Source organism: Thermaerobacter litoralis (genome assembly GCF_054654595.1).
In genome coordinates this window covers 634,388-738,983 of sequence record NZ_BAAIES010000009.1, presented here as the reverse complement: position 1 = coordinate 738,983, position 104,596 = coordinate 634,388, and the positions used below count along the sequence as shown (strand labels likewise).

Here is a 104,596-nt window from a genome sequence, read left to right as displayed (position 1 = left end):
CGACGGCCACGCCGGCCTCCCGCCCCACCGTCAGGGCCTCCTCCAGCGCCTGGACGATGGCGTCGCCCTCGCTGCGCATGTGGGTCGAGTAGATGCCCCCGTAGGGAGCGATCACCCGGGCCAGGGCGACAATCTCCTCCGTCCGGGCGTACCGGCCCGGCACGTACTCGAGCCCCGTGGACAGCCCCAGGGCGCCGTCCTCCATCGCCCGTTCCAGCAGCCGGGCCATGGCCCGGAGCTCCGCCGGCGACGGCGCCCGCTGGGCCGTGCCCATCACCGCCGCCCTGAGGCTGCCGTGGCCGGCGAACAGGGCATGGTTGGTCCCGGCGCCCTGGCGCTCCAACCGCTGGAGGAAGGGCCCCAGGGGCATGGGCGAGCGGCCGTCGACCCCGCCGATCACCGTGGTCATGCCCTGCAGCAGGTCGGCGTCGCCCCCCGGCACCGTGGCCACGTACTCGTAGGTGTGGGAGTGGGCGTTGATGAAGCCGGGTGCCACGACCCGGCCCGTGGCGTCCACGACCCGCCTGGCCCGGGCGCCCTCCAGGTGGCCCACGGCCGCGATCCGATCGCCCCGGACGGCCACGTCGGCCCGGAAGGCGGGCCGGCCGCTGCCGTCGACCACCAGCCCGCCCCGGATCAGCAGGTCGTACTCCGGTCCCCCGGCCGCCGGGCCCGGGTCGCCGCCGGCCTGCGGGCCAGCGCCACCGGGCTGCCCGTCCCCACCGGGACCCGCGGCCTGCCCGGGGCTACCCGCGCTCCCCGCCGCAGGACCCCCGGCGCCGGTGGAACCGGCGGCGCCGCCCGGCGCGGCCGGCCCGCCCGGCCCGTGCCCGCCCGCAGCCCCGCCCGCGGCGGGGGTGGTCCCTGGCTGCCGTTGCCCGCTGCCGGCCGGGGCACCCTCTGCTGGGGTGGGGTGGGCCTCCGAACCCGTTGCCGCCGGGCGCAGGTCCGCGGACGAACCGGCCTGGCGGCCCGCCGCCCAGGCCCAGTAGGTCCCGCCGCCCACCAGGGCGAGGATCAGCAGCGCCAGCATCACCGGAACCCACCAGCGCTGCCCCGCCCGTCCCGGGGCACGGCGGGCGGCGACCGCCGGCACCTCCGGCGGGACGGGGGACCCGTCGGGCGCGGCGTCCGGGTCCGGCGGACCCCACGGCGCCGGAGCGGGCGGATCGGGATCCGGATCGGGCTGGGCCAGAGGCGGGCGGGGCGCAAAAGGCACGGGTGAACATCTCCTCCCGAAGGCGTTCGCGTTCCAGGCCAGGGCCTGGAGCGGGTTCGACCCCATGGTTTCGCCCCTGGTTTCGGGGGCCGGGCGGCCGGTCCCTGCCGGCCCTACCTGGCGGCGGCTGGCAGCCGCCGGAGGGCCTCACCAGGCTTGCCCCCTTGTGGCGGGGTTGGGGGATCCCTATAATAGGGGCGAAAGGTCAAAGATAGTCAAAACACCGACCCGGCCCGGCCCGGCCGCCGGATCGGGACGGGCCGGCGCACCGGTTCAGGCATCCGCCGGGAGGAGGAGCCATGGCATCGCTGTGTTCCCTGATTGAGCAATATCTCAAACGGGAGCTGGAGCGGGCGGGCGGCGTGCTCGAGCTCCAGCGCAGCGAGCTGGCGGCCCGCTTCGCCTGCGCGCCGTCCCAGATCAACTACGTGCTGGAGACCCGCTTCACCCCGGCGGCCGGGTACGTGATCGAGAGCCGCCGCGGGGGCCGCGGGTTCATCCGGATCGTGCGGCTGCCCCTGGCGGGCCGGGGGGACCTCTTGTCCCTGCTGGACCGCTGGGTCGGCGACATGATCGACCAGGATGGCGCCGAGGCCCTGATCGCGCGGCTGGAGGAGGAGGGCATCGCCGGCCGCCGCGAGGCGGCGCTGATGCGGGCGGCCGTGGACCGGAACACCCTGGCCGTGGAGCTGCCCTGGCGGGACGTGGTCCGGGCCCGGCTGCTCAAGGCCATGGTGCTGGAGCTGTTGAAGGGCGGTCAGTCGAGCCGGGAAGACGGAGGCGGTGGCGATGCTCTGCGACGAGTGCGGGCAGCGCAAGGCCACGGTGCACCTGACCCAGATCGTTAACGGGAAGAAGACCGAGCGCCACCTGTGCGCCCACTGCGCCCAGCGGCACGAGCACGAGTTCTTCTTCGAGCCCCAGTTCTCCATCCACAACCTGCTGGCGGGCCTGTTAGAGGGCTGGCAGCCGCCGGCGGGGGCGGTGCAGGACCTGCGCTGCTCCCGGTGCGGCCTGCGTTACCGGGAGTTCGCCCGCACGGGGCTCCTGGGCTGCAGCCACTGCTACGAGGATTTCCGCCACCAGCTGGAGCCCGTGCTGCGCCGCATCCAGGGGCAGGTTCGTCACACCGGGAAGGTGCCGTCCCACGCCGGCGCCCGGGTCCAGCTGGGGCGCCAGCTGGAGCAACTGCGGGCCCGGCTGCGGGAGGCGGTCGCCCGGGAGGAGTACGAGGAAGCCGCGCGGCTGCGGGACCAGATCCGCCAGCTGGAAGCCCGGGTGCGGGGCGGCGACGGCCGGGCCGGTGGGGCCGGGACCGGCGCAGCGCCGGGCCGTTAGGAGGGACCGGACATGACGGCAAACCCTGGCGTCCAGCGGGTGCGCTGGATGGAGGGCGGCGGGCCCGCCGCGGACCTGGTGCTCTCCAGCCGGATCCGCCTGGCCCGTAACCTGGAGGACTACCCCTTCCCCACCCTGCTGGGGCCGGAACAGGGCCAGGAGATCATCAGCCTGCTGGAGGGCGTGATCGAGCCCCTGTCGGCGGCGGGCTTCGGGCGCTTCACCCTGCTGCGCATGGCCGATCTCAGCCCCCTGGAGCGCCGGGTGCTGGTGGAACAGCACCTGATCAGCCCCCAGCATGCCCGGAACGCGGCCACCGGGGCGGTGATCCTCAACGAGGACCGGTCCGTCAGCATCATGGTCAACGAGGAGGACCACCTGCGCATCCAGTGCCTGCTGGGCGGCCTGCAGCTCCACGAGGCCTGGGCCATCGCCACCCGGGTCGACGACGTGATCGAGGCCCACGTCCGCTACGCCTTCGACGAGGAGCGGGGTTACCTCACCACCTGCCCGACCAACCTGGGCACGGGGATCCGGGCGTCGGTGATGGTCCATTTGCCCGGGCTGGTGCTGGCGCGGCAGGCGGGCCGGTTCCTCAGCCAGCTGGGCAAGGTCGGCGTGGTGGTCCGCGGGCTCTACGGCGAGGGCACCGAGGCCCTGGGGAACGTCTTCCAGGTCTCCAACCAGATCACCCTGGGGCCGTCGGAGGAGGAGCTGATCGACAACCTGATCGGGTTCACCCGGCAGCTGCTGGACCAGGAGCGCAGCACCCGGGAGCGGCTCTACCGGGAGAACGAGGACGGGATCAAGGACCGGGTGATGCGGGCCTACGGCCTGCTGACCAACGCCTGGTCGATGTCCTCGGAGGAGGCGATCCGGCTGCTCTCGGACCTGCGCCTGGGCATCGACCTGAACATCCTCTCCCACGTGCGGCCGGAGGTGTTCGGGGAGCTGATCGTCCTCACCCGCCCGGCCTGCCTCCAGCAGCTGGCGGGGAAGGAGTTGGACGCGCGGGAACGGGACCTGCGGCGCGCCCGGCTGATTCGGGAGAGGATCGCCGCGTCCCTTCGGAAAACTACCCAGTGACCGGTGGAGGGGGGTCCGCCAGATGTTTGGCCGGTATTCCGAGCGGGCCCAGCGGGTCATCCTGCTGGCCCAGGAAGAGGCGCGCCGGTTGAACTACAACTACGTCGGCACGGAGCACCTGCTGCTCGGCCTGATCCGGGAGGGCACGGGCATCGCCGCCAAGGCGCTGCAGAGCCTGGGCATCAACCTGGAGCAGGTGCGGGCCGAGGTGGAGAAGATCATCGGCCGCGGCAACGGCCCGATCCAGGGCGAGATCGGCTACACGCCGCGGGCCAAGAAGGTGGTCATGGAGCTGGCGCCGGAGGAGGCCCGGCTGCTGGGCCACAACTACGTGGGCACCGAGCACATCCTCCTCGGGCTGATCCGGGAAGGTGAGGGCGTGGCGGCCAAGGTCCTGGAGAACATGGGCGCCGACCTGGACCGGGTCCGCCAGACGGTGATCAAGCTGCTGGGCGGCACGGCCGCGCCAACCCCCGCCGCCCGCCAGCGCCGGCAGAAGAGCACGACCCCCGTGCTGGACAACTTCGGCCGGGACCTGACCCAGATGGCCGAGGAGGGCAAGCTGGACCCCGTCATCGGTCGCGACAAGGAGATCGAGCGGGTGATCCAGATCCTCTCCCGCCGCACCAAGAACAACCCGGTGCTGATCGGCGAGCCGGGCGTGGGCAAGACGGCCATCGTGGAGGGCCTGGCCCAGCGCATCGCCGAGGGCAAGGTGCCGGAGATCCTCAAGGACCGGCGGGTGGTTGCCCTGGACCTGGGGGCCCTGGTGGCCGGCTCCAAGTACCGCGGTGAGTTCGAAGAGCGCCTGAAGAAGGTCATGGATGAGATCCGGCGGGCCGGCAACATCATCCTGTTCATCGACGAGATGCACACCATTATCGGCGCCGGCGCCGCCGAGGGCGCCATCGACGCGGCCAGCATCCTCAAGCCGGCCCTGGCCCGGGGCGAGCTGCAGACCATCGGCGCCACCACGCTGGACGAGTACCGCAAGCACGTGGAGAAGGACGCCGCCCTGGAGCGCCGGTTCCAGCCCATCATGGTGGAGGAACCCAGCGTCGAGGACGCGATCCAGATCCTGCGCGGCCTGCGGGACCGGTATGAGGCCCACCACCGGGTGGAGATCACCGACGAGGCCCTGGTGGCCGCGGTCAAGCTGGCCGACCGCTACATCACCGACCGGTTCCTGCCCGACAAGGCCATCGACCTGATCGACGAGGCGGCTTCCCGGGCGCGCCTGCAGGCCTTCGTGGCGCCGCCCGAGCTCAAGGAGATCGAGCAGCGCCTGGAGGAGATCCGCAAGGAGAAGGAGGCGGCCGTCCAGTCCCAGGAGTTCGAGAAGGCCGCCAACCTGCGGGACCAGGAGCAGAAGCTGGTCGAGGAGCTGGAGCGCAAGAAGAACGAGTGGCAGCAGCAGCAGCTGAACGAGAAGATCGTGGTGACCGCCGACGACATCGCCCAGATCGTCTCCAACTGGACCGGCATCCCCGTGCGCCGGCTGGAGCAGGCGGAGAGCGAGCGGCTGCTCAAGCTGGAAGAGGTGCTGCACGAGCGCATCGTCGGCCAGGACGACGCCGTCCGGGCCGTGGCCCGGGCCATCCGCCGGGCGCGGGCCGGCCTCAAGGATCCGCGGCGGCCCATCGGCTCCTTCATCTTCCTGGGGCCCACGGGCGTCGGCAAGACGGAGCTGGCCAAGGCCCTGGCCGAAGCCCTCTTCGGCGACGAGGACGCCATGATCGTCCTGGACATGTCCGAGTACATGGAGCGGCACACGGTCTCCCGGCTGGTGGGCTCGCCGCCCGGGTACGTGGGGTATGAGGAGGGCGGCCAGCTGACCGAGCAGGTCCGCCGCCGGCCCTACTCGGTGGTGGTGTTCGACGAGATCGAGAAGGCCCACCCCGAGGTCTTCAACGTGCTGCTGCAGATCCTGGAGGAGGGGCGCCTGACCGAGGCCAAGGGGCGCACCGTGGACTTCCGCAACACGGTGATCATCATGACCTCCAACGTCGGCGCCGACCTGATCCGCCGGCAGACCCGGGTCGGCTTCCAGGCCGCCGACCAGGAGGCGCCCGACTACGAGGACATGAAGCGGAAGATCATGGACGAGGTCAAGCGCACCTTCCGGCCGGAATTCCTGAACCGGATCGACGAGCTGATCGTCTTCCACGCCCTGACGGAAGAGCACCTGATGAAGATCGTCGACCTGATGCTCAAGCGGGTGGCGGACCGGCTCAAGGAGCACGGCCTGGAGCTGGAGGTCACCGAGGCGGCCAAGCGCAAGCTGGTCAAGGAGGGCTCCGACGTCGTCTACGGCGCCCGGCCCCTGCGCCGCACCATCACCCGGCTGGTCGAGGACCCGCTCTCGGAGGAGATGCTGGCCGGCCGCTTCCAGGAGGGCGACACCGTGGTGGTCGACGTGGACGCCGAGGGCCGGATCGTCTTCCGCCGGGGCGAGAAGGTGGCGGCGGCGGCGACCGCGGGCGCGGCGGGCCCCGACGGGCCGGCCGGCGCGGACGAACCGGCGGCCCAGTGACGCAACCGGCGGCGGGCAGCCGCCCCGGGCGGAAGGAGGACGGCGGTGGCCCCACGCACCGTCTTCACCTGTCAGGCCTGCGGCCACACCAGTGCCAAGTGGCTGGGCCGCTGCCCAGATTGCGGAGCCTGGAACACCTTCGTGGAGGAACGGGCCGCGGCGCCCGCCGGTAGCGGCGGGCGCCGCGGCCATGCCCTGGCCGGCGTCCTGGCGGCGGCCCGGGAGCCCCTGGAGCCCATCGCCCTCCACCAGGTGCCGGCGGCCGAGCAGCCCCGGCTCCAGACCGGCATGGCCGAGCTGGACCGGGTGCTGGGGGGCGGGTTCGTCCCCGGGTCGGTGGTGCTGGTGGGCGGCGACCCCGGCGTGGGCAAGTCGACCCTCCTTCTGCAGGTCTCCCAGCACCTGGCTGCCCGGGGCCTGCCGGTCCTCTACGTGACCGGGGAGGAGTCGGCGGCCCAGGTGCGGCTGCGGGCGGAACGGCTGGGGACCCTGGCCCCGGACCTGGCGGTGTTGCCCACCACCGACGCCCTCCAGGCGGCCGAGGCCATTGGCCGCTACCAGCCGGCCCTGGCGGTGATCGACTCGATCCAGACCCTGGCCCACCCGGAGGTGGCGTCGGCGCCGGGTAGCGTCAGCCAGGTGCGGGAGAGCGCCGCGTTGCTCCTGGCGGTGACCAAGCGCCTGCCGGTGGTGCTGGTCCTGGTGGGCCACGTCACCCGGGCGGGCACCATCGCCGGCCCCCGGGTGGTGGAGCACATGGTCGACGCCGTGCTCTACTTCGAATCCCCGGCCCACCACGCCTACCGCCTCTTGCGGGCCATCAAGAACCGCTTCGGGGCGACCCACGAGATCGCCCTGTTCGAGATGCAGGACCGGGGCCTGGCCGAGGTGACCAACCCGTCGGCCCGGCTCTTGTCCGAGCGGCCCCGGGGCGCGGCGGGCTCGGCCGTGGTGGCCGCGGTGGAGGGGACCCGGCCGCTGCTGGTGGAGATCCAGGCCCTGGTGGCCCCGGCGCCCTACGGCAACCCCCGGCGGGTGGCGACCGGCCTCGATCTGGGCCGCGCCGCCCTGGTGCTGGCGGTGCTGGACAAGCGCGCCGGCCTCCACCTGGGCGGTTGCGACGTGTACCTGAAGGTGGCGGGTGGGCTGAGGGTGGACGAGCCGGCCCTGGACCTGGGCCTGGCGGTGGCCCTGGCGTCCAGCCACCGGGACCGGCCGGCGGACGCCGAAGCCGTGGTGGTCGGCGAGCTGGGGCTGGCGGGCGAGGTGCGATCGGTGCAGCGCATGGAGGAGCGGGTCCGCGAGGCGCAGCGGCTGGGCTTCCGCCGGGTCGTCCTGCCCCGGGGCAACCTGACGCCGGCCCTGGCGGCCCTGGCCGGCGACCTGGAGCTGATCCCGGTGCAGCGGGTGGAGGAGGCCATCGCCGCCACCGTCGGCTAGGGCGCGGTCCCGCCGGCGGCAAGGGGCGACGGCCCCTCCAGGCCGCTCCCCGCCCGCCGCAGGAACGAGGAGGGTGCCATGACCGCCGATCAGGTCCCGGAGAACCTGATGGCCGCCCTGCGCCGCCTGGCGCCGGGGACCCGCTTGCGGGAGGGGCTCGACCAGATCCTGCGGGCCCGCACCGGCGGCCTCATCGTGGTGGGCGACGGGCCCGAGGTGATGGAGCTGTGCTCGGGGGGCTTCGAGCTGGACGTGGAGCTCACCCCGGCCCACCTCTACGAGCTGGCCAAGATGGACGGCGCCATCATCCTCTCCTCCGACGGCCGCCGCATCGTCCGGGCTAACGTCCAGTTGATCCCCGACCCGCGGGTGATGTCCTTCGAGACGGGCATCCGCCACCGCACGGCCGAGCGCATGGCCCGCCAGACCGGCGCCCTGGTGATCGCCATCTCCCAGCGCCGCAACGTCATCACCGTCTACCGCGGCGACCTGCGCTACGTGCTGCGCGACCCCGCCCTGATGCTGGCCAAGGCGAACCAGGCTCTGGGCACGTTGGAGCGCTACCGGGCCGTGTTCCTCCAGGCCCTGGGGCACCTGACGGTGCTGGAGTTCGAGGACCTGGTGACGGCCGGTGACGTGGGCTACGTGCTGGGCCGGGCGGAGCAGGTGCGCCGCATCGGCCGCGAGATCGAGGGCTATGCGGTGGAGCTGGGCACCGAGGGTCGCCTGGTGCGCCTCCAGCTGGAGGAGCTGCTGAGCGGGCTGGAGGAGGAGTACCGGCTGGTGGTGCGGGATTACGTGGCCGACCCCGAGGCGGAGGGGGAGGCGCTGGCCGCCCTGCACCAGCTGGCCCCGGAGGAACTGCCCCAGCGGGCGGCGGTGGTCCGCTGCCTGGGCTATGCCGTCCAGGAGGGCGACGAGGCGCCGCTGACGCCCCGCGGTTACCGCATCCTCCACAAGGTCCCCCGCCTGCCGGCGGCCGTGGTCGAGAACCTGGTCCGCCACTTCCGGTCCCTGCCGCGGATCCTGGCCGCCACCGTCGACCAGCTGGACGAGGTCGAGGGCATCGGCGGCGTCCGCGCCCGGGCCATCAAGGACGGCCTGCGCCGGCTCCAGGACCAGGCCTTCCTGGAGCGGCGCCATTGACCGGCCCGCCCTGCCGCCGCCCGGCGGGGCCGCCGGCCACGTCCTGGGCCGGCTCCGCTCCCCCCATGCCTTCCCGATGCCCGCCGGGCCATTTCCCTTCCACCTCCCGGCCCGGCCGTCCCCAGGGCGGCGCAGGGCGCGCCTGGCGGCGACACGACTCGCCGCTGGGTTTGGGCCATCGCCGCGCCTCCCTGCACCTTTGCCCCCGGTCGGCACTAGGCTAATGCGGGTGGCCGCGGGCGCCTGCCCGGCCTGCCGCCGGTGCTCCCATGGCCGGGCACCGGGGTCCACCGGGTCTGCGGCCGGTGCGCGCCCGGCCCGCCGCCGGTGCCGCCGGTTCCCTGCCGGCGCCCGCCCGGTTCGGTGCCGGCCCTGTCCCGGCCCACCCCCGGTTGTCGCCTGGCGGGCTTTCGGCGCCAGCCTGATCCGCCGGTGCTCGCCGGCCCGCCGCCGGGTCGTGGGCCCGCCCACCCCACCGCGACCGGCCGCCACCGGCCGCCCGTTCCGGCCCCGCCGGGCCCTCCCGGGCCCGGGGCGCGGCGGGACGGCGGTCGCGCCGGACCGGACGCGGTTCGCCAACCTTGGGAGGTGGAGACCTTGGCCGACGCGCAGGCCCCGCGCCCCCTGGCCCTGCCGGAGGAGGAGGTCGTCTCGCTGGCCCGGTCCCTGGAGGAGGCGCCGCCCCAGTCCATCCTGGGCTGGGCCCTGGACCGCTTCCCGGGCCGCCTGGCCCTGGCCTGCAGCTTTCAGGCGGAAGACGTGGCCCTGATCGACATGGCGGCGGCGGCCGGCAAGCTGGCGGCGGTGACCGTGTTCTACCTGGACACCGGCCTGCATTTCCCCGAGACCTACGCCACTTGTCAGCGGGTGGCGGAGTACTACGGCATCGAGCCCGTGGCCGTCCGGCCGGCCCTGACCCTGGAGGAACAGGCGGCCCGCTACGGCCCCAAGCTGTGGGAGCGGGACCCCGACCTGTGCTGCCGCCTGCGCAAGGTGGAGCCCCTGCAGCGCTTCCTGGCCGGCTTCGACGCCTGGGTGACCGGCATCCGCCGGGAGCAGACTCCCCAGCGGGCCAACGCCCCGGTGGTGGAGGTGGACCGCCGTTTCGGGCTGATCAAGGTGAACCCCCTGGCCCGATGGACCCGCAGCCAGCTGTGGGACTACATCCTCCGCCGCGGGGTGCCCTACAACCCCCTGCACGACCGGGGCTATCCCAGCATCGGCTGTGCGCCGTGCACCCGGCCGGTGGCTCCGGGGGAGGATCCGCGGGCCGGCCGCTGGGCCGGGTTCGCCAAGACCGAGTGCGGCCTCCATGCGTGAGGGGCGGCGCCGCTCGTGGCGGGGATCCCGCGGTGCGGACCGCGGTGCACCAGGTGTACCAGAGGAGGTTGAGGGGTGAGCATGGGAACCGGAGGAACCCGCCGGGAACTGGAGGAACAGGCGGCGGCCCGGGGCCGGGGGCGGCCCGGTGCCCCGCCCGGGACCGTGCCCGGGACCGCGCGGGAAGCGGGCGACGGGCTGGTGCCGCCCCACGGGGGCCGTCTGTGCCGGCGCCTGGTGGATGATCCGGCGGAGGCGGCGGAGCGGCGGGCCGAGGCCCTGGCCCGGGGCCTGCCGCAGCTGGCGCTGTCGGCCCGCGAGCGGTCCGACCTGGAACTTTTGGCCATCGGCGCCCTGAGCCCCCTGGACGGCTTCATGACCGCCGCCGATTATGAGGGCTGCGTCGGCGACCTGCGGCTGGCGTCGGGGTTGCCGTGGTCCCTGCCCGTGGTGCTGTCGGTCCCGCCGGAGCAGGTGGACGACGTGCGCCGGGCCCAGGCCGTGCTCCTGGTCGACGGCGACGGCCGGGCGTGCGGCGTGATGGAGGTGCGGGAGGTCTTCCGGCGGGATCGGGAGCGGGAGGCCGTGCTGGTCTTCGGCACCGCCGACCCGAACCACCCCGGGGTGGCCCGCCTGCTGGGCGAGAGCGACTGGTGTGCCGGCGGGCCCGTGGTGGTCTTCGAGCGGCAGGCCACCTGGGCCCGCGACTGGGTGCTGGAGCCGGCCGAGACCCGGCGCCGCTTCGCCCAGCGGGGATGGCGGCTGGTGGCCGGCTTCCAGACCCGTAACCCGCTGCACAGGGCCCACGAGTACCTGCAGAAGTGTGCCCTGGAGATGGTCGACGGGCTGCTGCTGCACCCGCTGGTGGGCGAGACCAAGGCCGACGACCTGCCCCGGCCCGTGGTGCTGGAGAGCTACCGGGTCGCCGTGCAGGCCTACTACCCGCCGGAGCGGGTGGTCCTGGCCGCCTTCCCCGCCGCCATGCGCTATGCGGGCCCGCGGGAGGCGGTCTTCCACGCCCTGATCCGGAAGAACTACGGCTGCAGCCACTTCATCGTCGGGCGCGACCACGCCGGGGTCGGCGCCTACTACGACCCCTACGCCGCCCACCGCATCTTCGACCGCTTCGACCGGGACGAGCTGGGCGTCGTGCCCCTGCGCTTCGAGCACGCCTTCTACTGCCGGCGTTGCGGCGCCATGGCGACGGTCAAGACCTGCCCCCACCCGCCGGAAGACCGTCTCCACCTGAGCGGGACGCGGGTGCGGGCCATGTTGCGGGCCGGCGAGCTGCCGCCTCCCGAGTTCACCCGGCCGGAGGTGGCGGTGCTATTGCGCGATGCCCTTGCTCAGGGGGCGGGCCGCTGAGCCCGGCGGACCAGGAGGAACCAGGGACACCCCGCAGCCACGGGCGGGCGGGGCGACACCCCCAAGGGCGTCGCCCCGCCCGCCGCGTCTTGGGCCGGGTGCGGGGTTCCGGTGACCCGCCGGCCCGGCCCGGGATTCATGGGGCCCCATGGCCCCCGGGCCCCTGCGGGCCCAGGAGAGCTCAGGAGATGTGGTACATGCCCAGGGTCGAGAGCTTGCGGTTTTCCTTGATGAAGAGGTCGAAGGTGTTGATGTCGAACAGGTTGCACAGGGCGACCAAATAAAAAAGCTGCTTGCCAAGCTCCTCTTCGAGGACCTCGCGGCAGCTCTCGCACAGGCTCCCGTCGATGTGGTCGTCCATGTAGCTCTTCAGATCGCGCAGGGTGCTCTGGGCGGGAATCTGCGGCCGCTGGGCGTGGATGCTGATACAACCGCAACTGGTCACGGCCTTGGCCACGGCACGGTGTACGCGGGCGTTGGCTTCCTGAAACTTCGAGAGGACGTCCAACACGCTGCGGTGACGGATGAGGCAATCGGCCACCGCGTGTTGAAATTCATCCACCAACAAGTCCTTCAACCGCGTCACCCCTCTTGCACGGGCATCCCCACGGCCTGGCGCTATTATAGGCGGGCCGGGAAAGGCGCGTCAACGAAGGCTGGCCCGCCGTCCCCCTTCCAGGCCGGACCACCCCCGGGCGACCGGCGGCACCCAGCGCGGGGGCCGGCAGCTGTGGGGGAGCCTGAGCCGACCCGCGCCCGTACGGGTACCGCGAGCCGGGGGCTGGGGACGCAGGGCCCGGCCGTTGCACCCGGGCGCTGCCCCGAGACGCCGGGGCTCCGCCGGCTTCCTGCCGGCCTGGGGCCCAGGGGGCGCTGGGACCGCGGGCGGGGGGCGGAGCCGGCACCCGGCCGGTCTGTTGACGGGCGTTCATGGGGGTGATAAATTCAATCTTTTTGCCGGCGCAGTTCCCTTTGGTGTACACTGGGGAGGCGGGCGGCGGGCCACCCCGCCCCGCCACGGGAGGTGAGCCGGTGTTCCAGGTCGGAGACCGGGTGGTCTACCCCATGCACGGCGCCGGGGTCATCGAGGCCATCGAGGAGAGGGAGGTCCTGGGCGAGCGCCACTGTTACTACATCCTGCGCCTGCCGGTGGGGGACATGCAGGTGATGATCCCCACCGCCACCGCCGAGCAGAGCGGTCTACGCCCGGTCATCCCCGCCGAGCAGGTGCCGGCGGTGCTGGAGTCCCTGCGCGACGCGCCACCACCCCTGGATTCCAACTGGAACCACCGCTACCGGGAACACGCCGACAAGCTGCGCAGCGGCGACATCCTGGAAGTGGCCGCCGTGGTGCGCAACCTCAGCGCCCGCCTCAAGAGCCGGGGCCTTTCGGGCGGCGAGCGGCGCCTGCTGGATCAGGCGCGCCAGATCCTGGTCAGCGAGCTGGCCCTGGCCAGCGGCATCGGCCGGGATGCGGCCGACGCCCTGGTGGAGCGGCAGCTGGACGCCGCTGGCGCGGAGCCTGAACCGGCCAGCGGCGGGGAGCCCGAACCTGCCGGCGCCGGGGAACCCGGACCCACGGGTGGCGGGGACCTCGAAGCCCCGGGCGGCGGGGAAGGGGGACCGGCGGGCGCCGGCGCCTCCGCCGATTCCTTATAATCGAACTGCACCCACCAGGGACTGCCACGCACCCGCCCAAAGGCTTGGGGCGCGGCGAAAGTACCTGTGGAAGGGATGCCGGGCCGCCGGACCGCCCGGCCGGCCGCCCGGTGCGCAAACCGCCGGAAAGGAGGCGAGAGGCGTGCGCATGCGGTCCATCCGGCTGGCCTTCGCCGTCCTGGGCGCCCTGGGCGGCTTCGGGCTGGCCTACTATGGGCTGCTGCAGCAGGAGTCGCTGCAGATCCTGGCCGAGCTGCCCCGCCAGTGGACGTACGGAATCATGGTGCTTTTTTTGTTGCTCGGCGGGCTCGGCGGGTACGCGGCGGCCCTGCGCATCTGGCAGCAGGTGGTGCAGTTCACCCAGTGGGTTGAATCCCGCCTGGTGCGGACCCCGATCCAGGACACCCTGGCCGGTGTCCTGGGTCTGATGGCCGGGCTGGTCATCGCCAACCTGCTCAGCGGGCCGCTGGAGCTGGTCCCGCTGGTCGGGCCCCTGCTGCCTCCCATCTTTGCGGTGCTGCTGGGCTACCTCGGCGCCGTGGTGGCCGTCAAGCGCCGGGACGACCTGGTCCACCTGCTGGCCGCCTTCCCCCGGCCCGGCCGCGACCGGGAGCGGGAGCGCGAGCGGGACCGGGAGCGGGACCGGGAGCGGGCCGCCCGGCCCCAGGGGTCGTACAAGGTGCTGGACACCAGCGCCATCATCGACGGGCGCATCGCCGACGTGGTGGAGACGGGGTTCCTGGAGGGAACCCTGGTGGTCCCCGGCTTCGTCCTGGAGGAGCTGCGCCGGATCGCCGACTCGGCGGACACCCTGCGGCGCAACCGCGGCCGCCGGGGCCTAGAGATCCTGCGCCGCATCCAGCAGGAGTCGCCCGTGCCGGTGGAGATCTACGAGGGCGACGTGGAAGGGGACGACGTCGACAGCAAGCTGTTGCGCCTGGCCCGCCAGCTGGGCGGCAAGGTGGTCACCAACGACTACAACCTGAACCAGATCGCCGGGCTGCAGGGCGTGCCGGTGCTGAACGTCAACGAGCTGGCCAACGCGGTCAAGCCCGTGGTCCTGCCCGGCGAGTCCATGGAGGTCCAGATCATCCGGGAGGGCAAGGAGGCCGGCCAGGGCGTGGGCTTCCTCGACGACGGCACCATGATCGTGGTCGAGGGCGGCAAGCGCTACATCGGCCAGCGCATCGACGTGGAGGTCTCCACGGTGTTGCAGACCGCCGCCGGTCGCATGATCTTCGCCCGGCCCCGGGTGATGGGGCGGGCGGCGCCGTGACGGGGTGGGACGAACCGGCCGCCGGCCCCGGGGCCGTGGCCGGCGGGGGCGGGGCCGAAGGGGTGCCCGGTCCGCTGGCCACCGAGGTCGCCGCGCTGGTCCCCGCCGCCGGGCGCTCCACCCGCCTGGGGGGCGGGATGAACAAGGTCTTCCGCGACCTGGCGGGGCGCCCCGTGCTGGCCCGTTCCCTGGAGGCCCTCTGGGCCGCCGGTGTGCGCCGGGCGGTGGTCGCCTTGCGCCCGGAGGACCGTCCCTTGTGGGAGGCCCGGGTGGAACCCCGGCTTCCCGCCGGCCTGGACGTCGCCCTGGTCGACGGCGGGGCGGAGCGGGAGGATTCGGTGTACGCCGCCCTGGAGCGGCTGGCGGCCGGCCCCCGGCCGCCCCGCTGGGTGCTGGTGCACGATGCCGCCCGGCCCCTGGCGGGGCCCGGCCTGATCCGGCGGGTGCTGGAGGCGGCCCGCCGTCACGGGGCGGCGGTGCCGGCGGTGCCCGTGGGGGACACGATCAAGGAGGTCGGTGGCCGTCCCCCTGCCGCCGGGGCCGGTGCGGGCAGGTCCCCCGCCGGGGACGGTCCGGCGGCCGGGGATCACCCTGCTGCCGCGGGCGACCCGGTGGCTGGCGGGAGCGCTGGCGGGAGCGACGGCGAGAGCACCGGCGGAAGGGCCGGTTCTCCGCCGGCGCCGGTGGAGTGGGTCGTCGCCACCTTGCCCCGGGAGCGGCTGCGGGCGGTGCAGACGCCCCAGGGGTTCCGCCTGGACCTTTTGCTGGCCGCCCACCGCCAGGCGCGGCAACGGGGGTGGCGCGGGTTCACCGACGACGCCGCCCTGCTGGAGCGGCTGGGGGTGCCCGTGGCCGTGGTGGCAGGGGACCCGGCCAACCTAAAGCTCACCTGGCCGGGGGACTTTACCGTCGCCGAGCAGTGGCTGCGCCAGGCCGGGGAGACCGGCGCAACCGGCAGCGCGGGCACCGCCGGTGCCCCCCTCCTGCCCTTCCGCATCGGCCTGGGCTACGATGTCCACCGGTTCGTCCCGGGCCGCCCGCTGGTCCTGGGCGGGGTGGCGATCCCCTCCGAGCGCGGCCTGGAGGGACACTCCGACGCCGACGTGGTGCTGCACGCGGCCATGGACGCCTTGTTGGGGGCGGCCGGGCTGCCCGACATCGGTCACTGGTTCCCCCCCGGGGACCCGCGCTGGGCCGGGGCTCCCAGCACGGGGCTGGCCGCCCACGTCGCAACCCTGTTGCGGCAGCGGGGCTGGGAGCCCGCCCAGGTCGACGTGACGGTGGTGGCCGAGACGCCGCGCCTGGCCCCCCATGTGGAGGCGATGCGGCAGGCGGTGGCCGCGGCCTTCGGCCTACCCCCGGAGGCGGTGGGCATCAAGGCCACGACCAACGAAGGCCTCGGCTTCGCCGGGCGGAAGGAAGGCGTGGCCGCCCTGGCGGTGGGCGTCGTGGTGCGGCGGCCACCGGACGCCCCGGCGTGATCGCCGGATGGTTCCCGCAGCCCCGGGCCGGGGGCGACGGGCGCCCGTGTCCCCTGGACCGGACCGGCCCACCCGGCGATCGGCCGCCCTGAAGGGGATGCACAGCCGCCCCTGCCCCCGACCGGTCCCCCCACCCTTGGACCCGATCCCGCTCCCCACCCTCCGACGCGCCACCCAAAGCCGCCATGACAACGGCTGGCCCCCGGGTCTGGCTCCGGCGGCCGGGCCGCCGCGCCCACCCGGGCGGTCCGGTGCCCGGCCACTCCCCCCTTGAGTCCCGGCAGGTGCAGGACGCGGTCAAGTTCCCGCAGGAATAGATGCCGCCTTCCCCGGCCAAACTTGCCCTTGCTGGCGCAATGTGCCAGCAGCGGCAGGGGGCACCATGGCAGGGTTCCACCCGGCCGGCGCGGCGGGCCGGTTCGTCCCGGCCCGCCGGTCGCCCGGCCGGCCGTGCGGTGGGCTGCGCGGCCGGCCTCCGGGTTGCCGTGGCGCCCCGTGATGGGGAGGGTGAGTTCCGATGCAGACGGCAAGGGCCCTCGGGCGGGCCGTGCGGGCCATCCTGTGCCTGCTGGCCATGGGGGCCGCTGCCGGTGGTGCCTGGCCGGCGACGGCTCCGCCCCCCCGCCCCGCCGGGGCGACGGCGGTGGCGGCCGCCAGCGGCTGGGCCGTCGACTGGTTCGACCAGGTGCAGCGCCTGGACGAGTTTGCCGCCTTCCTGGCGGAGGACGCCCGGACCCAGTGGCGAGGGGCGACCGGGGACCTCATGGAGTGGGGCCGGCACGCCCTGCCCCAGCTGGACGACGCCCTGGTCGACCTCCGGGACGCCGTGGCCACGCGGGCCGCGGCAGGCGACCCCGTCTGGCGCGATCTGGGCCGGGCGCTGGCCGGCTGGTGGCCCCCGACCGAATCCGCCGGCGATGGGGGGGCCTGGATCGACCCGGCGGACCTGGGCCGGCTGGTCCCGCGACTGCCGGGGCTGCCGGACCTTGCAACCCTTTCGAGCCTGGCCGGCGCTCCCACCGCCCTGGCGGGTGGTGGAACCGGCCCGATCGTCCCGCCGGCGCCGGGTGCCGCGGTGGACGGCCCGCGGGCCGGCGGCCCGGCGGCCCCCGCGGGCGATGGCCTCATCGCCGGGCTCCCGGCGCCTTCCGGCGGGGACGCGAGCCCGCCCGGCGGGGCCGCGGTGGCCAGCGCCCAGCCGCTGCCCGAGCCCCTGTCGCTGATCCCCGACCCCGCCCAGCGGGCCGAAGCGGCCCTGCAAGGGGCGGGCGACGGCGAGCCCGCCAACCCGGGTTCGGACGAACCGGCCCAGGGAGCGGAGGCCGGCGCCCAGGGGGCTCCGGCCGAAGGCCAGGGCGCGAGCTCCGGCGATGGCACAGGCTCCGGCGACCGGGATGGCGGCGGGGCAGAGCGGACCACGGAGCCCGCCGCCACCGGCGACCGGAACGGCGGCTCCAGCGGAGCCGGGGACGCGGGCGGAGGGGAGTGGATCCCGGCGGTGGCCTCCTGGTACGGGCCGGGCTTCTACGGCCGGCCGACGGCCAGCGGGGAGACCTACACCGGCCGGGAGATGACCGCCGCCCACCGCACCATGCCCTTCGGCACCGTGCTGCTGGTGATGTACCCGGAGACGGGCCGCAGCGTGCAGGTCCGCATCAACGACCGGGGGCCGTACGTGGAAGGCCGGGACCTGGACCTGTCGGAGGCTGCCGCCGAGGCCCTGGGGATGATCTCGGCGGGCGTCGCCCGGGTGGTGTACCGGGTCCTGCGCTGGGGCGGCTGACGGAGGGCGTCCCCTTCCACCGGCGTCGCCCGGGGCCCCGGGATTGCTGGCGGTGTCGCCGGCGCCCGGACCCCGGCGTCCCCGGTGCCCCCGCTGGCCCCGCCAAGCCCCCGTGGCCCCGCCGTCTGCCGCGGGGTTTGGCCGCGCGGTTCCGCCACGCGCTTCTGCCCGAGCTCCCGGCACAGGCCGCGCGCCTCTACCCGGAGTCCCGGGCAGAGGCACAGGCCGCGCGCTTCTACCCACAGTCCCGGGCAGAGGCACAGGCCGCGCGGGCCGCGCGCGTCTGCAAGCGGTCCCGGCAGCGGCCGCCGGCTTCTGCCCCGCGGTCCCGGGCGCCGGCCGCGTTGACCCCCGGACGCGGGCGCCGATATAATGGCGGCAAACCCGCCGTTTCCAGGCAGCCGGCCCGGCTCCCGGCAAGGGCCGGGCAAGGGCTGGCCCGCCGGGCCACGGCCTGAGGGCGGCGGGGAAGACGACGGGCAAAGGCAAGGAACGGGAGAGTAGGGGCGTCCTGCCGCCAGAGAGGGACCGTCGCCGGCTGCAAGCGGTCCCCGGTTGGGGCGTCGCCGAAGTGCACCCGGAAGCTGCGCGCCCAACGGCCGGCGCGCCGGCCGGTTCCACCGGCCGGTTGGCCCCCCTCAGGGGTCGTGGGCCGGCCCAGTAGGCGTCGCCGGAGGCCCACCGTTATCGGGTGCTGCCGGATCCCGCCAGGGCGGGGCGCCGCGGCGGCCGGCCGTGTCCCACGGCCCGGCACCGCGGTCCGGGAACCGGCAGGAGTGGGGTGACCGGCGGTCCCGCCACCGGTCCGGCACCCAATCAGAGTGGAACCGCGGGCCCTCCCGCCTCTGAAGGGGCGGAAGGGCCTTTCTTCATTCGGGGGTGGAGCCCATGCTGCACCGCCTGCTGGAGCGCCTGCGGGAAGAGATCCAGGTGGTCTTCGAGCGCGACCCGGCGGCCCGGTCCGTCTGGGAAGTGATCTTCTTCTATCCGGGGCTGCACGCGCTGTGGATGCACCGCATCGCCCACTGGTTCTACCGGCGCCGGTTGTACTTCATCGCCCGCGGCATCTCCCACTTTTCCCGCTGGGTGACGGGGATCGAGATCCATCCCGGGGCCCGCATCGGCCGGCGGTGCTTCATCGACCACGGCCTGGGCGTGGTCATCGGGGAGACGGCGGAGATCGGCGACGACGTCACCATCTACCAGGGCGTCACCCTGGGCGGCACCGGCAAGGAACGGGGCAAGCGGCACCCCACCCTGGGCAACGGCGTCCTGGTGGGGGTGGGGGCCAAGGTGCTGGGCGCCATCACCATCGGCGACAACAGCCGCATCGGCGCCGGGGCCGTGGTCGTCAAGCCCGTCCCCCCCAACTGCACGGTGGTCGGCATCCCCGGCAAGGTGGTGATCCGGGACGGCCGCCGGGTGGGCGTCGACCTGAACCACGGCGAACTGCCGGATCCGGTGTCCGAGGCCATCCAGCGGTTGCAAGACTACGTGGAGGACCTGGAGCACCGCCTCCTGACCCTGGAGCAGGAGCGGGCGGCGGCGGCCCGGGAGGCGGCGGGAGACCCGGCGTCGCCGGGACGGCCGGGCGGACCGGCACCGGCGGGCTCCAGTGGGGGCCACGGCGGGGACGGTGGTTCGGCGCGCCCCTGGTCCCATGGGGCGACCGGTCCCGCGGACGCCAGGGCCGCCCAGGGGGACGAACGCGGCCGGTGCGCCGCCGGCGCCACCTGCGGCGGCTAGGCCGGCGGCCCGGGACCAGCCGGGAGGGCCGCTGAGGATCATGGGGTGCCAGGCGCCCCGGGGCCCGGCGGCAGGGCCGGGAAAGCACGCCCACCGGGGCCCCGCGGCAGGGCTGGGAAGGCGGGCCTACCGGTGCCCGGCGGCAGGGGCGGGAAGGCGGCCGAACCGGGGCCGGTGGCAAGGGCGGCAGTTCGACGGCCGGGGCCGGGCCGCGGGCTCCGGCCGCGCAGCGGAGGAAGGGGACGAGCATGGCCATCCAGATCTACAACACCTTGACGGGCCGCAAGGAGACCTTCGAACCCCTGGAACCCGGCCGGGTGCGCATGTACAACTGCGGGCCCACGGTCTACGACTACTTCCACGTGGGCAACCTGCGCACGTTCCTGTTCTTCGACGTGGTGCGCGGCTGGCTGGAGTACCGGGGTTACCGGGTCCGCTACATCCAGAACTTCACCGACATCGACGACAAGCTGATCCGCCGGGCGGCGGAGCGCGGCATCACGGTCAAGGAGCTGGCCGACGAGCAGATCCGGGCCTACTTCGAGGACGCCGACGCCCTGGGGATCGTCCGCGCCGACGTCCATCCCCGGGTCTCGGAGAAGATCGACGCCATCATCGCGCTGATCCAGCGCCTGATCGACCAGGGCTATGCCTACGAGGCCGGCGGCGACGTGTTCTTCGACGTCTCCCGCTTCCCCGGCTACGGCAAGCTGTCGGGCCAGCGCACCGAGCAGCTGGTGGCGGGTGCCCGGGTGGAGGCCGCGGAGAACAAGCGGAACCCGCTGGACTTTGCCCTGTGGAAGGCCCAGAAGCCGGGCGAGCCCGCCTGGGACAGCCCCTGGGGACCGGGTCGTCCCGGATGGCACATCGAGTGCTCGGCCATGGCCATGGACGAGCTGGGCCAGACCATCGACATCCACTCGGGCGGCAGCGACCTGGTCTTCCCCCACCACGAGAACGAGATCGCCCAGAGCGAGGCGGCGACCGGCAAGCCCTTCGCCCGCTACTGGATGCACGTGGCCCTGGTCCAGGTGGGCGGCCAGCGCATGGGCAAGTCGATGGGCAACTTCTGGCGCGTGCGGGATTTGCGGGCCCGCTTCCACCCCGAGGCGATCCGCCTCTTCATCCTCTCCGCCCACTACCGCAACCCGCTGGAGTTCAGCCTCGAGGCCCTGGAGCAGGCGGAGCGCGCCCGCCAGCGCCTGGCCAACTTCCTCGCCCACCTGGAGCACCTGCTGCGGGTGGCACCGGAAGGGGACGAACCGGCCGCGACGGCCGGCCGGGCGGCGACCGGTCCCGCCACCGGCCGGGCGGGGACGGGTCCCGCGGCAAGCCCGGCTGACCCGGCCAGCGGGGGGCTGGCGGCGGCCCCAGAGCCGGCCGATGCGGCCGGGGCGCCGGGCCTGGACTGGCCCGCGCGCCTGGCCCGGGCCAAAGCCGAGTTCGAGGCGGCCATGGACGACGACTTCAACACCGCCGACGCCCTGGCGGCCCTGTTCACCCTGGCCCGGGACGGGCACAAGGTGCTGGGACCCGGCAGCCCCCGGGCGTGGATCCAGGCCACCCTGGACCTGGTGCGCGACTTGGGCCGGCCCCTGCGCCTCTTCCGCACCGCCGCGGCGGAGGAACCGGCCGGCGACGCCCAGGCCTTGCTGGACCTGCTGCTGGAGGTGCGCCAGTACGCCCGCTCCATCCGGGACTACCAGCTGGCCGACCGCATCCGGGACGGGCTGGCGGCCCTGGGGTACGTGTTGGAGGACACGCCGGCGGGGACCCGGGTGCGCCGGGGCGCGCGGGTCGTCGGGGGGGCCCGGGGATGACGCCTCCCGGGCGGCGCGGCGGGCGCGGCGCCGGCAGGGGGCGCCGGGATGGGACGCTCGGGGCCCGGGACGGCAAGGCGGCGCCGGACGGCCGGCCCCACCCCTCCGGCGCCGGCTCCAAGGGGTGGCCGTCACCGGCGGCGGGCGCCGGCAGCTCGGGGGTTTCGCGGCCGCCGGCCACGGCCGGTGGCGGGCGGGGCCGGCGGCGGGCGGCGGCCGCGGGGGTGCCGGAGGGCGGGTTCCTCCAGGTGGAAGGGCGGCAGCCCGTGCTGGAACTGCTGCGCAGCGGCCACCCGGTGCACCGGATCTTCGTGGCTGCGGGCCGGCGGGGTGCGTCCCTGGAGGAAGTGGAGAACCTGGCCCGGGAGCGGGGCGTGGCGGTGACGGAGGTCGACCCGGCGGAGCTGGCGCGCCGCGCCCAGACCGAAGGGCACCAGGGCATCCTGGCCCTGGCGGCGCCGCTGCCGGCGCCCGATCCCCTGGACCTCCTGGAGCGTGCGGCGCGACGGGGCGAGCCGGCCCTGGTGGTGATTTGCGCCGAGATCCAGGACCCCCACAACCTGGGGGCGGTCTTCCGCTCGGCCGAGGCGGCGGGCGCCCACGGCGCCGTGGTGCCGCGTCATCGCAGCGCGCCGCTGGGGCCCACCGTCTTCAAGACCTCCGCCGGGGCCCTGGTCCACCTGCCCGTGGCCCAGGTACCCAACCTGGCCCAGGTGGTGCGCCGCTACAAGGAGCAAGGGGTCTGGGTGGTGGCGGCCGATCCGGAGGGCGCCGAGCCCTACGACCGCTGGGACTGGACCCAGCCCACGGCCCTGATCCTGGGCAGCGAAGGCCGCGGCGTGCCGCCCCTCTTGCTGCGCCACTGCGACGGGCGGGTCTCCATCCCCATGGCCGGCCAGGTGGCCTCCCTCAACGTGTCCGTGGCGGCCGGCGTCCTGCTGTTCGAGGCGGCGCGCCAGCGCCGCCGGCGGGCGGCGGACGGCCCGGAAGCCGTGGGCAACCGTCCTTGACGCTTGTCGAACCCCGCCGGTATAATGGCCTTGCGATTTGTCCACATGCCGATCCTGACCAGGAATCTTTCCGTCACCAAGGTGTCATCACCGGTCGGTATCTCCGCAACTTCGTGCATATCCTTTAGCTGAAACCTGTTTGTGGGTGCCCGCCCTCACGACCAAACTCACCGTCGCGCGCGGACCCCGCTAGCCGCCGTGACCCTGTCTGACGGAGGCGATGGAGACGGTGAACGCCCAGTCGCATGCCCCTTCGCTGGTGGAACGGGATCTGGATCATATGGAAGATGAGGAAATCGTCGAAATCGCCCGGCAGGGAAACCCGGAGGCGCTGGAATACCTGATTGGCAAATACAAGAATTTCGTCCGCGCCAAGGCGCGTTCGTACTTCTTGGTGGGCGCCGACCGGGAAGACATCATTCAAGAGGGTATGATCGGCCTCTACAAGGCGATTCGGGACTTTCGCAGCGACAAGCTGTCATCCTTTCGGGCCTTTGCCGAGCTTTGCATCACCCGCCAGATCATCACGGCGATCAAGACGGCGACGCGCCAGAAGCACATCCCGTTGAACTCGTACGTGTCCCTGAACAAGCCGATCTACGACGAGGACTCGGACCGGACCTTGCTGGACATCATCTCGGGTTCCCGGGTCACCGACCCGGAGGAGCTCTTCATCAGCCGGGAAGAGTTCGGGGACATCGAGCAGAAGATGGGCGAGATCCTCAGCGAGCTGGAGTGGCGCGTCCTCATCGCCTATCTGGACGGGAAATCCTACCAGGAGATCGCCGACGAGCTGAACCGGCACGTCAAATCCATCGACAACGCGCTGCAGCGGGTGAAGCGGAAGCTCGAGCGGTACATCGAGACGCGGAATCAGCAGCTGGACCAGCCGGCCCGGGCTTGATGCCCGGGCCGGCGGCCCTTCGGAGAAGGCGCCGGGCCCGGTGGCCGGCGCCGTGGCGCGTGGCGCGCTGAAGGCCGGCGCGGCGGCGCGACCGGCCGGCCCTCGGAACCCGCTGCGAACCCGCTGCGGGCGGCGGTTCCGCGGGACGGTTGCAGGCGGCCCGATCCCGTGGTATGATCGATGTCGCGGTTGGATCCGTGCTGGCGTAGCTCAACGGTAGAGCAGCCGCCTTGTAAGCGGCAGGTTGTCGGTTCGAATCCGTCCGCCAGCTCCGATCGCCTTCCCCGGGGTCGCTTGACAGGCCTGCTATAATAGAAGTCGGCGTTCGGCTCCAAGGCGCCGGCCCGACGGGCCGGAGTGCCGAAGGGCCAGAGGCATGGAGAGGTACCGAAGCGGCCAAACGGGGCAGACTGTAAATCTGCTGGCTTACGCCTTCGCTGGTTCGAATCCAGCCCTCTCCACACGACGCGGGGTAGAGCAGCCAGGTAGCTCGTCGGGCTCATAACCCGGAGGTCGTGGGTTCAAATCCCACCCCCGCAACCATTTCAGCTTTGGGCCTGGAAGCGGCCCCGGGCTGCCGTAGCTCAGTCGGTAGAGCACAGCCATGGTAAGGCTGGTGTCGGCGGTTCGATTCCGCCCGGCAGCTCACGGCGAAGGGGCGGTCTCCGCCAGAGGCGGAGGCCGCCCCTTGTTTCTCCTTGTTTCTTCAGGGAGGTTTCTTCAAGGCGGCGGGGCGGCTTGACCGGCCCGCGGCTTGGATCGCCCGCCAGCCCATCCCCGCAGGGCGGGTGCCCCACCCGCAGTCCATCCGCAAAGGGCGCCCCCCGCAACGGGTGCCCCGGGCCTGCGCGTCCGCTTGTCGGCCCAGGGCCGCGCGTCCGCTTGTCCCACCCCATCCAGTTCAGTACAATAGAGCCGCTATTTTGGGCGAATGCCTGCAATCTCCGTGGAGATCGGGAGGGTGTGGCCCCATGGCCAAGGCCAAGTTCGAGCGGACGAAGCCGCACGTGAACGTGGGGACCATCGGGCACGTGGACCACGGGAAGACGACGCTGACGGCGGCGATCACGAAGGTGCTGTCCAAGCAGGGGAAGGCGCAGTTTGTGGCCTACGATCAGATCGACAAGGCGCCGGAGGAGCGGGAGCGCGGGATCACGATCGCGACGGCGCACGTGGAGTACGAGACGGACGCGCGGCACTACGCCCACGTGGATTGCCCGGGGCACGCGGACTACGTGAAGAACATGATCACGGGCGCGGCGCAGATGGACGGGGCGATCCTGGTGGTGAGCGCGGCGGACGGGCCGATGCCGCAGACGCGGGAGCACATTCTGCTGGCGCGGCAGGTGGGCGTGCCGTACATCGTGGTGTTTTTGAACAAGGTGGACATGGTGGACGACCCGGAGCTGTTGGAACTGGTGGAGCTGGAGGTTCGGGAGCTGCTGAGCCAGTACGACTTTCCGGGCGATGAGGTGCCGGTGATCAAGGGGTCGGCTTTGAAGGCGCTGGAAGGGGACCCGGCGGCGGAGCAGGCGATTTTGGATTTGATGAAGGCGGTGGACGAGTACGTGCCGACGCCGCAGCGGGACGTGGATAAGCCGTTCCTGATGCCGGTGGAGGACGTGTTCTCGATCACGGGGCGCGGCACGGTGGCGACGGGGCGCGTGGAGCGCGGCCGGGTGAAGGTGGGCGACGAGGTGGAGCTGGTGGGCTTCACCGACAAGCCGCGGAAGACGGTTGTGACGGGCGTGGAGATGTTCCGGAAGGTGCTGGACGAGGCGGTGGCGGGGGACAACATCGGGTGCCTGTTGCGGGGGATCGACAAGGACGAGGTGGAGCGGGGGCAGGTGCTGGCGAAGCCGGGGTCGATCAACCCGCACAAGAAGTTCGTGGGGAACGTGTACGTGCTGAAGAAGGAAGAGGGCGGGCGGCACACGCCGTTCTTCAACGGGTACCGGCCGCAGTTCTACTTCCGGACGACGGACGTGACGGGGGAGATCAAGCTGCCGGAGGGCGTGGAGATGTGCATGCCCGGGGATAACATCGAGATGACGGTGGAGCTGATCACCCCGATCGCCATCGAGGAAGGGCTGCGGTTCGCCATCCGGGAGGGCGGCCGCACCGTCGGCGCCGGCGTCGTCACCAAGATCCTGGAGTAAAGGGGCGTCCGGTGGGGAACGCCCAGGGGAGGCCGGCGGGTTCGACCGCCGGCCTCCGCCGTTGGGACCGGCCGTCTTTGACAGGCGCCCGGCCCCGTGCTAAATTCACTTGGGCAACGGCCGGGAACCGGTCCCGGGCCCGTCTTCCGGGCGGCCGCGGCCGGTGACGCCGGCGGTGGCCGGTTGCGCTGGGCGGCCCGGATCAGGCGGGACACCGGCAAGACGACGGGGTTCGTGGGGTACGGGCCGTCAATCACGGGCCGTGGGCCGGCCGTCAGGGAGGCGAAGAACATGCGCGTCGTGATCAACCTGGAGTGCAGCGAGTGCAAGCGGCGCAACTACGCGACGACCAAGAACAAGCGCACCCACACCGCGCGCCTGGAACTGCGCAAGTACTGCAAGTGGTGCGGGCGGCACACCGTCCACCGCGAGACCCGCTGACCCGGGACTCGGGCCCGTGCGGGGTGCCCGTCGGGATCGCAGGGTATCGGGCTGTCGGGGAGATCGCGGGGGGGGCGAGGGGATCGTGCGCGATCCCGTGTGACTCCGCCCGCTCCCAGCCCCTGGGACTGGCGATGTGATTGACCGGCGGCCGGCAGCCGGTTATAATTGAAGCGCTCAACGCGCTGGGCGGTCTTCAAGCCGTGCGGCAGCCGTTTGGAAGTTTGGTGGGTTTCGCAGGCCCGTAGCTCGAACTGGTTAGAGCGGCGGACTCCAAATCCGCAGGTTGGGGGTTCGAATCCCTCCGGGCCTGCCATCTTTCCTTCCCGTCCCTGCAGCCGAAAGGCCCGCATGCATGGGATCGGGGTCGTGGATTGCAAAACTCAACATGGCTGGGGCTTTCTTTTTTTGCCCTCGTGAGGTGACGGTGCCTATGGCGCGGCAGCGTGGATCAGCCGTCCCGCCGGCGACGGGCAGCCGGGTGGCCGGGACGGCGGGAAGGGATGCAGCGGTGAGCAAGCGGTCGTCCGTGCGCGGGGCGGGGGACCGGGTGGTCCGGTTCTTCCGCCAGACCGTGGCCGAGCTGCGCCGGGTGGTGTGGCCCAACCGCCAGCAGACGGTGACCTATACGGCGGTGGTGCTGGGCACCGTCGCCTTCCTGGCTGCATTGATCTGGTTGACCGACCTGGTCATCCGCGAGGCGATCGAGCTGGTCCTGCCCGGCTGATGGGCCGGCGGGCGGCCCGCCCCACCGCCCAACCACGGCCTGGTGCCGGGTCGGGGCGTCGAGGTGGTGCGCGCGGCATCGGCGCGACGTCACGAAAGACGTCACGGAGCCGTGCCGTTGAGGCGTTGCGCGACGGGATCGGCGGGGCGTTGCGGTTGGCGCCTGACGATACGCCCGGCAACGTGGCCGGGGGCCGGCCCCGGTGAGGCGCGCCGGGCGCCGGCGGGTCCGCCGAGGTCCCCAGCGAGCCGGCTGGTGGCGAAGGGGGTGACGGGTTCCGCAGGGGAACCCGAACCATGGCACGAGAGCGGCAGACCGAATTCGTCCCGGATGAACCGGTGGCCGGAGGGGCGGGACATCCCGTGGAGCGCGCCGACGCAGGGGAGGCCGGCGCCGGAGGGGGCCTGGACGCCCCGGAGGGCGGTCGTGGGGAGCGGGAGGAGGGGGAGTCCTCCGCCCGCGATCCGCGCCGGCAGTGGTATGTGATCCACACCTACTCGGGGTACGAGAACAAGGTCAAGGCCAACATCGAGAAGCGCGTCCGCACCATGGGCATGCAGGACAAGATCTTCGAGGTCCTGGTCCCGACCGAGGAGGCCATCGAGGTCAAGGATGGCAAGCGGCGGACCGTCCAGCGCAAGGTCTTCCCCGGGTACGTCCTGGTCGAGATGATCATGACCGACGACTCGTGGTACGTGGTGCGCAACACGCCGGGGGTCACCGGTTTCGTCGGGGCGGGCAACAAGCCGACCCCCCTCTTGCCGTCGGAGGTGGAGCAGATCCGCCGGCAGATGGGTGTGGACGAGCCCCGTCCCCTCATCCGCTTCGAGGTGGGCGAGTCGGTCAAGGTGGCCGATGGGCCCTTCGAGGGGTTCATCGGGCAGGTGGAGACCATCGACCACCAGAAGGGCAAGCTGCGGGTCCTGGTCTCCATGTTTGGCCGGGAAACCCCGGTGGAGCTGGACTTCACCCAGGTCGAGAAGCTTTAATGGTGCAGTGACCGCGGGCGTCGGTACGGGCGCCGGCTGCGGGGCTGGCGGCGGTTCCGGGGCCCCGATCCGGACCGCCGCGGGGCCGGTGGCGGGCGACGCCGCGGCAGCGGGAGGAGAGGCGACGTGGCCAAGAAGGTCATCGGCAAGATCAAGCTGCAGATCCCGGCCGGCAAGGCGACGCCGGCGCCGCCGGTCGGGCCTGCCCTGGGCCAGCACGGCGTCAACATCATGGCCTTCACCAAGGAGTTCAACGAGCGGACGAAGGACCAGGTCGGCCTGATCATCCCGGTCGAGATCACCGTCTATCAGGACCGGTCCTTCACCTTCATCACCAAGACGCCCCCGGCGTCGATCCTGCTGGCCCGGGCGGCGGGGGTGGAGAAGGGGTCGGGTGCGCCCAACAAGACCAAGGTGGGCCGGGTGACCCGGAAGCAGATCCGGGAGATCGCCGAGCTCAAGATGCCCGACCTGAACGCCGCCGACATCGAGGCGGCCATGCGCCTGATCGAGGGAACGGCCCGCAGCATGGGCATCGAGGTCGTCGAGGCCTGATCGGCGGGCTGGGAGCACGTTAACAAGTCCCATCTCCTCATCCTGTGGGAGACGGCCTGCGGGCCGTCGTCCGCACCACGGAGGTCGATGCGACATGCCGCGGCATGGTAAGCGGTACCGCGCCGCCGTCGCCCAGGTGGAGCGGCAGCGCCTGTATGAGCCCGAAGAGGCGCTGGCCAAGGTGAAGGAACTGGCGTCGGCGCGCTTCGACGAGACGGTGGAGGTGGCCCTGCGGCTGGGTGTCGACCCGCGCCACGCCGACCAGGTGGTGCGCGGCACCGTCACCCTGCCCCACGGCACCGGGCGGCCCGTCCGGGTGCTGGTCTTCGCCAAGGGCGAGCCCGCCAAGGCCGCCGAGGCCGCCGGCGCGGACGTGGTCGGCGCCGAGGAACTGGCCGAACGGATCCAGCAGGGCTGGCTCGACTTCGACGTGGCCATCGCTACCCCGGACATGATGGGCGTGGTTGGCCGGCTCGGGCGCATCCTCGGCCCGCGCGGCCTCATGCCCAATCCCAAGACGGGGACCGTCACCTTCGACGTGGCCGATGCCGTCAAGGAGTTCAAGGCCGGTAAGGTCGAGTTCCGTACCGACAAGGCCGGCAACGTCCACGTGCCCATCGGCAAGGTCTCCTTCACCGTGGAACAGCTCAAGGAGAACCTGGACGCCCTGATCGACGCGGTGGTCCGGGCCCGGCCGGCGGCGGCCAAGGGCCAGTACATCCGGTCGGTGACGGTCTCGTCGACCATGGGACCGGGGATCCGGATCCGGCCGACGGCCGTGGGGCAGGTCGCCTGAAGGGTCGGCCGGGTCCCGCGGGCGGGTCGGTAGCTGGCTCGCCGCGCCCCGCCGTGTCATGGTGGGGCGCGGCCGCGGTGGGGCGGTGGCGGATCCGGCGGCGGGTTCCTCCATCCCAGGGCGGGCAGGGCCGGAGCCCTTAGGTTGGTTGCGGAGCCCTTGCCTTGAAGCGGACGATCTGGTTATCTCTCTTTGGATCCACAGCACCGCGTTGGCGTTACCGCAGACAGCAGGTGCTCGAGCTTAAAGGGCCGTCGGGCCCGCCTGCCGAGGTAACGGTCACATCCAGTCGAGGGGCCGGTGTCCGGCGGCGAGGGCGCTGAAGGCGCCGCCGGGGAGGTGGAACCGGCCGCTCCCCTGTGATGTTGCAACCGTACCCCGGCGGGAGTCGCCGGGGTTTTTCGTTCCCGGCGTGCCCGGCGGCGGTGCCGGAAGGGGGTGACACCTTGCTCAACAGGGCCGAGAAGGAGGCGCTGGTGGAAGACCTGGCGGGCAAGCTGCAGCGGGCCCAGGGCGTCATCCTCACCGACTTCCGCGGGCTCAACGTGGCCGCCACCACCGAGCTGCGCCGGCGCCTGCGCAGCCAGGGCGTGGAGTACCGGGTGATCAAGAACACCCTGATCCGGCGGGCCGCCGAGCAGGCGGGGATCGAAGGACTGGACGCCCTGCTGGAGGGGCCGACGGCCCTGGCCTTCGGGTTCGACGACCCCGTCGTCGCGGCCAAGGAGATCGCCCGGTTTGCCAAGGAGTTCAACCAGCTGCAGATCAAGGGCGGCCTGCTGGAGGGCCGGGTCATCGGTGCCAAGGAGGTCCAGCGGCTGGCCGACCTGCCGTCCCGCGACGAACTGCTGGCCAAGGTGATGGGCGGCATGCAGGCGCCCCTGTACGGGTTCGTCGGCGTCCTGGCGGCGACCCTGCGGTCCTTCGTCTACGCCGTGGATGCCCTGCGGCGCCAGCGGGAGGCGGAGGCCTGAGCGTGGGAAGCGGCCCGGCGGCCGCCCCAGGGCGGGCGCGGCGGGTCCGGACCGGAGGGCCAGCCGGTAACACCCTCGTCAACAATCAACTAGAACCGTAACAACATCGGGAGGGATCGCGGTGTCCAAGGTTCAGGAAGTGCTGGACATCGTCAAGGGCATGACGGTGCTGGAGCTGGCGGAGCTCGTCAAGAAGTTCGAAGAGGAGTTCGGCGTCTCGGCCGCCGCGCCGGTGGCGGTGGCGGCTCCGGCGGCGGCCGCGGGTGCAGCCGCGCCGGCGGCGGAGGAGGAGAAGACGGAGTTCAACGTCATCCTCAAGGACGTCGGCGCCAACAAGATCCAGGTCATCAAGGTCGTCCGCGAGCTGACCGGCCTGGGTCTGAAGGAGGCCAAGGACCTGGTGGACAACGCCCCCAAGCCGATCAAGGAGGGCGCGTCCAAGGAAGAGGCCGAGCAGATCAAGGCCAAGCTGGCCGAGGCCGGCGCCACGGTGGAGATCCAGTAACCCCGTTCTCGGCGTTCTTGACGGCGGCAGGGCGACGGCACGAACAGGGCCCCATCCGGTGGATGGGGCCCTCTTTGTGCCGCCTTGCCGGCCCTTGGGTTCATCGTCGGGCTTATCGTCGCAGGGCGCCCGCCCCTTTCCCGGCACCTGGGACGGGCTGGTCGCGTTGACAAGGCCATGGCCTTGCGCTAGCATAATACCTTGCCACTGTTGTTGGTTGCCGTCAGTGGCAGGTGACCATGCGCGCAAGACCCACCAGCCCCGGGAGGTTTCCCGGAGCCCCCAGCGGAAGGGTGCCGTCCTCGGTTGGGAGGTTCGGCGCCGCGACGCATAGTTCCTGCAAGTGGACTCCATGCTTGTGGCGATCTCGTCACCTCGGTGATCCTTCAGGGGATGGTCCGCCCGAGCGCGGCAGGAGGAAGGGATGAGCCACCGGCCGCATGGCCGGCCGGCTGGCCGATGGCGAGGCCCGGACCGGTGGCGGGGCCGTTGGCCGGAAGCGTGTGGCCCGGCACTGGGCCACGGGAGAGGGATACGGCCTGCCGCGCCCGGCGGTAGGGGCGGAAGGCGGAACGACGGCGGATCCTGTGCCGAAGGGGTGTGAAGGCATGCCGCACGTGGTCAAGAGCGGGAAGCGGGAGCGGCTCAGCTTCGGGCGCATCCACGAGGTCCTGGACCTGCCCAATCTGATCGAGGTGCAGCTGAACTCTTACCGCTGGTTCCTCAACGAGGGGTTGAAGGAGACCTTCCAGGACATCTCGCCGATCCAGGACTTCACGGGCAACCTGGTGCTGGAATTCGTCGACTACTCCCTGGGCGAGCCCAAGTATTCCGTCCAGGAGTGCAAGGACCGGGATGTGACCTACGCCGCGCCCATGCGGGTCCGGGTGCGCCTTATTAATAAGGAAACGGGCGAGGTCAAGGAGCAGGAGGTCTTCATGGGCGACTTCCCGCTCATGACCGAGCACGGCACCTTCGTGATCAACGGCGCCGAGCGCGTCGTGGTGAGCCAGCTCGTCCGCTCGCCGGGCGTCTACTACAGCGTGGACTACGATGCCAACGGCAACCCGCTCTACTCGGCCACGGTGATCCCCAACCGCGGCGCCTGGCTGGAGTTCGAGTCCGACGCCAGCGGGGTCGTCTACGTGCGGGTCGACCGCACCCGCAAGCAGCCCGCCACCGTCCTGTTGCGCGCCCTGGGCTACCAGACCGACGCCGAGCTGCTGGAGCTGCTGGGTGACAACGAGCACGTGCGCGCCACCCTGGACAAGGACAACACGGACTCCCAGGCCGAGGCGCTGATCGAGATCTACAAGCGGCTCCGCCCCGGCGAGCCGCCCACCGACGAGAGCGCCCGCCAGCTGCTGGACAACCTGTTCTTCGACCCCAAGCGCTACGACCTGGCCACCGTGGGCCGCTACAAGATGAACAAGAAGCTCAACCTGCGGGCCCGGCTGATCGGCCTCTACGCCGCCGAGGACGTCATCGACCCCCAGACGGGCGAGCGGATCGTGGAGGCCGGGCAGCGCTTTGACCGCCAGCTGGCCCAGCGGGTCCAGGCGGCGGGGGTGCGGCGGGTCCGGGTGCGGACGCCGGAGGACCGCGAGGTGGTGGTGCTGGGCAACGGCCAGCCCGACACCAGCGTGCGCACCCTGACCCGGGAGGACGTGGCCGCCATCGTCAACTACGCCTTCGGCCTGTTCGCCGGGGTCGGCACCACCGACGACATCGACCACCTGGGCAACCGCCGCCTGCGCTCCGTGGGCGAGCTGCTGCAGAACCAGTTCCGCATCGGCTTGGCCCGCATGGAGCGGGTCATCAAGGAGCGCATGAGCATCCAGGACGCCGACGCCATCACGCCCCAGGCCCTGATCAACATCCGGCCCGTGGTGGCGGCGGTCAAGGAGTTCTTCGGCTCCAGCCAGCTGAGCCAGTTCATGGACCAGACGAACCCGCTCTCCGAGCTCACCCATAAGCGCCGCCTCTCGGCCCTGGGCCCGGGCGGCCTGAGCCGGGAGCGGGCCGGGTTCGACGTCCGCGACGTGCACCACTCCCACTACGGGCGCATGTGCCCCATCGAGACGCCGGAAGGTCCCAACATCGGCCTCATCGGCGCCATGGCCACCTACGCCCGGGTCAACGAGTACGGGTTCATCGAGACCCCGTACCGGCGGGTGGAGAAGGGCCGCGTCACCGACGACGTGGTCTACCTGACGGCCGACGAGGAGGACGAGTGCGTCATCGCCCAGGCCAACGCCGAGCTGGATGAGAACGGCTACTTCAAGGAGAAGCGGGTGGCCGTCCGCTTCCGGGACGAGGTGCGCCTGGCCGCGCCCGAAGAGATCGACTACATGGACGTCTCGCCCAAGCAGGTGTTCTCCATCGCCACGGCGTTGATCCCGTTCCTCGAGCACGACGACGCCAACCGGGCCCTGATGGGAGCCAACATGCAGCGCCAGGCGGTCCCGCTGATCCGGACCGAGGCGCCCCTGGTGGGCACGGGCGTCGAGTACCGCACCGCCGTGGACTCCGGCGTGGTGATCACCGCCCGCCGGCCCGGCACGGTGCGCCGGGTCACGGCCCGGGAGATCGTGGTCGAGACCGATGACGGTCACCGGGACACCTACACCCTGATGAAGTTCGAGCGCTCCAACCAGGGGACGTGCTTCAACCAGCGGCCGCTGGTGCGCAAGGGCCAGCGGGTGGAGAAGGGGGAGGTCCTGGCCGACGGCCCTTCCACCGACCACGGGGAGCTGGCCCTGGGGCGCAACGTGCTGGTCGCCTTCATGCCCTGGGAGGGCTACAACTACGAGGACGCCATCCTGATCAGCGAGCGGCTGGTGCGGGACGACGTCTTCACCTCGATCCACATCGAGGAGTACGAGTGCGAGGCGCGGGACACCAAGCTGGGGCCGGAGGAGATCACCCGGGACATCCCCAACGTGGGCGAGGACCAGCTGCGCGACCTGGACGAACGCGGCATCATCCGCATTGGCGCCGAGGTCCGGGCCGGGGACATCCTGGTCGGCAAGGTGACGCCCAAGGGCGAGACGGAGCTGACCGCCGAGGAGCGGCTGTTGCGCGCCATCTTCGGCGAGAAGGCCCGGGAGGTGCGGGACACCTCCCTGCGGGTGCCCCACGGCGAGAGCGGCATCGTCGTCGACGTCAAGGTGTTCTCCCGGGAGAACGGCGATGAGCTGGCGCCGGGCGTCAACCAGCTGGTCCAGGTGTACGTGGCCCAGAAGCGCAAGATCTCTGAGGGCGACAAGATGGCCGGTCGCCACGGCAACAAGGGTGTCATCGCCCGCATCATGCCCGAGGAGGACATGCCCTTCCTCCCCGACGGCACGCCGGTGGACATCGTGCTCAACCCCCTGGGCGTGCCCTCGCGCATGAACATCGGCCAGATCCTGGAGTGCCATCTGGGGTGGGCGGCCAAGGCCCTGGGGCTGTGGGTGGCGACGCCCGTCTTCGACGGCACCGACGAGGAGAGCATCCGCGAGCTTCTGCGGAAGGCGGGCCTGCCCGAGTCGGGCAAGACCGTGCTCTATGACGGTCGCACCGGCGAGCCCTTCGACAACGAGGTCACGGTGGGGTACGTCTACATGCTCAAGCTGGCCCACCTGGTCGACGACAAGATCCACGCCCGGTCCACGGGGCCCTACTCGCTGGTCACCCAGCAGCCCCTGGGCGGCAAGGCCCAGTTCGGCGGCCAGCGCTTCGGCGAGATGGAGGTGTGGGCCCTGGAGGCCTACGGCGCCGCCTACACCTTGCAGGAGCTGCTGACCGTCAAGTCCGACGACGTGGTGGGCCGGGTCAAGACCTACGAGGCCATCGTCAAGGGCGAGAACGTGCCGGAGCCCGGGGTGCCCGAGTCCTTCAAGGTCCTGATCAAGGAGATGCAGAGCCTGGGGCTGGACGTGAAGATCCTCAGCGAGGACAACCGCGAGATCGTCTTGCGGGAAGATGAGGATGTCCGGGATGCCGCCGGCGACCTGGACCTGGATCTGGGCGACCTGGCCCGCGCCGGGGCCCGGGTGCGCGCGGGCCGCCGGGCCGCGGAGGCCGGTTCGTACGACGAGGGGGACGGCTACGGCGATTACGACGCCGGCGACGACGGCCTGGAGGGCGACGAGACGGCGGAGGCCGAGGCCGGCGACTGGGGCGACAACCCCGACGCCTACGACGATGCCGACCTGGATGCCGGCTTCGAGTTCGGGGAGATGGGCGGCGGCATGGACCCGTCCGACGACGAGCCGCACACCGGCGGCGATGACGACGATGACCTGCGGGCCAGCGGAGGGGGCGAGTGACGCATGAAGACCATCGAGAGCTTCCAGGATCGCATCGGCGACGGGCTTGCCCAGGACGTCAACCACTTCGACGCCATCCGCATCAGCCTGGCCTCGCCCGAGAAGATCCGCGAGTGGTCCAAGGGTGAGGTGAAGAAGCCGGAGACCATCAACTACCGGACGCTCAAGCCGGAGCGGGACGGTCTCTTCTGCGAGCGCATCTTCGGCCCGACGAAGGACTGGGAGTGCCACTGCGGCAAGTACAAGCGCGTCCGGTACAAGGGGATCGTCTGCGACCGCTGCGGCGTCGAGGTGACCCAGGCCAAGGTCCGGCGGGAGCGCATGGGCCACATCGAGCTGGCCGCACCCGTCTGCCACATCTGGTACTTCAAGGGCATCCCCTCCCGCCTCGGCCTGCTCCTGGACATGTCGCCGCGGGCCCTGGAGCGGGTGCTCTACTTCGCCTCCTACGTGGTCATCGATCCCGGCGAGACGGCGCTGATGGAGAAGCAGCTGCTGACGGAGACGGAGTACCGGGAGGCCCGGGAGAAGTATGGCAACGCCTTCCGCGCCGGCATGGGGGCGGAGGCCGTCAAGGAGCTGTTGGAGCGGATCGACCTGGACGAACTGGCCGAGGAGCTGCGGGCGGAGATCCGCAACTCCAGCGGCCAGCGGCGGCTGCGGGCGGTGCGCCGGCTGGAGGTCGTCGAGGCCTTCCGCAAGTCGGGCAACGATCCCACCTGGATGATCCTCGAGGCCATCCCGGTGATCCCGCCCGATCTGCGACCCATGGTCCAGTTGGACGGCGGCCGTTTCGCCACCTCGGACCTCAACGACCTCTACCGCCGGGTAATCAACCGCAACAACCGCCTGAAGCGGCTGCTGGATTTGGGTGCGCCCGATATCATCGTGCGCAACGAGAAGCGGATGCTGCAGGAGGCGGTGGACGCCCTGATCGACAACGGCCGGCGCGGCCGTCCGGTCACGGGCCCGGGCAACCGCCCCCTGAAGTCCCTGTCCGACATGCTCAAGGGCAAGCAGGGCCGCTTCCGCCAGAACCTGCTGGGCAAGCGGGTCGACTACTCCGGCCGCTCCGTCATCGTCGTCGGCCCGCGCCTGAAGATGCACCAGTGCGGCCTGCCCAAGGAGATGGCCCTGGAGCTGTTCAAGCCCTTCGTCATGAAGCGGCTGGTCCAGCTGGGCTACGCCCATAACATCAAGAGCGCCAAGCGCATGGTGGAGCGGGTGCGGGACGAGGTCTGGGACGTGCTGGAAGAGGTGATCAAGGAGCACCCGGTGCTGTTGAACCGGGCGCCGACCCTCCACCGCCTGGGCATCCAGGCCTTCGAGCCGGTCCTGGTCGAAGGGCGCGCCATCCAGATCCACCCGCTGGTCTGCACAGCCTACAACGCCGACTTCGACGGCGACCAGATGGCCGTCCACGTGCCCCTGTCGGCGGAGGCCCAGGCCGAGGCCCGGGTGCTGATGATGTCGATCCACAACCTGCTCAACCCCAAGGACGGCAAGCCCGTGGTCACGCCCACCCAGGACATGGTGCTGGGCTCCTTCTACCTGACCCTGGAGCGGGAGGGGGCCCGCGGGGAGGGCCGGATCTTCAGCTCGGCGGATGAGGTGCTGCTGGCGTACCAGCTCAAGCAGGTGGAGGTCCACGCCCGCATCAAGGCCCGGGTGCAGACGGCGGAGGGCCGCCGGCTGATCGAGACCACGGTGGGCCGGGTGATCTTCAACGAGGCCCTGCCCGTCGAGCTGCGGTTCATCAACGAGCTGGTCGACAAGAAGAAGCTGGGCGACATCGTGGCCGAGAGCTTCCGGCGCCTGGGGTACGCCAAGACCGTGGAGATGCTGGACGCCATCAAGGAACTGGGCTTCCACTTCGCCACCCAGGCCGGCGCCTCCATCGCCATCGGCGACGTGAAGATCCCCGAGCGCAAGGCGGAGTACATCGCCGAGGCCGAGGCCCAGGTGGAGCAGGTGGAGAGCCAGTACCGCCGCGGTCTCATCAGCGCCGAGGAGCGCTACCAGAAGATCATCGACATCTGGAACAAGACGAAGGACAAGGTGACCCAGGAGCTCACCCGGGTGCTGGACTACTTCAACCCGGTCTACATGATGGCCATCTCCGGCGCCCGCGGGAACCTGACCCAGATCGCCCAGCTGGGGGGCATGCGCGGCCTGATGACGGACCCGTCGGGCCGGATCATCGAGCAGCCGGTGCGGGCCAACTTCCGTGAGGGCCTGACGGTCCTGGAGTACTTCACCTCCACCCACGGGGCGCGCAAGGGCCTGGCCGATACGGCCCTGCGCACGGCCGACTCCGGGTACCTCACCCGGCGCCTGGTCGACGTGTCCCAGGACGTGATCGTCCGGGAGGAGGACTGCGGCACCGACCAGGGCATCACGGTGTCGGAGATCCGCGACGGGGAAGAGGTCATCGAGTCGCTGCAGGACCGCATCGTCGGCCGCATCGCCGTCCGCGACGTGGTGCACCCCCAGACCGGGGAGGTCCTCGTGGCCGCCGGCGAGGAGATCGACGAGGACCGGGCCCAGGCCATCGCGGAGGCGGGCGTCGAGTCGGTGGAGATCCGCTCGGTGCTGGCCTGCCGTTCCCGCTACGGCGTCTGCGCCCGCTGCTACGGCCGCGACCTGGCGACGGGCAAGATGGTCAACATCGGCGAGGCGGTGGGCACCATCGCCGCCCAGTCCATCGGCGAGCCGGGCACCCAGCTGACCATGCGCACCTTCCACACCGGTGGCGTGGCCGGTGAGGACATCACCCAGGGTCTGCCGCGGGTGGAGGAGCTGTTCGAGGCCCGCAAGCCCAAGGGCCAGGCGGTGATGACCGAGGTCGGCGGCACCGTCAAGGTGGTGGAGACCAAGCAGCGCCGGGAGGTGCGGGTGGTCGCCGACGACGGCAGCTGGGAGGCCTACACCGTGCCCTTTGGCGCCCGCCTGCTGGTGCGGGACGGCGACCGGGTCGAGCCCGGGGACGTGCTAACCGAGGGGCCCATCAACCCCCACGACATCCTCAAGGTCAAGGGCGTGCAGGCGGTCCAGCTCTACCTCCTGCAGGAAGTGCAGAAGGTCTACCGGATGCAGGGCGTGGACATCAACGACAAGCACATCGAGATCATCATCCGCCAGATGATGCGGAAGGTGAAGGTGGAGGACGCGGGCGACACCGACCTCCTGCCGGGTGGCCTGGTCGACATGTTCGAGCTCGAGGAGGCCAATGCCCAGCTGCCCGAGGGCGCGCGGCCCGCGGTGGCGCGGCCGGTCCTGCTGGGCATCACCAAGGCGGCCCTGGCCACCGAGTCCTTCCTGTCGGCGGCCTCCTTCCAGGAGACCACGCGGGTCCTGACCGAGGCGGCCATCAAGGGGAAGACGGACCCGCTGCTGGGCCTGAAGGAGAACGTCATCATCGGCAAGTTGATCCCGGCCGGCACCGGCATGAGCCGCTACCGCCGCATGCAGATCCTGGTGGAGGGCAAGACCGAGCGGGAGGTCATGGCCCAGGCGCGGCGCAGCGAGACCCTGGCCGCCCGGGCCCTGGGCGAGGATGGTGCCGGGGCGGCCGAGACCGGCGAGCCGGCCCTGGACGGGACGGTCAACGGCCACGTGGTGCCCCAGGCCCTGGCCGCCGGCGGCGACGGGGCCGCCCTGCTGGAGGAAGCCGGCTCGGCCGCCGGTGGAACCGGCGATGGCTGGCCGGCCGACGGCGGCGGCGCCGACGGCGCCCTGGATGGGCAGGGCGAGGCCGGGATGCCGCCGGCCGGGGAGGGCGACGACGCCGGCCCGTCGTCCTGACGGCCGCTCCCCTGCGGGAGGCCGGCAACGGCGGCCGGCAGCGGCCACCCCGGGCCGGCTCGCGTTGACACTGAAAAAGGGCCGGTGCTACACTTTCCTAGTGTGTCTTGGCCTGATGAATCGGGCCCGGCCGATGGCCGGCCGCACGAAGGAGGGCCAGCCAGCATGTCCCTGGAACGCCTGCGGGCGGCCCGGCGCCGCACCGTCGGCACCAAGCAGACCCTGAAGGCGGTCTTGAAGGGCCAGGCGCTGCAGGTCTACGTGGCCCGCGATGCGGAGGCCCACGTGGTGCGCGACCTGGTGCAGGCATGCCAGGCCCGGGGCATCGCGCTGGAATACGTCGACAGCATGCGCGAGCTGGGAAGCGCTTGCCGGATCAAGGTCGGGGCCGCTTCCGCCGCCATCCTGGAGGACTGAGGCGGTGGCGGCCCCCCGGCCGCAGATGGAAGGAGGTGACGCCCGATGCCGACGATCAACCAGCTGGTGCGCAAGGGGCGCGAGCGGGTGACCCGCCGGACGGGGGCGCCGGCGCTGCGCGGCAATCCCCAGAAGCGCGGCGTCTGCCTGCAGGTGCGCACGACCACGCCCAAGAAGCCCAATTCCGCCCTGCGGAAGATCGCCCGGGTGCGCCTGACCAACGGCGTCGAGGTGACGGCCTACATCCCCGGTGAGGGCCACAACCTCCAGGAGCACTCGGTGGTGCTGGTCCACGGCGGTCGCGTCAAGGACCTGCCGGGCGTGCGCTACCAGATCATCCGCGGCGCGCTGGATGCCGCCGGGGTCGAGAAGCGCCGCCAGGGGCGGTCCAAGTACGGGGCCAAGCGGCCCAAGTCCTGACGGCTGTCGGCTCATCCACGGGCTCGCGGGGAGCGAGCGACTCCTGCGGGCGCTCGCTTCCGGGCGCATCCTCGCCGCCGGTGGCCCTGCAGGCGCGGGGCGGGTTCGTCCAGGCACCTGGCGAGGACTTTTTTACGCCCGGAGCGGGCGTCGTGGCGTGTCGGGGGTGTCGCCCCGAGGCCCGCGCGGCCGCCCGGGTGGCCGGCGGGCAGGACGAGTGTGGAGGGAGGAAGGGCATGCCCAGGCGAGGCAGGGTGCCACGGCGCCCGGTGGAGCCGGATCCCGTGTACGGCAGCGAGCGGGTGGCCCGGCTCATCAACAAGGTGATGTGGGACGGGAAGAAGAGCCTGGCCCAGCGCATCGTCTACCAGGCCTTCGAGCGCGTCGCCGCGAAGACGGGCCGGGATCCCCTTGAGGTGTTCGAGCAGGCGGTGCGCAACGCCATGCCCACCCTGGAGGTCCGGCCCCGGCGCGTGGGCGGCGCCACCTACCAGGTGCCCCTGGAGGTCCGGCCGGAGCGGCGCCTGTCCCTGGCGCTGCGCTGGATCGTCGAGTATGCGCGCCAGCGCAACGAGCGGACCATGGTGGAGCGCCTGGCCAACGAGCTGATCGACGCCGCCAACAATACGGGGGGCGCCGTGCGGCGCAAGGAAGAGGTCCATCGCATGGCCGAAGCCAACCGCGCCTTCGCCCACTACCGCTGGTAAGCAGGGTTGCGGGCGGGTCGCCGGCGGCTGCCGGCGACCGGGCGCGGCGGAGGAAGGAGGGACGACATGCCCCGGGAGTACCCCTTGGAGCGCACGCGCAACATCGGGATCGCCGCCCACATCGATGCGGGCAAGACGACGACCACGGAGCGCATCCTGTACTACACGGGACGCGTGCACCGCATGGGCGAGGTCCACGAGGGTGCCGCCACCATGGACTGGATGGTGCAGGAGCAGGAGCGCGGCATCACCATCACCTCCGCCGCCACCACCTGCTTCTGGCGGGACCACCGGATCAACATCATTGATACGCCCGGCCACGTGGACTTTACCGTCGAGGTGGAGCGCTCGCTGCGCGTCCTGGACGGCGTGATCGCCATCTTCGCTGCCCGCGGCGGCGTGGAGCCCCAGTCGGAGACGGTGTGGCGCCAGGCCAACAAGTACCGGGTGCCGCGCATCGCCTTCGTCAACAAGATGGACGTGGTGGGGGCCAACTTCTACCGGGTCCTCGACCAGATGCGGGAGCGGCTGGGCGCCAACCCGGTGGCCATTCAGCTGCCCATCGGTGCAGAGGACGACTTCCGCGGCATCATCGACCTGGTGGAGATGAAGGCCATCTTCTACCGGGATGAACTGGGCACCCGTTACGAGGCCGAGGCCATCCCGGCGGAGATGGAGGAGCAGGCGGCCGAGTACCGGGAGAAGCTGCTGGAGGCCGTGGCCGAGGTCGACGAGGAACTGATGATGAAGTACCTGGAGGGCGAGTCCATCTCCACCGACGAGATCCGGGCCGCCCTGCGCAAGGGTACGGTCACCCTGCAGCTGGTGCCGGTGCTCTGCGGTTCCGCGTACCGGAACAAGGGCGTGCAGCTGCTGCTGGACGCCGTGGTGGACTACCTGCCCTCGCCCCTGGACATCGCCGCGGTGCGGGGCACCGACCCGAAGACCGGCCAGGAGATCGAGCGCAAGGTCAGCGATGACGAGCCCTTCTCGGCGCTGGTCTTCAAGATCATGACCGACCCCTACGTGGGCAAGCTGGCCTTCTTCCGGGTCTACTCGGGTCATCTCAAGGCGGGCAGCTACGTCTACAACAGCAACAAGGGCCGGCAGGAGCGCATCGGCCGCATCGTGCGGATGCACGCCAACCACCGGGAAGAGGTGGACGAGGTCTGGACCGGCGACATCGCCGCCGCCGTCGGCCTCAAGGACACCATCACCGGCGAGACCCTGTGCGACCCCAACGCGCCCATCGTGCTGGAGTCCATGGAGTTCCCCGAGCCGGTGATCTCGGTGGCCATCGAGCCCAAGACCCAGGCGGACCAGGACAAGCTGGGCGAGTCCCTCAACAAGCTGGCGGAGGAGGACCCGACCTTCCGGGTCCACACCGACGAGGAGACCGGCCAGACCATCATCTCCGGCATGGGCGAGCTGCACCTGGAGATCATCGTCGACCGCCTGATGCGGGAGTTCAAGGTGCAGGCCAACGTGGGCAAGCCCCAGGTGGCCTACAAGGAGACCATCACCCGGCCGGCCCGGGCCGAGGGCAAGTACATCCGCCAGACCGGCGGCCGCGGCCAGTACGGCCACGTGGTCCTGGAGATCGAGCCCCTGGAGCCGGGCGGCGGGTTCGAGTTCGTCAACAAGATCGTGGGCGGCGTGGTGCCCAAGGAGTACATCCCGGCGGTGGAAGCCGGCGTCCGGGAGGCCATGCAAAACGGCATCCTGGCCGGTTACCCGGTGCTCGACGTGCGGGTCTCCCTGGTCGACGGGTCGTACCACGAGGTGGACTCGTCGGAGATGGCCTTCAAGATCGCGGGCTCCATGGGCTTCCGGAACGCCGCCCTGCAAGCCGGCCTGGTGTTGCTGGAGCCCATCATGAAGGTCGAGGTCGTGGTGCCCGAGACCTACATGGGCGACGTCATCGGCGACATCAACGCCCGGCGGGGCCGGGTCGAGGGCATGGAGCCCGACACCGGCGGCCTGCAGGTGATCCGGGCCCTGGTGCCGCTGGCGGAGATGTTCGGCTACGCCACGGACCTGCGGTCCAAGACCCAGGGGCGGGGCACCTACACCATGCAGTTCAGCCACTATGAGCAGGTGCCGCGCAACATCGCGGACCAGATCGTGGAGGCCCGGGGTGACCGGGCGCGGGCGGCCCGCTGAGATCCCGGCGGCCGCGTCATCGGGGTCGAACCCCGCCTCCCGGCGGGGACAACAAGGCGCAAGGAGGCGATCACGCCATGGCCAAGGCCAAGTTCGAGCGGACGAAGCCGCACGTGAACGTGGGGACCATCGGGCACGTGGACCACGGGAAGACGACGCTGACGGCGGCGATCACGAAGGTGCTGTCCAAGCAGGGGAAGGCGCAGTTTGTGGCCTACGATCAGATCGACAAGGCGCCGGAGGAGCGGGAGCGCGGGATCACGATCGCGACGGCGCACGTGGAGTACGAGACGGACGCGCGGCACTACGCCCACGTGGATTGCCCGGGGCACGCGGACTACGTGAAGAACATGATCACGGGCGCGGCGCAGATGGACGGGGCGATCCTGGTGGTGAGCGCGGCGGACGGGCCGATGCCGCAGACGCGGGAGCACATTCTGCTGGCGCGGCAGGTGGGCGTGCCGTACATCGTGGTGTTTTTGAACAAGGTGGACATGGTGGACGACCCGGAGCTGTTGGAACTGGTGGAGCTGGAGGTTCGGGAGCTGCTGAGCCAGTACGACTTTCCGGGCGATGAGGTGCCGGTGATCAAGGGGTCGGCTTTGAAGGCGCTGGAAGGGGACCCGGCGGCGGAGCAGGCGATTTTGGATTTGATGAAGGCGGTGGACGAGTACGTGCCGACGCCGCAGCGGGACGTGGATAAGCCGTTCCTGATGCCGGTGGAGGACGTGTTCTCGATCACGGGGCGCGGCACGGTGGCGACGGGGCGCGTGGAGCGCGGCCGGGTGAAGGTGGGCGACGAGGTGGAGCTGGTGGGCTTCACCGACAAGCCGCGGAAGACGGTTGTGACGGGCGTGGAGATGTTCCGGAAGGTGCTGGACGAGGCGGTGGCGGGGGACAACATCGGGTGCCTGTTGCGGGGGATCGACAAGGACGAGGTGGAGCGGGGGCAGGTGCTGGCGAAGCCGGGGTCGATCAACCCGCACAAGAAGTTCGTGGGGAACGTGTACGTGCTGAAGAAGGAAGAGGGCGGGCGGCACACGCCGTTCTTCAACGGGTACCGGCCGCAGTTCTACTTCCGGACGACGGACGTGACGGGGGAGATCAAGCTGCCGGAGGGCGTGGAGATGTGCATGCCCGGGGACAACATCGAGATGACGGTGGAGCTGATCACCCCGATCGCCATCGAGGAAGGGCTGCGGTTCGCCATCCGGGAGGGCGGCCGCACCGTCGGCGCCGGCGTCGTCACCAAGATCCTGGAGTAAGCCCGATTGGGACGGGAACGCAAGGGGGGACATCCGATGGCCCGGCAAAAGATCCGGATCAAGCTGCGGGCGTTCGACCACGGCGTGCTCGACCAATCGGCCGACAAGATCGTGGAGACCGCGCGGCGCACGGGGGCCAAGATCTCGGGTCCCGTGCCGCTGCCCACGGAGCGCAGCGTGTTCACGGTCCTCACCGCCCCCAACGGCGAGAAGGACCACCGCGAGCAGTTCGAGATGCGCACCCATAAGCGCCTGATCGACATCATCGACCCGACGCCCAAGACCATCGATGCGTTGCGGCGGGTCGACCTGCCCGCCGGGGTCGACATCGAGATCAAGCTCTGAGCCGGCCCGCGGCGCAAGCCGCCGGACCGATTCAATCCGGGCAAGGGCAGGACGACAAACGGAGGTGCAACCCATGGGCGTCGGCCTGTTGGGTCGCAAGCTGGGCATGACGCAGATCTTCGACGAGGAGGGCCGGGCGGTGCCCGTCACCGTCATCCAGGCGGGGCCCTGCGTGGTGGTGCAGACCCGCACCGAGGAGCGGGACGGGTACCGGGCGGTCCAGCTGGGGTTTGGCGAGATCAAGCCCCGCAAGGTCAACAAGCCGATGGCCGGCCACTTCGCCAAGGCCGGCGTGAGCCCCGTGCGGGTGCTGCGGGAGTTCCGGCTGGACGGGGAGGACGAACCCCTGCCCGAGGTCGGCCAGCAGCTCACCGTGGAGCTCTTCAAGGCCGGCGAGTACGTGGACGTGACGGGGACCTCCAAGGGCAAGGGCTTCCTCGGCCCGGTGGCCCGGCACGGCTTCGGCCGTGGTCCCATGAGCCACGGCTCCAAGTACCACCGGGGCCCGGGCTCCCTGGCGCCGTCCACCTTCCCCGCCCGGGTGTTCAAGGGGCGGCGCATGGCGGGCCGCACGGGCCACGAGCGGGTGACGGTCCGCGGCCTGCAGGTGGTGCGGGTCGACCCGGAGCGGAACCTGCTGCTGGTGAAGGGTGCCGTACCCGGGCCGCGGGGTAGCGTGGTCGCCATCCGCAAGACCAACGTCCCGCGCAAGACGCGGCCGGCGTGAGGCCCGGCGGGCGGCGAAAGGAGGACAACCCCATGCCAAGGGTGGCGGTATACAACACCCAGGGCGAGCGGGTCGGGGAGATCGAGCTGAGCGATGCGGTCTTCGGCGCCCCCGTGCGGGAAGCCCTGATGCACCAGGCGGTGGTCCGCTATCTGGCCAACCAGCGCCGGGGCACGGCGGCCACGAAGACCCGGGGCATGGTCTCCGGGGGCGGCCGGAAGCCCTGGCGGCAGAAGGGCACCGGCCGGGCGCGCCAGGGCAGCATCCGGGCGCCCCACTGGCGCAAGGGCGGCATCGTGTTTGGGCCCCAGCCGCGGGACTACACCCAGGACCTGCCGAAGAAGGCGCGGCGGGCCGCCCTCCGCTCCGCCCTCTCGGCCAAGGTGGCCGACGGGGAGCTGATCGTGCTGGAGGGCCTGGACGGCCTGGGGCTGGAGCGTCCCCGGACCCGGGAGATGGCGGCGCTGATCCGCCGGCTCGACCTGGAGGGCAAGCGGCCGCTGTTCGTCCTGGCGGAGCCGAACAAGACCCTGTACCTGTCGGTGCGGAACCTGCCGGGGGTCGACACCGAGACGGTGGACCGGCTCAACGTGTACCAGGTGCTGCGCCATGGCCACGTGGTCCTGGCCCGGGAAGCCGTGGCGCGGGCGGAGGAGGTGCTGGGGGCATGATCACCGATCCCCACGACATCATCCTGCGCCCGGTGATCACCGAGAAGAGCATGCAGCAGCTGGCGGACAACAAGTACACCTTTCTCGTGCACCCGAAGGCCAACAAGACGATGATCAAGCGGGCCGTGGAACAGATCTTCAAGGTTCGGGTCGAGAAGGTGAACACCGTCCGGGTGCGCGGCAAGCTCCGCCGGGTGGGCCGCTTCGCCGGCTACCAGCCTGACGCCAAGAAGGCCATCGTGACCCTGGCGGAGGGCCATCGCATCAAGGACTTCTTCGAGGACGTGTCCTGACGGCGGCGTGACCGGAGGACGCGGCGACGGAGACGACGGAACGGAGGCGCAGAGGGCGCCGGGTGCTGCCGGGCGCCCGAAGGGGGCTCGAAGCCATGGCGGTTCGCAAGTACAAGCCCACGTCCCCTGGCCGGCGCCAGATGACGGTGCTGGACTACAAGCAGATCATCACCCGCGACGAACCGGAGAAGTCGCTGGTGGTCCCGCTGAAGAAGAAGGCGGGCCGCAACGCCCAGGGCCGCATCACCGTGCGCCATCGCGGCGGCGGCCACAAGCGGCGGTATCGCATCATCGACTTCAAGCGGGACAAGGACGGCGTACCGGCCAAGGTGGCGTCCATCGAGTACGATCCCAACCGGACGGCCTTCATCGCCCTGTTGCACTACGCCGACGGCGAGAAGCGCTACATCCTGGCGCCCGTTGGCCTGAAGGTGGGCGACACCGTGATGTCCGGCCCCGACGCCGACATCCGGCCGGGGAACGCCCTGCCCCTGCGCAACATCCCGGTGGGCACGACGATCCACAACGTCGAGCTGAAGCCGGGCAAGGGCGGGCAGATCGCCCGGGCGGCGGGGGCCGAGGTGCAGCTGGCGGCCAAGGAGGGCGACTACGCCCACCTGCGGCTGCCCTCGGGCGAGGTCCGCCTGGTCCGGCTGGAGTGCAAGGCGACCATCGGCCAGGTCGGCAACCTGGACCACGAGAACGTGACCATCGGCAAGGCCGGGCGCAGCCGCTGGCTGGGCCGGCGGCCCACGGTCCGCGGCTCGGTCATGAACCCGGTGGACCACCCCCACGGCGGCGGTGAGGGCAAGGCGCCCATCGGCCGCCATCCGGTGACGCCGTGGGGCAAGCCGGCCCTGGGCAAGAAGACGCGGAAGAAGAAGCCCTCGGATCGCCTGATCGTCCGGCGCCGGAAGTAAGCCGGCGGCCGGGTGGGACGGCTGCCGCGGGCTGGCGGCAGGCACCGGCGAGGACCGGAGCGACCTGCATCGGCCATGGGGGCGGGGTCCGCCCACCCCGGCGCCGGATCCGGCTCGCCCCCCGGGACGGGACGAACCAGCCCGGGTAAAGGAGGTGCAGCCTGCGTGGGACGATCGCTGAAGAAGGGGCCCTACGTGGACCCCAAGCTGCTCAAGAAGATCCAGGCCCTGAACGAGAAGAACCAGCGGCGGGTGATCCGCACCTGGTCGCGGGACAGCACCATCGTCCCGGAGATGGTGGGGCACACCATCGCCGTCCACGATGGGCGGAAGCACGTGCCGGTCTACATCACCGAGGACATGATCGGCCACAAGCTGGGTGAGTTCGCGCCCACCCGCACCTTCCGCGGCCACGCCGACAAGACGGAGCGGCAGGCCCGGGTGCGGTGAGGGCGAGCCGCCAAGGAGGGAGCACCATGGAGGCCCGGGCGGTGGCACGTTTCGTCCGGCTGTCGCCCCGCAAGGCGCGCCAGGTGGTCGACCTCGTCCGCGGCAAGCCCGTGGGCGAGGCCCTGACCCTGCTGCGCTTCACGCCGAAGAAGGCGGCGCGCATCGTGGAGAAGGTGGTCCGTTCGGCCGTGGCCAACGCGACCAACAACCACGACCTGGACGAGGACCGGCTCTACATCGCCAAGGCGTACGTGGACGAGGGGCCCCGGCTCAAGCGCTGGCGGCCGCGGGCCCGGGGTCGGGCGTTCCCGATCCTCAAGCCCACCAGCCACGTGACCGTGATCGTGGCGGAACGAAAGGAGGGTTAAGGTGGGCCAGAAGACGCATCCCAAGGGATTTCGGCTTGGTATCATTCGCGATTGGGATTCCCGGTGGTATGCGCGCCGGCAGGAGTTCGTCGACCTGCTGCTGGAGGACCAGAAGATCCGCCGCTACATCAAGAAGCGGCTGTATGACGCCGGCATCTCCCGGGTGGAGATCGAGCGGGCGGCCAACCGGATCCGGCTGACCATCCACGCCGGCAAGCCGGGCATGGTGATCGGCAAGGGTGGGACCGGGGTCGAGAGCCTGCGCCAGGAACTGGAGCGCATGACCGGGCGGCAGGTGAACATCAACGTCGTCGAGGTCAAGGAGCCCGAGCTGGATGCCCAGCTGGTGGCGGAGAGCATCGCCGCCCAGATCGAGCGGCGGGTCGCCTGGCGCCGGGCCATGAAGCAGGCCCTGCAGCGGACCATGCGGGCCGGTGCCAAGGGCTGCAAGATCCGCGTCTCCGGCCGCCTGGGGGGCGCCGAGATCTCCCGCAGCGAGTGGACGGCGGAGGGTTCCGTGCCCCTGCACACCCTGCGGGCCGACATCGACTACGGCCAGGCCGAGGCGTTCACCACCTACGGACAGATCGGCGTCAAGGTGTGGATCAACCGCGGGGAGGTCCTGCCCGAGGCCAAGGCCCCGGCGGCGGCCGCCGAGCAGGGCGCCCAGGGAGGCCGATGAGCCATGTTGATGCCCAAGCGCGTCAAGTGGCGCAAGCAGCACCGCGGCCGGATGCGCGGCGTCGCCCAGCGGGGCAACACCGTGACCTTCGGGGAGTACGGGTTGCAGGCGCTGGAGCGGGGATGGATCACCGACCGCCAGATCGAGGCGGCCCGCGTGGCGATGACCCGTTACATCCGCCGCGGCGGCAAGGTGTGGATCAAGATCTTTCCCGACAAGCCCGTGACGAAGAAGCCCGCCGAGACCCGCATGGGGAGCGGTAAGGGCAGCCCGGAGTACTGGGTGGCGGTGGTCAAGCCCGGCCGCGTCCTGTTCGAGATCGCCGGCGTGCCGGAAGAGACGGCCCGGGAGGCGATGCGGCTGGCGTCCCACAAGCTGCCCATCAAGACCAAGTTCGTCGCCCGCGCGGTGGGTGGTGAGGCCCATGAAGGCTAGGGAGCTGCGGGAGCTGTCCGACGAGGAGCTGAACAAGAAGCTCCGCGACCTGAAGGAAGAGCTGTTCAACCTGCGCTTCCAGGCCGCCACCGGCCAGCTGGACAATCCCATGCGCCTGCGCCAGGTGCGGCGGGACATCGCCCGGGTACAGACCATCCAGCGGCAGCGGGAGCTGGCTGCCCTCCGGGGCACCGGTAGCGAAGGGAGGTAATCCGGTCGATGGCCCAGGAACGGGGCAAGCGCAAGACGCGGGTCGGCGTGGTGGTCAGCGACAAGATGGACAAGACCGTGGTGGTGGCGGTGGAGTCCCTGGTGCCCCACCCCCTCTACGGCAAGCGCATTCGCCGCACCAAGAAGTTCATGGCCCACGACGAGAACAACCAGTGCCGGGTGGGCGACAAGGTGCGGATCATGGAGACCCGGCCCCTGAGCCGCCACAAGCGGTGGCGGGTGGTCGAGATCCTGGAGCGGCCGAAGCTGGCTGCCCTGGCCGCGGAGGAGCTGCCGGAAGAGGAGCAGCCCCCCGCCTGAGCCGCCGGCTGGGCCGGCAAGGAGGGGTGACGGATGATCCAGCCGCAGACGCGCCTGGTCGTCGCCGACAACACCGGCGCCAAAGAACTCATGGTGATCCGCGTCCTGGGTGGCTCGGCGCGGCGGTACGCCAACATCGGCGATGTGGTCGTCGCCTCGGTCAAGGCCGCGACGCCCGGGGGCGTGGTCAAGAAGGGTGACGTGGTGCGGGCGGTGGTGGTGCGGACCCGCCACGGCCTGCGCCGGGAAGACGGCTCGCACATCCGCTTCGACGACAACGCGGCGGTGATCCTGCGGGACGCCCACGAGCCTCGGGGCACGCGGATCTTCGGCCCCGTGGCCCGGGAGCTGCGGGACAAGCAGTTCATGCGCATCATCTCCCTGGCCCCCGAGGTGCTGTGACGAGACCGGCCCGCGGGGCGGGAAGCGGCGCGGAAAGGGGGGTCCCCCATGGCGCGCAAGATGACCATTCGGAAGGGCGACACGGTGCTGGTGATCACCGGCAAGGACGCCGGCAAGAAGGGCAAGGTGCTGCGGGCCCTGCCCGCCGAGGAGCGGGTGGTGGTGGAGGGCGTCAACATCGTCAAGCGCCACCAGCGGCCGCGGCCGGGGGTCGTGCAGAGCGGCATCATCGAGCGGGAGGCGCCCATCCACCGCTCCAACGTGATGCTGGTCTGCCCGCGGTGCGGCCAGCCTACCCGCGTGGCCAAGAAGGTGCTGGAGGACGGCCGGCGGGTCCGGGCCTGCAAGAAGTGCGGCGAGGTCATCGACCGCTGAGGCGGAGGCCTGGCCGCGGCCCGGCCGGTTCGTCCGGCACGGCAGGCAGTGAGGCCGGCGCGAACGGCCGGTGGGACGAACCGGCGCGGCGCCGGCACGGGAGGGTACGACCATGGCCACCGTGGTGACCAACCTGAAGGAGAAGTACGAGAAGGAAGTCGTCCCGGCGCTGATGCAGCGCTTCGGGTACAAGAGCATCATGGAGGTCCCCCGCATCGAGAAGGTCGTCATCAACATGGGCGTGGGGGACGCCATCCAGAATCCCAAGCTCCTGGACGCGGCCGTCAAGGAGCTGGCGCTGATCACCGGGCAGCGGCCCATGGTGACCCGGGCCAAGAAGTCGATCTCCGCCTTCAAGGTCCGGGCCGGGATGCCCATCGGGTGCAAGGTCACCCTGCGCAAGCAGCGCATGTGGGACTTTTTGACCCGGTTGATCTTCCTGGCGCTGCCCCGGGTGCGCGACTTCCGCGGCCTCTCGCCCGACAGCTTCGACGGGCGGGGCAACTACTCCATCGGCCTGCGGGAGCAGCTGATCTTCCCCGAGATCGACTACGACGACATCGAGAAGGTCCGGGGCATGGACGTGACCATCGTCACGACGGCGAAGACCGACGAGGAGGCGCGGGAGCTGCTGCGCCTGCTGGGCCTGCCATTCCGCCAGTGAGGAGGTGGCTTCATGGCGCGCAAGGCGCTGATCGTCAAGGCCAATCGCGAGCCCAAGTACGCGGTGCGCCAGCGCAACCGGTGCCGGATCTGCGGCCGGCCCCGGGGTTACATGCGGCGCTTCGGGCTGTGCCGGCATTGCTTCCGGCAGCTGGCCCACCGCGGTGAGATCCCGGGCGTGAAGAAGGCCAGCTGGTGAGCTCCCGGCGTGGCGGGAAAGGGGGTTCTGCCCATGACCATGACCGACCCCATCGCGGATATGCTGGCGCGGATCCGCAACGCGTACACCGTGGGGCACGAGCGGGTCGACGTGCCGGGGTCCAAGATCAAGCGAGCCATCGCGGACATCCTGAAGCAGGAAGGCTTCATCCAGGACTACCAGTGGATCGACGACGGCAAGCAGGGCGTGATCCGCATCTTCCTCAAGTACGGTCCGGGCAAGAAGCGGGTCATCCAGGGCCTGAAGCGCATCTCCCGGCCCGGGCGGCGGATCTACGCCCGCAAGGACCAGATCCCGCGGGTGCTGGGCGGGCTCGGCATCGCGGTGCTCTCCACCTCCCGGGGCATCATGACCGACAAGCAGGCCCGGGCGGAGGGCGTCGGCGGCGAGGTCCTGTGCTACATCTGGTAAGGGCCCGCGGGGAGGACCCGACGGGGACGAGCCCGGCGCGGGATTCTGGCAGCGGGAGGTGGATCGCGTGTCGCGGGTTGGCAAGAAGCCCATCCCCATCCCCCAGGGCGTCCAGGTGACGGTGGAGGGGGATGTGGTGCGGGTCAAGGGCCCCAAGGGCGAGTTGCAGCGGACCATCCCCGCCGGCCTTGAGGTGACGGTGGAGGACGGCACCGTGACGGTGCGCCGCCAGGACGACGAGCGGGAGCACCGCGCCCTGCACGGCCTGTTCCGGACCCTGCTGGCCAACATGGTGACCGGCGTCACCCAGGGGTACGAGCGCTCCCTGACCCTGGAGGGCACCGGCTACCGCGCCAGCAAGCAGGGGCGCAAGCTGGTGATGAGCCTCGGCTACTCGCACCCGGTGGAGTACACGCCGCCCGAGGGCATCGACATCGAGGTGCCGGCGGCCAACACCGTGGTGGTCCGGGGCATCGACAAGGAACTGGTGGGCAACGTGGCCGCCACCATCCGGGCCAAGCGGCCCCTCAGCCGGTTCCGCTACGCCGACGGGCCGCGGGGCATCCGCTACACCGACGAGCGGGTGGCGCTGCGCCCGGCCAAGACCGGCAAGTAAGCCCGCCGGTCACGGCCGGCCGGCGCCGGCGGCCAGCCGCCACCGGCCGCTGCCCTCACAGGACCGGTGGCGGGCGATCTTGTGAGCATCAGGCGATCATCAGGCGATCCTTCGAGGGAACGGGGTGTCTCGAATGGCGCGGAAGCCAAAGACGCGCGAGGAAGCCCGCGACCGCCGGCACCGGCGGGTTCGCAAGAAGGTCCTCGGAACGGCCGAGCGCCCGCGCCTCAACGTCTTCCGGAGCCTGAAGCACATCTATGCCCAGGTGATCGACGACGAAGCGGGCGTCACCCTGGTCGCCGCTTCGACGGTGGAACCGGAGCTCCGCGAAGCGGTGGGAGGCTACGGCGGCAACGTGGAGGCGGCCAAGGTGGTGGGCCGGGCCATCGCCCAGCGGGCCCTGGCCCGGGGCATCAGCAAGGTGGTCTTCGATCGCGGCGGGTACCGGTATCACGGCCGGGTCAAGGCCCTGGCGGAGGCCGCCCGGGAAGCGGGTCTCGAATTCTAAGGCTCCGCCGGGAAAGGAGGGGACGGCGTGGCGCGTCATCGCAGGCGGCATCAGGAAGGGGACGAACTGCAGGAGCGGCTGGTCGCCATCAACCGGGTGGCCAAGGTGGTCAAGGGCGGCCGGCGCTTCAACTTCAGCGCCCTGGTGGTGGTCGGGGACGGTAACGGCCGGGTGGGCGTCGGCATGGGCAAGGCGGCGGAGATCCCCGACGCCATCCGCAAGGCCGTGCAGAAGGCCAAGAAGAGCATGATCGAGGTGCCGCGGGTCGGCACCACCATCCCGCATCCGGTGCTGGGCGAGTTCGGCGCGGGGCGGGTGCTGATCAAGCCGGCTGCCCCCGGTACGGGGGTCATTGCGGGCGGCGCCGTGCGGGCGGTCCTGGAGCTGGCGGGGATTCGCGACGTCCTGACCAAGTCCCTGGGCTCCAGCAACCCGGCCAACGTGGTGTACGCCACCATGGAGGGCCTGAAGTCCTTGCGCAGCGCCGAGGAAGTGGCCCGGTTGCGCGGCAAGCCGGTCGAGCAACTGATCGGCTGAGCAGGTTGCGGCCGGCCGCCGGCAGGTGCTGGCCAGCCGGGCGGCGGCCCGCACGGCGGGCCGGTTCGTCCGGCGGGCGGGGCCGGTCGTGAGTCCCACGACGGGGGTTGGAAGCATGGCGGGATTGCATGAGCTCAAGCCCGGCAAGGGCGCGCGGCACCGCCCCAAGCGGGTGGGCCGGGGCATCGGCTCCGGCCACGGCAAGACGGCGGGCCGGGGCACCAAGGGCCAGAAGGCCCGCTCGGGCGGCGCCAAGGGGCCCGGCTTCGAAGGCGGCCAGATGCCCCTGCAGCGGCGCATCCCCAAGCGGGGCTTCACCAACGCGCCCTTCCGCAAGGAGTACGCCGTGGTCAACGTGGAGGCGCTGAACCGGTTCGAACCGGGCACCGAGGTCACGCCGGAGCTCCTCCAGGAGCGCGGGATCGTCAAGGACGCCCGGGACGGGATCAAGATCCTGGGTGACGGCGACCTCAAGGTGGCCCTGACGGTGCGGGCCCACAAGTTCAGCGAGTCGGCCCGCGCCAAGATCGAGCAGGCGGGCGGCCGGGCCGAGGTGATCTGAGATGCTGGCCAACCTGGGCCGGGCCGTCAAGATCGAGGACCTGCGGGGCCGCATCCTGTTCACCCTGGCGATGCTCCTGGTCTTCCGGCTGGGCGTCCACGTGCCCACGCCGGGGGTGATCGCGGAGCGGGTGGCGCCGCTGTTCGCCGGTGGCTCCATCTTCCGCCTGCTGGACCTGTTCGCCGGCGGCGCCCTGGCCACCGTCTCCGTGTTCGCCATGAGCATCACGCCCTACATCAACTCGTCGATCATCGTCCAGCTGCTGACGGTGGTCATCCCGCGGCTGGAGGAACTGGCCAAGGAAGGCGAGGAGGGGCGCCGCAAGCTGACCCAGCTGACCCGCTACGGCACCGTGGTCATGGCCCTGTTGCAGGCGGGCGGCATCAGCTTCTACCTGAACCGGGCCGGCGCCCTGGAGTGGCCGGGCCTGCCCGGCATGGCCGTGGTGGCCATCACCCTGACGGCGGGCACCGTGCTGCTGATGTGGGTGGGCGAGCAGATCACCGACAAGGGGATCGGCAACGGCATCAGCCTGCTGATCTTCGCTGGCATCGTCTCGCGCCTGCCCCACGGCCTGGTCACCCTGACCGAGATGTGGCGGGCCGGCTCGGTCAACCTGTTCCAGATCCTGCTGCTGGTCGTGCTGGGGCTGGCGGTGATCGTCGCGGTGGTGTGGGTCACCGAAGGCCAGCGGCGGATCCCCGTCCAGTACGCCAAGCGGGTGGTGGGGCGGCGCATCTACGGCGGCCAGAGCACCCACATCCCCATCCGGGTCAACCAGGCCGGCGTCATCCCCGTGATCTTCGCCGCCTCGCTGGTGGCGCTGCCGCTGACGGTGGCCGGGTTCTTCCCGCGGGCGGGCTGGGCCCAGTTCGTGGCCCGCTGGTTCGACTGGGGGACGCCGCTGAACACGGTGGTGTACTTCTGGCTGATCGTCGGCTTTACGTTCTTCTACACGGCGATCACCTTCAACCCCCAGGACATCGCCGACAACCTGCGCAAGTACGGCGGCTACATCCCCGGCTTGCGCCCGGGGCGCCCGACGGCGGAGTACCTGGCCCGGGTGGTCACGCGCATCACCGTCTTCGGCGCCCTGTTCCTCGGCCTGATCTCCGTGCTGCCCCTGCTGGTGCGGGGCATCACCAACATCGCCTCCGTATACTTTGGCGGGACGGCGCTGCTGATCGTGGTCGGCGTGGCGCTGGAGACGATGAAGCAGATCGAGGCCCACCTGCTGATGCGGCAGTACCAGGGCTTCATGAAGCGCTGAGGCCCGGCGGCCGGAGGAACCGGCCCGGGCCTCGGCCCGTGCGGTGGGCCTGGGCCCCGCCGGATGAACCCGGCGGGGCGGGCGCCGCGAGCCGCCCGGTGGCGCCGTCGTGGTCCGGGTCCGGTGGCGCCGCCGGTGTGCGGCGGGCCCGCCGGCCGGTGGGGAGGGGTAACGTGCGCTGGATCTTTCTCGGCCCGCCCGGCGCGGGCAAGGGCACCCAGGCGGCTCGCCTGGCGGAGCGGGCCGGCGTGCCCCAGATCGCCACGGGGGACATGTTTCGGGCCGCCGTGCGGGAGGGCACGCCCCTGGGGCTGGAGGCCAAGCGGTACATGGACGCGGGCCAGCTGGTGCCCGATGAGGTGACCCTGGGCCTGGTGCGGGAGCGGCTGGCCCAGCCCGACTGCCGGGCCGGCTTCCTCCTAGACGGGTTCCCCCGGACGGTGGCCCAGGCGGAAGGGCTGAAGGACGTCCTGGCCGGCCTGGGCGTCCGCCTGGACGGCGTGCTCTACTTCGACGTGCCCGACGCCGTGGTGGTGGAGCGGCTGAGCGGGCGGCGGGTGTGCCCGGCCTGTGGGGCCACCTACCACGTGCGCTTCGATCCGCCCCGGGTCGAGGGCCGGTGCGACCGCTGCGGCGCCGAGCTGGTCCAGCGGGCCGACGACCGGGAGGAGACGGTGCGGCAGCGGCTGGCGGTCTACCGGGAGCAGACGGAGCCTCTGGTCCGCTACTACCGGGAGGCGGGCTTGCTGCACACGGTGGAGGCGGACCGGCCCATCGCCGAGGTGGAGGCGGCCATCGCCCGGATCACGGGGGTTGGCGCATGATCGAGCTCAAGTCGGAACGGGAGATCGGGTACATGCGGGAAGCCGGGCGGATCGTCGCCGCCGTCCTGCGGGAGCTGGCGGCCGCCCTGCGGCCCGGGATCACCACGGCGGAGCTGGACCGCCTGGCCGAGCGCCTGATCCGGGAGGCCGGCGCCGAGCCGGCCTTCAAGGGCTATCAGGGCTTCCCGGCCAGCATCTGCACGTCCATCAACGACGAGGTGGTCCACGGGATCCCCAGTCCCCACCGGGTGATCCGGGAAGGGGACGTGGTCTCCATCGACGTGGGCGCGCGCTATCACGGATACTACGGTGATTCGGCGGCCACCTTTGCCGTGGGCGCCGTGCCGGCCGAGGCGGCGCGGCTGCTGGAGGTCACCCGCCGCTCCCTGGAGGAGGGCATCGCCGCGGCCCGGGCGGGCAACCGGCTAGGGGACATCGGCTACGCCGTCCAGCGGTACGTGGAGGCGGCAGGCTTCTCGGTGGTCCGCGACTACGCCGGCCACGGCATCGGCCGGGCGATGCACGAGGATCCCCAGGTCCCCAACTACGGGCGGCCGGGTACCGGCCTGCGGCTGCGGCCCGGGCTGGTCATCGCCATCGAGCCCATGGTCAACGCCGGAGGGCACGCGGTGCGTACGGACCCCGACGGTTGGACCGTCCGTACCGCCGACGGCAGCCTCTCGGCCCACTTCGAGCACACGGTGTTGATCACCGACGGGGAGCCGGAGGTGCTGACCGGCGGCGCCTTCTAGGGGCGTTCTAACGGATCCGGGGCCGGATGCTGGCGGGTCGTGGACCGACAATGCTGGCCAGGGCCGGAATCTTGAGGTAAGGGCCTGGCCATACTATAAATTGTGGCCGGAGGTGGCTGTGTGCACCAGTCCATCGGGCAACTGGTCACTTCCCGAGCGGGGCGGGACCAGGGGCGCGCCTACCTGGTCGTGGGCGTGCTGGATGACCGGTTCGTCCTGGTGGCCGACGGCGACCTGCGTCCGGCCGACCGGCCCAAGCGGAAGAACGTCCGCCACCTGGTCTTCCACCGCGCCTGGTCGCAGGAGGTCCGCCAGCGCCTGGAGGAGGGCCGGCGGCTGACCAACGCCGACCTGCGCCGGGCCCTGGCGGTCCTGGTGGACCAGTACTTTGGGGAGAAGGACGACCTGGACGAGAAGCCGGAGGCGCAAGGGGGGTGAGGCCGTGGCACGCAAGGAGAACGTGGTGGAGGTCCAGGGGACCGTGGTGGAGCCCTTGCCGAACGGCATGTTTCGTGTAGAATTGGATAATGGCCATAAAGTCATGGCCCATGTCTCGGGCAAGATCCGCATGCACTTCATCCGTATTTTGCCCGGCGACCGCGTAACCCTGGAATTGTCTCCATACGATCTCACCCGGGGGCGCATCACCTATCGCCACCGGAGTTGATCCGGCCAGCCGCGACCCGTCATGGAAGGGAACCGCAGCCCGGGCCGGCTCCGCCCCGCTCGCCGGCGGGGCGGGGTTGCGAGGAGGCTTGCACGATGAAGGTTCGTCCGTCGGTCAAGCGCATCTGCGACAAGTGCAAGATCATTCGCCGCAAGGGGAAGGTGCGGGTGATCTGCGAGAACCCCAAGCACAAGCAGGTGCAGGGTTAAGCCTGGAGGTGTTCGGATGGCCCGCATCGCAGGCGTCGACCTGCCGCGCGACAAGCGCGTCGAGTACGCGCTTCCTTATATTTATGGCATCGGCCTGTCCCGCAGCCGGGAGATCCTGGCCAAGGCCCAGGTCAACCCCGACACCCGGGTGCGGGATCTGACGGAAGACGAGATCAACCGCCTGCGCGCCATCATCGAGCGGGACTACAAGGTGGAGGGCGAGCTGCGCAGCGAGGTCCAGCGCAACATCAAGCGCCTGATGGACATCGGCTGCTATCGCGGCTTGCGCCACCGTCGTGGCCTGCCGGTGCGCGGGCAGCGCACCAAGACCAACGCCCGGACCCGCAAGGGGCCGCGCCGCACCGTGGCCGGCAAGAAGCGGCCGGGCAAGAAGTAAGGCTTAAGGAGGCTGGCCCATGGCACGACCGGGCGCACCGCGCCGGGGTGGTCGCCGCGGAGCGGCTACCCGGCTGCGCCGCAAGGACCGGAAGAACGTGGAGCGGGGCATCGCCCACATCCGGTCCACCTTCAACAACACCATCGTCACCATTACCGACCTGCAGGGCAACGCCATCGCCTTCGGGTCGGGCGGGACCAACGGCTTCACCGGGTCGAAGAAGGGCACGCCCTATGCGGCCCAGCTGGCCGCCGAGCAGGCGGCCCGCGAGGCCATGGAGCACGGCATGCGCGAGGTGGAGGTTTGGGTGAAGGGCCCGGGCCCCGGCCGTGAAGCGGCGATCCGCTCCCTTCAGGCGACGGGCCTGGACGTCACGGCCATCAAGGACGTCACCCCCATCCCCCACAACGGGTGCCGCCCGCCGAAGCGGCGTCGCGTCTGATCCGCGCGGGCGCCGGCTGTCGGCGGCTCGACAGGAGGGGCGGAGCCATGTACGAGATGGAGAAGCCGACCATCGAGACGGTCGAACTGAGCGACGACGGGACCTACGGCCGGTTCGTCGTCGAGCCGCTGGAGCGCGGGTACGGCATCACCCTGGGCAACGCCCTGCGCCGCGTGCTGCTCTCGTCCCTGCCCGGTGCGGCGGTGACCAGCGTGCGGATCGAGGGGGTGCTCCACGAGTTCTCGTCCATCCCCGGGGTGGTCGAGGACACGACGGAGATCATCCTCAACCTGAAGGAACTGGCCATCAAGATGTACACCGATGAGCCCCAGATCCTGCGCATCGAGGCCCAGGGCGAGGGGGAGGTGCGGGCGGCGGACATCATCACCCTGCCCGATGTGGAGATCGTCAACGGGGATCACTTGATCGCCACCCTGGAGCACGACGGGCGGCTGTTCATGGAGATGACGGTCCAGAAGGGCCGGGGCTACGTGCCGGCGGACCGCAACAAGGACCCGGACCGGAGCATCGGCGTCATCCCCGTCGATTCGATCTTCACGCCCATCCGCAAGGTGAACTTCCAGGTGGAGAACACCCGGGTGGGCAAGGTGACGGATTACGACCGCCTGACCCTGGAGGTCTGGACCAACGGCACGGTGACGCCGGACGAGGCGGCGAGCCAGGCGGCCCGCATCCTGACCGACCACCTGGCCCTGTTCCTCCACTTGACGGACCAGAGCCGGAGCGGCGCCACCGCCGTGGAGAAGGAAGACGACGCCCGGGCCAAGCTGCTGGAGATGAGCATCGACGAGCTGGACCTGTCGGTGCGCTCCTACAACTGCTTGAAGCGGGCCGGCATCAACACCATCGGGGAGCTGGTGGAGAAGACCCCCGAGGACATGATGCGGGTCCGCAACCTGGGCAAGAAGTCGCTGGAGGAAGTCGAGGAGAAGCTGGCCGCCCTTGGCCTCTCCCTGAAGCAGCCCGAGGACTGAGTCGGACTCGGGGCTGCCGTCCAACCCGCGGCGCGGGGCTCGCCGGGCCCGAACCGGTGGCGGTCCCTGCGCCGGGATGGGCCGGGGGACGACCCGGCCGCCGAGGGCGGTTCCCAGGAGGCGATGACGATGGCGCACAAGTCCCGGTTGAACCGGCCGACGGACCAGCGCCAGGCCATGGTGCGCAACCTGGTGACGTCCCTGTTCACCCACGAGCGCATCGAGACCACCGAGACGCGGGCGCGGGAGGCCCAGCGCCTGGCGGAGCACCTGATCACCCTGGCCCGCCGCGGCGACCTTCATGCCCGGCGCCAGGCCCTGGCCGTGCTCTACGACAAGCAGGTGGTCAAGAAGCTGTTCGACGTCATCGGACCGCGCTACAGCGACCGGGCCGGCGGCTACACCCGCGTCCTCAAGCTGGAGCCGCGCCGTGGCGACGGCGCGCCCATGGCCTTGCTCGAGCTGGTGTGAGGTCCGGCGGTCCGGCCCGGCGCGGCGGTGGAGGGCCCGGCGCCGTGACGGGAGAACCCTTGATCGTCCTACGCCAAGCCAGTGTCGTCTACCACCCCGGCCAACCCGATGCCGTCGAAGCCCTGCGGGGCATCGACCTCGAGGTGCGCCGGGGTGAGTTTTTGGCCGTGGTCGGGGCCAACGGGTCGGGCAAGTCGACCCTGGCCCGCCTGCTCAACGGGCTGCTGGTTCCCACCCGGGGCGAGGTGCGGGTGGCCGGGCGTTCCACTGCCGATCCCCAGGCCCGCTGGGAGATCCGCCGCCTGGTCGGCATGGTGTTCCAGAACCCGGACAACCAGCTGGTGGCGCCCACGGTGGAGGAAGACGTGGCCTTCGGCCCGGAGAACCTGGGCCTGCCGCGGCAGGAGATCGCCCGCCGGGTCCGCACCGCCCTCGAGACCGTCGGCCTCTGGGAGCGCCGCGCGGACCCGCCCCACCGGCTCTCTGGCGGGCAGAAGCAGCGGGTCGCCCTGGCGGGCATCCTGGCCATGGAGCCCCAATGCCTGGTCCTGGACGAGGCCACGGCCATGCTGGACCCCGCGGGCCGGGCGGAGGTGCTGGAGACGGTGGCCCGCCTCCACCGGGAGCGGGCCATGACGGTGGTCCTGATCACCCATTTCCTCGAGGAGGCTGTGCGGGCGGAGCGGGTCGTGGTCCTGGAGCGAGGCCGCATCGTGGCCAGCGGCCGCCCGCGGGAGCTGTTCGACCGGCCCGACTGGCTGGAGCGCCTGGGGCTCGTCGCGCCGCCCATGGGCCGGCTGGCCGAGCGGCTGCGCCGGCGGGGGTGGAACCTGCCGCCGGGCATCGTCACGGTGGAAGACTTCCTGGCCGCCTTGGGCCTTCCCGGCCCCACTGGCCACGTTCCCCGCGACCGGGCGGTGACGCCATGATCCGCGTGGAGGGGCTGGTCCACGTCTACCGCGCGCCGGGCTTCCCGCCGCGGGAGGCCCTCCGGGGCGTCGATCTGGTCATCGGCGACGGGGAGCGGGTGGCCATCATGGGCCCCACCGGCAGCGGCAAGTCGACCCTGGTGCAGCACTTCAACGGCCTGCTGCGGCCGACCCGCGGCCGGGTGGAGGTGGACGGCGTCGAGCTCTGGGCCCCGGGCCGGGACCGGGACGAGCGGCTGGCCGAGGCGCGGCGCCGGGTGGGCCTGGTCTTCCAGTTTCCCGAGCAGCAGCTCTTCGCCGAGACGGTCTGGGAGGACATCGCCTTCGCCCCCCGCAACTTCGGGCTGGGGGAGGCGGAGGTCGCCGATCGGGTGGAACGGGCCATGGCCCTGGCGGGCCTTCCCCCCGAGCTGGCCCACCGCTCCCCCTTCAGCCTCAGCGGGGGCCAGATGCGCCGGGTGGCCATCGCCGGCGTCCTGGCCATGCAGCCCCGGACCCTGGTGCTGGATGAGCCCACGGCCGGGCTGGACCCCCAGGGGCGGGCGGCGCTGGTGGACCTGCTGGGCCGGCTCCACCGGGAGGAGGGCATGACCGTCGTCCTGGTCTCCCACGATGTGGACGAGGTGGCCGCCGTCGCCCAGCGGGTGATCCTGATGCGGGACGGGCAGGTGGTGGCCGACGGGCCGGCGGGGGCGATCCTGGCCGACACCGGGCTGCTGGCCTCGTGCCGCTTGCGGCCGCCGGCCACGGCGCGCCTGCTGCTCGAGCTGGCGCGGCGCGGCCTGCCCGTCGACCCGCGCCGCATCGGCATCGACGAAGCCGAGGCGGAGCTGGTGGCGGTGGCCGACCGCTTGGGACCGGTGGCGGCCCACGGGCAGCGGCCGCCGGAGGCGGCGCCTGCCGGCGGGGAGGGAGGGCCATGATCCCCGAACCCCTGGTGGGGCAGTACGTGCCCGGCCACAGCCCCGTGCACCGGCTCGACCCCCGGACCAAGATCGGCCTGCTGGTGGCGTATACCGTGGTCCTCTTCCTGGTGGAGGCCTGGTGCGCCTACGCCCTCCTGGGTGCTGCGATCCTGGCCGCCACCTGGGCCGCCCGGCTGCCCGCGGGTCACCTCCTGGCGGGGCTGCGGCCCATGGCCTGGCTGGCCGGCATCACCCTGGCGCTCAACCTGGTGGCGGTGCCCGGAGACCCGCTGGTCCACCTGGGGCCGCTGGTGGCCACCCGGCAGGGGCTGGAGCTGGGCCTGCGGCTGGCGGTGCGGCTGCTCCTGCTGGTAGCCGCCGCCTCCCTGTTGACGCTGACCACCTCGCCCATCGCCCTGACCGACGGCCTGGAGGCGTTGCTGCGGCTCCTGGGGCGGCGGGTGCCGGCCCACGAGCTGGCCATGATGATGACCATCGCCCTGCGCTTCATCCCCACCCTGGCGGAGGAGGCGGAGCGGATCATGAAGGCCCAGCTGGCCCGGGGCGCCCGGTTCCACCAGGGCGGTCCCCTGCAGCGGCTGCGCGCCCTGGTGCCGCTGCTGGTGCCCCTCTTCGTCAGCGCCTTCCGCCGGGCCGACGACCTGGCCCTGGCCATGGAAGCGCGGGGCTACCGGGGCGGCGAGGGGCGCACCCGGTACCGGGAGCTGCGCCCGGGTCCCGCCGACGCCCTGGCGGCGGCGCTGGCGGCCCTGCTCTTCGGGTGGATCCTGTGGTGGGGACGGTGAGGCGGTGGTGATCGCAAAGCCGGGATCCGGCGGAGCAGCGGAGGAGCGGCGTACCCGGCCGGCGGCCGTCACCGGCCCGGACAGGGCCGGGGCCGGTTCCACCCCGAGCGCCGGGGAGCGTCCCTGGGCCGGCGATCTCCCGGCGGCGCCGCCTCCAGGGGCGCCCGGTTCCACCCCGGCCGGCACGGCCATGCCCGGCGGGGCGGCGGGGCGCGAGCCCGAGGAGGACGAGCCCAAGCCCGCAGAGGCGCCCAGGCCCGGACGGGAGGCGGCTCCCGCGGCGGCCGCCGGGCGGACCCTATACGCCGTCCTGGCCTACGACGGCACGGACTTCGCCGGGTGGCAGCGCCAGCCCCGGCGACGCACCGTCCAGCAGGTGGTGGAACAGGCGCTGGCCCGGCTGTTCGGCCACCCGGTGCGGGTGACGGCGGCGGGCCGCACCGACGCGGGGGTCCACGCCCGGGCCCAGGTGATCCACTGGCGGACGGCGCGACCCTTTCCCGCCGAGCGCCTCGTCCCCGCCCTGCGGGGCCTGCTGCCGGCCGACGTGGCCGCGGTGGCCGCCGGCGAGGCGCCGCCAGGCTTCCACGCCCGCTACAGCGCCCGGCGCAAGACCTACGTCTACCACCTGTGGCGCGGCGCGGTGGCCGACCCCCTGCACCGCCGCTGGCAATGGCACCTGCCCCTGGACCTGGACGTGGCGGCCATGGCCGCCGCCGCCCGCCGCCTGGAGGGGACCCACGACTTCGCGGCCTTCAAGGCGTCCGCCTCGCCCGTGCGGACCACGCGGCGCACCCTGTTCCGCTGCGCCGTGGAGGACCACGGTCCCCTGCTGCGCTTCGTCCTGGAGGCCGACGGCTTCCTGATGCACATGGCCCGGGGCATCGTCGGCACCCTGGTGGAGATCGGGCGGGGGCGGTGGCCGGTGGACCGGGTCGACGCCTTGCTGGCGTCGGGCCGCCGCGAGCTGGCCGGCCCCACGGCGCCGGCCCACGGGCTCATCCTCTGGCGGGTCACCTACGACGGCTGGGTCGCCGAAGGGCCGCCGTGGCCGGGGGGGCCCGCCGCCACCGGCACGCCTGGCACCGGCACGCCTGGCACCGACACGCCCGGCGCCGTGTCCCTTGACAGCCCGCCAGCCAGCGACTAGTATAGGAAATGCTGTTTTCATCGGGTTCCTGGCGTCACATCGCGTCACATCGGCCCCGGCGGCGCCGCGGGCTCCTTTCTTGATTTCCGCCCCGACAGACGGGCCTAAGGGGCCGCGTTCATCCCGGGTCGGGGCGGGCGGGACGAACCGGCCCAGGCGGCCCCGAGGCCGCGGCCCCGGGACCGAAACGACGGGAGGCAACACCATGCGGACCACCTTCATGGCCCGCCCCCAGGACGTGCAGCGGCAGTGGTACGTGATCGACGCCGCGGGGGTGCCCCTCGGCCGACTGGCCAGCCAGGTGGCCAAGATCCTGCGGGGCAAGCACAAGGCCATCTACACGCCCCACGTGGACACGGGGGATCACGTCATCGTCGTCAACGCCGCCAAGGTGCGCCTGACGGGCGAAAAGCTCAACAAGAAGGTCTACTATCGCCACACCGGCTACCCCGGCGGGCTGCGGGCCATCACCGCCCGGCGCCTGCTGGAGACCCGGCCGGAGCGGATGATCGAGCTGGCGGTGCGCCGCATGCTGCCGCGCAACGCCCTGGGCCGCCGCCAGTTCCGCAAGCTCCACGTGTACCGGGGGCCGGAGCACCCCCATGGCGCCCAGCAGCCCAAGCCGCTGGTCATCCGGGCCGACGGCACGCCCGTGTGGGACGGGACGGCTGCGACGGGCGGTCAGGGTTGAGCGAGAGACCGGTCTTGGCGGAAGTGAGGTGAGACGATGGCTACCACGGCCGTCTACTGGGGTACGGGCCGGCGCAAGGAGGCCGTGGCGCGGGTTCGTCTGATCCCCGGCGAGGGGCGGATCGTCATCAACGGGCGCCCCATGGAGGAGTACTTCCCCACCATCGCCCAGCGGGCGGAGGTGGAGCGCCCCCTCAAGGTGACGGGCACCCTGGGCAAGTACGACGTGCTGGTCCGGGTCGGCGGAGGCGGCATCTCCGGCCAGGCGGGCGCCGTCCGCCACGGCATCGCCCGCGCCCTGCTGCGGGTCGACGAGGCCTACCGCAAGCCCCTCAAGCAGGCGGGGCTGCTGACCCGGGACCCGCGGGTCAAGGAGCGGCGCAAGTACGGCCTCAAGAAGGCCCGCAAGGCGCCCCAGTTCTCCAAGCGCTGAACCGTTCGGGCTCGGGTTGCCCGAATCGAAGCAAGGGTCGAAAACCAAGCGGCGCCCGGTGGGACGAACCCGCCGGGCGCCGTTCCTTTGCCGCGACCTCAGCCCGCCTGTCCGGCCAGCACCTCTTCCTCCAGCCAGCGGGTGTGGAACCGCCCCTGGCGGAAGTCCTCCCGGCGCAGGATCTCCTGGTACAGGGGGATGGTGGTGCGGATGCCCTCGATGTGGAACTCGGCCAGGGCCCGCTGCATGCGGGCGATGGCCTCCTGCCGGTCGCGGCCCCAGACGATCAGCTTGCCCACCAGGGAATCGTAAAAGGGCTGGACCGTGGAACCGGCGCGGAAGCCGGCGTCCAGGCGCACGCCGGGACCTGCCGGCGGCTCCCAGGCGGTGATGGTGCCCGGCGAGGGCAGGAAGCGGTTGTTGGGGTCCTCCGCGTTGATGCGGCACTCCATCGCCCAGCCGCGGAAGGCCACGTCCTCCTGGGTGAAGGACAGGGGCTCGCCCGCGGCGACCCGGATCTGCTCCTTGACCAGGTCGATGCCGGTGATCATCTCCGTCACCGGGTGCTCCACCTGGATGCGGGTGTTCATCTCGATGAAGTAGAAGCGACCGTCCCGGTCGACCAGGAACTCCACCGTGCCCGCGCCCACGTATTCCACGGCTTCGGCGGCGCGGACGGCGGCCTCGGCCATGCGCTGGCGCAGCTCCGGGGTCATCACCGGCGAGGGCGCCTCTTCGATCAGCTTCTGCCGGCGCCGCTGCACCGAACACTCCCGCTCGCCCAGGTGGAGGGTGTGGCCGTGCTTGTCGGCCATCACCTGGATCTCGATGTGGCGGGGTTCCTCCAGGAACTTCTCCAGGTAGACGGCGCCGTTGCCGAAGGTCGACTCCGCCTCGCGCCGGGCCGAGGCCATGGCCTGGACCAGCTCCTGGTCGTTGCGGGCCACGCGGATGCCGCGCCCGCCGCCGCCGGCGGCCGCCTTGACCAGCACGGGGTAGCCGATCTGCCGGGCGATCTCCAGCGCCTCGTCCTCGTCGTCGACGGTCCCCTCGCTGCCCGGCACCACGGGGACGCCGGCCCGCTGCATGGCCTCCCGGGCCAGGGACTTGAGCCCCATGGTCTCGATGGCTTCGGGCGGCGGCCCGATGAACTCGATGCCCCAGGTCTTGCAGACGGCGGCGAAGTGGGCGTTCTCGGAAAGGAAGCCGTAGCCCGGGTGGATCGCGTCGACTCCGGCCTTGCTGGCGGCCTCGATCAGGCTGGGGATGTGCAGGTAGCTGCGGGTGGCCGGGGCCGGGCCGATGCAGTAGGCCTCGTCCGCCATGGCCACGTGCAAGGCGTCCTCGTCGGGCTCGGAGAACACAGCCACCGTCCGGATGCCCATCTCCCGGCACGCCCGGATGATGCGCACGGCGATCTCGCCCCGGTTGGCGATCAGGATCTTCTGGAACATGGCCTCGACCTCCCCGACAAGGTTCGCAGCGCCGCAGCCGTTTCCTGCACCCCAGGGACGGTCCCTGCGCCGCCGGGCGCCGTCGCCCCGCCGCCGGGGGCGTCACGCGGGCAGGCGCCGTCGCGCCTTGCCCGGCGCCGGCCCCTGGGTCCATGCTGGTGACAGCCAGGGAGGAGGATGCGCCGATGCACCCCAGCCACCCCAGCCGGACGGGCCAGGTCCCCTGGGAGCCGGGTGACCGCTGGTTGCGGCCCCTGGCCATCCCGTTGGGGCCCGCCCGCGCCGCCGGCTCCCGGGTCCCCGCTCCGGGGACGCCGCCTGCGCAAAGGGCCGTCGGCGCTCATACCATAACCTACCTCGTCCGGCTCGCCGACGCCATGGCGGAGGCGGGTCCCGCCCAGGGGACCCCGGCGGACGCCGCGCCCGCCGTGCCGCGGGTCCTCCTGGCCCCCGCCCCCGCCGGTGCGGTGGCGCCCCTCTGGGGCCGGGTCCTCCAGGGGGTCATGGTCCGGGACCCCGGCCACCTGCGGCAGCTGGTGACCGCCGCCGGTCCCCGAACCGGTACCCGGTGGGTCCTGCTGCCCTGGGACGGCACGCCGCCCGCCCTCTGGGCCCGCGGCTGGGCCCGGGTCACGGAGTGGGCTCCGGGCGCCGCGGGGCCGGTGATCGTCCCCGTCCTTCCCGGCGGCCCGGCGGGGGCGGGGCGTCCCGTGAGCCAGGCGGCGGCGGTGCGGCCGGGCCTCCCCGCGCCGGGTGACGGCCTGGCGGCCCTCGCCCGCGCCCGGCGCGAGCTGCTCCGCCATCTGGAAGAACCGGTGCCGGCCCCGGTGGTCCTCCCGGCCGGAGCCGGCATCGACGCCCCGGCGCGGCGGGAGGCCGGGCTCGAGGGCGTTCCCGTGTGGTGGTGGACCGGCGGAGCAGGAACGTCCTTCCCGGGCGACGAAAACCCCACCTGAATCGGGCGCCGCCGGCCGGTTTCGGGCGGAAGGGGGCGCCCGGGGTGAGGAAAACGCCCGCAGCCGGTTCCCGCTGGGGGAGGAACCGGCCCGCCGGGCGGCCGCCAGGGGGGTGAAAGATCCGCCCGGCCGCGCCATCCCGGGAACGTGCCCAAGATGGCGGCCAGGCGGCAAACCAGCCCGTTGGAGCCCGTCCCGGATTGGATCCGGGCCCGGTGCGGCGGCTTGCCGGACCCCGCGCCGTATCCCACCGCAGCGGCGGCCCCGCACAGCCGGCGCGGGCGCCGCCGCCGGTCAGGCGGTTGGGGCGGGGCCGGCGATGTCCCGACGGAGCCCGGTGTTTCGCCTTCCGCGGGCTTGTCCGTCGCCCGGCGGGTCCCGAGCCCTCCCCCAGGGCGCGGCCCCGCCGCCGGCCCGGGCGCCCCGGTGGCGGCGGCCGCGGGCCGCAGGCCGGCCCCGCCGCCGAGCCGCCGCGCGCCAGGAGCCGGTTCGTCCCACCCCACGTCACGGCCCATCCCATCCCCGGCCCGCGGGAGGTGGCAGCTGGTCATCGCCCAAAGGCCGTCGTGCGTCCTCAGGGGAAAGGGGAGAGGGCCATGCTCAACTCGCCGGCGATGTTCGTGGTGCTGGCGCTGATCGCCTACGGCATCGCCTACTGGGGGTACGGTCGCTGGTACGACCGGACGGTGTGGCGTCCGGATCCCAACCGCACCACCCCGGCCCACATGTACACCGACGGGGTCGAGTACTTCCCCGTCAGCCGCTACGTGCTCTGGGGATACCAGTACAAGAGCGTTGCCGCCCTGGGGCCGATCCTCGGGCCCTTCATCGCCATCCAGTACGGCTGGGTCCCCGCCTTGCTGTGGATCATCTTCGGCAACTTCTTCATCGGCTGGCTCCAGGACTATGGGGCCATCATGCTCTCGGTGCGCAACCAGGGGCGCTCCTTCGGTCCCATCACCTACGAGTTCACGGGCGCCGCGGGGCGCAGCACCCTGTTGGGCTTCATCCTGTTCTACCTGCTGATCATCTCGGCGACGTTCATCCAGCTGATCGCCGTCTTCTGGAACACCTTCGCGGGGTCGTTCGTGGCCACCGCCGGCATCATCCTGACCGGTGTGATCTGCGGGCAGCTGCTCTACAAGCGCCGCATGAACGTGGGCACGGTCACCCTGATCGCCTTCGTCCTGATGATCCTCTCCTTCTGGTTGGGCTCCACCAGCTTCGGCCAGGCGGTGAAGTTCAACCTGACGACCCAGGGCGCCCTGAACTTCAACGTCTGGCTGTGGGCGGCCCTGTGCTGCGTGATCCTGTACGTGGCCTCGATCCTGCCGCTGCCCACCTTCATCCAGCCCTTCAACTACGTGTCCTTCTTCCCGGCCATGTTCGCGGTGCTGGTGATCCTGGTGGGCGCGCTGATCACGCCGCTGACCGGCGTCACCCTGGCCCAGCCGGCCTACGTGGGCTTCTGGGGGCCGAAGGGCAGCTTCGCCGCCGGTGGCAACCCCATGTGGCCGGTGCTGTTCACGGCCATCGCCTGCGGCGCCATCTCGGGCTGGCATAGCCTGGTCAGCTCGTCCAGCACCGCCAAGCAGCTGGACATCGAGCCCGACGCCCACCCCGTGGGGGCCGGCGCCATGCTGGGCGAGGGGCTGCTGGCGCTGGTCTCCCTGGCCTCCTACATGGTGCTGAGCCCGGAGCGCATCGCCGAGCTGGGCGGCGCCAGCGTCGGCTCCTGGGTCTTCGGCGCCACCCTGATCACCAAGCCGATCCTGGGCACCTTCATGTCCGACGGCGCCATCCGGGTGTTCTTCGGCACGGTGCTGGTCATCTACGCCATCACCGTCCAGGCCCTGGTCACCCGCTTCTGGCGCCTGGTCTCGGTGGAGGTCTTCGGGGAGAGCATCCTCTCCCAGAAGCACGTGGCCACCTTCATCGGCCTCCTGCTGCCGTGGATCATGGCCGTCAGCGGCTCGTGGAACAACATCTGGCTGTTCTTCGGCGGATCCAACCAGCTGCTGGCGGGCCTGGCGCTGATGCTGATCACCATCCACCTGGCCCGGGTCAAGGCGCCCAGCCGCTACACCCTGATCCCGGCCCTGTTCATGATCGTCACCACCCTGGCGGCCATCGCCGTCCAGACGGTGCGGTTCCTCCAGGCGGCCCTGGGCGGTCCGGCCAAGACCCTGACCCAGGATCCCCTCAAGACCCTGGCGCCCTCCGTGGCCAACATCATCGACTGGGCGTCGGTGCTGATCGGGGTGGTGTTGTTCGTCCTGGGCCTGCGCATGGCGATCCTGACCTTCCAGGCCTACAGCCGGGCCAAGGCGGGGTTGCTGGCCCAGCCCCAGGCGGCACCCGGCGACTGATCGCGGACGAACGCGGCCGGTGCGGGCGGGCCCTCCAGCCCAGGGCCCGCCCGCGCCCGGTTCGCCCGCGGGGCTCATCCGGCGAGGAGGAGGTGCGCGCCCATGTTCGGTCGGAAGGCGGAGCCGGCCAACGGCAACGGCAAGGAGCAAAAGGCCGGGTTCCTCACCAAGCTGCGGGGCGTCATGTACGGGATGGCCAGCCACGGCAACGTGACGGCGGCCCTGCGCACCCGGATGCACCTGGAGCACCTGTTCATGTTCATCACCCTGGGCGACATGCTGGGCATCCCGGTGCTGCCGCCCTACTACAGCCTGCGGATCCTGCCCTACGCGGTGCCCAACATCGAGTCCTGGAAGCAGCGGGTCTTCCGGGAGCGGGACTTCACCGACGCCATCTACTGACGGACCGGCGGACGCCGAAAGGGGAGGAATGGAGGCATGCCCACCCTGGTACGGCCCCGGGGGCTGGAGGCGTACTTCAACGAGCATCCTGAGGTGGAGATCGTCATCTTCGCCGGCAAGGGCGGCCTGGGCAAGACCACGTCCAGCTCGTCCCTGGCCTGGTACATGTCCCAGGTGAAGAAGAAGCGCACGCTGCTCTTCAGCACCGACCCCCAGGCCTCCTTGAGCGACATCTTCGAGCGCAACTTCTATGGCCTGGGCGAGGTGGAGGTGGCCCCCAACCTGTTCGTCGTCGAGATCGACGCGGACCGCCGGGTGGCCGACTACCAGGCGTCGGTGAAACAGAAGATCAAGGACATGTACGGCCTGGACGCCGTACCCCGCGAGATCGAGGAGTACATCGACTCGACCTCGGCCGAGCCGGCGATGTACGAGTCCGCCACCTACGACGCCATGGCGGAGCTGGTGGCGGCGCGCCAGTACGACATCTACATCTTCGACATGCCGCCCTTCGGCCACGGGGTGCGCATGGTGGCCATGGCGGACATCCTCTCCAAATGGGTGGAGAAGATCACCGAGGCTCGCTCCAAGGTGGCCGAGTACGACGCCATCGCCGCGACCCTCAAGGGCGAGAAGGGCCACGAGGACGCGGTGATGCAAGAGCTCATCGACATCCGCAACAAGATCAAGTCCTTCACCGACCTCATCACCGACCGCCGCCGCACGGCCTTCTTCATGGTGCTGATCCCGGAGAAGATGGCGATCCTGGACACCGAGCGGGCTTTGGCGATGTTCCACGCCCTGGGCATGGAGATGTCCGGCCTGGTGGTCAACCAGGTGTATCCCCGGGAGCTGTTGGACCGGCCGGGCACCTCGGAGTACCTGCGCAACCGGGTCCTCATGCAGCAGGAGCACCTGGCCGACATCGCCCGGAAGTTCGGCGACCGGGTGCAGTCGGTGGTGCCCATGTTCACCCGCGAGCCCAAGGGGCTGGAGATGATCGAGCAGGCGTCCCGCTATCTGATGAACTGCGACATCGCCCTGGAGGCCTGACGGTCTCTCACAAAGGAGTGACGACGGGTGCAGCACATCGCCACCTTCTTGCAGGAACACCCCCAGCTGAAGTTCGTCTTCACCGGGGGCAAGGGTGGGGTGGGGAAGACCATCTGCGCGGCCGTCCTGGCGTACCACTTCGCCGAGCAGGGCAAGCGGACGCTGCTGGCCAGCCTCAACCCCGTCCACTCCCTGACGTCGGTGTTCGGCCAGGATCTGACGGGCGGCCAGGTGCGGCCGGTCCAGGGGGTCGCCAACCTCTACGCCGTCGAAGTGGATGCCTCCGACGTGGTCGCCCGCTACCGGGAGAACATCGCCCAGCGGGTGCGGGAGTTCCTCAAGTACGCCGACATCCCCGTGGACGCCAAGCCCTTCGTCGACATCGCCGTGACGAACCCCGCCTTCGAGGAGTCGGCCATGTTCGACAAGATGGTCGACATCATGCTGCGGGAGGGGCAGGAGTACGACATCCTGGTCTTCGACACGGCGGCCGTGGCCAATGCGGTGCGGCTGATCGGCCTGTCCAAGATCTACGGGCTGTGGCTGCAGCGGATGATCGAGTCGCGCAAGGAGGCCTTGTCCCTGCGGGTCCAGCTCAGCTTCCGCAAGGACAAGGTGATGGAAGAGGTCAAGAAGGACCCGATGCTGGCCGACCTGATCGCCATGGACGAGCGGTTCAAGGCGGTCAAGCAGCTGCTGGTCGACCCCAACCTGACCGCCTTCTTCTTCGTCACCCTGCCCCTGGCGCTGCCGATCTCGGTGGTGACCCGGTTCATCAAGATGGTGCGCGCCTACGACATCCCCGTGGGCGGCGTGCTGGTCAACGGGGTGATCCGCGGCGAAGAGGTGGAGAAGGCCAGCAGCGACGAGTACCTGCTCAACAAGTACCAGGAGCAGGCGGGTTACCTGGAGCAGATCCAGCGGGAGCTGGGCGATCTGGTCCGGGCCTTCCTGCCACTGTACAAGAGCGAGGTGCACGGCCTGGAGGCCCTCAAGCAGGCCGTGGACGACCTGTTCGATCCCGACCAGCATTGGGCCCTGGCCCAGGTGACGGGGTGAGGGCGCCAGACCCAGGGGCCGGACCCGGCGGGGTCCGGCCCCACCTGCTGGCCGTGCGCAGCGTGGTCTTTGGCACCTGCAACCTCTTGCTGCTGGGGGTGCCGGCCGGCTGGAGGCTGGGCGACGGGGCCTTCCCGCCGGAGGTCGACCGCTGGCAGGTGCGGGACGGCATCAGCTGGGCCACCGCCGGCCACGGCCACTGGTGGCTGGCCAGCCGGGACGGCGCCGGGGGGGACGCGGCCCCCCGGGCCCGGGTCCGGGCCGAGCTGTTCCTGTCGGTGGTCCCGGCGGCCCCCGCCGGACGCGGCGCCGTGGGTGCGGGGACGCCGCCGGCGGCGGCACAGGGGTTGCGCCGGGTCGCAGCCCGCGGGGCGCTGGAGCTGGCGGGCCACCGGGGCTGGTGGGCCAAGGGCGCCGTGCGGAGGGGCTTCCCGGGCCGCTGGCGACCGGCCCGCACCCTGGTGCTGGACTGCGGGGCCACCGGCCGGCAACTGCAGCTGCGACTGGAGGCGGCCGCCGGTTGCCCGGAAGAGGAGCTGGAGACGGCCTGGCAGGCGATCCTGGCGGCGTGGCGCTGCCATTGAACAAGGGGGGGCGTCCCGATGGCGGCCGGGCGAAGGGGGGAGCGGGTGGGGAACCGCTGGGGGCCGGCGGCGACGGCGGTCCGGCCCGGGCGGGCGGGCCGGCGTCCCGTACGGGTCGAGGTGGTCGGTCTCTTCCCGCTCTATTTCAAGATGTGCCCCCGGGCCGTTCCCTGGGGGGCCGGGTGCGGCCTGGGGTGGCCGGAGGATCAGGAGCAGGATTACCCGCCGGCGGAACGGGCGCGACAGCGCCAGCTAGAGGCCCTGGTGCACCACCTGGCCGGCCGTTTTGGCCCGCAGATCGACGTGGTCACCGTGCCCCTGACGTCCTGGCGCGGCACCTGGCTGGCCACCCGTTTCCGGTTGCGGACGGACGACGTCGCCGTAGTGGCCGGCGGACGCTGTGCTCGCCTGGACGAAGGTTACGACGCCATCGACGACCTGGTGGCGGCCTTGCTGGCGGCGGGGGATGGGCGGGGCGACGCGCCGCGGTAGCCGGCAGGGCTCTGACGCCGTCGCCGGCAGGGCACCCCGTCGTAAAGGCCGGGGAGCTGCCGGGAAATGGCGGGGGTGCGCTGACCCGGCGTCCTGGGGCACCCCCCGGTGGGCGCGCCCCGCGGGCCCGTGCCTTGCTGGCGCCGGGTCTACGCCGAGTCCCGGCCGGCCAGTTGCAGCTCGCCGCGGGCCAGGCCGGCGGCCAGTTCCACGGCGCGGGCGATGTCGCTCTCCTCGCCGGGCGCGACGCCAAAGCTGACCTGCACCTGGGGGCTTTGCGCCTGGGTGGCGGCCAGCACCAGGCGGCGCAGGCCGAAGCCGCCCGCCGGACGGCCCTTCCCCTCCAGGCGCGCCGCCCGCAGGGGCCGGGAGGCCTCAACCTTCAGGATGAACTGGTCCCGCCGGCCGCGCCAGCGCGTCCAGGCCCAGGCCAGCGGGAAGTCGCGGGGCTCCAAAAGGCAGAGCAACTGGGCCGTGCGGATGCCGGCCGCCGGCCGGCCCACCTCCATGAGGAACCCGCTGGTTCCCCCTCCGAGGGCCTTGACGCTGATCTCGTCACCCAGGACCGTCAGGGCGCTGCGGGCCACCCGCGCCAGTTGCACGGCGCGCCGCCGGTTCCACTGCCGGCCGGCGACCCACCAGACCACCAGCAGGACGGCCACAGCGAGAGCGATCCGATCGAGCAGGGGCTGATCCAAGGCCCTCACCTTCCTCCAATGGTGGGCGCGCCGCCGCTCCTGTACGCGTGCGCGCCGTGGGCGCAGTCCCGGCCGTGAAATCTTGAGCCCGCCGGGTGGCATACCGGGCGGCATGCCGGGCGGCCGGTCAATGGATGTGGGGCGCGTGTTCCTCCACCAGGTGCTCCTCCAGCTGCCGGTGCTTCCACGCGTCCAGGTCGGGCAACACATAGGGCAAGAGCCGCAAGCCGATGGACGAATTCATCAGGGGGATGCCCAGCAGCTCGCCGAACAGCACCAGGTTCATCACGTCGTTGTACTGGGACCGGGCGTGCTGCAGCTCGTGGTACCATTCGAAGAAGAAGAAGCCCCAGAGGAACTGCTTGACCTTGCCCCAAAAGGTGGCCGGCCGCTGGGTGATCCAGCTGTGGGCCCGGGCGTGACCGTGGCGGCGGAGCCGCGGGTCGTGGTGGCCGTGCCCGTGGGCGTGGGCGTGGCCGCGGCCGTGGGACGGGCCGTATCCGTGGCCGTGCCTGTGGGCGTGACCGGGGCCGTGGGACTCCCAGCCGTGCCCCGGGGCATGGCCGTGGGCGCCCTCCGGGGCGCTGCCGGCGCCGGGGCCGGCCACGGGAACGGCCACGTGCCCGTGACCGAGGGGACGGGAGGCCGCGACCAGCCCGCCCGCACCCTCGGGGTGAGGGAACGGGCCGGTTGCCGCGGGTGGCGCGCCGCCGGCGGGCGCCGTCCCAAGCGGCGGTGTGGCGCGCGCCGCGGGCGGCGCACCGTCGGGCGACGGGTGTGCGCCCTGACGCGGGTCCCCTGCGTCTCGATGGGGGTCCGTTGGGGCGCTTCGGTCCGGCGCTGCCATGGCTTTGGCCTCCCGATGGGCGGGATGGGGCAGGGTGCGGATTCTTTCGGCGCGCGCCGCGCCGGTCCCTGCCCCGCCGGTGGGCCGACGGGCCCCGCGGGGATGGGCCGCCGGCCCGTGGCGCCGGGCCGGCACGCGGCGGCGCGCAGCGCGCCGGAGGGCGCGTGGCCACGGAGGAGCCCCGCGCGGGCCGCAGGGACCCAGGCGGGACGGGGGCATCTGGGTGAGCGACATCGGCACCGCACGTCCCTCCCGTCCCTTCGGTAAGATTGCTCCGGGAGGGATCCGGGACCCCTTCGGTCACATTTTGGCTGAGGGATTGCGGGGCCTTGGCACGAGGCCCGGACCTGGGTATAATGATTAGCGCGGCGGGCGCCACCGGCGCTCGCGCTTGCGCCCGTAGCTCAGCGGATAGAGCGGTGGCCTCCGGAGCCACGTCTTGCGCAGGTTCGATTCCTGCCGGGCGCACATAGGGGCGGTGACCGGTGCAAGACAGGCCGGCGCCGCCCCTTGGTTCATTCCCACCAAGGACGGGCGACATGACATCCGGGAAAGAGCCCGGCTCCCGCCGGGCTCGGGGCCATTGGGGCGATCGCCATGATGCAACCCTTTCATTGGGATCAAGCCATCGTCGAAACCCTGGAGCGGGTGCGTCCCTTCCTCTGCCACGTGGCGGGGACCGACCGGAAGCGGCAGACCACGGCCTTCGGGACGGGCATCCTGTTCGACCACTGGCACGTGATCTGCAACGCCCAGACGGTCGACGATGCCAGCGAGGTGGTGGTGACCCTGCCCGGGGGGACCAAGGTCGACGCGACCCCGGTGGGCTCCGACCCGGTGTACTTCATCGCCGTGCTGCGGCTGGCGGAGCGCTTCCCCGGCCCGCTGCCGGCGTGGCGGCCCACGGCGGACCTGCAGGTGGGGCAGTTCGTCGTGGCGGTGGGCTACCCGCTGAACCTGCAGGTCAATGCCACCTTCGGGATCGTCAGCACCGTGGACATGACCCTCTACCGGCCCGATCGGATCCCGGTGGACGGGTTGATCGTCACCCAGGCGCCCATGCACCCCGGCAACACCGGCGGGCCCCTGGTGACCCTGGACGGCGCGGTGGCCGGCATGAACGGCATCCCCTGGTCCCACGGCATGAGCCTGGCGGTCCAGGGCGACGTGGTGCGCCGGGTGGTGAACCAGATCATCGAGTTCGGCCGGGCGACCCATCCCTGGCTGGGGTTCTCGGGGCAGCCAGACGTGGTCGACCCGGCCCTGGCCCAGCTGTTCGCCTTGCCGGTGGACCGGGGCCTGGTCGTCGGCCACGTGGCCGACAACGGCCCCGGCAAGCGGGCGGGCATCAAGCCCTTCGACATGGTGGTCCGGGCGGATGACCAGCCGGTGATCCACGCCGGGACCATCCGCAAGGTCCTGGCCTACCGGCGGCCCGGCGACCGGGCCCGCTTGACGGTGCTGCGGGGCGGTGAACTGATCGAGCTGGAGTTCCCCGTGGAGGAGATCCCCCGCCTGGCCTCGGCGTCCTGAGGCCGGGGGCCAGGATGGAGGCGCGCGGGGTGGAGGAACCAGCAAGACGAAGGGCGGCCGCACCGGGCGGCCGCCCTTCGTCTTGCGTTGTGGGCGGGTCGTCTTGCGTCTTGCGAGGGGCCGAGTTCCTCAGCCACTGGCGCCGGCCTGGCGCGCGGTCCCCCGAACCGGTTCCCCTGCGGGGGCCGGGCCGGCGGGGAGCACCTGGTCCCCTTCCGGGTTTGCGGAGATCGCCGCGGCGGGCATCCGGCCGCCGTGCCGCCCCGCGGCCGAGCGACAACGCGGGCAGATCCCGGTCACCTTGATCTCGATCTCGGAGATCTGATAGCCGCTGATGTGGGCCAGGTGCTTGCACAGGGGCTCCAGCTGCCGGTCGTCGATGGGGGTGACCTCGCCGCAACACTCGCAGACCAGCTGCTGGCGGATCTCCACGTTGGCGTTGCGCAGCCCGTACTTGGTGGGGCCCTCGCCGACCTGGACGCGGTCGACCAGGCCGAGTTCGACCAGCAGATCCAGGGTGCGGTACACCGTGGCCAGCCCGATGTCGGGCCAGTCCTTCTTCAGCTGGGAGTACAGCTCTTCGGCCGTCAGCAGCCGATCCTGATTGAGGACCACCGCCGCCGCCACGGCCCAGCGCTGCCAGGTCAGCCGGTAGTCGTGCTGGGCCAGGGTCTCCAGGATCCTGCGGATGGTCACCGGGCTCACCCCATGCATCTACGGGGGCGCCGCCACCCCCGGCTCGGCCACCTACTCGATAGCGATTCTAAAAATACAACCGGTATCGCTATTATAGGCGGAACCGGCTGCCAGCGTCAAAAGGAACGGCGGCAGGGAGCTCGCCGGCGAAGCCGGCGGCCCCGACCCGGTTTGGCGGCCGGCACCCGCCGCCGCAGGTGGGCCGGCCGTGCCGCGCCCGGCCCTTTGCACCCGTTCGCTCAGCACGCTTCCGGCACCGCTGCGTCTCCGGCGGCGGCCCGGCAGCCGCCGCCGGAGACGCCCGGCTCCCTCACAGCTTCTCCGACACGGCCTTGGGCTGGAGGAACCAGAGCAGGTAGTCCGGCCCGCCCGCCTTGGCATCGGTGCCCGACATGTTCCACCCGCCGAAGGGATGCACGCCCACCAGGGCGCCGGTGCACTTGCGGTTGAAGTACAGGTTGCCCACGTGGAACTCCCGCTTGGCCCGCTCCAGCTTGTACCGGTCGCGGGCGTAGACCGAGCCGGTGAGCCCGTACATCGTGTCGTTGGCCAGGGCCAGGGCGTGGTCGAAGTCCCGGGCGCGGATGAAGGCGACCACGGGCCCGAAGATCTCCTCCTGGGCGATGGTGGCGCGGCCGTCCACGTCGGCGAAGACGGTGGGCTGGATGAAGTAGCCCTCCCGGTCGTCCCCCTGGCCGCCGGCCACCAGCCGGCCCTCGCCGCGGCCGATCTCGATGTAGCGCATGATCTTCTGGAAGGCCACGTGGTCGATGACCGGGCCCACCTGGGTGGCCGGGTCGTCCGCCTGGCCGACCCGCAGCTGCTGGGTCTTCTCCACCACCCGGCGCAGGACCTCATCGTAGACGGCGTCGACCACGATGGCCCGCGAGCAGGCGGAGCACTTCTGCCCCTGGAAGCCGAAGGCGGAGGTGACGATCCCGTTGGCGGCGTCCTCCAGGTCGGCGCTGTCGTCGACGATGATGGCGTCCTTGCCGCCCATCTCCGCCACCACGCGCTTCAGCCAGATCTGGCCCGGCTGGCGGCGGGCCGCCTGCTCGTAGATGCGCAGGCCCACCTCCATGGACCCCGTGAAGTTGATGAACCGGATCCGGGGGTGGTTGACCAGGTAGTCGCCCACCTCGGGGCCAGGGCCCGGCAGGAAGTTGATCACCCCGGCCGGGATGCCGGCCTCGACCATGATCTCCATGAACTTGGCGCCGATCACCGGGGTGTTGCTGGCCGGCTTGAGGATCACCGTGTTGCCGGCCACCACCGGGCCCACGGTGGTGCCCGTCAGGATCGCCAGGGGGAAGTTCCAGGGCGGCACCACCAGGCCCACGCCCAGCGGGATGTAGAAGGTCTCGTTGAACTCGCCGGGCAGCGGCGCCACCGGCTGGGGCTCGGCCAGCCGCAGCGCCTGCCGGCCGTAGTACTCCAGGAAGTCGATGGCCTCGGCCACGTCGGCGTCGGCCTCGGGCCAGGTCTTCCCCGCCTCGTAGACCTCCCACGCGGCCAGCTCCAGCTTGCGGCGGCGCATGATGGCCGCCGCCCGGAAGAGCACCGCCGCCCGGGCCGACGCGGGCAGCCGGCTCCACGGGCCGAAGGCCTCCCACGCGGCCGCCAGGGCCTGCTCGGCGTGCTCCCGGGTGGCCCGGGCCACCGACCCCACCACTTCCGCCTTGCGCCCCGGATTGTACGAGACGATGCGCTCCGGCGTGTCCACCGCCCGCCCGCCGATCCACAGCGGGTAGTGGCGGCCGAACTGGCTCCGCACGTGGGCCAGCGCCTCGACCATGGCCTGGTGGGCCGCCGGCTGGGAGAAGTCCGTCAGCGGTTCGTTGCGGAACTCCGGTACGGACATCGGCCCCATCCTCCTTCCGCCGATACCTTGCCAATGGCCCGGCGCACCCGATACACCCCAAGGGGCGACGCGGGGGCTGGAAGTCCCCGCCAGGCGGCACCGGACGGGCAACCCCTTAGACAGCGGCCGCCTCCATCCCTGCCGGCGCGCCACCGAGGGGCCGGTGTTGGCGTCAGCGGCTACTTCACGCCGGTGTATGGCCTCAGCGGCTATAGGAAGCCTCCCGCGGAACCGGAATGCATGGCAGGGAGTGGCGGGCGACATCGTGTCAGACCGCTTGCCGGGGCGCGGGGACGCCCGGGGCCGGCGTCCCCCGGCGCGGGGGCCTGCAGAATGACAACCGCCGGCGCCGCCCGCCCGAAAGCCGGATCGAAAGCCGGATCCATTGACCACGGGCTGGAGTGACCCTCGGTGGACGACCTGGGTGGCCGCTTGCGCCGCATCCGCGAGAGCCGCAACCTGAGCATCTACGAGGTGGAGCGGCGGACGGGCATGCACTTCAGCACCATCAGCAAGTACGAGCGCAACGAGCGGCAGCCCAGCCTGGACGTCCTGCGGGAGCTGGCGGCCCTCTACGACGTGCCCGTGTCGGTCTTCCTGACGGACCGGCTCGCCTTGGAGACGCTCTTGCCCGAGCCCCTGGCCGCCCTGGCCCTCCAGCTGCTGGAACGGCCGGCGCTGGCGGAGGCCTGCCAGCGGTTAGCCACCCTGGACGATCCCAAGCTCGAGGCGCTGGCGGAATTCCTGGACCGGGTCGGCCTGACGGCCAAGCCGCGGGGGGCGGGCCCCCGCCGCCGGGGGACCACCTACCCGCCGCCCCGGGGCGGGACCCGCCGGTTGCCGGCTGGGCCGCCGATCCCCGATACGCCACCAACCGATGGGGCGCCGGACGTGGCGGCCGAGGGCCCGCCGGGCGAAGAGGCGAGCCCGGGGGAAGCCGGTGCGCCCCCACCGGCCCGGGGCGGAACGGTCCCCCGCCACGAGCGGGGGACGAGCGGGCCGGAGACCGCCGAGTCGTCAGCCCCCGGGGCCGGCGGGGTGGGAGGGGACGGGGTGGGTGGGGAGAACCCCCGGGCGGACGGCCCCCCGGCCGCGCCGGGCCTGCCCCCCGATCCGGGCCCCTCGGCCCCTTCCCCGTAACCTCCCGCCTCCCGCCCGGCCGTTCCCCGACCCCACCCAGGCCGTCACGCCCCCGACCCGGGCGGCGCCAGATCGGGACGGCCGGGTTCGGAAGGGGCGCTGCCCCGCCGGTCGCCGGTGGCGGCCTCTTCCGTGCGCTGCGCCCGGTCCCCGTCCTCCTCCGGCGAAGCGGCTTCCGGGCTGCCGCCGTCCCGGGAGGGGGCCGGTTCGTCCGGCGCCAGGGCCGGCGGCTCATCGGCAGCGAAGGCCGGTTCCTCCGGCTCGGCGGCATCCGGACCGGCCTCCGGACCGGGCCGCCACGCCGGGTCGATCCCCGCGGCCAGGGAGCGGCGGCGCAGCCACCAGGCCACGACCAGCAGGGGCCAGGTGGTCACCTGGGTCACGGTGAAGATCTCGATGCCGTAGGCGGGGTTGGCGTAGACCGGCCAGGCAATGGGCGCGTCCCGCACCGTCTCCTCCACGGCGATCCGCCACCACTGGTAGTAATAGAGGAACGTCCAGAAGAGGTAACCGGCCGGCGGGCGGCGGCGCGCCAGCCGGTTGTGGATCAGCAGCAGCACCAGCCCCGCGGCCGACGCGTAGAGCTGGACGGGGTGGCGGGGGAAGGGCAGGGCCGTGGTGTAGTTGCCCAGGACCTCGTGGTTGAACACGTTGCCGATGCGGACCAGCATGTAGCCGATGGCGATGCCCGGCACCGCCAGGTCCAGCAGGCGCTGGAAGTGGGGCCAGGCGGGTCCCTCCAGGCGGCGGCGGATGTACCACCACCCGGCCAGCCCCCCGCCCAGCAGGGCGCCATGCAGGGAGAGGCCGCCGTGGTCGACCCGGATGATCTCGCCATAGCGGCCGGGGACGAAGTAATCCCCCGGGTTCGTCAGGACGTAGACCAGCCGGGCGCCGACGATGCCGCCGACGATGATCAGGGCGCTGATGTTGTAGAGGAACTCCTCGTCGTAGCCCCGCCGGGTCCCGTCCCGCACCAGCACGTACAGGCCGGCGGCCATGGACACCGCCATGAAGAACCCGTACCAGCGGATGGCCAGGGGGCCGATCTGGATCAATATCGGGTCCCAGTTGACCTCCACGGCGTGCCCTCCTCGTCCTCCCCACCGGTTGTGGCGATGTTGTGGTGACGGCAGGCCCCCCGGGCAGCGCTTTCCTGGGGAGCAGGCTCATTGTACCATTCAACCTGGAGTCGCCGGACCGATCGCATCCAGCCGGATCCCGTAGCGCGAAGGAAGGACGGCGGCCGCTGAGGCCGCCACGAAGGGGGTCGCCCATGGACGTCGCCGAAGATCGCCGGGTCGCCCGGTCGGCGGAGCTGTGGCAGCGGGCGCGGGATCTCCTGCCCGGCGGGGTCAGCAGCCCCGTGCGGGCCTTTGCCGCCGTGGGCGGCACGCCCCGGTTCATCGACCGGGCCAAGGGGCCCTACGTGACCGACGTCGACGGCGTCCGCTACGTGGACTACGTCATGGCCTGGGGGCCCCTGATCCTGGGCCATGCCCACCCGGCGGTGGTCGAGGCCGTGCAGCGCCAGGTGGAACGGGGGACGGCCTACGGGGCCCCGACGGAGGTCGAACTGGCCCTGGCCGAGGCCATCACCGCCGCCATCCCCTCCATGGAGCGGGTGCGCTTCGTCAACTCGGGCACCGAGGCGACCATGAGCGCCCTGCGGCTGGCCCGGGCCTACACGGGCCGGGACAAGGTGGTCAAGTTCGCCGGGTGCTACCACGGCCACGCCGACAGCCTGCTGGTGGAAGCGGGGTCGGGCGTGCTGACCCTGGGGCTGCCCGGCTCGCCGGGGGTGACCCGCGGCGCCGCCCAGGACACGTGGGTGCTGCCCTACAACGACACGGCGGCCGTGGAAGAGCTGTTTGCCCGCCACGGCGAGCGCATCGCGGCGGTGATCGTCGAGCCCATCGCCGGCAACATGGGGGTGGTACCGCCGGAGCCCGGCTTCCTGCCCGCCTTGCGCCGGCTCACCCGGGAGGCCGGGGCCCTGCTGATCTTCGATGAGGTGATCACCGGCTTCCGGGTCGGCCCGGGCGGGGCCCAGGGCCTGCTGGGCATCACCCCCGACCTGACCTGCCTGGGCAAGGTCATCGGCGGCGGCCTGCCCGTCGGCGCCTACGGCGGCCGGGCCGACATCATGGAGCGGGTGGCGCCGGCCGGCCCGGTCTACCAGGCGGGGACCCTCTCCGGCAACCCCCTTGCCATGGCCGCGGGGCTGGCGACCCTGGAGGTGCTGAGCCAGCCCGGCACCTATGAGCGCCTGGAGCGCCAGGCCGCCCGGCTGGCCGAGGGCCTGGAGGCCGAGGCGCGGGCCCAGGACGTCCCCTACTGCCTGCAGCGGGTGGGGTCCATGTGGACGGGGTTCTTCCACCCGGGGCCCCTGCGCAACCTGGCCGAGGTCCGCCAGGCCGACGCGTCCTTCTACGCCCGCTACTTCCACGGCATGCTGCGGGAGGGCGTGTACCTGCCGCCGTCGGCCTTCGAGGCGGCCTTCGTATCCCTGGCCCACACGGACCAGGACATCGACTTCACCGTCGAAGCCCACGCCCGGGCCCTGCGCCGGGCCCGCCGCTGAGAACCGGTGGCCGGTCGCCCGCTGGCGGCCAGGCCGCGGCGCCCGTGCCCCCAGGCCGCGGCGCCGTTGCCCGCGGGGCCGCGGTGCGGGTGCCCCCAGGCCGCGGGCGGGTGCCCCTCGAGACCGCCGCGCCGGTTCCCGCCAGGGCCGCGGCGCAGCCGCCCCGGAATGCTCCGGCGAACGGGACGGCGCGGGTGCCGGGGTGGGCCCAAAGGAGGCCGTCATGGAAGTCGTCGCCCTGGTCGGGCCCAGCGGCACGGGCAAGAGCCACCGGGCCGCCGCCGTGGCCCGGGAGATCGATGCCGACGCCCTGATCGACGACGGGCTGCTGATCCGGGAGAGCCGGATCGTGGCCGGCGTCTCGGCCAAGCGGGAGGCGACCAAGATCGGCGCCATCCGCCGGGCCCTCTTCGTCGATCCTGCCCACCGCGACGAGGTGCGGCAGGCCCTGGAGTCCCTGCGGCCGCGGCGCATCCTGATCCTGGGCACGTCCCGGGACATGGTCGACCGCATCGCCGCCACCCTGGGCCTGCCCGCCCCCGCCCGCTACATCGCCATCGAAGAGGTGGCCACACCGGCCGAGATCCGCCGCGCCCAGCTGATCCGGCGCACCCAGGGCCGCCACGTCATCCCCGCCCCGACCTTCGAGGTGAAGCGCAGCTTCTCCGGCTACCTGCTCGACCCCCTGCGCCTGTTCTACCGCGGGAAGAACCGGCCGGCGGCGGGGCCCGGCCAGGTGATCGAGAAGACCATGGTGCGGCCCACCTACAGCTCCCTGGGGCGCTTCTTCATCACCCGCCAGGTGGTGGGCAGCATCGCCGCCTATGCCGCCGGCCGGGTCACGGGGGTGGCCGAGGTGCTGCGGGCGTCGGTGGTCGACCGGGAGGAGGGGGTGGCCATCACCCTGGAGGTGGCGGTGGAACCGGGCCGCCCGCTGCGGGCGGTGCTGGCGTCGGCCCAGCGCCAGGCCCTGCAGGCGGTCGAGCACATGACGGCCCTCCACGTGGTGACCCTGGACGTGGTGGCCCGCCGGCTGGCCGTGCGGGAGGCCGGCGGGGCGCCGGCCGGCGAGGAGGCGGCCGGGCGGGACGCGGCCGGAGGGAATCCACCCGCGGGGGTGGCTCCCGGCGCCCCTGCCCCGGTGCCGGGCCTGGGGGCCGGGGCCCGCGGGCCGGCCTTGGGCGGTTCGTCCCCCAGGGGATCCTCAGGGGAAACTGCTATCATGGACCCGTAGGCACGGGCTGGAAAGGAGCGGGATGCCATGGCGGTTCGGGTTGGCATCAACGGGTTCGGCAGCATCGGGCGCCGGTTCTTCCGGCAGGCCTGGCGCCGGGACGACATCGAGATCGTGGCCATCAACGACCTGGCGCCGGCGGCCACCTTCGCCCACCTGCTCAAGTACGACTCCAACTACGGCATCTTCGACGCCGACGTGCGGGCGGAGGAGGACGCCCTCATCGTCGACGGCAAGCGCATCCGCTTCACCGCCGTCAAGGACCCGGCCCAGCTGGCCTGGGATCAGGCGGGGGCGGACGTGGTCATCGAGTCCACCGGGGTCTTCACCGACGCGACCAAGGCGGTGGCCCACATCGAGGGGGGCGGCGCCAAGAAGGTGATCATCTCGGCGCCCGCCAAGAACGAGGACATCACCATCGTGCTGGGCGTCAACCAGGACCGCTACGACCCCGCCCGGCACCGGGTGATCTCCAACGCCTCCTGCACCACCAACTGCCTGGCCCCCGTCGCCAAGGTGCTGGATGACCGGTTCGGGATCGTGCGGGGCCTGATGACCACCGTCCACGCCTACACCAACGACCAGCGCATCCTGGACCTGCCCCACAAGGACCTGCGGCGGGCGCGGGCCGGCGCCATGAACATCATCCCCACCACCACCGGCGCCGCCAAGGCGGTGGGCCTGGTCCTGCCCCACCTGCAGGGGCGGCTCAACGGCTTCGCCTTGCGGGTGCCCGTCTCCACCGTCTCCATCGTCGACCTGGTGGCGGAGCTCAAGCAGCCGGTCACGGTGGAAGAGGTCAACCGGGCCTTCGCCGAGGCGGCGGCCGGCGAGCTCAAGGGCATCCTGGGCTACAGCGAGGAACCCCTGGTCTCCAGCGACTACCGCGGTTCCACCTACTCGTCGGTGGTCGACGCCCTCTCCACCATGGTGATGGAGGGCAACATGGTGAAGGTCGTGGCCTGGTACGACAACGAGTGGGGCTACGCCGCCCGGCTGGTCGACCTGGTGGCCTTCATCGGCGCCAAGGGCCTCTGAGGGGCGGCGGGGGCGCCCCCGCGCCGGCCCGTCCTGCCGGCGGCCTGGGTGACCCATGGGATTCGGCAGTGGAAAGGAGGCCCGACCGTGCGCAAGCGGTCGGTGCGGGACCTGGAGGTGCGCGGACGGCGGGTGCTGGTCCGCGCCGACTTCAACGTGCCCCTGGAGAACGGGCGCATCACCGATGACACCCGGATCCGGGCGGCCCTGCCCACCATCCGTTACCTGCTGGACCAGGGGGCGGCGGTGATCCTGTGCTCTCACTTGGGCCGCCCCAAGGGGCAGGTGGTGGAGTCCTTGCGGCTGGCCCCGGTGGCCCGCCGCCTGGAGGAGCTGCTGGGCCGGCCCGTGCTGGCGGTGCCCGAGGTGGTGGGCCCCGCCGTGGAGCGGCAGCTGGCGGGGCTCGAACCCGGGCAGGTGGCGCTGCTGGAGAACCTGCGCTTCCATCCGGGCGAGACGGCCAACGACCCGGACTTCGCCGCCGCCCTGGCCCGGCTGGCCGACTGCTACGTCAACGATGCCTTCGGGGCGGCCCACCGGGCCCACGCCTCGGTGGTGGGGGTGGCCCAGCGCCTGCCCGCCGCCGCCGGGTTCCTCCTGGAACGGGAGCTGGAGGTGCTGGGCGGGCTCCTGGAGAACCCGCGGCGGCCCTTCTGGGCGGTGCTGGGCGGCGCCAAGGTGTCCGACAAGATCGGCGTGATCCGGAGGCTTTTGGAGGTCTGCGACGGCCTCGCCATCGGCGGGGCCATGGCCAACACCTTGCTGGCGGCGCGGGGCTTCGCCGTGGGCCGCTCCCTCTACGAACCCGATCAGGTGGAACCGGCCCGGCAGTGGCTGGAGGCGGCCGGCGACCGGCTCCTGCTGCCCGCCGACGTGGTGGTGACGGAGCGGCTGGAGGCCGGGGCGCCGTCCCAGGTGGTGCCCGTCGACCGCATCCCGCCGGAGGCCATGGCCGTCGACGTGGGGCCGGCCACCCTGGCCGCCTGGCGGGAGCGGCTGGCGGGGGCGGGCACGGTCTTCTGGAACGGACCCCTGGGGGTGTTCGAGGTGGAGCCCTTCCACCGGGGCACCTTCGCCCTGGCCGAGTTTCTGGCCGGGCTCGACGCGGTGACGGTGGTCGGCGGCGGGGACAGCGTGGCCGCGGTGCAGCGGACCGGCGTGGCCGGCCGCATCGACCACATCTCCACGGGCGGCGGGGCCTCCCTGGAGCTGCTGGAGGGCAAGGAACTGCCGGGGGTCGCCGTGCTGCCCGATGCCCCGGGCGCGGCCCCGGGCGGCAGGGGCGGCGCCGGCACCCAGGACGGCGCCGGACCGCGGGAAGGGGGGACGAACCGGTGAACGGCGCAGCGCCCGCGCCGGCAGCCCGCAGGCCCCTGCTGGCCGGCAACTGGAAGATGCACACCCTGCCGGCGGAGGCGGCCCGGCTGGCCGCGGCCGTGCGGGAGGGGCTGGAGGGCCGGGCGGTCGAAGGGAGCGGAGGTGGCGCCGGCCAGGCTGCGGACGGGGCCGGCCGGGCCCTCCCGGGTGCCGAGGTGGTCCTCTGCCCCCCCTTCACCTCCCTGGCGGCGGCGGGACAAGCCCTGGCCGGGAGCGCCATCGCCCTGGGGGCCCAGGACCTGGGCTGGGGCGACTACGGCGCCTTCACCGGCGAGGTGTCGGCCCCCATGCTGCGGGAGCTGGGCTGCCGCTACGTCATCGTCGGCCATTCGGAGCGGCGGCAGCTGCTGGGGGAGACCGACGCCCTGATCCAGCGCAAGCTGCAGGCCGCCCTGGCCGGGGGGCTCGACCCCATCCTGTGCGTGGGGGAAGACGCCGCCCAGCGCCAGGAGGGCCGCACCCGGGCCGTGGTCCTCGGTCAGGTGGCCTACGCCCTGGCCGGGCTGGAGCCCGAGCAGGCGGCCCGGGTCGTCATCGCCTATGAGCCCGTCTGGGCCATCGGCAGCGGCACCCCGGCCACGCCCGCCGACGCCCAGGCGGTGGCGGCGGCCATCCGCCAGCTGGTGGACCGGCTCCACGGCCCCGCGGTGGCGGCGGCGGTGCGGGTGCTCTACGGCGGCAGCGTCAAGCCCGACAACATCGCCGGCTTCATGGCCCAGCCCGACGTGGACGGCGCCCTGGTGGGCGGGGCGTCCCTGGACGGCGCCGCCTTTGCCCGCCTGGTCCTGGAGGGGGTGGCGGCCCGGGCGGCCGCCGGCCTGACCGGCCCGGCCCCCGGTCCCGCGGGTGGCCCGGCCCACGGGGCGGGCTCCTCGGGGGCGATGCGGCCGTGACCACGACCGGGACGAACCGGCCCCGCCCCGTGGCCCTGATCATCCTGGACGGCTGGGGCCTGCGGGCCGAACGGGAGAACAACGCCGTCGCCCTGGCGGACACGCCGGTGATGGACGAGCTATGGGCTGCCTGGCCCCACTCCCAGCTGGAGGCCAGCGGCGAGGCGGTGGGCCTGCCGGCCGGGCTCATGGGCAACTCCAACGTGGGCCATCTCAACCTGGGCGCCGGCCGCATCGTCTACCAGGACATCGTCCGCATCAGCCGGGCCATCGCCGACGGGTCCTTCTTCGAGAACGAAGCCCTGGTGGGGGCGGCCCGGCGGGCCCGCCAGCGGGGCGGCCGGCTCCACCTCATCGGCCTGGTCTCGGACGGCGGGGTCCACTCGGACCTGGACCACCTGCTGGCCCTGCTGGAACTGGGGCGGCGGGAAGGGGTGGAGACGGTCGTCCACGCCTTCACCGACGGGCGGGACACGCCGCCCACCAGCGCCCCCGAGTACCTGAAGCGGGTGGCGGCGGCCGGCGGGCGGATCGCCACCGTGGTCGGGCGTTATTACGCCATGGACCGGGACAAGCGGTGGGACCGGACCGAGCGGGCCTACCGGGCCCTGGTCACCGGCGAGGGCCGGCGGGCGCCGTCGCCGGAGCAGGCCGTGGAACAGGCCTACGCGGCCGGCCAGACCGACGAGTTCATCGAGCCCGTGGTCATCGTCGACGAGGCCGGCCGGCCCTTGCCGCGGATCACGGCGCGGGACGAGACGGTCTTCTTCAACTTCCGCGCCGACCGGGCCCGGCAGCTGGCCCATGCCCTGGCCGACCCCGCCTTCGAGGCCTTCCGGCGGCCCGACGGCATCGGGCCCCTGCCGCTGACCCAGATGATCGAGTACGACGAGGCGTTCCCGCTGCCCACCGCCTTCCCGCCGGTCTACCTCAAGGAGACCTTCGGGGAGGTGGTGGCGCGGGCGGGGCTGCGGCAACTGCGCATCGCCGAGACCGAGAAGTACGCCCACGTCACCTACTTCTTCAACGGCCGGGAGGAGACGCCGTTCCCCGGGGAGGAGCGGATCCTGGTCCCGTCGCCCAAGGTGGCCACCTACGACCTCAAGCCCGAGATGAGCGCCCCCGAGGTGACGGAGCGGGTGGTGGCGGCCATCGACGGCGGCGCCTTCGACGCCGTGATCCTGAACTTCGCCAATCCCGACATGGTCGGGCACACGGGCGTGCTGGAGGCCGCCATCCGGGCCTGTGCCACGGTGGACCGCTGCCTCGGCCAGGTCCTGGAGGCCATCCGCCGCCAGGACGGCGCCGCCCTGGTCCTGGCCGATCACGGCAACGCCGAGATCATGGTCGACCCGGCCACCGGGGAGCCCCACACGGCCCATACCACCAGCCCCGTGCCCTGCGTGCTGGTGGACCGCAGGCGGCGGCACGTGCGGCTGCGGGACGGGATCCTGGCCGACGCGGCGCCGACGCTGCTGGAGCTCATGGGCCTCGAGCCGCCGGCGGCCATGACGGGCCGCTCGTTGATCCAGGCCGGCTAGGGAGCCCGGCGGGAGCGGCTGGAGGAGGCCAGCGGGGTCCCGCCGGCCGGCGCCCCGCTCCGGGCCGCCGGTCCAGCGAGGGGCCGGTCCAGCGAGGGAAGGAGGAGCGCACGTGAGCACCTTGATCGCAGGGGTCGAAGCCCGCCAGATCCTGGACTCCCGGGGCAATCCGACGGTGGAGGTGGACGTCTGGCTGGAGGACGGGGCCTTCGGCCGGGCGGCGGTGCCGTCGGGGGCGTCGACGGGCACCTTCGAGGCCGTGGAGCTGCGGGACGGCGGCGAGGCCTACGGGGGCAAGGGCGTCCTCAAGGCGGTGGAGAACGTGCGGGAGGTCATCGCCCCCGAGGTGGTCGGCCTCGATGCCCTCGACCAGGCCGCGGTGGACCGCACCCTGATCGAGCTGGACGGCACGCCCAACAAGGGGCGGCTGGGGGCCAACGCCATCCTGGGGGTGTCCCTGGCGGTGGCCCGGGCGGCCGCCTCCTCGGTGGGGCTGCCCCTCTACCGCTACCTGGGCGGCGTCCAGGCCCGGCTGCTGCCGGTGCCGCTGATGAACATCCTCAACGGCGGGCGGCACGCCGACAACAACGTGGACGTGCAGGAGTTCATGGTGGTCCCCGCCGGCGCGCCGGCCTTCACCGACGCCTTGCGCATGGGGGCGGAGGTCTTCCACGCCCTGCACCGCGTCCTGAGCGAGCGGGGCCTGGCGACGGGCGTGGGCGATGAGGGCGGCTTCGCCCCCAACCTCCAGTCCAACGAGGCCGCCCTGGACGTGCTGATGGAGGCGATCCAGCGGGCGGGGTACCGGCCGGGGGAGGACGTGGCCCTGGCCATCGATGCCGCGGCCAGCGAGTGGTACCGGCCGGAGGAAGGCGTGTACGTGCTGGAGGGCCAGGGCCAGCGGCTGACCGCGGACGAGCTCATCGAGATGTACGCCCGCTGGCTCGACCGCTACCCCCTGGTCTCCCTGGAAGACGGCCTGGCGGAGGAAGACTGGGAGGGCTGGCAGCGGCTGACCCAGCGGCTGGGCTCGCGCCTGCAGCTGGTGGGCGACGACCTGTTCGTCACCAACGTGGAGCGGGTGCGCCGGGGCATCGCCGCCGGGGCGGCCAACGCCGTGCTGGTCAAGGTCAACCAGATCGGCACCCTGACGGAGACCCTGGAGACCATGGAGACGGCGGCCCGGGCGGGCTACCGCAACATCGTCTCCCACCGGTCGGGCGAGACGGAGGACGTCACCATCGCCGACCTGGCCGTGGCGACCCGGGCGGGGCAGATCAAGACGGGCGCCCCCTCCCGCTCCGAACGGGTGGCCAAGTACAACCAGCTGCTGCGGATCGAAGAGCAGCTGGGCGACAGCGCCGCCTACGCGGGCTGGGCGGCCTTCGGCCGCCGGCCCCAGGGCTAGGGCCGGGCCCGGAGCCCTGGGCCGGGGCTCCGGGCCCTTCCACCGGACCGCGCCGACGCCCCTCCGATGCCACCGGTTGCCGTTGCCGGTACCGCCCGGCTGTGGTAGCATGGCACCGCATGGCCACCGCTGGCGGAGGAACCGGCCTGCCGCGGGCCAGGCGGGCGGGCGGCGGCGAGCCCGCGGCCGGAGCACCGGGCCGGGGCGGCCGGATCCCGAGCCGCCCTGGCGGCGGGCCGAGGGCAGGGGCCCAGGACGGGCCCCGGGCCGGCCACGACGGACGAGCCGGCGGCCGGCGCAGAACGGGGTGGATGCCGTGGAGACCGTGATGCTGATCCTGCACATCCTGGCCGTGATCGGCCTGATCGCCGCCGTGATCCTGCAGTCGGGCCGCAGCGCCGGCCTGTCGGGCGCCATCGCCGGCGGCGCGGAGGCCTTCTTCGGCAAGCGGCGGGGCCTCGACGACTTCCTCAGCCGGATGACCGTGATCCTGGCGGTGGTCTTCTTCATCACCTCCTTCGTGCTGGGCTTCTTCATGGACTGAGGCGGGCAGGACCCCGCTCGGAGCAACCCGAACCCCGATCCAAGCCTAACGGGCGAGCACGGCGGGCCCGCGCCCTGGCGGCGCGGGCCCCTGCCTTTCGCCGGGGCCGGTTCGTCCCCCGGGATGACAAGCCGCCCGCCGGCATAGGACTTCCCTGGAGCCCGCGGCAGCAGGCGGCAGGCTGCGGGCGCGCCAAGGGAGGGGTCTTGCCGTGGCGGAGCGGGAGCTGGCCCTGCTGGCCCCTGCCGCCGGGCTGCTGGCCCTGGCGGTGGCCGTGTCCCTGGCCCGCGGGGTGGCACGGGTGGAGGCCGGCGAGGGCAAGATGGTGGAGGTCGCCCGGGCCATCCAGGAAGGCGCCATGGCCTTTCTGGCCCGGGAGTACCGGGCGCTGGTCCTCTTCGTCCTGGTGATGGCCGGTGTGCTGGCGGTGGCCGGCCGCTGGGCCCCGGGGGCCGGGTTCGGCCCGGCGGTGGCCGCCGCCTACCTGGTCGGCGCCACCACGTCCCTGGCCGCCGGCTTCGGCGGGATGCGGGTGGCGACCACGGCCAACGTGCGCACCACCCGGATGGCCCAGCAGGGCGGCCTGCCCGCCGCCCTGGCCGTCGCCTTCAGCGGCGGGGCGGTGATGGGCCTGGCGGTGGTCGGCCTGGGCCTCCTGGGCCTGGGCCTGCTCTATCTTCTCTGGGTCGACCCGGCCCGGCCGGCCACGCTGTCGGTCCTCAACGGCTTCGCCATGGGCGCCAGTTCCGTCGCCCTCTTCGCCCGCGTCGGCGGCGGCATCTACACCAAGGCGGCGGACATGGGGGCCGACCTGGTGGGCAAGCTGGAGGCCGGCATCCCCGAGGACGACCCGCGCAACCCGGCGGTGATCGCCGACAACGTGGGCGACAACGTGGGGGACGTGGCCGGCATGGGCGCGGACCTCTTCGAGTCTTACGTGGGCTCGGTGGTGGCGGCGGTGGTGGTGGCGGCGGCCGGGGCCGCGGGCGGGGCGGCCGGCGGCGGTGCGCCCGGTGGCGGGCCGGCGCTCCCCTCGCCGGCAGCCGGCGGCGGGCCGGCAGCGCCCCAGGTCCTCTTCCCCCTGGTGCTGGCGGCGGTGGGCGTGGTGGCCTCCCTGCTGGGCATCGCCCTCACCCGGGCCGGGGCGGGCGGCGATCCGGCGGCGGCGCTGCGCCGCGGCACCCTGGCGGCGGCCTTCGCCTTCGCCGCGGGCGGCGGCCTGGCCGCCGGCTGGCTCGGGCTGGCCCAGGCGGCGGCGGCGATGGTGGCGGGGATGCTGGCCGGGGTGGTCATCGGCCTGGTCACCGAGTACTACACCTCCGGCGACCGGCCGCCGGTGCAGCAGGTGGCCCGCTCGTCGGAGACGGGGACCGCCACCAACATCCTGGCCGGCCTGGCCGTGGGGATGAAGAGCACGGCCCTGCCCGTGCTGGTGGTGGGTGCGGCCACCCTGGTGGCCCACCACTATGCCGGCCTCTACGGCGTCGCCGTGGCCGCCGTGGGGATGCTGGCGACCACCGGCATCACCGTCGCCGTCGACGCCTATGGCCCCATCGCCGACAACGCCGGCGGCATCGCCGAGATGGCCGGCCTGCCGGCGGAGGTGCGCTCCGTCACGGACCGGCTGGATGCCGTGGGCAACACCACCGCGGCCATGGGCAAGGGCTTTGCCATCGGATCGGCCGCCCTGACGGCACTGGGGCTGTTCTCGGCCTACGCGGCCACCACGGGCCTGGGGGCCATCGACCTGCTGGACCCGCGGGTGATCGCCGGAGCTCTGGTCGGCGGCATGCTGCCCATGCTCTTTTCGGCCCTGGCGGTGGAGGCGGTGGGCCGCGCCGCCTTCGCCATGATCGAGGAGGTTCGGCGCCAGTTCCGCCAGAAGCCGGGCATCCTAACGGGCGATGAACGGCCCGATTACGCCCGCTGCGTGGACATCAGCACCCGGGCGGCCCTGGCCCAGATGGTCCTGCCGGGGCTGCTGGCCGTGGCGGCGCCGCTGGCCGTCGGCCTGCTGCTGGGGCCTGAGGCCGTGGGCGGCCTGCTGGCGGGCGCCCTGGTGACCGGCGTGCTGGTGGCCATCTTCATGGCCAACGCGGGCGGCGCCTGGGACAACGCGAAGAAGTACATCGAGGGGGGCGCCCTGGGCGGCAAGGGCTCCGACCCCCACCGGGCGGCGGTGGTGGGCGACACGGTGGGCGACCCCTTCAAGGACACGGCGGGGCCGTCGCTCAACATCCTGATCAAGCTGATGTCCGTGGTGGCCCTGGTCTTCGCTCCCCTGTTCCTGCGCCTCGGCGGATGAACGGGCCGGGGGCGGCGGCTAACGGCCCCCGCGGGGCACGACCCCAAGGCGCCCGGTGGCGGGGGCGGCCCGCCCGGGGGCGATCGGGGCCGGGCGGGGCACCCACCCCCAGGCCGGCGGGCGGGCCCAGGCCGGCCGGCCGCCCCAGGGCGATGGGCTGTCCCAGGGCGACCGGTCTCCCCGAGGCGATCGGCTGTCCCAGGCCGGCCGCCCCTCCGAGGCAGACCCGCGGCGCCACCGGAAGCGGCCGCCACCGCCGCCGGCCCACCGCCGGGCCGCCGCCGGGCCGCCGCGGAGCCGGGGCAGCGCCTGGGCCGGCCCGGGCCTGGCCGATCCGGGCCTGCAGGGCGCCGGCCCGCCGTGTATCATGGGGACAGGCAGGCCGAACCAGCCACCCCGGTGTCTTGACCGGGGCTGGGGCGGACCGGCCGGTCGGGGTCCCGGGCCGTTCCCGGGCCCGGGAGGGAAGATCCTTGCCGAGACGCAGGAAGAAGACAACCAACGAACCGGTCAAGACGCAGGTCGAAGGGGCACCGCCGGGCCCGCTGCCGGCGGTCGGGGGCGATGGCGCCCTGCGGGACATCCCCGGCCCTGCCCCGGCGGCGGAGGCGACCGCCGGGGCCACCGGCTCCAGGGCGCGCCGCAGCACGACCCCAGTCCGGGACGAACCGGCCACCGGAGGGGCCAGCGGCCCGCAGGAGCCGGTTCCTTCCCCGCAGGCGGTCCAGGCCCCCTCGCCCGGCGCCGCGCCGTCGCCGGCCGGTGCCCCGGCCCCGGGCGGCCGGGCCGGTTCGTCCGCCGCGGTGGCCGCGTGGGAAGAGAAGATCCTCGCCTTCATGCGGGAGAAGGCCTACCGGCCGCTGACGGCAGGCCAGCTGGCCGCAGCCATGGGGGTCGAGGACCCCGAGGCCGACGCCGGCTTCCGCGCCGCCCTGGAGCGGCTGGAGGCCGAAGGCCGGGTCGTCCGGACCCGGACCCGGCGTTACGGCGTCCCCGAGCGGATGAACCTGGCGGTGGGGGTCCTGCAGGGGCACCCCAAGGGCTACGCCTTCCTGATCCAGCCCGATGGGGACGACGTGTTCATCCCCGCCGAGAACCTCAACGGCGCCATGCACCGGGACCGGGTGGTGGTCCGGCTGCTGGGGCGCGCCCGGGGCGGGCGCAAGGCGGAGGGCGAGGTCATCCGCATCCTGGAGCGGGCCAACCGGGAGCTGGTGGGCCGGCTGGAGTGGCAGGGGGGCGAGGCCGGTTACGGGTTTGTCACCCCCGTCGACCAGCGGGTCTTCTGGGATGTGTTCATCCCCCAGGGGCAGCTGGGGGACGCCCGGCCCGGCGACATGGTGGTCGTGGAGATCACCCGCTGGCCCGAGCGGCGGCGCGGCCCGGAGGGACGGGTGGTGCGGGTGCTGGGGCCCGCCGAGGCCCCGGGCGTCGACGTGGCCGCCATCGTGGCTAAGGCGGGGCTCCGGGTGGAGTTCCCGCCGGCGGCCCTGGCCCAGGCCGAGCAGGTGCCGGAGAAGGTCAGTGCTCGGGACCGCCGGGGGCGGCGCGACCTGCGGGACTGGCTGATCGTCACCATCGACGGCGCCGACGCCAAGGACCTGGACGACGCCGTGTCCCTCCAGCGCCTGCCCGAGGGGGGCGAGGCGGTGTGGCGGCTGGGCGTCCACATCGCCGACGTCTCCCACTACGTGGCCGAGGGCAGCCCGCTGGACCTGGAGGCCCGCCGCCGGGCGACCAGCGTCTACCTGGTGGACCGGGTGCTGCCCATGCTGCCACCCCGCCTGTCCAACGGGATCTGCAGCCTGAACCCGCGGGTCGACCGGCTGACGGTGACGGTGCTGATGGACTTCGACGCCCAGGGCCGGCGGGTGGGCTATGAGATCTTCCCCAGCGTCATCCGCACCCGCCACCGGCTGACCTACGAGGGCGTCCAGCAGATGCTGGAGGGCGACCCCGGCGATCCCGAGGTGCGGGCGCTGCGGGAGGCGCACCAGGACGTGCTGCCGATGCTGGAGGACATGGCCCGGCTGTCGGCCCGGCTGGCGGCCCGCCGGGAGCGGCGGGGCAGCATCGACTTCGACATCGCCGAGGTCAAGGTGGTCCTGGACGAGCAGGGCATGCCCCGGGAACTCTTGCGCCGGGAGCGCACGGTGGCGACCCGCATCATCGAAGAGTTCATGATCGCCGCCAACGAGACGGTGGCCGAGCACTGCCACTGGCGGCAGGTGCCCTTCATCTACCGGGTCCACGAGGAACCGGACCCCGACGAGGTGGAGGAACTGGCCGCCTTCCTGACGATCCTGGGCTACCGCCTGCCGCCCCGGCGCAAGCTGCACCCGCGCCAGTTCCAGGAGGTGCTCAAGCAGGTCGAGGGCCGGCCCGAGGAGTACCTGGTCAACGCCGTGGTGCTGCGCACCATGAAGCGGGCGCGCTACGCCACGGAGGCCCTGGGCCATTTCGGCCTGGCCGCCCGGTTCTACTGCCACTTTACCTCGCCGATCCGGCGCTACCCCGACCTGGTGGTGCACCGCATCGTCAAGGAGCTGGCGCTGCGGGGGAGCCTGCCGGCCCAGCGGGTGGAGGAACTGGAGGCGATCCTGCCAGAGATCGCCGACCACTGCTCCCAGCAGGAGCGGCTGGCTGAGGAGGCGGAGCGGGAGAGCGTCGACCTCAAGAAGGTCCAGTTCATGGCGGACAAGGTGGGGGAGACGTACAAGGGCATCATCTCCGGCGTCACCTCCTTCGGCCTGTTCGTCACCCTGCCGAACCTGGTGGAAGGCCTCGTCCATGTCAGCACCCTGACCGACGACTACTATCACTACGAGGAGAAGCTCTACAGCCTGGTGGGCGAGCGCACCCGGCGCACCTTCCGCCTGGGCGACGAGGTGGAGGTGGTGGTGGCCAAGGTCAACCCCGAGGCCCGAACCATCGACCTGGTCCTGGCGGAACTGGCCGGCGAGCTGGAGGAGGACGCCGGGCGGGCCGCCCGCAACGGGCGCCGGAACGGAGGGGCCGGGGGACGGGCGACGGCCGGCGGCAAGCAGCCCGGGCGGCGGACCCGGGCCGGCGGGACGCGCGCCGCCAGCAAGGCCGCCCCGGGCGGGCGAACCGGCGGGGAGCAGGAGAGGAGAACCGATGGGGGCACGCGGCGACGGCGTGCGCCTGGTGGCCGACAACCGCAAGGCGCGCCATGACTTCTTCATCGATGAGACCTTCGAGGCGGGGCTGGTGCTGACCGGCACCGAGATCAAGTCGATCCGGGCCGGCCGGGTCAACCTGCGGGACAGCCACGCCCGGGTCGAGCGGGGCGAGGTGTGGCTTTACGGCGTCCACATCGCGCCGTACGAGCACGGCAACCGGTTCAACCACGAGCCGGACCGGCCACGAAAGCTCCTGCTGCACCGCCGGGAGATCGACTACCTGGCGGGCCGGGTGCGGGAGCGGGGATACACCCTGGTGCCGCTCAAGCTGTACCTGAAGGGCAGCTGGGCAAAGGTCGAACTGGCCCTGGCCCGAGGCAAGAAGAGCTACGACAAGCGGGCGACCATCGCCCAGCGGGAGGCCCAGCGGCGGATGGCCCAGGCCCTGCGCGCGCGGCGGTAGCCGTGCGGCGGTAGCGGCCGGCGCCCGGCGCGGCCGGTTGGGCGGGTCCTGTGGCGCGGGAGGGGGCCTGTGCAGGGGCGCGCTGTGGGAGGCCGCCCGGGCGGGACGAACCGGTGGACGCGGGGTGCCAGGAGCCTGCGGGGCGGCGCGGCGCCCATGGCCGGGCCGGCCTTCCGGCCCGGTTGCCTCCCCGTGCTGGTGCGAGGGTTGTGGTATAATCCATGTTGCGTGAATGCGCCCTCGGGCCGGCGAATCGCGGCGGCTCGCGGGGCGAATTCCCCGCGACCGTGACGCGGGGGACGCCATCCCTGCGGGGGTGATTCAGATTCGACGCCGGTAGGGTGGGTTGGAGAAGCGAGCCGAGGTTCCGCCCCTCGTTAAACAGCGGAACGGCCAATAAGTGCCAACGAAGAGCTCGCTCTGGCTGCTTAATCGCTAGCGGCCAAGCCGCGTGAGTCCTCGCCTGCGGGACTGGCGCGGTTTCAATCCGGCAGGCTGGCCGCCGGCCCGGCCCGCGGGGCAGGCGGCGAGATCAGAGCGGGCTGGCCTTCGCGGACCCTGCCCCTGGGGGCCGCGGGGGCGAGAACCGTACAGGGGCTACGCTCGTAGAGGCTCCGGCTGGCCCGCCGGCGGACCGGGGTGCAAATCCCCGCACCTCCACCGTGGAGCCCCGGGTGGCCGGTTGGCGAACCGGCCGCCCGGGGCGTTTTCCTGCCGGGCGTCCGGTGGTGCCGAGGGGGGCGGGTAAGCCCGTGGCCGCCGTGCCGGCGCGGCGCGCCGGAGCCGGGGGCCGCTGCGCCGCAGGCCAGGTGGTGGGCCGGCGCGGTGCACAGGCGCCGGAGCCGCAGCGCCGCAGCTCACACGGGGCCGGCGCGGAGGTGGGCGGCCGCCGCCTGCGCGCGGGCCGCCGCGGGCGACGCCGGCCCGGTGCGGGTCGGTCGGGGGGCCGCCATGGAGCGCTGGGTCCTGCATTGCGATCTCGACGCCTTCTTCGCCGCCGTCGAGCAACTCGACTGCCCCGAACTGGCGGGCCGCCCGGTGATCGTGGGCGGCGACCCCCACTCCCGGGGCGTGGTGGCCACCTGCTCCTACGAGGCCCGGGCCTTCGGCGTGCGCTCCGCCATGCCCCTGGCCCAGGCCCGGCGGCTCTGCCCCCACGCCGTGTTCCTCCCCGTGCGCCGGGAACGCTATCTCGAGGTCTCGCGGCAGGTGATGGCGATCCTGGCCCGGGAGAGCCCGGTGTTGGAGCCCGTGTCCATCGACGAGGCGTACCTGGAGGTCCGGGGCGACGGGCCGGCCGCGGCCCGGCGGCTGCGGGAGGCGGTGCGGCGCGAGGTGGGCCTGGCCATGACGGTCGGGGTCGGGCCGAACCGGCTGGTGGCCAAGATGGCCTGCCAGGCGGCCAAACCCGACGGGCTGCTGGTGGTGCCGCCGGGCGCGGTCGAAGGGTGGCTGGCGCCCCAGCCCGTGGACGCCCTGCCGGGGCTCGGTCCGGCCACGGCCGCGCGGCTGCGCCGGTTGGGCATCGAGACCTTGGGCCAGCTGGCGGCGGCCCACCCAGCCATCCTCCAACCGGTCCTCAAGGGGCGCGTCGCGGAGGTGCAGGCCCGGGCCCGGGGGTGGGATCCCCGCCCGGTCGGCGCCTCGAGCCCCACCCGCTCCCTGAGCGAGGAGCGGACCCTGGCCCAGGACCGGCGGGCGGACCAGGTCCTGCCCGTGCTGGCCGAACTCTGTGAGGAGCTGGGCGGCCGGCTGCGCCGCCACGGCTATCGTGCGACCCAGGTCACCTTGAAGGTGCGCTACGCCGACTTCACCACCATCACCCGCAGCCGCAGCCTGCCCCATCCCATCCACGCCGACGGGGAGCTCTTCGCCACCGCGCGGGACCTCCTGGAGCGGCACGTTCCCGCGGGCCGGTGGCTGCGGCTGGTGGGCGTGGCGGCGGGCGGCCTGATCCACCGGGACGAGCCGCAGCAGCTGGAACTGTGGCCGGACGATGCCCGGGCCCAGCGGCTGGCCGAGGCCATCGACCGGGTGCGGGGGCGCTTCGGGCCGGGTGCCATCGGCCTGGCCGCCCGCTGGCTCCCGGAGGGGGACGGCGGGGTGGGGCGGCCGGGTGGGACGCGGACCGGGGCCCGCCCGCCCCGGCCGGTTCGTCCCGATGGGGTCGATGGAGCCCGCCGCGACGGAGCCGGCCGCCCGGCGGCCCCCGGGCGCCGACGGAGGGACCTGCGGCCGTGAACGAATACCTGAGCTACATCCTGGTGTTCCTGGCCCGGGTGGCCGACGTCAGCCTGGGCACCCTGCGCCTGATGCTGGTGTTTCGCGGGCAACGGCTGCTGGGGTCCCTGGTCGGCCTGTTCGAAGTGACCCTCTACATCCTGGCCCTGGGCTTCGTCGTCGAGCGCCTGCACCAGGCGCCCCTGACCCTGCTCTTCTACGCCCTGGGGTTCGCCAGTGGCAGCTACCTGGGCAGCGCGCTGGAGGAGCGCCTGGCGCTGGGGGTGGAGATGGTGCAGGTCATCCCCCACGGCAGCGGGGGGCGTGTCCTGGCCGGCGATCTCCGCCGCCAGGGTTACGGCGTGACGGAGCTGGAGGGGCAGGGCCGGGAGGGCCACCGCACGGTCCTCTTGATCACCGTGGAACGCAAGGCGCTGCCCCAGCTGCTGGCCACCCTGCGGGAGCGGGAGCCCCACGCCTTCGTCACCGTCCTGGACACCCGGCGCGCCATCGGCGGGGTCTTCCCCCTGCTGCGCAAGGGCAAATAGCCCGCCCGTGAACGGATCGAGCCCGGATCGAGCCCGCATCGAGCCCGGCGCGAAGGGAGGCTGGTGATGAACGCCGTCCTGCTCGTCGACTTCGGCAGCACCTTCACCAAGGTCTCCGCCGTCGACCTGGACGAACCCCGCCTGCTGGCCCGCGCCCAGGCGCCCACCACCTACGCCACCGGCCTGGAGGAGGGCCTGGATGCCGCCCTGGCGGCCCTGGAGGACGCCTACGGCGGCCGCCTGCCGCCCTTCCGCCACCGGCTGGCCTGCTCCAGCGCCGGCGGCGGCCTGCGGATGGTGGCGGTCGGCCTGGTCCCGGGCTTGACGGCCGAGGCCGCTCGGCGCGCCGCCCTGGGCGCCGGGGCGCGGGTGCTGGCCACCTTCAGCGGGACCCTGAGCAGCGCCGACCTGGACCGCCTGGCGGAGCTGGACCCGGAGATCATCCTGCTGGCGGGGGGGACCGACGGGGGCAACCGCACGGCGCTGGTCGATTTCGCCCGGGCCCTGGCCCGCTGCCCGACCCGGGCCACGGTGGTGGTGGCGGGCAACCGGGACGCAGCCCCCGAGGCGGCGGCCCTCCTCGAGGAGGGTGGCAAGGCGGCGGTGGTGGTCGACAACGTGCTGCCGCGGCTGGATACCATCCAGGTCGAACCGGCCCGCGAGGCCATCCGCCGCGTCTTCATGGAGCGCATCGTGGTCGCCCGGGGCTGGCGGGAGGTGGAGCGCCGGCTGGGGGCGATCCTCATGCCCACGCCGGCCGCGGCCCTGCGGGGGGCCGAGCTGCTGGCCGACGGGGCCGGCGGCGAGCCGGGCCTGGGCGAGCTGCTGGTGGTCGACGTGGGCGGCGCCACCACCGACGTCCACTCGGTGGCCGCCGGCCTGCCCGCCGACGGCAAGACCGTGCTCCGGGGCCTGCCGCCGCCGCGCAGCCAGCGCACCGTGGAGGGCGACCTGGGCCTGCGCCACGGGGCCCCGTCCCTGGCCGAAGCGGCCGGGTTCCTCCGCGACGGGCCGGCCGGCGGTCCCTGGGCCCAGCGGGTGGCGCGCCGCGCCGCCGACCCGGCCTTCGTGCCCGGCGCCGGCGACGGGGAGGAGCGGCTGGCCGACCAGCAGCTGGCCCAGGCGGCGGTCCGGCTGGCGGTGGAACGGCACGCGGGCCGGCGGGAGCCGCTGGCCACCCCCCACGGGCGGCGCTGGATCCAGCGGGGCAAGGACCTGCGCCCGGTGGGCCACGTCATCGGCACGGGCGGCATCTTCCGCCATGCGCCGGAGCCGGCGGCGATCCTGGCCGCCGCCCTGGACCCGGCGGGCGAGGGGCCCATCCTGCGCCCCCGCCAGGGGGCCCTCTGGGTCGACGGCCAGTACCTGCTGAGCCACGCCGGGCTGCTGTCCGCCGTCGATCCCGCGGCGGCGTACAAGCTGCTCAAGGGCAGCCTCACCCGCGTGGCCTGAGGCCGCCGGCGACGCCGGGGCAGGCGCCAGGCCCGGGCCGGGCGGTGGCCCACCGGCGGGGCGGGGCGGGTGTTTCCGGGCCGCGGGGGCTGGGTTGCGCGGCGTCCGGCCGGGGCCTTTCACCCGGGCGGCCGCCTTGAGCAGGGGCGAGGAGGATCGTCGTGGAGCAAGGGGACCGAACCACAGCGAGCCGGGTGGCGGGGCCCGTGCCCCAGCTGGTCCTGGCGACCCACAACCGGGGCAAGGTGCGGGAACTGGAGGCGATGCTCCAGGAGGCCGGGTTGCCCATCCACGTCCGGACCCTGGACGAGGTGGGCGGCGTCCAGATGCCCGCCGAGACCGGTTCCACCTTCCTGGAGAACGCGCGGCTCAAGGCCGAGGCCGTGGCCCGGCAGACAGGCCTGCCCGCCCTGGCCGACGACTCCGGGCTCTGCGTCGACGCCCTGGGCGGACGGCCCGGCGTGTACTCGGCCCGCTTTGCCGGACCGGAAGCCACCGACGCGGCCAACAATGCCCGGCTGCTGGCGGAGCTCGAGGGGGTGCCGCCCCCGCGGCGCACCGCCCGGTTCCGCGCCGTGGTGGTGCTGGCCATGCCGGACGGCCGCTGGACCTGGGCGGAGGGCGAGGCGCCGGGGCGCATCCTAGAGGCGCCCCGGGGCACAGGGGGCTTCGGCTACGATCCCCTGTTCCTCTCCGACGACCTGGGCGTCACCTTCGCCGAAGCGGGTCCGGAGGCGAAGAACCGGGTCAGCCACCGCGCCCGCGCCTTGCGCGCGCTGCTGCCGGCGTTGCGCGCCTGGCTGGTGGACGGTATAGTTAATTGACGGCGTGGACCGGCGGGGCGTGGTGCAGGGGCAGCACGCTTGCTTTGGGAGCAAGAGGTCGGCGGTTCGAATCCGCCCGCCCCGACAGGCGCGGCTTCCGGCCGCCGCGCCGGCGACGGCGGACCGGCTGCCGCGGGGCCGGCGGCGTCGCCGGTTCGTCCGAATGCCACGCCGCCCCAGGCCACCTCGGCTGGCGACCGGGGTCCCCGCGCGGATCCTTCACCACGCGGAAGTCGCTTGCGCGGGAGTAGCTCACGCGGGAGTAGCTCAATGGTAGAGCGCCGGCCTTCCAAGCCGGTGACGCGGGTTCGATTCCCGTCTCCCGCTCAGCGGGCGCGCCGCGCCGCCGGCGCATCCACCCGCGCCCGTAGCTCAGCGGAAGAGCAACCGCCTTCTAAGCGGTGGGTCGGGGGTTCAAATCCCTCCGGGCGCGCCGACCGGCGAGGCCGGGAGTGGGAAGAACCGGAACGCCCGGCGGGTCCACGGGGCGCGCCCGGTGTGCTATCATAGGGAAGCCGGCCCGGCATGGCCGCAGCCCCCGGTACCGGGCTGGCCGCCGGCCGCGGCCGGGGACAGCCGGCCCACCGGCGGTGCCACCGCCGGGCCGGAGAAGGCCGGATTGAAGACCGGTTCAAGCGATCGTGGTGGCTGTAGCTCAGCTGGTTAGAGCGCCAGGTTGTGGCCCTGGAGGTCGGGGGTTCGAATCCCCTCAGTCACCCAGCGCGGCGGCTCAGGCCCCAAGGGCTTCGAGCCGCCCATTGGCCTTATGCGGTGGCCCATTGGCCTTGTTCGGTGGGGCGTAGCCAAGCGGCAAGGCAGGGGACTTTGGATCCTCGATCGCAGGTTCGAATCCTGCCGCCCCAGCAGAAGAGGGCCATTAGCTCAACTGGCAGAGCACCCGGCTTTTAACCGGGGTGTTGGGGGTTCGACTCCCTCATGGCCCACCGGGTGAACCTCGCGCCAAGGCCCCTGGCCGGCGGCCGCCTTCGTTGCGGCGCGGCTCGCCGGGGGCCTTTTCCCGTCCTGGGGCCAGGCACCGGGCCATGCCCGGCCGCACCGGCCGGGGCCGGCGCCTACCGGCCGTCGGGAGAACCGGCGGGATCGTCCGGTCTGGTGGCGGTCTTGGCGGAAGGCGGGGTTTGCGCGGCGGGCGGGGCGTCCGGGACCTCCGGGGCCATCTCCTCGCCGGCTTCGAAGGCCAGGGCGGGACGAACCGGTGGCCGGCCCTCCTGCGGCGGGTCCTCCTGGGGATCGCGGCTTCGCCGGCCCGGGGACCCGGCGCGGGACCCATGGCGGGCCGGGGCGGTGGCGACCCCAGCGGGGGCTATGCCCTTGGGGGTGACGTCCTGGGGGCCCCTGGCGGCGGCCGGCCGGGAAGGGCCTGGGTTCGTCCCGTGCGCCGGTCCGCTGGCCGCGCGCGCCGGGCCGGGGACGGGCCCCCGGCTGGCCCCAGGAGCCGCGGCTGCCCGCTCCGCCGTGGCCGCCCGCGGGACCACGGCCACCTGCCCGGTCCCCGCCGCCCGCTCCGCCGCGGTGGCCCGCCCCGCCGTGGCGACCTGGTCCGCCGCGGCCGCCCGTTCCGTCGCCGCCGCCCGTGCCGCCCCGCGGGCCCGGACCAGGTACACGCCGGCGGCCAGCGCGGTCAGGACCAGGCCGGCCGCCAGGCCCGCCCCCTGGCCGGGGACCAGGGGCATGCCCGCCATCACCGCCAGCACCACGGCCAGGACCAGGACGTTGCTCCAGGGAAAGCCGGGAACCAGGGTCCGGGGCCGGCCGGGCGCCTGGCCAACGGCCGGAGCCCGCGCCGGCGGCCGGAGGCCCGCCCTCGCCCCGGCCGCCCGCAGCCGCCAGTGGGCCGCGACGATGCTGGCGTAGACCAGCAACAGGGCGAAGCCGCCGGCGCTGACCAGAAAGACGTAGACCTGGCGCGGCACCAGGTAGCCCAAACCGACCCCCGCCAGCATCACCGCGCCGGAGAACAGGATGCCGCGCCGCGGGACCGGGCTGCCCTCGACCAGCCAGGCCGGCCCCATGCCGTCCTCGGCCAGGGAGCGGACGACCCGCCCCAGGCTGAACATCACCGCCAGCATGGTGGAGAGGATCGCCGTCACCAGCACCCCGTTGACCACCCGGGCCGTCCCGGCCAGCCCGTGGGCCGCCAGGGCCGCCACCATGGGGCTGGCCGACACGCCGAGCCGCCGGGTGGGGATCAGGGGCAGGAGGACGCCGACGGCCAGCACGTAGAGGCCGGCCAGCACCAGGGCCGTCCGCCGCGCCGCCCGGACCACCGTCCGCCGCGGGTCCCGGGAGGAGGGCGCCGCCAGGCCGATGATCTCGGTGCCCGCGTAGGTGAACATCACCACCAGCATGGCTCCCAGCAGTCCCCGCCAGCCCGCCGCCTGCCACGGCTCCCGGGCCAGGGCGCCCAGCCCCACCGGCGCCCGGCCGGGCCAGAGGCCCGTGATCAGCGCCAGGGCGACCAGGATGAACCCGCAGACGGCCAGCAACTTGACGCCGGCCAGGGCGCCCTCCAGGCGCGCCAGCTGGCGCGCCCCCAGCAGGTTGAGCCCGGTCACGGCCAGGACGATCAGGGTGGCCAGCACGGGCCCGGACATCCCCGGCAACCAGGTGCGGAGGAACACGGCCGCCGCCGTCGCCTCGCTGGACATGGCCAGGGTCAGGCCGGCCCAGTAGACCCAGCCCACGACGAACCCGGCCAGGGGGCCGAAGGCCTTTTGGGCGTAATGGCGGAAGGAGCCGGGAGCCGGGTCCTCCAGGGTCAGGTCCGCCAGGGCCATCAGGACCACGTAGACGATGGCGCCGCCGATGGCGAAGCCCAGCAGGACGGCGGGGCCGGCGCTGCGAATGGCGACCGCCGAGCCCAAAAAGAAGGCGCCGCCGATGGCGCTGCCCAGGGCCAGCATGGTCATCTGGCCGGCCGTCAAGCCGTCCCGTCGGGCCATGGCGATCCCTTCCCCCTTGGGGACCCCGGCGGGCACCCGCCCGCCCCCCGGATCCCAGTGGCTGGTGCGCGGTAGGGTGGTGCGCGATGGGGCGCGGTCCCGGTCGCGGCCGGGCCGGTGGCTGCCCCGGTCCGCTGCTACCGGGATCCGCGACCCCCCTCCCCCCAGGCCTTCCCGGGGGCACCTTGCGGGTTTTAGCATGAAGCGGGGTCCGGGTCCTCATCCGGTGGCGGGATGCCCGGCGGGAGGCCGGGCGGGTCCGGCCGGCGGCCGGGGGCTTCGGCCGGGGACTGGGTGGCACGGCGCGGTGGCACGGCGCGGTAGCACGGCGCGCGGCGGCCCGGGCGCGGGGAACGGTGGCCCCACAGGGGCGCGGCGCGGGAGGACGGGGGCGGGACAAGATGTCGCCGGGATGGGGCCGAGGCGACAGCGGGGAGGGCGCTGCGATGGAGGACCCAGGGAACGGGCGGGCAGGGCCGCGCCGGCGGCTCGGAGATCCAGGGCGCGCCGGCAAAGCGCCGGACGGTGGGCAAGGCCACGGGGCGGCCGTCCCGGCTGCCGGTGGGGCCGGTGCCCGCCGCCCGGCGGGCGATGGGGCCGCCCCTGACGGCCGGGCGATGGCGGGCCGGTCCGAGGAACCGGCGATCACCCCCGTCCCGCCCCAGGAGCCCGCGGCCAGCCGCATCCTGCAAGCGGGCCGCGACGGCCGGAAGGACCGGGTCCTTGCCCTCTTAAGTCACTCACCCCGGCTGGCGCAGGTGGTGGCGCCCACCGGCATGACCCCGCTCCACCACGCGGCGCGCCACGGCTGGGCGGACGTGGCCGGGCGGCTCGTCGATCTGGGGGCGGACCCCGATGCGGTCAACCGCTGGTGGCTGGTCCCGCTCCACTACGCGGC

General features: G+C 72.6%; 101 protein-coding genes, 12 tRNA genes and 1 other RNA gene (1 of these 114 only partly in view). 105 read left to right on the top strand and 9 right to left on the bottom strand.

Going from position 1 to position 104,596, the window contains the following annotated elements; translation table 11 throughout:
- The coding region (locus ACYQ02_RS10315; RefSeq protein ID WP_460040325.1) for an amidohydrolase family protein at positions 1–1,219 on the bottom strand (1,219 nt) is incomplete at its 3' end.
- Between the two features lie 299 nt (positions 1,220–1,518).
- Between ACYQ02_RS10315 and ACYQ02_RS10310 the strand changes: the two genes are divergently transcribed.
- The 8 genes from ACYQ02_RS10310 to sat all read left to right on the top strand — a co-directional run bounded on the left by ACYQ02_RS10310 (position 1,519) and on the right by sat (position 11,447).
- On the top strand, positions 1,519–2,067 hold the full coding sequence (locus tag ACYQ02_RS10310) for a CtsR family transcriptional regulator (protein ID WP_460040324.1): 549 nt from the start codon (positions 1,519–1,521) through the stop codon (positions 2,065–2,067).
- Positions 2,009–2,557, top strand: a complete 549-nt coding sequence (locus ACYQ02_RS10305) for a UvrB/UvrC motif-containing protein (RefSeq protein WP_460040345.1) — start codon at positions 2,009–2,011, stop codon at positions 2,555–2,557. The genes ACYQ02_RS10310 and ACYQ02_RS10305 overlap by 59 nt, the downstream gene beginning before the upstream one ends.
- Before the next feature lie 12 nt (positions 2,558–2,569).
- Positions 2,570–3,643 (top strand): protein arginine kinase, encoded by a 1,074-nt coding sequence (locus tag ACYQ02_RS10300; protein WP_460040323.1) that lies wholly within the window; start codon positions 2,570–2,572, stop codon positions 3,641–3,643.
- A gap of 22 nt (positions 3,644–3,665) precedes the next feature.
- Positions 3,666–6,176 carry an ATP-dependent Clp protease ATP-binding subunit gene (locus tag ACYQ02_RS10295; RefSeq protein ID WP_460040322.1) on the top strand — a complete coding sequence of 837 codons (2,511 nt, stop codon included), beginning with the start codon at positions 3,666–3,668 and terminating at the stop codon, positions 6,174–6,176.
- Positions 6,177–6,221: 45 nt separating this feature from the next.
- Complete coding sequence (gene radA, locus ACYQ02_RS10290) at positions 6,222–7,616, top strand: DNA repair protein RadA (RefSeq protein WP_460040321.1); 1,395 nt, start codon at positions 6,222–6,224, stop codon at positions 7,614–7,616.
- Positions 7,617–7,694: 78 nt separating this feature from the next.
- Positions 7,695–8,762 carry a DNA integrity scanning diadenylate cyclase DisA gene (gene disA / locus ACYQ02_RS10285; RefSeq protein WP_460040320.1) on the top strand — a complete coding sequence of 356 codons (1,068 nt, stop codon included), beginning with the start codon at positions 7,695–7,697 and terminating at the stop codon, positions 8,760–8,762.
- Positions 8,763–9,359: 597 nt separating this feature from the next.
- On the top strand, positions 9,360–10,082 hold the full coding sequence (locus tag ACYQ02_RS10280; RefSeq protein ID WP_460040319.1) for a phosphoadenylyl-sulfate reductase: 723 nt from the start codon (positions 9,360–9,362) through the stop codon (positions 10,080–10,082).
- An 81-nt stretch (positions 10,083–10,163) separates the two neighbouring features.
- A complete protein-coding gene (gene sat / locus ACYQ02_RS10275) occupies positions 10,164–11,447 on the top strand; it encodes a sulfate adenylyltransferase (protein WP_460040344.1) in 1,284 nt (427 codons plus the stop codon).
- Positions 11,448–11,628: 181 nt separating this feature from the next.
- Here sat and ACYQ02_RS10270 read toward each other — a convergent pair whose 3' ends face one another.
- On the bottom strand, positions 11,629–12,024 hold the full coding sequence (locus ACYQ02_RS10270; RefSeq protein ID WP_460040318.1) for a nucleoside triphosphate pyrophosphohydrolase family protein: 396 nt from the start codon (positions 12,022–12,024) through the stop codon (positions 11,629–11,631).
- Between the two features lie 455 nt (positions 12,025–12,479).
- Between ACYQ02_RS10270 and ACYQ02_RS10265 the strand changes: the two genes are divergently transcribed.
- The 64 genes from ACYQ02_RS10265 to rpsI all read left to right on the top strand — a co-directional run bounded on the left by ACYQ02_RS10265 (position 12,480) and on the right by rpsI (position 64,017).
- Entirely contained in the window at positions 12,480–13,106 is a 627-nt protein-coding gene (locus ACYQ02_RS10265; RefSeq protein WP_460040317.1) for a CarD family transcriptional regulator, read from the top strand.
- Positions 13,107–13,248: 142 nt separating this feature from the next.
- Positions 13,249–14,382 (top strand): PIN/TRAM domain-containing protein, encoded by a 1,134-nt coding sequence (locus ACYQ02_RS10260; protein ID WP_460040316.1) that lies wholly within the window; start codon positions 13,249–13,251, stop codon positions 14,380–14,382.
- Complete coding sequence (gene ispF, locus ACYQ02_RS10255) at positions 14,379–15,863, top strand: 2-C-methyl-D-erythritol 2,4-cyclodiphosphate synthase (RefSeq protein WP_460040315.1); 1,485 nt, start codon at positions 14,379–14,381, stop codon at positions 15,861–15,863. The genes ACYQ02_RS10260 and ispF overlap by 4 nt, the downstream gene beginning before the upstream one ends.
- A gap of 517 nt (positions 15,864–16,380) precedes the next feature.
- The gene (locus ACYQ02_RS10250) at positions 16,381–17,646 is read left to right on the top strand and encodes a septal ring lytic transglycosylase RlpA family protein (RefSeq protein WP_460040314.1); all 1,266 of its coding nucleotides are present in this window, start codon (positions 16,381–16,383) and stop codon (positions 17,644–17,646) included.
- 888 nt (positions 17,647–18,534) lie between these two features.
- Positions 18,535–19,392, top strand: coding sequence for a serine O-acetyltransferase (cysE, locus tag ACYQ02_RS10245; RefSeq protein WP_460040313.1), 858 nt, complete (start codon positions 18,535–18,537; stop codon positions 19,390–19,392).
- A gap of 248 nt (positions 19,393–19,640) precedes the next feature.
- Entirely contained in the window at positions 19,641–21,212 is a 1,572-nt protein-coding gene (cysS, locus tag ACYQ02_RS10240) for a cysteine--tRNA ligase (protein WP_460040312.1), read from the top strand.
- A complete protein-coding gene (rlmB, locus tag ACYQ02_RS10235) occupies positions 21,209–22,222 on the top strand; it encodes a 23S rRNA (guanosine(2251)-2'-O)-methyltransferase RlmB (RefSeq protein WP_460040311.1) in 1,014 nt (337 codons plus the stop codon). Before cysS ends, rlmB begins: the two co-directional genes overlap by 4 nt.
- A gap of 220 nt (positions 22,223–22,442) precedes the next feature.
- Positions 22,443–23,126 (top strand): RNA polymerase sporulation sigma factor SigH, encoded by a 684-nt coding sequence (sigH, locus tag ACYQ02_RS10230; protein ID WP_460040310.1) that lies wholly within the window; start codon positions 22,443–22,445, stop codon positions 23,124–23,126.
- A 199-nt stretch (positions 23,127–23,325) separates the two neighbouring features.
- Positions 23,326–23,397 (top strand) — tRNA-Thr (locus ACYQ02_RS10225).
- 107 nt (positions 23,398–23,504) lie between these two features.
- Positions 23,505–23,587: transfer RNA gene (locus tag ACYQ02_RS10220), tRNA-Tyr, on the top strand.
- A 5-nt stretch (positions 23,588–23,592) separates the two neighbouring features.
- Positions 23,593–23,669, top strand: a tRNA-Met gene (locus tag ACYQ02_RS10215).
- Positions 23,670–23,699: 30 nt separating this feature from the next.
- A tRNA-Thr gene (locus tag ACYQ02_RS10210) sits at positions 23,700–23,772 on the top strand.
- Positions 23,773–24,097: 325 nt separating this feature from the next.
- Positions 24,098–25,285, top strand: a complete 1,188-nt coding sequence (gene tuf / locus ACYQ02_RS10205) for an elongation factor Tu (RefSeq protein ID WP_460040298.1) — start codon at positions 24,098–24,100, stop codon at positions 25,283–25,285.
- A 291-nt stretch (positions 25,286–25,576) separates the two neighbouring features.
- A complete protein-coding gene (gene rpmG, locus ACYQ02_RS10200) occupies positions 25,577–25,726 on the top strand; it encodes a 50S ribosomal protein L33 (protein ID WP_013496682.1) in 150 nt (49 codons plus the stop codon).
- Between the two features lie 238 nt (positions 25,727–25,964).
- Positions 25,965–26,042, top strand: a tRNA-Trp gene (locus ACYQ02_RS10195).
- A gap of 195 nt (positions 26,043–26,237) precedes the next feature.
- Positions 26,238–26,453 carry a preprotein translocase subunit SecE gene (gene secE, locus ACYQ02_RS10190; RefSeq protein ID WP_460040309.1) on the top strand — a complete coding sequence of 72 codons (216 nt, stop codon included), beginning with the start codon at positions 26,238–26,240 and terminating at the stop codon, positions 26,451–26,453.
- Positions 26,454–26,749: 296 nt separating this feature from the next.
- Positions 26,750–27,442 (top strand): transcription termination/antitermination protein NusG, encoded by a 693-nt coding sequence (nusG, locus tag ACYQ02_RS10185; RefSeq protein ID WP_460040308.1) that lies wholly within the window; start codon positions 26,750–26,752, stop codon positions 27,440–27,442.
- A 126-nt stretch (positions 27,443–27,568) separates the two neighbouring features.
- Positions 27,569–27,997, top strand: a complete 429-nt coding sequence (gene rplK, locus ACYQ02_RS10180; RefSeq protein ID WP_460040307.1) for a 50S ribosomal protein L11 — start codon at positions 27,569–27,571, stop codon at positions 27,995–27,997.
- Between the two features lie 94 nt (positions 27,998–28,091).
- A complete protein-coding gene (rplA, locus tag ACYQ02_RS10175; RefSeq protein WP_460040306.1) occupies positions 28,092–28,793 on the top strand; it encodes a 50S ribosomal protein L1 in 702 nt (233 codons plus the stop codon).
- 446 nt (positions 28,794–29,239) lie between these two features.
- Positions 29,240–29,767, top strand: coding sequence for a 50S ribosomal protein L10 (gene rplJ / locus ACYQ02_RS10170; protein ID WP_460040305.1), 528 nt, complete (start codon positions 29,240–29,242; stop codon positions 29,765–29,767).
- Between the two features lie 121 nt (positions 29,768–29,888).
- Complete coding sequence (gene rplL / locus ACYQ02_RS10165) at positions 29,889–30,272, top strand: 50S ribosomal protein L7/L12 (RefSeq protein WP_460040304.1); 384 nt, start codon at positions 29,889–29,891, stop codon at positions 30,270–30,272.
- A gap of 608 nt (positions 30,273–30,880) precedes the next feature.
- A complete protein-coding gene (rpoB, locus tag ACYQ02_RS10160) occupies positions 30,881–34,585 on the top strand; it encodes a DNA-directed RNA polymerase subunit beta (RefSeq protein ID WP_460040303.1) in 3,705 nt (1,234 codons plus the stop codon).
- Between the two features lie 3 nt (positions 34,586–34,588).
- The gene (gene rpoC, locus ACYQ02_RS10155) at positions 34,589–38,389 is read left to right on the top strand and encodes a DNA-directed RNA polymerase subunit beta' (RefSeq protein WP_460040302.1); all 3,801 of its coding nucleotides are present in this window, start codon (positions 34,589–34,591) and stop codon (positions 38,387–38,389) included.
- A gap of 165 nt (positions 38,390–38,554) precedes the next feature.
- On the top strand, positions 38,555–38,806 hold the full coding sequence (locus ACYQ02_RS10150; protein WP_460040301.1) for a ribosomal L7Ae/L30e/S12e/Gadd45 family protein: 252 nt from the start codon (positions 38,555–38,557) through the stop codon (positions 38,804–38,806).
- A 45-nt stretch (positions 38,807–38,851) separates the two neighbouring features.
- The gene (gene rpsL / locus ACYQ02_RS10145) at positions 38,852–39,226 is read left to right on the top strand and encodes a 30S ribosomal protein S12 (RefSeq protein ID WP_006902828.1); all 375 of its coding nucleotides are present in this window, start codon (positions 38,852–38,854) and stop codon (positions 39,224–39,226) included.
- A gap of 236 nt (positions 39,227–39,462) precedes the next feature.
- Positions 39,463–39,933 carry a 30S ribosomal protein S7 gene (gene rpsG / locus ACYQ02_RS10140; protein ID WP_460040300.1) on the top strand — a complete coding sequence of 157 codons (471 nt, stop codon included), beginning with the start codon at positions 39,463–39,465 and terminating at the stop codon, positions 39,931–39,933.
- A gap of 66 nt (positions 39,934–39,999) precedes the next feature.
- Positions 40,000–42,096: an elongation factor G gene (fusA, locus tag ACYQ02_RS10135; protein ID WP_460040299.1), complete on the top strand. Its 2,097-nt coding sequence runs from the start codon at positions 40,000–40,002 to the stop codon at positions 42,094–42,096.
- 77 nt (positions 42,097–42,173) lie between these two features.
- Entirely contained in the window at positions 42,174–43,361 is a 1,188-nt protein-coding gene (gene tuf / locus ACYQ02_RS10130) for an elongation factor Tu (protein ID WP_460040298.1), read from the top strand.
- Positions 43,362–43,397: 36 nt separating this feature from the next.
- Positions 43,398–43,706, top strand: a complete 309-nt coding sequence (rpsJ, locus tag ACYQ02_RS10125; protein WP_006902832.1) for a 30S ribosomal protein S10 — start codon at positions 43,398–43,400, stop codon at positions 43,704–43,706.
- A gap of 73 nt (positions 43,707–43,779) precedes the next feature.
- Entirely contained in the window at positions 43,780–44,433 is a 654-nt protein-coding gene (gene rplC / locus ACYQ02_RS10120) for a 50S ribosomal protein L3 (RefSeq protein ID WP_460040297.1), read from the top strand.
- 32 nt (positions 44,434–44,465) lie between these two features.
- Positions 44,466–45,104, top strand: coding sequence for a 50S ribosomal protein L4 (gene rplD / locus ACYQ02_RS10115; RefSeq protein ID WP_460040296.1), 639 nt, complete (start codon positions 44,466–44,468; stop codon positions 45,102–45,104).
- On the top strand, positions 45,104–45,397 hold the full coding sequence (rplW, locus tag ACYQ02_RS10110) for a 50S ribosomal protein L23 (protein ID WP_460040343.1): 294 nt from the start codon (positions 45,104–45,106) through the stop codon (positions 45,395–45,397). The genes rplD and rplW overlap by 1 nt, the downstream gene beginning before the upstream one ends.
- Positions 45,398–45,492: 95 nt before the next feature.
- Positions 45,493–46,317 carry a 50S ribosomal protein L2 gene (rplB, locus tag ACYQ02_RS10105; protein ID WP_460040295.1) on the top strand — a complete coding sequence of 275 codons (825 nt, stop codon included), beginning with the start codon at positions 45,493–45,495 and terminating at the stop codon, positions 46,315–46,317.
- A 165-nt stretch (positions 46,318–46,482) separates the two neighbouring features.
- Positions 46,483–46,767 carry a 30S ribosomal protein S19 gene (rpsS, locus tag ACYQ02_RS10100; protein WP_006902837.1) on the top strand — a complete coding sequence of 95 codons (285 nt, stop codon included), beginning with the start codon at positions 46,483–46,485 and terminating at the stop codon, positions 46,765–46,767.
- Positions 46,768–46,793: 26 nt separating this feature from the next.
- Entirely contained in the window at positions 46,794–47,135 is a 342-nt protein-coding gene (gene rplV / locus ACYQ02_RS10095) for a 50S ribosomal protein L22 (protein WP_460040294.1), read from the top strand.
- A 1-nt stretch (position 47,136) separates the two neighbouring features.
- Positions 47,137–47,817: a 30S ribosomal protein S3 gene (rpsC, locus tag ACYQ02_RS10090; protein ID WP_460040293.1), complete on the top strand. Its 681-nt coding sequence runs from the start codon at positions 47,137–47,139 to the stop codon at positions 47,815–47,817.
- A 3-nt stretch (positions 47,818–47,820) separates the two neighbouring features.
- A complete protein-coding gene (gene rplP / locus ACYQ02_RS10085) occupies positions 47,821–48,252 on the top strand; it encodes a 50S ribosomal protein L16 (protein WP_006902841.1) in 432 nt (143 codons plus the stop codon).
- Entirely contained in the window at positions 48,242–48,463 is a 222-nt protein-coding gene (rpmC, locus tag ACYQ02_RS10080; protein WP_460040292.1) for a 50S ribosomal protein L29, read from the top strand. The genes rplP and rpmC overlap by 11 nt, the downstream gene beginning before the upstream one ends.
- An 8-nt stretch (positions 48,464–48,471) precedes the next feature.
- Positions 48,472–48,783 carry a 30S ribosomal protein S17 gene (rpsQ, locus tag ACYQ02_RS10075; protein ID WP_460040291.1) on the top strand — a complete coding sequence of 104 codons (312 nt, stop codon included), beginning with the start codon at positions 48,472–48,474 and terminating at the stop codon, positions 48,781–48,783.
- Positions 48,784–48,816: 33 nt separating this feature from the next.
- The gene (gene rplN / locus ACYQ02_RS10070; protein ID WP_460040290.1) at positions 48,817–49,185 is read left to right on the top strand and encodes a 50S ribosomal protein L14; all 369 of its coding nucleotides are present in this window, start codon (positions 48,817–48,819) and stop codon (positions 49,183–49,185) included.
- A gap of 48 nt (positions 49,186–49,233) precedes the next feature.
- A complete protein-coding gene (rplX, locus tag ACYQ02_RS10065; RefSeq protein WP_460040289.1) occupies positions 49,234–49,560 on the top strand; it encodes a 50S ribosomal protein L24 in 327 nt (108 codons plus the stop codon).
- A gap of 112 nt (positions 49,561–49,672) precedes the next feature.
- Positions 49,673–50,224, top strand: coding sequence for a 50S ribosomal protein L5 (gene rplE / locus ACYQ02_RS10060; RefSeq protein WP_460040288.1), 552 nt, complete (start codon positions 49,673–49,675; stop codon positions 50,222–50,224).
- Positions 50,225–50,236: 12 nt separating this feature from the next.
- Entirely contained in the window at positions 50,237–50,422 is a 186-nt protein-coding gene (locus ACYQ02_RS10055) for a type Z 30S ribosomal protein S14 (protein WP_460040287.1), read from the top strand.
- 33 nt (positions 50,423–50,455) lie between these two features.
- Positions 50,456–50,854, top strand: a complete 399-nt coding sequence (gene rpsH / locus ACYQ02_RS10050; RefSeq protein ID WP_460040286.1) for a 30S ribosomal protein S8 — start codon at positions 50,456–50,458, stop codon at positions 50,852–50,854.
- A 67-nt stretch (positions 50,855–50,921) separates the two neighbouring features.
- Positions 50,922–51,470 (top strand): 50S ribosomal protein L6, encoded by a 549-nt coding sequence (gene rplF, locus ACYQ02_RS10045; protein ID WP_460040285.1) that lies wholly within the window; start codon positions 50,922–50,924, stop codon positions 51,468–51,470.
- Positions 51,471–51,603: 133 nt separating this feature from the next.
- Complete coding sequence (rplR, locus tag ACYQ02_RS10040; protein ID WP_460040284.1) at positions 51,604–51,978, top strand: 50S ribosomal protein L18; 375 nt, start codon at positions 51,604–51,606, stop codon at positions 51,976–51,978.
- Positions 51,979–52,005: 27 nt separating this feature from the next.
- On the top strand, positions 52,006–52,515 hold the full coding sequence (rpsE, locus tag ACYQ02_RS10035; protein ID WP_460040283.1) for a 30S ribosomal protein S5: 510 nt from the start codon (positions 52,006–52,008) through the stop codon (positions 52,513–52,515).
- 115 nt (positions 52,516–52,630) lie between these two features.
- Positions 52,631–53,077, top strand: coding sequence for a 50S ribosomal protein L15 (gene rplO, locus ACYQ02_RS10030; protein ID WP_460040282.1), 447 nt, complete (start codon positions 52,631–52,633; stop codon positions 53,075–53,077).
- 1 nt (position 53,078) lies between these two features.
- Complete coding sequence (gene secY, locus ACYQ02_RS10025; RefSeq protein WP_460040281.1) at positions 53,079–54,347, top strand: preprotein translocase subunit SecY; 1,269 nt, start codon at positions 53,079–53,081, stop codon at positions 54,345–54,347.
- 173 nt (positions 54,348–54,520) lie between these two features.
- Complete coding sequence (locus ACYQ02_RS10020) at positions 54,521–55,171, top strand: adenylate kinase (protein WP_460040280.1); 651 nt, start codon at positions 54,521–54,523, stop codon at positions 55,169–55,171.
- Positions 55,168–55,923, top strand: a complete 756-nt coding sequence (map, locus tag ACYQ02_RS10015) for a type I methionyl aminopeptidase (protein WP_460040279.1) — start codon at positions 55,168–55,170, stop codon at positions 55,921–55,923. Before ACYQ02_RS10020 ends, map begins: the two co-directional genes overlap by 4 nt.
- Before the next feature lie 120 nt (positions 55,924–56,043).
- Positions 56,044–56,361, top strand: a complete 318-nt coding sequence (locus ACYQ02_RS10010; RefSeq protein WP_460040278.1) for a KOW domain-containing RNA-binding protein — start codon at positions 56,044–56,046, stop codon at positions 56,359–56,361.
- Between the two features lie 4 nt (positions 56,362–56,365).
- A complete protein-coding gene (gene infA, locus ACYQ02_RS10005; RefSeq protein WP_006902860.1) occupies positions 56,366–56,590 on the top strand; it encodes a translation initiation factor IF-1 in 225 nt (74 codons plus the stop codon).
- Between the two features lie 95 nt (positions 56,591–56,685).
- Positions 56,686–56,799, top strand: coding sequence for a 50S ribosomal protein L36 (rpmJ, locus tag ACYQ02_RS10000; protein ID WP_006902861.1), 114 nt, complete (start codon positions 56,686–56,688; stop codon positions 56,797–56,799).
- A gap of 16 nt (positions 56,800–56,815) precedes the next feature.
- Positions 56,816–57,196 carry a 30S ribosomal protein S13 gene (gene rpsM, locus ACYQ02_RS09995; RefSeq protein WP_006902862.1) on the top strand — a complete coding sequence of 127 codons (381 nt, stop codon included), beginning with the start codon at positions 56,816–56,818 and terminating at the stop codon, positions 57,194–57,196.
- 19 nt (positions 57,197–57,215) lie between these two features.
- A complete protein-coding gene (gene rpsK, locus ACYQ02_RS09990) occupies positions 57,216–57,638 on the top strand; it encodes a 30S ribosomal protein S11 (RefSeq protein WP_460040277.1) in 423 nt (140 codons plus the stop codon).
- Positions 57,639–57,685: 47 nt separating this feature from the next.
- Positions 57,686–58,633 carry a DNA-directed RNA polymerase subunit alpha gene (locus ACYQ02_RS09985; RefSeq protein ID WP_460040276.1) on the top strand — a complete coding sequence of 316 codons (948 nt, stop codon included), beginning with the start codon at positions 57,686–57,688 and terminating at the stop codon, positions 58,631–58,633.
- 129 nt (positions 58,634–58,762) lie between these two features.
- Positions 58,763–59,104 carry a 50S ribosomal protein L17 gene (rplQ, locus tag ACYQ02_RS09980; RefSeq protein WP_460040275.1) on the top strand — a complete coding sequence of 114 codons (342 nt, stop codon included), beginning with the start codon at positions 58,763–58,765 and terminating at the stop codon, positions 59,102–59,104.
- A gap of 44 nt (positions 59,105–59,148) precedes the next feature.
- Complete coding sequence (locus ACYQ02_RS09975) at positions 59,149–60,033, top strand: energy-coupling factor transporter ATPase (RefSeq protein ID WP_460040274.1); 885 nt, start codon at positions 59,149–59,151, stop codon at positions 60,031–60,033.
- Positions 60,030–60,956, top strand: a complete 927-nt coding sequence (locus tag ACYQ02_RS09970) for an energy-coupling factor transporter ATPase (RefSeq protein ID WP_460040273.1) — start codon at positions 60,030–60,032, stop codon at positions 60,954–60,956. The genes ACYQ02_RS09975 and ACYQ02_RS09970 overlap by 4 nt, the downstream gene beginning before the upstream one ends.
- Entirely contained in the window at positions 60,953–61,744 is a 792-nt protein-coding gene (locus ACYQ02_RS09965; RefSeq protein WP_460040272.1) for an energy-coupling factor transporter transmembrane component T family protein, read from the top strand. Before ACYQ02_RS09970 ends, ACYQ02_RS09965 begins: the two co-directional genes overlap by 4 nt.
- A gap of 4 nt (positions 61,745–61,748) precedes the next feature.
- Positions 61,749–62,894, top strand: coding sequence for a tRNA pseudouridine(38-40) synthase TruA (gene truA, locus ACYQ02_RS09960; RefSeq protein ID WP_460040271.1), 1,146 nt, complete (start codon positions 61,749–61,751; stop codon positions 62,892–62,894).
- A gap of 205 nt (positions 62,895–63,099) precedes the next feature.
- Positions 63,100–63,585, top strand: coding sequence for a 50S ribosomal protein L13 (gene rplM, locus ACYQ02_RS09955; protein ID WP_460040270.1), 486 nt, complete (start codon positions 63,100–63,102; stop codon positions 63,583–63,585).
- A 36-nt stretch (positions 63,586–63,621) separates the two neighbouring features.
- Positions 63,622–64,017: a 30S ribosomal protein S9 gene (gene rpsI, locus ACYQ02_RS09950; protein WP_460040269.1), complete on the top strand. Its 396-nt coding sequence runs from the start codon at positions 63,622–63,624 to the stop codon at positions 64,015–64,017.
- 98 nt (positions 64,018–64,115) lie between these two features.
- Here rpsI and accC read toward each other — a convergent pair whose 3' ends face one another.
- Entirely contained in the window at positions 64,116–65,471 is a 1,356-nt protein-coding gene (accC, locus tag ACYQ02_RS09945) for an acetyl-CoA carboxylase biotin carboxylase subunit (RefSeq protein WP_460040268.1), read from the bottom strand.
- Positions 65,472–65,656: 185 nt separating this feature from the next.
- Between accC and ACYQ02_RS09940 the strand changes: the two genes are divergently transcribed.
- The 7 genes from ACYQ02_RS09940 to ACYQ02_RS09910 all read left to right on the top strand — a co-directional run bounded on the left by ACYQ02_RS09940 (position 65,657) and on the right by ACYQ02_RS09910 (position 72,386).
- Positions 65,657–66,427: a hypothetical protein gene (locus ACYQ02_RS09940; protein WP_460040267.1), complete on the top strand. Its 771-nt coding sequence runs from the start codon at positions 65,657–65,659 to the stop codon at positions 66,425–66,427.
- 596 nt (positions 66,428–67,023) lie between these two features.
- A complete protein-coding gene (locus ACYQ02_RS09935; RefSeq protein WP_460040266.1) occupies positions 67,024–68,796 on the top strand; it encodes a carbon starvation CstA family protein in 1,773 nt (590 codons plus the stop codon).
- Between the two features lie 102 nt (positions 68,797–68,898).
- Entirely contained in the window at positions 68,899–69,198 is a 300-nt protein-coding gene (locus ACYQ02_RS09930) for a DUF7990 family protein (protein WP_460040265.1), read from the top strand.
- Between the two features lie 36 nt (positions 69,199–69,234).
- Entirely contained in the window at positions 69,235–70,251 is a 1,017-nt protein-coding gene (locus ACYQ02_RS09925; RefSeq protein ID WP_460040264.1) for an ArsA family ATPase, read from the top strand.
- A 27-nt stretch (positions 70,252–70,278) separates the two neighbouring features.
- Positions 70,279–71,310 (top strand): ArsA family ATPase, encoded by a 1,032-nt coding sequence (locus ACYQ02_RS09920; protein WP_460040263.1) that lies wholly within the window; start codon positions 70,279–70,281, stop codon positions 71,308–71,310.
- Positions 71,307–71,894 (top strand): hypothetical protein, encoded by a 588-nt coding sequence (locus ACYQ02_RS09915; protein WP_460040262.1) that lies wholly within the window; start codon positions 71,307–71,309, stop codon positions 71,892–71,894. Before ACYQ02_RS09920 ends, ACYQ02_RS09915 begins: the two co-directional genes overlap by 4 nt.
- A gap of 18 nt (positions 71,895–71,912) precedes the next feature.
- Positions 71,913–72,386: a hypothetical protein gene (locus ACYQ02_RS09910; protein WP_460040261.1), complete on the top strand. Its 474-nt coding sequence runs from the start codon at positions 71,913–71,915 to the stop codon at positions 72,384–72,386.
- A 149-nt stretch (positions 72,387–72,535) separates the two neighbouring features.
- Here the strand turns inward: ACYQ02_RS09910 and ACYQ02_RS09905 are convergent, their stop codons facing one another.
- Both ACYQ02_RS09905 and ACYQ02_RS09900 read right to left on the bottom strand, forming a co-directional pair.
- A complete protein-coding gene (locus ACYQ02_RS09905; protein WP_460040260.1) occupies positions 72,536–73,093 on the bottom strand; it encodes a hypothetical protein in 558 nt (185 codons plus the stop codon).
- Between the two features lie 118 nt (positions 73,094–73,211).
- Positions 73,212–73,691 (bottom strand): DUF7990 family protein, encoded by a 480-nt coding sequence (locus ACYQ02_RS09900; RefSeq protein WP_460040259.1) that lies wholly within the window; start codon positions 73,689–73,691, stop codon positions 73,212–73,214.
- A 633-nt stretch (positions 73,692–74,324) separates the two neighbouring features.
- On the opposite strand from ACYQ02_RS09900, the gene ACYQ02_RS09895 reads away from it, so the two are divergent.
- Positions 74,325–74,399 (top strand) — tRNA-Arg (locus tag ACYQ02_RS09895).
- Between the two features lie 129 nt (positions 74,400–74,528).
- On the top strand, positions 74,529–75,464 hold the full coding sequence (locus ACYQ02_RS09890; protein WP_460040258.1) for a S1C family serine protease: 936 nt from the start codon (positions 74,529–74,531) through the stop codon (positions 75,462–75,464).
- A 129-nt stretch (positions 75,465–75,593) separates the two neighbouring features.
- Here the strand turns inward: ACYQ02_RS09890 and ACYQ02_RS09885 are convergent, their stop codons facing one another.
- Positions 75,594–76,160: a Fur family transcriptional regulator gene (locus ACYQ02_RS09885; RefSeq protein ID WP_460040257.1), complete on the bottom strand. Its 567-nt coding sequence runs from the start codon at positions 76,158–76,160 to the stop codon at positions 75,594–75,596.
- Between the two features lie 310 nt (positions 76,161–76,470).
- Complete coding sequence (gene pruA, locus ACYQ02_RS09880; protein WP_460040256.1) at positions 76,471–78,021, bottom strand: L-glutamate gamma-semialdehyde dehydrogenase; 1,551 nt, start codon at positions 78,019–78,021, stop codon at positions 76,471–76,473.
- Between the two features lie 411 nt (positions 78,022–78,432).
- On the opposite strand from pruA, the gene ACYQ02_RS09875 reads away from it, so the two are divergent.
- Complete coding sequence (locus ACYQ02_RS09875) at positions 78,433–79,161, top strand: helix-turn-helix domain-containing protein (RefSeq protein ID WP_460040255.1); 729 nt, start codon at positions 78,433–78,435, stop codon at positions 79,159–79,161.
- Between the two features lie 44 nt (positions 79,162–79,205).
- Here ACYQ02_RS09875 and ACYQ02_RS09870 read toward each other — a convergent pair whose 3' ends face one another.
- Positions 79,206–80,243 carry a prolipoprotein diacylglyceryl transferase gene (locus ACYQ02_RS09870; protein ID WP_460040254.1) on the bottom strand — a complete coding sequence of 346 codons (1,038 nt, stop codon included), beginning with the start codon at positions 80,241–80,243 and terminating at the stop codon, positions 79,206–79,208.
- 194 nt (positions 80,244–80,437) lie between these two features.
- On the opposite strand from ACYQ02_RS09870, the gene hemL reads away from it, so the two are divergent.
- The 22 genes from hemL to ACYQ02_RS09760 all read left to right on the top strand — a co-directional run bounded on the left by hemL (position 80,438) and on the right by ACYQ02_RS09760 (position 101,679).
- Positions 80,438–81,745, top strand: a complete 1,308-nt coding sequence (hemL, locus tag ACYQ02_RS09865; RefSeq protein WP_460040253.1) for a glutamate-1-semialdehyde 2,1-aminomutase — start codon at positions 80,438–80,440, stop codon at positions 81,743–81,745.
- A 223-nt stretch (positions 81,746–81,968) separates the two neighbouring features.
- Positions 81,969–82,979: an Asp23/Gls24 family envelope stress response protein gene (locus ACYQ02_RS09860; RefSeq protein ID WP_460040252.1), complete on the top strand. Its 1,011-nt coding sequence runs from the start codon at positions 81,969–81,971 to the stop codon at positions 82,977–82,979.
- Positions 82,980–83,006: 27 nt separating this feature from the next.
- Positions 83,007–84,017, top strand: coding sequence for a type I glyceraldehyde-3-phosphate dehydrogenase (gap, locus tag ACYQ02_RS09855; protein WP_460040251.1), 1,011 nt, complete (start codon positions 83,007–83,009; stop codon positions 84,015–84,017).
- Positions 84,018–84,104: 87 nt separating this feature from the next.
- Positions 84,105–85,355 carry a phosphoglycerate kinase gene (locus ACYQ02_RS09850; RefSeq protein WP_460040250.1) on the top strand — a complete coding sequence of 417 codons (1,251 nt, stop codon included), beginning with the start codon at positions 84,105–84,107 and terminating at the stop codon, positions 85,353–85,355.
- Complete coding sequence (tpiA, locus tag ACYQ02_RS09845; RefSeq protein WP_460040249.1) at positions 85,352–86,287, top strand: triose-phosphate isomerase; 936 nt, start codon at positions 85,352–85,354, stop codon at positions 86,285–86,287. Before ACYQ02_RS09850 ends, tpiA begins: the two co-directional genes overlap by 4 nt.
- Positions 86,284–87,828, top strand: a complete 1,545-nt coding sequence (gene gpmI / locus ACYQ02_RS09840) for a 2,3-bisphosphoglycerate-independent phosphoglycerate mutase (protein WP_460040248.1) — start codon at positions 86,284–86,286, stop codon at positions 87,826–87,828. The genes tpiA and gpmI overlap by 4 nt, the downstream gene beginning before the upstream one ends.
- 112 nt (positions 87,829–87,940) lie before the next feature.
- Positions 87,941–89,236 (top strand): phosphopyruvate hydratase, encoded by a 1,296-nt coding sequence (gene eno / locus ACYQ02_RS09835; protein WP_460040247.1) that lies wholly within the window; start codon positions 87,941–87,943, stop codon positions 89,234–89,236.
- 328 nt (positions 89,237–89,564) lie between these two features.
- The gene (secG, locus tag ACYQ02_RS09830) at positions 89,565–89,780 is read left to right on the top strand and encodes a preprotein translocase subunit SecG (RefSeq protein WP_460040342.1); all 216 of its coding nucleotides are present in this window, start codon (positions 89,565–89,567) and stop codon (positions 89,778–89,780) included.
- Positions 89,781–89,991: 211 nt separating this feature from the next.
- Positions 89,992–92,085 carry a sodium-translocating pyrophosphatase gene (locus ACYQ02_RS09825; protein ID WP_460040246.1) on the top strand — a complete coding sequence of 698 codons (2,094 nt, stop codon included), beginning with the start codon at positions 89,992–89,994 and terminating at the stop codon, positions 92,083–92,085.
- Between the two features lie 473 nt (positions 92,086–92,558).
- Entirely contained in the window at positions 92,559–95,282 is a 2,724-nt protein-coding gene (rnr, locus tag ACYQ02_RS09820) for a ribonuclease R (RefSeq protein ID WP_460040245.1), read from the top strand.
- Positions 95,224–95,691: an SsrA-binding protein SmpB gene (gene smpB, locus ACYQ02_RS09815; protein ID WP_460040244.1), complete on the top strand. Its 468-nt coding sequence runs from the start codon at positions 95,224–95,226 to the stop codon at positions 95,689–95,691. Before rnr ends, smpB begins: the two co-directional genes overlap by 59 nt.
- Before the next feature lie 312 nt (positions 95,692–96,003).
- Positions 96,004–96,354, top strand: a transfer-messenger RNA (tmRNA) gene (gene ssrA, locus ACYQ02_RS09810).
- Positions 96,355–96,642: 288 nt separating this feature from the next.
- Entirely contained in the window at positions 96,643–97,932 is a 1,290-nt protein-coding gene (gene dinB, locus ACYQ02_RS09805) for a DNA polymerase IV (RefSeq protein WP_460040243.1), read from the top strand.
- The gene (locus tag ACYQ02_RS09800; RefSeq protein ID WP_460040242.1) at positions 97,929–98,459 is read left to right on the top strand and encodes a DUF2179 domain-containing protein; all 531 of its coding nucleotides are present in this window, start codon (positions 97,929–97,931) and stop codon (positions 98,457–98,459) included. The genes dinB and ACYQ02_RS09800 overlap by 4 nt, the downstream gene beginning before the upstream one ends.
- 66 nt (positions 98,460–98,525) lie before the next feature.
- Positions 98,526–99,911: a methylaspartate mutase accessory protein GlmL gene (gene glmL / locus ACYQ02_RS09795; protein WP_460040241.1), complete on the top strand. Its 1,386-nt coding sequence runs from the start codon at positions 98,526–98,528 to the stop codon at positions 99,909–99,911.
- A 161-nt stretch (positions 99,912–100,072) separates the two neighbouring features.
- Positions 100,073–100,735: an XTP/dITP diphosphatase gene (locus ACYQ02_RS09790; RefSeq protein WP_460040240.1), complete on the top strand. Its 663-nt coding sequence runs from the start codon at positions 100,073–100,075 to the stop codon at positions 100,733–100,735.
- 13 nt (positions 100,736–100,748) lie between these two features.
- A tRNA-Pro gene (locus tag ACYQ02_RS09785) sits at positions 100,749–100,820 on the top strand.
- Positions 100,821–100,991: 171 nt separating this feature from the next.
- Positions 100,992–101,062: transfer RNA gene (locus ACYQ02_RS09780), tRNA-Gly, on the top strand.
- Between the two features lie 34 nt (positions 101,063–101,096).
- A tRNA-Arg gene (locus ACYQ02_RS09775) sits at positions 101,097–101,168 on the top strand.
- A 211-nt stretch (positions 101,169–101,379) separates the two neighbouring features.
- Positions 101,380–101,453, top strand: a tRNA-His gene (locus ACYQ02_RS09770).
- Between the two features lie 75 nt (positions 101,454–101,528).
- A tRNA-Gln gene (locus ACYQ02_RS09765) sits at positions 101,529–101,599 on the top strand.
- A gap of 7 nt (positions 101,600–101,606) precedes the next feature.
- Positions 101,607–101,679 (top strand) — tRNA-Lys (locus ACYQ02_RS09760).
- Positions 101,680–101,808: 129 nt separating this feature from the next.
- On the opposite strand, the gene ACYQ02_RS09755 is transcribed toward ACYQ02_RS09760, so the two are convergent.
- Positions 101,809–103,698 (bottom strand): amino acid permease, encoded by a 1,890-nt coding sequence (locus ACYQ02_RS09755; RefSeq protein WP_460040239.1) that lies wholly within the window; start codon positions 103,696–103,698, stop codon positions 101,809–101,811.
- Positions 103,699–104,315: 617 nt separating this feature from the next.
- Between ACYQ02_RS09755 and ACYQ02_RS09750 the strand changes: the two genes are divergently transcribed.
- Positions 104,316–104,596, top strand: the beginning of a protein-coding gene (locus ACYQ02_RS09750; protein ID WP_460040238.1) for an ankyrin repeat domain-containing protein. Its footprint extends 427 nt past the window's final position; the window shows 281 of its 708 coding nt (coding positions 1–281); its start codon is at positions 104,316–104,318; its stop codon lies beyond the right edge, outside the window.

What these genes read in the sequence shown, in the direction of transcription:
- ACYQ02_RS10310 (WP_460040324.1), top strand. Translation starts at nt 1,519, where the DNA reads ATGGCATCGCTGTGTTCCCTGATTGAGCAATATCTCAAACGGGAGCTG.
- ACYQ02_RS10305 (WP_460040345.1), top strand. Translation starts at nt 2,009, where the DNA reads ATGCTCTGCGACGAGTGCGGGCAGCGCAAGGCCACGGTGCACCTGACC.
- ACYQ02_RS10300 (WP_460040323.1), top strand. Translation starts at nt 2,570, where the DNA reads ATGACGGCAAACCCTGGCGTCCAGCGGGTGCGCTGGATGGAGGGCGGC.
- ACYQ02_RS10295 (WP_460040322.1), top strand. Translation starts at nt 3,666, where the DNA reads ATGTTTGGCCGGTATTCCGAGCGGGCCCAGCGGGTCATCCTGCTGGCC.
- disA (WP_460040320.1), top strand. Translation starts at nt 7,695, where the DNA reads ATGACCGCCGATCAGGTCCCGGAGAACCTGATGGCCGCCCTGCGCCGC.
- sat (WP_460040344.1), top strand. Translation starts at nt 10,164, where the DNA reads ATGGGAACCGGAGGAACCCGCCGGGAACTGGAGGAACAGGCGGCGGCC.
- ACYQ02_RS10250 (WP_460040314.1), top strand. Translation starts at nt 16,381, where the DNA reads ATGCAGACGGCAAGGGCCCTCGGGCGGGCCGTGCGGGCCATCCTGTGC.
- cysE (WP_460040313.1), top strand. Translation starts at nt 18,535, where the DNA reads ATGCTGCACCGCCTGCTGGAGCGCCTGCGGGAAGAGATCCAGGTGGTC.
- cysS (WP_460040312.1), top strand. Translation starts at nt 19,641, where the DNA reads ATGGCCATCCAGATCTACAACACCTTGACGGGCCGCAAGGAGACCTTC.
- rlmB (WP_460040311.1), top strand. Translation starts at nt 21,209, where the DNA reads ATGACGCCTCCCGGGCGGCGCGGCGGGCGCGGCGCCGGCAGGGGGCGC.
- sigH (WP_460040310.1), top strand. Translation starts at nt 22,443, where the DNA reads ATGGAGACGGTGAACGCCCAGTCGCATGCCCCTTCGCTGGTGGAACGG.
- tuf (WP_460040298.1), top strand. Translation starts at nt 24,098, where the DNA reads ATGGCCAAGGCCAAGTTCGAGCGGACGAAGCCGCACGTGAACGTGGGG.
- rpmG (WP_013496682.1), top strand. Translation starts at nt 25,577, where the DNA reads ATGCGCGTCGTGATCAACCTGGAGTGCAGCGAGTGCAAGCGGCGCAAC.
- nusG (WP_460040308.1), top strand. Translation starts at nt 26,750, where the DNA reads ATGGCACGAGAGCGGCAGACCGAATTCGTCCCGGATGAACCGGTGGCC.
- rplA (WP_460040306.1), top strand. Translation starts at nt 28,092, where the DNA reads ATGCCGCGGCATGGTAAGCGGTACCGCGCCGCCGTCGCCCAGGTGGAG.
- rpoB (WP_460040303.1), top strand. Translation starts at nt 30,881, where the DNA reads ATGCCGCACGTGGTCAAGAGCGGGAAGCGGGAGCGGCTCAGCTTCGGG.
- rpoC (WP_460040302.1), top strand. Translation starts at nt 34,589, where the DNA reads ATGAAGACCATCGAGAGCTTCCAGGATCGCATCGGCGACGGGCTTGCC.
- ACYQ02_RS10150 (WP_460040301.1), top strand. Translation starts at nt 38,555, where the DNA reads ATGTCCCTGGAACGCCTGCGGGCGGCCCGGCGCCGCACCGTCGGCACC.
- rpsL (WP_006902828.1), top strand. Translation starts at nt 38,852, where the DNA reads ATGCCGACGATCAACCAGCTGGTGCGCAAGGGGCGCGAGCGGGTGACC.
- rpsG (WP_460040300.1), top strand. Translation starts at nt 39,463, where the DNA reads ATGCCCAGGCGAGGCAGGGTGCCACGGCGCCCGGTGGAGCCGGATCCC.
- fusA (WP_460040299.1), top strand. Translation starts at nt 40,000, where the DNA reads ATGCCCCGGGAGTACCCCTTGGAGCGCACGCGCAACATCGGGATCGCC.
- tuf (WP_460040298.1), top strand. Translation starts at nt 42,174, where the DNA reads ATGGCCAAGGCCAAGTTCGAGCGGACGAAGCCGCACGTGAACGTGGGG.
- rpsJ (WP_006902832.1), top strand. Translation starts at nt 43,398, where the DNA reads ATGGCCCGGCAAAAGATCCGGATCAAGCTGCGGGCGTTCGACCACGGC.
- rplC (WP_460040297.1), top strand. Translation starts at nt 43,780, where the DNA reads ATGGGCGTCGGCCTGTTGGGTCGCAAGCTGGGCATGACGCAGATCTTC.
- rplD (WP_460040296.1), top strand. Translation starts at nt 44,466, where the DNA reads ATGCCAAGGGTGGCGGTATACAACACCCAGGGCGAGCGGGTCGGGGAG.
- rplB (WP_460040295.1), top strand. Translation starts at nt 45,493, where the DNA reads ATGGCGGTTCGCAAGTACAAGCCCACGTCCCCTGGCCGGCGCCAGATG.
- rplV (WP_460040294.1), top strand. Translation starts at nt 46,794, where the DNA reads ATGGAGGCCCGGGCGGTGGCACGTTTCGTCCGGCTGTCGCCCCGCAAG.
- rplP (WP_006902841.1), top strand. Translation starts at nt 47,821, where the DNA reads ATGTTGATGCCCAAGCGCGTCAAGTGGCGCAAGCAGCACCGCGGCCGG.
- rpmC (WP_460040292.1), top strand. Translation starts at nt 48,242, where the DNA reads ATGAAGGCTAGGGAGCTGCGGGAGCTGTCCGACGAGGAGCTGAACAAG.
- rpsQ (WP_460040291.1), top strand. Translation starts at nt 48,472, where the DNA reads ATGGCCCAGGAACGGGGCAAGCGCAAGACGCGGGTCGGCGTGGTGGTC.
- rplN (WP_460040290.1), top strand. Translation starts at nt 48,817, where the DNA reads ATGATCCAGCCGCAGACGCGCCTGGTCGTCGCCGACAACACCGGCGCC.
- rplX (WP_460040289.1), top strand. Translation starts at nt 49,234, where the DNA reads ATGGCGCGCAAGATGACCATTCGGAAGGGCGACACGGTGCTGGTGATC.
- rplE (WP_460040288.1), top strand. Translation starts at nt 49,673, where the DNA reads ATGGCCACCGTGGTGACCAACCTGAAGGAGAAGTACGAGAAGGAAGTC.
- ACYQ02_RS10055 (WP_460040287.1), top strand. Translation starts at nt 50,237, where the DNA reads ATGGCGCGCAAGGCGCTGATCGTCAAGGCCAATCGCGAGCCCAAGTAC.
- rpsH (WP_460040286.1), top strand. Translation starts at nt 50,456, where the DNA reads ATGACCATGACCGACCCCATCGCGGATATGCTGGCGCGGATCCGCAAC.
- rplR (WP_460040284.1), top strand. Translation starts at nt 51,604, where the DNA reads ATGGCGCGGAAGCCAAAGACGCGCGAGGAAGCCCGCGACCGCCGGCAC.
- rplO (WP_460040282.1), top strand. Translation starts at nt 52,631, where the DNA reads ATGGCGGGATTGCATGAGCTCAAGCCCGGCAAGGGCGCGCGGCACCGC.
- secY (WP_460040281.1), top strand. Translation starts at nt 53,079, where the DNA reads ATGCTGGCCAACCTGGGCCGGGCCGTCAAGATCGAGGACCTGCGGGGC.
- map (WP_460040279.1), top strand. Translation starts at nt 55,168, where the DNA reads ATGATCGAGCTCAAGTCGGAACGGGAGATCGGGTACATGCGGGAAGCC.
- rpmJ (WP_006902861.1), top strand. Translation starts at nt 56,686, where the DNA reads ATGAAGGTTCGTCCGTCGGTCAAGCGCATCTGCGACAAGTGCAAGATC.
- rpsM (WP_006902862.1), top strand. Translation starts at nt 56,816, where the DNA reads ATGGCCCGCATCGCAGGCGTCGACCTGCCGCGCGACAAGCGCGTCGAG.
- rpsK (WP_460040277.1), top strand. Translation starts at nt 57,216, where the DNA reads ATGGCACGACCGGGCGCACCGCGCCGGGGTGGTCGCCGCGGAGCGGCT.
- ACYQ02_RS09985 (WP_460040276.1), top strand. Translation starts at nt 57,686, where the DNA reads ATGTACGAGATGGAGAAGCCGACCATCGAGACGGTCGAACTGAGCGAC.
- rplQ (WP_460040275.1), top strand. Translation starts at nt 58,763, where the DNA reads ATGGCGCACAAGTCCCGGTTGAACCGGCCGACGGACCAGCGCCAGGCC.
- ACYQ02_RS09970 (WP_460040273.1), top strand. Translation starts at nt 60,030, where the DNA reads ATGATCCGCGTGGAGGGGCTGGTCCACGTCTACCGCGCGCCGGGCTTC.
- ACYQ02_RS09965 (WP_460040272.1), top strand. Translation starts at nt 60,953, where the DNA reads ATGATCCCCGAACCCCTGGTGGGGCAGTACGTGCCCGGCCACAGCCCC.
- rplM (WP_460040270.1), top strand. Translation starts at nt 63,100, where the DNA reads ATGCGGACCACCTTCATGGCCCGCCCCCAGGACGTGCAGCGGCAGTGG.
- rpsI (WP_460040269.1), top strand. Translation starts at nt 63,622, where the DNA reads ATGGCTACCACGGCCGTCTACTGGGGTACGGGCCGGCGCAAGGAGGCC.
- accC (WP_460040268.1), bottom strand. Translation starts at nt 65,471, where the DNA reads ATGTTCCAGAAGATCCTGATCGCCAACCGGGGCGAGATCGCCGTGCGC.
- ACYQ02_RS09940 (WP_460040267.1), top strand. Translation starts at nt 65,657, where the DNA reads ATGCACCCCAGCCACCCCAGCCGGACGGGCCAGGTCCCCTGGGAGCCG.
- ACYQ02_RS09935 (WP_460040266.1), top strand. Translation starts at nt 67,024, where the DNA reads ATGCTCAACTCGCCGGCGATGTTCGTGGTGCTGGCGCTGATCGCCTAC.
- ACYQ02_RS09930 (WP_460040265.1), top strand. Translation starts at nt 68,899, where the DNA reads ATGTTCGGTCGGAAGGCGGAGCCGGCCAACGGCAACGGCAAGGAGCAA.
- ACYQ02_RS09925 (WP_460040264.1), top strand. Translation starts at nt 69,235, where the DNA reads ATGCCCACCCTGGTACGGCCCCGGGGGCTGGAGGCGTACTTCAACGAG.
- ACYQ02_RS09910 (WP_460040261.1), top strand. Translation starts at nt 71,913, where the DNA reads ATGGCGGCCGGGCGAAGGGGGGAGCGGGTGGGGAACCGCTGGGGGCCG.
- ACYQ02_RS09890 (WP_460040258.1), top strand. Translation starts at nt 74,529, where the DNA reads ATGATGCAACCCTTTCATTGGGATCAAGCCATCGTCGAAACCCTGGAG.
- pruA (WP_460040256.1), bottom strand. Translation starts at nt 78,021, where the DNA reads ATGTCCGTACCGGAGTTCCGCAACGAACCGCTGACGGACTTCTCCCAG.
- hemL (WP_460040253.1), top strand. Translation starts at nt 80,438, where the DNA reads ATGGACGTCGCCGAAGATCGCCGGGTCGCCCGGTCGGCGGAGCTGTGG.
- ACYQ02_RS09860 (WP_460040252.1), top strand. Translation starts at nt 81,969, where the DNA reads ATGGAAGTCGTCGCCCTGGTCGGGCCCAGCGGCACGGGCAAGAGCCAC.
- gap (WP_460040251.1), top strand. Translation starts at nt 83,007, where the DNA reads ATGGCGGTTCGGGTTGGCATCAACGGGTTCGGCAGCATCGGGCGCCGG.
- secG (WP_460040342.1), top strand. Translation starts at nt 89,565, where the DNA reads ATGCTGATCCTGCACATCCTGGCCGTGATCGGCCTGATCGCCGCCGTG.
- smpB (WP_460040244.1), top strand. Translation starts at nt 95,224, where the DNA reads ATGGGGGCACGCGGCGACGGCGTGCGCCTGGTGGCCGACAACCGCAAG.
- dinB (WP_460040243.1), top strand. Translation starts at nt 96,643, where the DNA reads ATGGAGCGCTGGGTCCTGCATTGCGATCTCGACGCCTTCTTCGCCGCC.
- glmL (WP_460040241.1), top strand. Translation starts at nt 98,526, where the DNA reads ATGAACGCCGTCCTGCTCGTCGACTTCGGCAGCACCTTCACCAAGGTC.
- ACYQ02_RS09755 (WP_460040239.1), bottom strand. Translation starts at nt 103,698, where the DNA reads ATGGCCCGACGGGACGGCTTGACGGCCGGCCAGATGACCATGCTGGCC.